This window comes from Xanthobacter flavus, from assembly GCF_017875275.1.
Taxonomy (GTDB): Bacteria; Pseudomonadota; Alphaproteobacteria; order Rhizobiales; family Xanthobacteraceae; genus Xanthobacter; species Xanthobacter flavus_A.
In genome coordinates this window covers 1,298,619-1,411,681 of record NZ_JAGGML010000001.1, presented here as the reverse complement: position 1 = coordinate 1,411,681, position 113,063 = coordinate 1,298,619, and the positions used below count along the sequence as shown (strand labels likewise).

The following is a 113,063-nucleotide window of genomic DNA, read 5'->3' as shown; positions in this document are numbered from 1 at the left end:
GATGTCGCTCTTCATTGGTTCAATCCTTTATCGCCACGCCCGCCCCGCCAGGGAGGGCAGCGTCAATTTCGGTTCCTGACGGAAGTGGCGGGTCTATAGCTGAGTGGATGCCTTGACACAAGCCGACACCTCATCTGCCCCTGTCGACAGCCCCGAAACCCGCGCCGAGGCTGAGAAGCGCAGGCGCGATCTGAAGCCGCTGGCGAGCCTTGCGCCCTACCTGATGCGGTATCGCGGTCGGGTGACCGCTGCGGTCTGCGCTCTGCTCGCCGCCGCGCTGGCCACGCTGGCGCTGCCTGTCGCGGTGCGGCGGATGATCGATTTCGGATTTGCCGAAGACCATGCCGGCCTCGTGGACCAGTATTTCGGGGTGCTGGTGGCGGTGGCCGCCGTCCTCGCCCTCGCCTCGGCCTGCCGCTACTACCTGGTCACCACCCTTGGCGAGCGGGTCGTGTCGGATCTGCGCACGGCGGTGTTCGCCCGCTTGGTCACGCTCGACGGCGCCTTCTACGATTCGGCTCGTTCGGGCGAACTCACCTCTCGGCTGACCGCCGACACTACGCAGCTCAAGTCCGCGGTCGGCGCTTCCGCCTCGACGGCGCTGCGCAATCTCATGATGTGCATCGGCTCCGTGGCGATGATGGTGGTGACCAGCCCGCGGCTCTCTGGTCTGGTGCTGGTGGCGATCCCGATCATCGTGCTGCCGCTCATGGCCTCGGGGCGCAAGGTGCGCCGGCTGACCCGACAGGCGCAGGATACGCTCGCCGATGCCTCCGCCTATGCCGCAGAGGCGCTGAACAGCATGCGCGCGCTGCAGGCGGCGAGCGCCGAGGGCGCGGCGCGGCAGCGGTTCGACGGCGCCGTTGACCATGCCTTCGATGCCGCCCGGCAAGCGACGCAGGCCCGCGGCTGGCTGACCGGCATCGCCATCTTCCTCGTGTTCGGATCGGTCGTGGCGGTGCTGTGGGCCGGTGCGCAGTCCGTGCTGGCCGGGACCATGACGTCCGGCGCGCTGAGCCAGTTCGTGCTTTACGCGGTGCTGGCCGCCGCCTCCCTCGGCAACCTGTCCGAGACGTGGGGCGAGATGTCGGCCGCCGCCGGCGCCGCCGAGCGCATCGGCGAACTGCTCAAGGTGGAGCCGCAGGTGCGCGCCCCTGCGAACCCGGTGACGCTGCCGGCGCGGGTCAGCGGCGCCATTGCCTTCGACGAGGTGTCCTTCTCCTATCCGACGCGGCGGGACCATGCGGCGCTGGCCGCGGTCTCGTTCACCATCAGGCCCGGCGAGCGGGTGGCTCTGGTCGGCCCGTCCGGGGCCGGCAAGAGCACCGTGTTCCAGTTGCTGGAGCGGTTCTATGATCCGCAGGCCGGCCGCATCCTCCTCGACGGCATCGATATCCGTGATGCCGATCCCGTCGCTGTGCGGCGGCAGATGGCGCTGGTGCCGCAGGAGGTGGCGATCTTTGCCGACAGCGTGCGCGCCAACATCCGCCTGGGACGGCCAGACGCCACCGATGCCGAGGTCGAAGCGGCCGGCCGCGCGGCGCTGGTGGACGAATTTGTCGCCGGCATGCCGCACGGGTGGGACACCATGGTGGGCGAACGCGGCGTCACGCTGTCCGGCGGCCAGCGACAGCGCATCGTCATCGCCCGCGCCATCCTGCGCGGCGCGCCCATCCTCCTGCTCGACGAAGCCACGAGCGCGCTCGATGCGGAGAGTGAAACGCTGGTGCAGACGGCCCTCGAGCGGTCCATGGAAGGGCGGACCACCCTGGTCATCGCCCATCGCCTCGCAACGGTGCTGTCGGCGGACCGCATTCTGGTGATGGAAGCCGGGCGGATCGTGGACGAGGGCACCCATGCCGAACTGGTCGCCAAGGGTGGCCTCTACGCCCGCCTGGCCCAGCTCCAGTTCCATGCGGCGGCCTAGCTTTCAGGCGCCGCGCCACTCCATCCGGTAGGTCAGCCGGCCGGACATGGGATTGGCGCCCTCCGAGACGATGGCAAGCCCCATCTTCTCGTAGAAGCGGACCGCGCGTGGATTGTCCTGGTTTACGTCGAGGGCGACGAGGGTTGGGGAGATCCGTCGCGCCTCCGCCATCAGCGCCTCGGCCGCGCCCTTGCCCCACACCCGCGGCGCCACGGCCAGCTGATCGAGATAGCCGGTGCCGGGATGGATGACGACAAATCCGGCGACCTGCCCGTCTTCGCCGCCTTCCCGTGCCACGCGGATCAGCGCGCCGCCGGCTGAAAGGCCATCCAGATGGCTTTCCAGCCAGGGCAGGCGGGCGACGAAGTCGATATCGGGCATGGTCTTCGCCCAGGTCTCCACCCACAGCTGCGCCATCGCCGGACGATCCCTGGGTGTGGCGCCGGAGAGGGCATAGGCGGGGAATGGGGGCGGCGCGGTCTGGTCGGACATGGTGGCTCCGGCGGTTGTCCCACACTGCGCCCCTCCGGTTGCCGCGGCTTTAATGCCGCTCAGGCGTCGAAGGCGAGGCGCAGGACATGAGCGCGTACGTCCGCGGGCCAGCCTGCGGTCGTCCGCACCAGCCCGTCCCGGTCGTCTGCGAACAGGGCGCGGGTGGCTTCCTCATAGCCCGCGAAGTCGCCGGCCAGCGCCTGCATGAAATGATAGGCGGCGGACTGCGCGGTGCGGCGCTGCTGCTGTGGGGCTTCCCGACGTCGGGCCTCGTCCACGAGCCGGCGCAAGGTGGCGGAAGCACCGCTCGGCTGGGCTGCGAGCCAGTCCCAGTGCCGGGGCAGAAGGGTCACCTCGCGGGCGACGACGCCAAGCTTGGGGCGACCACGGCCTTTGGCCGGAGGGCTTGGTTCGGCCATGGCCGGTGTCTTCGGCATATCCAGGCGGGCGATGACTTCGGCGTCGCTGCCACGCAGGTCGAGATCGATCACGCGGCCGGTCGTATCGTCGAAGACGAGAAGCGGGGCGCTGTCCTCTGCCATCGCCGCCTTCACCGCCATCGCCACCTCGACGAGAGGGCCGCTGCGGAGAAGGCGTGTTCCGGCGAAGGCGGTGCAAGGTCTGGCGGGGAAAAAGGACATGGGGCGATTCCTGCAATGTTCATAAAAATACCCGGATAAAATTAAATGTCCAGCCCCGTCGGACGCGCGTCGTGGCCTCCCGCCATCATCCCCGGTGCGGAAGAGGGCCGGGTTGCGAGAGAAATTGCGCCGGCAGGTGGCCTCGTCCGCCGTGGGCACCTTCACCTCCTGCTCGAGCAAGGCGCGGATCACCGCCTCCTCTTGGTCTCGCGGTGGTCCGGAGACGAGGAAGGTCCAGTACATCACCCGCCGCGCGCCGTAGACGTCGGAGAGATGCCCGCCATAGGCGCGGAACAGGCTCGCCGACACGGAGAAGGCGGCGGCGATCATGCCGGCTTGCCGGATACCAGCGCGAGACTTAGGCGACGCCCACCGAGAAGGAGCCGCCGACGATGCCGACGCCGAGTGCTGCCAGCAGGAATTGGGGGTAGGTCGCGGCATAGGTGAGGAGGAAGGTGGCGAGTGCCGCCGCCAGCATGTGAGGGCGAAAACCACGCGCCCGCCATAGACATCCGCCCACACGCCCAGGGCCACGCGGATGAGCGATCCGGTGAGGATGGGCGTACCGATGAGCAGGCCGAACTCGGAGTCCGAGAGCCCGAGATCCTGCCGGATGCGGATGCCGATGATGGAGAAGATCGCCCACACCGCGAAGCACACGGTGAAGGCGAGGGTGCTCATGGAAAGGGCGCGCCCGCGAGGAGACCTTCGCGGAACTGGTGCGCACGGCCTTTCTTCAGCGCTTTCCGCCGGTGGGCACCTTCATTCTCGCCGCGGTGCTCAACGCGCGCATCTATCTCCAGTCCGCCCGCACCCTCAAGAAATCGCAGGTGCTGATGATCCCGGCGGAAAAGGTGCGCGACGCGCTGGGCACCGACCCGGCCTTCACCCGCGCCGTCGTCACCGAGCTGGCCGCGGCTATCGCCGTGCGGTGAAGGAGGTGAAAGGCCAGAAGCTGCGCACGGGGGCCGAGCGGCTCGCCAACTGGCTGCTCCAGCGCGCCGATGGGGAGGGCGCGGACCGCATCCCCCTGCCGTTCGAGAAACGGGTGCTGTCGTCGCTCCCGGGCATGACGCCGGAGCACCTTTCCCGCGCCTTCGCCGTGCTGAAGACCCACGGCGTGACGAGCCGGGGCGCCGTCATCACCCTCGCAGATCGCCCCGCGCTCGCCGCCTTCGCCCGGCCCGATCCGCTCATCGACGCGCCGGAGTGAGGGTTCCGCGCGTCATTCCGGCGGGGAGGAGCCGACCGGCGCGGGCTTGCCGCCGGGGCGGTGGAGGAGGGTCAGCGACAGGAAGGCGCCCACCCAGGAACCCACCGCCGCGAACACCACATAGACCCAGTTCTCCGTGTAACTGATGACGGCGAACGAGGAGAGCATGTACCAGACGCTGGACCAGTTGGCCGTCGACAGGCGCCGGCGCGCCACCACCGCCGAGGTGAAGGCGACGTAGCAGGCATCGGTGGCGGCGGTGGCGATGAACACCCCCAGCGCGATCAGCGGGTCGAGGGCGGCGAAGGCGCCGAGGATGTGCTGCATGGGCGGCCCGTGATCGCAGGGTATCGGGGTCGCCATCATGGCCCAGCTTGAGCGTTGGCGACAGCCGCGCCTGCGTCAGGCGGACCAGATGCCGGCGCTCGAGGCCTGCCGCACGTAATTGACGAGATAGTCGGTGAACACGCGGATCTTGGCCGGCAGGCGCTCGCGGTTCTGGTAGGCGATGTTCATGGTCAGCATGGGCAGCTGCCAGTCCTGCATCACGGCCACGAGCCGCCCGGACGCGAGGTCGTCCTGCACGATGTAGAGCGGCTGGATGAGGATGCCGAGCCCCGAGAGGGCGGCCTGCCGGATCACCTGCCCGTCGTTGCAGTCCAGCGCGCCGGTGATGCGCACGGTACGCTCCGCGTCGCCTTTCGTGAGGCGCAGGGAGAAGGGGTCCTGCGCGAGATTGTAGACCAGCATGTCGTGTCGCGTGAGGTCGGCCGGCTCACGCGGGCGGCCGTGCTCCTCCAGATAGGCCGGCGAGGCGGCCAGCACCCGCCGCATCCGTCCGAGCCGGCGCACGATGATGTTGGTGTCGGGCTCGTGCAGGCGGGTGCGGATGGCGACGTCGATGCCCGCCTCGATGAAGTCGAGATAGCGGTTGGCCACCGCGATATGCACGTTGAGCTTGGGATAGAGCTTGCGGAACTGCGGCAGCATGGGCGCGAGATAGATGGTGGCGAACGAGAGCGAGCTTGTCACCCGCAGCAGGCCCTGCGGGGCGAGGGTATGCTCGTTCACCGCCTCTTCGGCTTCGGCCAGTTCGGTGAGGAGCGTGCCGCTGCGCTGGTAGAATTCCTGCCCCGCCTCGGTCAGCCACAGGCGGCGGGTGTTGCGCTCGATGAGGCGGGCGGAGAGCCGCTCCTCCAGCGCCGCGAGATGCCGGCTCGCCGCCGCGTTGGACATGCCCAGCGCCTCCGCCGCACGCGACAGGCTGCGCAGCTCGGCGGTCTTCACGAACACCTCGATCTGGGTCAGGCGATCCATATTTCCACTTTGCGCAAAAGACAGTTCCGAAAAATCCCGTTTATTTCCGCTGCGCGCAAGTCAAAACTCACATCCAACGAAAGACCAATAGGTCGAGGAAAACGCCAATGATGGGACCCATCCGGCACATCGTGATGTGGCGGGTCAGCGGAGACACGCGCGAGGAGCGCGCCGCCGCCCGCCAGAAGGTCAAGGCCGCGTTCGAGGGCCTGCGCGGCCGCGTCGCCGGCATGACCCGCGTGGAGATCGGTCTCGACATCTCCGATGTGGATTATGCCTGCGACGTGGTGCTGGTGACCGAGTTCGCCACCGCCGCCGATCTCGCCGCCTACGCCTCCCATCCCGAGCATCTGCGTGTCCGGCAGGAGCTGGCGAACCTGCGCATCGCCCGCTTCCAAGTGGATTATGTGGCCGAGGACGCGGCGTTCGGCGCCATCGAGGCCCGTGCGCCCGCCGCCGCTGCGGCGCCGCGTCCGCGCGACGCGCTTCTCGCCGGCGAGTGAGCCCCAAGGCGCGCCCGTGCGCGCCGCAGACGGATCTGAACCATGATCGAGACCTTCACCTACGAGGCCCTGCCCATCCGCGTCCGCTTCGGCCGCGGCACCGTCGCCGAGGTCGGTGCCGAGGTGGCGCGGCTCGGCGCGCGGCGGGCGCTGGTGCTCACCACGCCGCAGCAGGCGGGGGAGGGCGAGCGCATCGGCGGGCTCATCGGTGAAGCCTGCGCGGGGGTCTTTCCCGGCGCCACCATGCACACCCCGGTGGAGGTGACGGACAAGGCGCTCGCCGCGCTGAAGGCTGCCGACGCCGATTGCGTCGTGGCGCTGGGCGGCGGCTCCACCACCGGCCTCGGCAAGGCGCTGGCGCTGCGCACCGGGGTGCCGCAGCTCGTCATTCCCACCACCTATGCGGGTTCGGAGATGACGCCCATCCTCGGTGAGACGCAGGAGGGGCGCAAGACCACCATCCGCTCGCTGGACGTGCTGCCCGAGGTGGTCATCTACGACGTGGATCTGACGCTCACCCTTCCGCCCGGCCTCTCCGCCACCTCCGGCGTCAACGCCATCGCCCATGCGGTGGAGGCGCTCTATGCGCGGGACCGCAATCCTGTGATCTCGCTGATGGCGGAGGACGGCATCCGCACCCTCTCCTCCGCGCTGCCCATCCTCATCCACGAGCCGGCGAATATCGAGGCCCGCACGATGGCGCTCTATGGCGCGTGGCTGTGCGGCTGCTGCCTCGGCGCGGTGGGCATGGCGCTGCACCACAAGCTCTGCCACACGCTCGGCGGCACCTTCAACCTGCCCCACGCGGAGACGCACACCATCGTTCTCCCCCACGCGGTGGCCTACAACGCCCCCGCCGCGCCGGAGGCCATGGCGGCCATCACCCGCGCGCTGGGCGCGCCGGATGCGGCGCAGGGGCTGTTCGATCTGGTGCGGGCGCTCGGCGTGCCGCGCGCGCTCTGCGACATCGGAATGCCGGCGGACGGCATCGAGACGGCTGCCGACCTCGCCGTGGAAAACCCCTACTGGAACCCGCGCCCCGTGACGCGCGACGGCATCCGCGACCTCATCGCCCGCGCCTATTCGGGCGAGCGGCCGGTGGCGGCGGTGCCCGCGGAGGAGGCGGCCTGATGGGCGCGCGCACCCTCATCTGTGGCGCCACCATCCTCTCGATGGAGCCGGCCATCGGCGACCTCAAGACGGGCGACATCCTGATCGCGGATGGCCGCATCGCCGCCATCGCCCCGCGCATCGAGGCGGCGGACGCCGAGCAGGTGGACGCGAAGGGCCGCATCTGCGTGCCCGGCTTCGTGAATGCGCATATGCATACCTGGCAGACGGGGCTAAGGAGCCTCGCCGCCGACTGGACGCTGCTGGAATATTTCCGCTGGGTCCACGCGGGCCTTGCCACCCGCTTCCGCCCCGACGACATCGGTATTGCCACCCTTGTGGGCGCGCTCGGCCAGATCGATGCCGGCACCACCACGCTGGTGGACTGGTGCCACAACAACCCGACGCCCGACCACACCGACGCGGCGGTGGAGGCCCTGGCCGAAAGCGGCATCCGCGCTGCCTTCTTCCACGGCTCGCCGAAGCCCGATGCCAAGCCAGGCGAGCCGCATTTCTCCGAAGTGCCGCATCCGCGCGCCGAGATCGAGCGGCTGCGGCGCGGCCCGTTCGCCAGCGACGACGGGCTGCTGACGCTGGGCCTCGCCATTCTCGGCCCACATTATTCGACCATGGAGGTCGCGCGCGCCGATTTCAGGCTCGCCCGCGAATTCGGCCTCGTCGCCTCCATGCACCAGGGCGGCGGCGCGGCGAAGACGCCGGGCGGCTGGGAGACGCTGATCGCCGAGGGGCTGGTCGGCCCCGGCATCAACGTTGTCCACGGCAACGACCTTTCGGACGAGCTGTTCTCCCGCCTCGTGGACCTCGGCGCCTCCTTCTCGGTGACGCCGGAAAACGAGATGACGCAGGGCCACGGCTTCCCCGTCACCGGCCGCCTGCTGAAGCGCGGCGCGGCGCCGTCCCTCGGGGTCGATCTGGAAAGCGTGCTGGCCGGCGACATGATGGGCGTCGCGCGCATCGCCCTCGGCATGCAGCGGGTGCTCGACAATACGGACAGCCGCCGCGACACCGGCGCCATTCCGCCCACGTCCACGGTGCGGGTTCGGCAGGCGCTGGAATGGATCACCATCGAGGGCGCGCGGATGCTGGGCCTCGACGCCCGCATCGGCTCCCTCGCCCCCGGCAAGCAGGCGGACCTCGTCCTGATCGACGCCCGCGCGCTGCATCTCCAGCCGGTGCATGATCCCGTCGCCACCGTGGTGATGCAGGCGGGGCGCGGCGACGTGGAGGCGGTGATGATCGCCGGTCGTTTCATGAAGAAGAACAGGACGCTGCTCGCCACCGGCCTCGACGAGAAGCTCGCCCGGCTTACCGCCTCGGGCACGCGCATCGTCGATGAGCTCGGCCTCGGCAAAAAGGCGGCGTGAGGAGAGGATGATGGCTGACACTTTGACCCTCGGCTGGATCGGGCTTGGCAAGATGGGCCTGCCCATCTCCACCCGCCTCGCCGGCGCGGGCCGCGACATCGCCGGCTTCGACCGCGATCAGGAGCGCATCGCCGAGGCCGCCGCCGGTGGCGTCACCCCGGCCGCGACGCTGGAAGAGGCGGCCGGCCGCGATATGGTCTTCACCTCGCTGCCGGACGACCGGGCGCTGCGCGCCGTGGCGTTGGACGGGCCGCTGCTCTCCGCCATGCGCAAGGGCGCGATCCTGGTGGAGACCTCCACCGTGAGTCCCGGCATCTCCGCCGAGGTGGCGCAGGTGGCGGAAAGCGCCGGCATCGCCTATCTGCGCGCGCCGGTCTCCGGCAATGCCGCGATTGCCCACACCGGCAACCTCACCTGCTTCGTCTCCGGCCCCCGCGCGGCCTTCGACACCTTCCTGCCCGTGGCGCAGGACTTCACCCGCGCGCAGAAGTATCTCGGCACGCAGGAGGAGGCGCGCTACGCCAAGCTCTCCGTGAACCTGATGATCGCCGTCTCGGCCGCCATGATGGGCGAGAGCATCGTGCTCGCCCGCAAGGGCAACCTCGCCTGGCAGGACATCCTCGACGTGCTCACCAACAGCGCGGTGGGCTCGCCGATGGTCCACTACAAGGCCAAGAGCCTGGAGACGCGCGACTTCAATTCCACTTTCTCCTGCCGGCAGATGGCCAAGGACCTCGACCTCATCGTCGGGGCCGGCCACGCCGCCGAGATGGCCATGCCCCTCGCCACGCTCACGCGGGAGATCTACGGCGCGCTCATCGGGCGCGGCGAGGGGGAGGCGGACTTCATTGCACCGGTCCGCCTTGCCGAATGGCTCGCCGGACTGGGCGAGCCGGATCTCGACAAGAATGACGGGAGGCTCGCATGAGGAATTTCGACCAGTTTTCCATCACCGAGGCGGTGCTGGAGCGCGTCGCCAACGCGCCTGATGCCCGCGTCCGCGAGATCAGCGAGGCGCTCGTGCGCCACCTGCACAATTTCATCCGCGAGGTGCGCCCCACCCAGGCGGAATGGGAGAAGGGCATCGGCTTCCTCACCGATACCGGCCACATGTGCACCGGCACGCGGCAGGAGTTCATCCTGCTGTCGGACACGCTCGGCGTCTCCATGCTGGTGGACGCCATCAACCACGATCACCAGACGGCGGTCACCGAGAGCACCGTGCTCGGTCCCTTCTATGTGGACGGCCCGCCGGAGGTGGCGAACGGCACGGATATTTCCGGGCATCTGGAAGGCGAACCCATGTTCGTCTCCGGCTCGGTCGCGACGTTGGACGGCACGCCGCTCGCGAACGCCATCGTCGATGTCTGGCACTCGGACGTGGACGGCTATTACGACGTGCAGCACGAGGACGACGGCCTCGTCGCCCGCGCCCGCCTGCGCACGGACGATCAGGGCCGGTTCGCCTTCTGGTCCATCAAGCCCGCCGCCTATCCCATTCCGCACGACGGGCCGGTGGGCAAGATGCTGGAGGCGCAGGGGCGTCATCCCTGGCGGCCGGCCCATGTGCATTTCATGATCGAGGCACCCGGCCACGAGAAGCTCGTGACCCATGTGTTCGTCGCCGGCGACACCTATCTCGACAGCGACGCGGTGTTTGGGGTGAAGGATTCGCTCATCCGCGACTTCATCGCCCATGCGCCGGGCACCGCGCCGGACGGCCGGGCGATGGACGCGCCGTGGTGCGCGCTGACCTACGATTTCAAGCTCAACCCCGTATCCGCCGCGGCTTCGCAGGCGGCGTAACGGGACGGACAGACGCGCAGCAAGCCCGGACAACGGGACGCGCGGAGGGAGGAACGCATGTCTGCCCATATGCCCATCGCAGCGCATCCCATGGATGGCGTCCTGGCACGGCTCGCCGAGATCGTCGGGGAACGGGCCACCCGCGCCCCCGGCGTGCTCGCCGACCACGGCCGCAGCGAGGCCTACCATGCGGCGACACCGCCGGACGTGGTGGTGTTTCCCGAAACCACCGCCGAGGTGCAGGCGGTCGTGCGCCTGTGCCGCGAGCTGAGGCTGCCGGTGGTCGCATTCGGCGCGGGCACCTCGCTGGAGGGCAATGCGGCGGCACTCCACGGCGGCGTCTCCCTCGACATGGGGCGGATGAATGGGGTGCTCAGGGTGAATGCGGAGGACATGGACGTCACCGTCCAGCCCGGCATCACCCGCAAGCAGCTCAACGCCCAGCTGCGTGATACGGGCCTCTTCTTCCCCATCGATCCCGGCGCCGACGCCTCCATCGGCGGCATGACCTCCACCCGCGCCTCGGGCACCATGGCGGTGCGCTACGGCACCATGAAGGACAATGTTCTGGCGCTGGAAGTGGTGCTGGCCGACGGCCGCGTCATCCGCACCGCGCAGCGGGCGCGCAAGTCCGCCGCCGGCTACGATCTCACCCGCCTGTTCGTGGGCGCCGAGGGCACGCTCGGCGTCATCACTCAGGTGACGCTGAAGCTGCATCCGCAGCCGGAGGCCATCTCCTCCGCCGTCTGCGCCTTCCCGGATCTGAAAGCCGCGGTGGACACGGCCATCGCCGTCATCCAGTCCGGCGTGCCGGTGGCGCGGGTGGAGCTGCTCGACGCGGTGATGATGCGCGGCATGAATTTGCACGCCAAGCTCGGCCTGCCCGAGGTGCCGCATCTTTTCTTCGAGTTCCACGGCTCCAAGGCCTATGTGGCCGAGCAGGCGGAGACCACGCAGGCGCTGGCGGCCGAGTTCGGCGGCGAGGGCTTCCAGTGGGCGACGACGCCGGAGGAGCGCAGCCGCCTCTGGCATGCCCGCGACAACACGCTTTACGCCGGCCTCGCCCTGCGCCCCGGGGCGAAGGCGATGATCACCGACGTGTGCGTGCCCATCTCCCGCCTCGCCGAATGCCTGGTGGAGACGGCGGCGGATATCGCGGAAAGCGGCCTCACCGCCCCGGTGGTGGGCCATGTGGGCGACGGCAATTTCCACCTTCTGGTGCTGATCGATCCCGCCAGCGCCGAGGAACTCGCCCGCGCCAAGGCCTTCTGCGACCGCCTCGCCCGCCGCGCCATCGCGCTGGAAGGCACCTGCACCGGCGAGCACGGCATCGGCTTCGGCAAGATGGATTTCCTGCCCCTCGAACTGGGCGACGCGGTGGACGTGATGCGCCTCGTGAAGGGCGCCCTCGATCCCGACGGCATTCTCAATCCCGGCAAGATCTTCCGGCCCCGCGACACACAGCAAGGAGACGCACCATGAGGGCGGTCATGGCAACGACGCCTCGCCTCGAACTGGCCGCGCCCCCGGCCGTGCCCGCCACCCCCATCCTGGAGCTGAAGGGCATCTCCAAGACCTTCCCGGGCGTGAAGGCGCTGGACGACGTATCCTTCGCCGTGTGGCCGGGCGAGGTCCACATGCTCCTCGGCGAGAACGGCGCCGGCAAGTCTTCGCTCATGAAGGTGCTCTGCGGCGCCTATCAGGCCGATGCGGGCGAATACTTCCACAACGGCGAGAGGGTGGAGATCCGCTCCCCCGCCGATGCGCGGCGCTTCGGCATCGCGGTGATCTTCCAGGAGTTCTCCCTCGTCCCCTATCTGGACGTGGCGCAGAACATCTTCCTCGGCCGCGAGTTCCCCTCGCGCATTCCAGGCCTGATGGATCGCCGCCGCCTCTATCGCGAGGCACAGAAGGTGCTGGATCTCATCGGCCTCGATGTGGACCCGCGCACCAAGGTGCACCAGCTCGGCGTCGCCCAGCAGCAGATGGTGGAGATCGGCAAGGCACTGTCGCAGGATGCCCGCATCCTCGTCATGGACGAGCCCACCGCCGCGCTGTCCGACCGCGAGACCGAGCGGCTGTTCGAGGTGATGCGCCAGCTGCAGGCGAAGGGCGTCGCCCTCGTCTACATCTCCCACCGCATGGCCGAGGTGTTCGCCCTCGGCGACCGCATCACCGTGCTGCGCGACGGCAAGCTGGTGGGCCGCGCGCTGCCCGGCGAGACCTCGCCGGACGAACTGGTGCGGATGATGGTCGGTCGCAACGTGGACATGTCCTATCCCCGCCGCTTCGCCACTGAGCCTGGCGGGGTGGTGCTGGAGACCAGGGGCCTTTCCTCCACCAACGGCATCCGCGACATCGACCTGAAGGTGCGCGCCGGCGAGATCGTCGGCCTGTGCGGCCTCGTCGGCTCGGGCCGCACGGAGGTGGCGCGCGCGATCTTCGGCGCCGATCCGGTGACGGCGGGCGAGGTGCACATCTTCGGCAGGCCGAGGACCGGCGGGCCGGACGCCACCGCCTTCGCCGGCGTCGGCCTCATCCCGGAGAGCCGGAAGGCGGAAGGCCTCGCGCTCATCCGCACGGTCAGCGACAACCTCGCCGTGGCCGGCCTGCCGAAGCTCTTCCCCAGCAACATGTTCTCCCCCGGCAAGGCGCGGCGTTCGGCGCAGGAGATGATCCAGCGCCTGCGCATCGCCACCCCCTCGCCGAACCAGAGCGTCGCCGTCCTCTCCGGCGGCAACCAGCAGAAGGTGGTGATCGGCAAGTGGCTCGCCGCCGGCACGCGCCTGTTCATCTTCGACGAGCCCACCCGCGGCATCGACGTGGGCGCGAAATCCGAGATCTTCGCCCTGATCGACCAATTGGTCGCCGAAGGGGCGGCGGTGCTCATGATCTCCTCCGAGCAGGCGGAGATCGTCCATGTCTGCGACCGCGCCTACGTCATGCGCGGCAAGCGCATCGTCGGCGAACTCGGCCGCGCCGACCTCTCCGAAGAGAACATCGTCCGAATGGGGATGCACGATGAGTGACCATGCCTTCTCCCCCTCCGCTGCCCTCGGACGGGCGCGCATCCCGTCCGTGCCCGGCGTCGCCGTGGCGCTCGCCGTGCTCGGCGTCCTGTTCGCGGTGGCGAGCCCCGGCTTCCTGACGGCCGGCAACATCTCCAACATCCTGGTGCAGTCGGTGATCCTGCTGCTCCTCGCCTTGCCGATGACGCTCATCATCATGACGGAGGGGCTGGACCTCTCCATGGGCGCGGTGCTCACCCTCGCCTCGCTGGTGCTGGCGCTGATCGTGGTGGCGACCCAATCGCTGCTGCTCGGGCTCGCCGGAGCGCTGGGCGTGGGCCTCGCCTTCGGCCTCGCCAACGGCTGGCTGGTGTCGGTGCTGGGCATTCCGCCCTTCGTCGCCACGCTGGGCACGCTCGGGGCGGCGCAGGGGCTCGCGCTCATCGTCTCGGACGGGCAGAGCGTGGTGGGCATCCCGCGCTTCGTGCGGCAGGTCTATTCCGGCGATGTGGCGGGCATCCCGAACCCCATCCTCATCGGCGCGGGCTTCTACGCCCTGTTCCATGTGCTGCTCTACCACACCCGCTTCGGCACCTACATCTGCGCGCTGGGCGGCAACCGCGAGGCGCTGACGCTGGCGGGTGTGAAGTGGCGGCGGCTGCTGATCTCCGTCTACATGCTCGGCGGCGCCATGGCCGGCGTCGCGGCGCTCCTGATGACGGCGCGCATGAATGCCGGCCATCCCACCGCCGCCATCGGCATGGAGTTCGACGCCATCGCCGCCGTGGCGCTGGGCGGCACCTCCTTCGAGCGCGGCAACGGCTGGATCTTCGGCACCCTCATGGGCGTGCTCACCGTCGGCGTGCTGCGCAACGGGCTGAACCTCATGGCCGTGCCCTCCTCGGTGCAGGTGGCCTGCATCGGCGTCCTCGTCATCTTCGCCCTCTTCCTCGACGGCATGCGGAGCAAGAAGTCATGAGCCTCGCCGGCGACATCTCCGCGGGCACGCCCCGCATCCATCTGTCCAAGGACATGCAGCAGCTGATCTACCGGCTGCTGGCGGCGGGCCTCCTGTGCGTGGCGCTGAGCGTCGCGACGGATGCCTTCTTCACCACCAACAACATCCTCAACGTGCTCAGGCAGGCGAGCCTCCTGTTCTTCCTCGCCTCGGGGCTGACGCTGGTGATCCTCACCGGCGGGCTCGACCTCTCGGTGGGCGCGAACATCGGGCTGTCCGCCTGCCTCGCCGCCACCGTCATCAAGGGCACCGGCTCGCCGGCGCTGGGCACCCTCACCGGGCTCGCCAGCGGCTGCGCCATCGGCATCTGCAACGGGCTGATGGTAGCGAAGCTGCGCATCCCCTCCTTCATCGCCACCTATGGCATGCTGTGGGTGCTGCACGGGCTGACCTATTATTACATGGCCGGCGAGACCATCCACGGCTTCCCGCCCGGCTTCCGGCAGATCGGCTCGGGCTATTTCCTCGGCATCCCGATCCCGGTCTACCTCATGGTCGGCTTCCTCGTGGCCGGTGCCGTCTTCGCCCAGCGCACCGTGTGGGGGCAGCAGATCTATGCCATCGGCGCGAACCCGGTGGCGGCGCGGCTTTCGGGCATCCCGGTCGATCGGCGCCTGATCCTCGTCTACGCCTTCTCCGGCGCCATGGCGGGCGTCGCCTCCATCGTCTTCCTTGCCCGGCTGAACTCGGCCGAGGGCGACATCGGCGAGGCGATGACGCTGCCGGCCATCGCGGCGGTGCTCATCGGAGGCGCTTCGCTGTTCGGCGGGGTGGGCAGCGTGTTCGGCACCTTCGTCGGCGCGCTCATCCTCACGCTGGTGCTGAACGGCATGAACCTGCTCGCGGTCAACGCGAGCTGGCAGCCTCTGGTGACGGGCGTGATCGTCGTCTTCGCCGTGTGGCTCGACATGATCAGCCGCAAGCGGTCCTGAAGCGTCATCGAAGTAACCAGCCAAATATCAAAAATCGGAGGAAGACCCCCATGAAGACGTTGAAGTCGAACCTCAAGCTCATCGCCGCGGCGCTGCCGGTGGCGCTCCTGTCCACCGGCGCACTCGCCGCGGACGAGACCATCGCTGTCTTCACCAAGAACCAGACCAACCCGTATTTCCAGACCGTGCGCGTGGGCGCCGAGGTGGCGGCGAAGTCCATGGGCGCCAAGGTGGTGCACTACATTCCCACCAAGCCGGATTCGATCCCCGAGCAGCTCAGCCAGATCGAGGACGTGATCGTCAAGAAGCCGAGCGCCATCGTCTTCGTGCCGGTGGACTACAAGGCCATGGTGCCCGGGGTGGAGCAGATCAACGACGCCAAGATTCCGGTGGTGAACGTCACCGACCGTTCGGCCGGCGGCAAGTTCCTCGCCTTCGTCGGCGCGGACGACTACAGCCTCGGCCTGGAAACCGGCCGCTACCTGCTCAAGGAGATGGGCGGCAAGGGCAATGTGGTGATCCTTGAGGGCGTGAAGGGCTCGCTCACCAACATCGACCGGGTGCGCGGCTTCAATGACGCCATCAAGGAAAACAAGGACGTGAAGCTGCTCGCCAGCCAGCCGGCGAACTACCAGCGCCTGCAGGGCCTGCAGGTGATGGAGAACCTGATGCAGTCCCATCCGCAGATCGACGGCGTGCTGGCCGCCAACGACGCCATGGCCATCGGCGCCATCGAGGCGCTGGACGGCGCCAACCGCAAGGCCAAGGTCATCGGCATCAACGGCACGAAGGAGGCGGTGGACGCCATCAAGGCCGGCAAGCTGCTGGCCTCGGGCGACTACAACGGCTTCGTGCAGGGCTGCATCGGCACCATGGTGGCCATCCGCGCGCTGCGCAACGAGGCCATCGTGACCGAAGTGGTGCTGAAGCCCACCGTGGTCAACGCCTCCAACTACCAGCCCTACGACGTGCCGCTGGACGCCCGCGCCTGCCCGAGCTGGGCGGACGCTGCCGCCATGGCCACCAAGGCGCCCACCAAGACCAACTGATTTCGACCCCCCGACGCCGGCCAGCAAAGCCGGCGTGCTATCAACCGCGCGGGGCGACACCGGCTTTCAAGCCGCGTGCCGCCCCGATCGTGAAGGAGCCTCTCTGATGCTGTTCGCCATCCACGGTATCGACCGCCCCGGCGCGCTCGACACCCGCCTCGCCCATTACGAGGCGCACAAGGCCTTCCTGTCCGACACCTCCGCGCTCGGGGTCAAGATCGTCATGTCCGGTCCGCTGGTGGCCGACGATGGAACCACGATGATCGGCAGCCTCTTCCTCATCGAGGCGCCGGACCGCGCGGCCGTCGAGGCGTTCAACGCGGCCGACCCCTTCAGGAAGGCGGACATCTGGGAGCGTGTGACCATCACCGGCTTCCTGCGCCGTCAGGGTTGAACGTTCAACGGTTGAAGACCGATCCCGTTTCAAGGAGACGAATTATGGCAAGCGATGCCCGCCCGATCCGGGTGGTGGGAATTTCCGGCAGCCTGCGCAAGGGCTCCTACAACACGATGGCCCTCAAGGCAGCCATGGAGCTTGCCCCCGAGGGCATGACCATCGAGGCGGCCGAAATCGGCGACCTGCCGCACTACAATGACGACGTGCGCCTCGCCGGCTATCCGCCGGAGGTGGAGCGCTTCCGCGCCCAGCTTGCGGCGGCGGATGCCATCCTGTTCGTGACGCCCGAGTACAATTACTCCATCCCCGGCGTGCTGAAGAACGCCATCGACTGGGCCTCGCGCCCGCCGAGCCAGCCGTTCGACAACAAGCCGGTGGCCATCATGGGCGCCAGCATGGGCGTGCTCGGCACCGCGCGGGCGCAGTATCAGTTGCGGCAGATGCTGGTGTTCCTGAATGCCTTCCCGCTCAACAAGCCGGAAGTGATGATCGGCGCCGCGCAGACCAAGTTCGACGCCTCGGGCGCCCTCACCGACGAGGCGACGGCCGACTTCATCCGCCAGCTCCTCACCGCGCTCGCGACCTGGACCGAGCGCCTGCGCTGAGCTGATCCGGAACGACCAACCTGAAACGGCAGCGGCGAGAGGCATGGCCCCTCGCCGCTGCTTTTTTGTGTCTACCTAAAGCGGCTATCACACCCGCTCCAGCGCCACCGCGATGCCCTGGCCGACGCCGATGCACATGGTGCTCAGCGAACGCCGGCCGCCGGTCAGCGACAGTTCCAGCGCCGCCGTGCCGGTGATGCGCGCGCCGGACATGCCGAGGGGATGGCCGAGCGCGATGGCGCCGCCATTGGGGTTTACCCGCGCGTCGTCATCGGCGACGCCGAGGTCGCGCAGGGTGGCGAGGCCTTGGGAGGCGAAGGCCTCGTTCAGCTCGATCACGTCGAAATCGGCCGGTGTGAGGCCGAGGCGCGCCATCAGCTTCTTGGAGGCCGGCGCCGGGCCGATGCCCATGATGCGCGGCGGCACGCCGGCCGCCGCTCCGCCGAGCACGCGGGCGATGGGGGTGAGACCGTATCTCGCGGCCGTCTCCGCATCGGCGAGGATCAGCGCCGCGGCGCCGTCGTTGACGCCCGAGGCGTTGCCCGCCGTCACCGAGCCGCCCTTGCGGAACGGTGTGGGGAGCTTCGCCAGCGCCTCGATGGTGGTGGCGCGCGGATGCTCGTCCCGCTCCACGAGGACGGGGTCGCCCTTGCGCTGGGGGATGGAGACGGGAACGATCTCCCGCGCCAGCCGCCCGTTCGCCTGCGCCGCCGCCGCCTTGGCCTGCGAGCGCAAGGCGAAGGCGTCCTGGTCGGCGCGGTTGACGGCGAAGTCCTCGGCGACGTTCTCGCCGGTCTCCGGCATCGAATCGACGCCATACTGCGCCTTCATCAGCGGGTTCACGAAGCGCCAGCCGATGGTGGTGTCGTGGATCTCCGCATGGCGCGAGAAGGCGGTGTCCGCCTTGGGCATGACGAACGGGGCGCGGGACATGGATTCCACGCCGCCGGCGATCATCAGCGACGCCTCGCCCGCCTTGATGGCGCGGGCGGCGGCGATGATGGCATCCATGCCCGAGCCGCACAGCCGGTTGATGGTGGTGCCCGGCACGCCGACGGGCAGGCCGGCAAGCAGCAGCGACATGCGCGCGACGTTGCGATTGTCCTCGCCCGCCTGGTTGGCGCAGCCGAAGATCACGTCGTCCACCGCCTCGAAATCCACGCCGGTATTGCGCGCCATGAGCGCCTTCAGGGGCACCGCGCCGAGATCGTCCGCCCGCACCGAGGCGAGCGCGCCGCCGAAGCGGCCGATGGGCGTGCGAACGTAATCGCAGATGAAGACATCCTTCATTGCGGGCTCCTAGAGCTGGGGAACGATGAGATCGGCCACGGGGCCGGCGATGACCAGCTCCGCCCCGGTAAGGGACTGGAGCTTCTCCAGCGTGATCGTGGGCAGCTTCTCGCGCAGCACGAAGCGGCCGCCCTCGATGTCCACCACGGCGAGGCTGGTATAGACCCGCGTGACGCAGCCGACCCCGGTGAGGGGCAGGGTGCAGCGGTCCAGCAGCTTCGGCTCGCCCGCCTTGGTGACGTGCTCGGTGATGACCGCGACGCGCTTGGCGCCATGCACGAGGTCCATGGCCCCGCCCACCGCGGGCACGCCCTTCGCGCCGACGCTCCAGTTGGCGAGGTCGCCGTTCTGCGCCACCTGGTAGGCGCCGAGGATGGCGACGTCCAGATGCCCGCCGCGCACCATGGCGAAGCTGTCGGCATGGTGGAAGAAGGCCGAGCCGGGCTTCAGCGTCACCGCCTTCTTGCCGGCGTTGATGAGGTCCCAGTCCTCTTCGCCCTCGGGCGGCTCCTGGCCAAAGTCGAGGATGCCGTTCTCGGTGTGGTAGATCACCTCGCGGCCGGCCGGCTGATAGCGCGCGACCATCTCGGGGAAGCCGATGCCGAGGTTCACATAGGCGCCGTCGGCGATGTCCTGCGCCGCGCGCCAGGCGATCTGGGCGTTGGAGAGCTTGGTATCGTCGCTGGCGGTCATGGATAGGTTGCTCCGGCGCGGTTCAGCAGCTCTTCCTGGGCGGGGCTGGGCACTTCCACCACGCGCGAGACGAAGATGCCGGGGGTGACGACATGCTCGGGATCGATGGTGCCGGGCGGCACCAGCTGCGACACCTGCACGATGGCGTGCCGCGCGGCCGAGCACATGAGCGGGCCGAAATTGCGGGCCGCCTTGTTGTAGGTCAGGTTGCCGAGGCGGTCGCCCAGATGCGCCTTCACCAGCGCGAAATCGGCCTTCAGCCAGCGCTCCTGCACGTAGGAGCGGCCGTCGAACTCTGCCGTGGGCTTCCCGTCGGCGAGGTCCGTGCCGTAGGAGGTCGGCGTGTAGAAGGCCGGGATGCCGGCGCCGCCCGCGCGGATGCGCTCGGCGAGGGTGCCCTGCGGCACCAGCTCCAGCGCGATTTCCCCGGCGAGATACTTCTGCGTGAAGACGCGCGGATCCGCCGAGCGGGGGAAGGAGCAGATGAGCTTGCCCACCATCCCCACCTCGATCATGGCGGCGAGGCCGACATGGCCGTTGCCGGCATTGTTGTTGACCACCGTGAGGTTGCGCGGCGAGCCGGTCTTCACGAAACGGTCGATGAGCGCGTGGATCAGCTCGATGGGCGCGCCGGAGCCGCCGAAGCCTCCGATCATCACCGTGGCGTTGTCGCCGATGTCGGCCACCGCCTCCGCGGGTGTGGCGATCGTCTTGTCCATGTCCGGTCCCTGTTGCGCCCGGGGCGGCGCGCCTTTCCGATACCCGACGCATAAAAAACGACGGGCTCGACTTCAATCCAGTTTGTGCGATATAGGAGATTTGTTGACATATCGCACAAACTGAGGAGCCGCAGGTGACCGGGATTTCCCAGCGCGACACCATGGGCGGGCTCGCCAAGGGGCTCTCGGTGATCGAGACCTTCACCGCCGAGCGGCCGCGCCAGTCCATCGCCGAGGTGTCCGCCGCGAGCGGGCTCGACCGGGCGACGGCGCGGCGCTGCCTGCTCACGCTCGCCCACCTCGGCTATGCGGACTATGACGGGAAGTTCTTCACCCTCACGCCCCGCGTGCTGAGGCTCGGAACCGCCTGCCTCGCGGCCATGCCGTTGCCGCAGATGGTGCAGCCCTGGCTCGACCGGCTCTCGGAGGATCTGGGGGAGAGTTCCTCCGTCTCCATCCTCGACGCGGACGAGATCGTCTATGTGGCGCGCGCGGCGCAGCGCCGGGTGATGTCCATCGCCCTCATGCCCGGCTCGCGCCTGCCGGCCTATTGCACCTCCATGGGCCGCGTGCTCCTCGCCGCCTTGCCGGAGGCGGAGGCGATGCGCCGCCTGCGCCTCAATCCGCTCGCCGCGCGCACGCCGCTGACGCTGACCGATCCGGACGCGGTTATGGGGGCTGTGCGGCGGGCGCGGGAGCGTGGCCATGCGGTGATCGACCAGGAGGTGGAACTCGGCCTGCGCTCCATCGCGGTGCCGCTCCTCAATGCGCGGGGCGTCACCGTCGCGGCGCTCAACCTCGGCCTGCCCACCCATGCCGGCGACGCGGAGGCGCTGGTGGCGCGCTATCTTCCGCCGCTGGAACGGGTGCAGGGGGAAATCCGCAAGATCCTGCGATAGGCGCGTCTTGTGTGATGGATCAAGGCGCAGCGCCGCCGCCCATCCGATGCTAGGATGGTGCGACCACGCGGGATGCCATGAAGAGAGACACCTTTCACGCGCAGGATGGCGCAAGCCTCGCCTTCTCAGACGTCGGCACGGGGCGGCCGCTGCTGGCACTGGCCGGCTTCACCCGCAATTCGCGCGATTTCGACTATCTCGGCCGCCACCTGCACGACGTGCGGCTGATCCGGCTCGACAGCCGGGGCCGGGGCGAGTCCCAGTGGACGGGGGCCGACACATACACCGCGCTTCAGGAGAGCGACGACGCGATCGCGCTGCTGGACCATCTCGCCATCCCGCGCGCCGCCGTCATCGGCTCCTCCCGGGGCGGCATTCTCGCCATGCTGATGGCCATGAAGGCGCCGGCGCGCGTGGCCGGCGTCTGCCTCAACGATGTCGGCCCGGTGATGGAGCGCGCGGGGCTGGAGCGCATCGGCGCCTATATCGGCGTCGAGCCCGCTGTCACCACGCTGGAGGAGATCGCCGACCGCATGCCGCAGGCCATGCCCGGCTTCCACCACGTCCCGGAACTGCGGTGGGAGGAGGAGACCATCCGCCGCTACGTCCAGACGGAGACAGGCATCGCCCTCCCATATGATCCAGACCTGCGCCTGTCGTTCCAGAAGGCTCTCGCCGCGCCGCCGACGGATGCCTGGCCCCTGTTCGACGCCTGCGCAGGCGTGCCGGTGGCTTTGATCCGCGGCGCCAATTCCGATGTGCTGAGCGCCGGCGCCGCCGCGGCGATGGCCGCCCGGCGTCCGGATCTGATCTATGCCGAGGTGCCGGACCGCGGCCACACGCCCTTCCTCGACGAGCCGGAGGCGCTGGCGGCGATCCGTGAATGGCTGGACCGCTGCTCTTTCACCGCGCAGGCAGCGCCCGCGCAGCAGAAGCTGGCGGGCTGAGGCGCCTGGCGATCACCCGATTTCGCGATGCGCGGCCTATCCCAGCGAAGTGCCGCCGATGCCGCATACCCCGGAAATGCGAGCCATTTCATTGTAATCGAGGTTGCCTGGCCAGAAGAGAGCCGGCTTACAGATTTTGATGTGTGACAGACACTGTATTGCAGCATTGCTCAGCTAAGAAGATGTGTGCCGTCTTATTGCGGCGGGCGTGCCATGCGCCCAGAATAGAATGTAGTGCCAGAGGAGAGTGCGGTGAATACTGCGGACAGCAATGCGGGTGATCGCAATCCGTTCTTCGCGGCTGTAACCGACGGAAACGCCTGGACGGCCCGCCAGCGGGCGCTTGCGCTCACCGCCCAGCTCTCCGAGTGGTCGACCGTCGGCGAACTGACCTCCAAGGCCGCCGGCCGTCATTTCAACAGCATCTCGGCCACCCATGGCGAGCGCCTGCGCGCCACCTTCAATGCCCTCACCGGCCTCGTGGCGGAGGTGACGAAGCCGCGCGCCTCGCCCCTGGCGCTGCTGGGCGAGTTCCGCGCCTATGCCACCGACCGCGCCCAGCGCACCATCCTGATGGCGGACTGCCTGCGCGAGCGCGGCGACACCTTCTTCGCCCATGAGGCCGCCGGCTGCCCGCCGGTGCTGATCTATGATTACGAGATCGCCGTGGACGGGCGCCAGCTGTCGCGGCCCTGCAATTACATGCTGCTGAAGATCACCCCGCCCGAGGGCGTCGAGGTATTCGCCTGGAAGCGGCCCTATGTCATCATCGACCCGCGCGCCGGCCACGGCGCCGGCATCGGCGGCTTCAAGGCCGACAGCCAGGTGGGCGTGGCGCTGAAGGCGGGGCATCCGGTCTATTTCGCCGCCTTCTGGCGCAATCCCGAGCCGGGTCAGACCCTCGCCGACGTCGCCCGCGCCGAGGCGTCGTTCGTCCGCTACGTGCAGGAAAAGCACCCCGATGCGCCGAAGCCGGTTGTGATCGGGAACTGCCAGGGCGGCTGGGCGACGCTGGTGCTTGGCGCCTCCAATCCCGATCTCACCGGCCCCCTCGTGCTCAACGGCGCCCCGGTTGAAACCTGGTCCGGCGACGTGGGCTCGAACCCCATGCGCTACAATGCCGGCCTGCTCGGCGGGCAGGTCCAGCCCATGTTCTGGTCCGATTACGGCGACGGCGTCTTCGACGGCGCCTGGCTGGTGCTGAACTTCGAGATGCTGAATCCGGGCCGTACCTGGTTCCGCAAATATTACGACGTGTTCGAGAAGGTGGACACCGAGCGCGGCCGCTTTCTGGAATTCGAGAAGTGGTGGAGCGGCTTCTTCCTGCTCAACGAGCCGGAGATCGTCTGGATCGTGCGCGAGCTGTTCGTCGGCAACAAGCTCGCCCGCAACGAGGCGCGGCTGGAGCACGGGCGCGTGCTCGACGTGAAGCAGATCCGCTCGCCCATCATCGTGTTCGCGAGCCACGGCGACAACATCACCCCGGTGAAGCAGGCCGTGAACTGGATCATGGACGCCTATGCCGACGAGACCGAGATCAAGATCCGCGGCCAGCGCATCGTCTACATGGTCCACGAGTCCATCGGCCATCTCGGCATCTTCGTCTCCTCCTCCATCGCCAAGCGCGAGCATCAGGAGGTGGCTTCGACCCTGAAGACCATCGAGGCGCTGGCGCCCGGCCTCTATGAGATGATCATCGAGGACGAGACGCAGGACGGTGCCGGCAAGCATTTCACCGTGTCCTTCTCCGAACGCCGCCTCTCGGATCTGCCCGGATACGGCGATGGGCGGCAGGACGAGGTGCCCTTCGGCGCGGTGGAGCGCCTGTCCGAGCTGCAGGCCGAGCTCTACGACATCTGCGTGCGGCCCTGGGTGCAGGCCTGCGTGACCAAGGCGAGCGCGGAAATCGGCCGCCAGCTTCACCCGCTGCGGCTGCAACGCGGGCTCATGTCCTCGCGCAATCCCTTCCTCGCCGCGCTCCCCGGCGCGGCCCAGTCGACGGCCCAGAACCGCCAGCCGGTGGCGCCGGACAACCCGTTCGCCATTGCCGAGAAGCTTGTCGCCGATGCTATCGAGCAGAGCTTCGACATCATCCGCGACGTACGCGACGCCTGGTACGAGACGCTGTTCTTCTCCATCTATGCCACGCCGCAGGCGCGGTGGTTCGGCCGCAACTTCAATTTCGAGCGCACCCACAAGTCCAAGGATGAGCTGATCGGCCTGCCCGAGGTGCAGTCGGCGCTGCTGCACGTCTCGTCGGGCGGCTTCGTGGAAGCGGTCATCCGCATGCTGATCCTTTTGGCCGATGCGCGCGGCGCGGTGCGGCGCGACCGGCTGGAGCGGTCCGCCCGCGTGCTCACCAAGGACGAGCCGTTCCGCTCGCTGAAGACGGATCAGCGCGCCCAGATCATCCACGAGCAGAGCCTGATCGTGGAATATGCCGGCCCGGCGGCCATCGGAACCCTGCCGGACCTGCTGCGCACGCCCGAAGAGCGGCGCCGGGCGGTCGAGGTGGTGCAGTTCGTGCCCGGCCTGCTGTCAGACATGGAGCCGCGTACCCTTGCCATGCTCCAGCGCTTCCGCGACGTGCTCGGCTTGCCGCCGGCGACGATGGACGTGCTGACCGATCCCCTCAGCACCCTGACGGAGGCGGCGCAATAGCGCCGCCCGAAGATCAGGCGGCAGGGTCCGGCGATTGCCGGACCGTCATCAGCCGATCCGCATCTCGGGCACGTCATCCTCGACGATGAGGCGTGCCGACGTCTGGGCGAGGATGTCCTCCACGCGCACATCCGGTCCGCGCTCGCGCAGTAAAAGGCCCTCGTGCGTCGGCTCGATCACCGCTAATTCCGTGACGATGAGACTGACGCGGCGCATGGCGGTGAGGGGCAGGGTGCATTCGGGCACGATCTTGGCCTCGCCCTTGGCGGAATGGACCATGGCCACCACCACGCGCTTCGCCCCGGCGACGAGGTCCATCGCGCCGCCCATGCCGGGCACCATCTTGCCGGGCACCATCCAGTTGGCGAGATAGCCGCGCTCGTCCACCTGCAGGCCGCCGAGCACGGTCATGTCCAGATGGCCGCCGCGGATGATGCCGAAGCTCATGGCGCTGTCGATGGAGGCCGCGCCCGGCACAGCGGTCACGAAGCCGCCGCCGGCGTCGGTGAGGTGCGGGTCCTCCATGCCTTCCGGCGGGCGGGCACCGAGGCCGATGACCCCGTTCTCCGCCTGGAAAAAGACGCCGTGGTCATGGGGGATGTAATTGGCCACCATGCTCGGCAGGCCGATGCCGAGATTGACCAGCATGCCGGGTTTGATCTCCTGTGCCACGCGGCGGGCGATCACGTCCTTGGCGCTCATGCCCGCGCGCGGGCGATCCGTTACCTTGGCATCCATCACGCGGCCCTCGCGAGCATGTGGTCCACAAGCACACCCGGCGTCTTCACCGCGTCCGGCGGGATCACGCCGATGGGCACGATCATCTCCGGCTCGACGATGACCATGCGGCCGGCCAGCGCCATGATCGGGTTGAAATTGTGGGCGGTCAGCGAATAGAGCAGGTTGCCGGCATAGTCCGCCTGCTGGGCGGCGATCAGCGCGAAGTCGCCATGGATGGGCTTTTCCACCAGATAGCGCTTGCCGTCGATCTCGATCACCTGCTTGCCCTCTTCCACCGGCGTTCCGATGCCGGTGGCGGTGACGACGGCGCCGAGCCCGACGCCGGCGGCGCGGATGCGCTCCACCAGCGTGCCCTGCGGCACCAGCTCCACGTCCACCTCGCCCGCGATCATCTTCTTCTGGATCTCGGGGTTGAGCCCGATGTGCGACATGATCGCCCGCGAGACGGCGCCGGCGCTGACCAGCTTGCCGATGCCCTTGCCCGGCATGGCGGCATCGTTGGCCACCACGGTGAGGTTCTTCACCCCGCGCGCCACCAGCGCGTCGATCATGCGCTCGGGCGTCCCCACACCCATGAAGCCGCCGATGAGCACCACGGCGCCATCGGGCACGATGTCGGCCGCTTCCTCAGGTCTGATCGCCTTCCTCATGCGTCCCCCTCCTCATTCCGCCGCCGCCGCTTCGGGCATCGCCGACAGTCGTTTGGCGGCCCGTGCGATGACGATTTCCTCGTTGGTCGGAACCACCATGATCCGCGCCCGGCTGAAGTCGGTCGAGATCACCCGCGCGTTTTTGTCGTTGCGGTCGTGATCCAGTTCCAGGCCGATCCAGTCCATCGCGTCGCAGATGCGCCGGCGGATCTTGCGCGAATTCTCGCCGATGCCGCCGCAGAAGACGAGTGCATCGAGCCCGCCGAGGGCCGCCGCGAGGCCGCCCAGTTCGCGGCGGATGCGGAAGACGAAATAGTCGATGGCCTCGTTGGCCTCCGGAACGCCCGCGCTCTCCAGAATGCGCATGTCGTTGGAGATGCCGGAGAGGCCGAGCAGGCCGGACTTGGTGTAGAAGATGTCCCGCACCTCGTCGATGCTGCGGCCTTCCTGCTGCACCATGTAGAAGATGACGCCGGGGTCCACCTGGCCGCAGCGCGTACCCATGGGCAGGCCGTCGAGGGCGGTGAAGCCCATGGTGGACGCCACCGAGCGGCCGCCGAGGATGCCGCACATGGAGGCGCCGTTGCCGAGGTGCGCCACCACCACCCGCCCGGCATGAATCTGCGGCGCGATGCGCTTCAGCTCGCCCGAGACATATTCATAGCTGAGGCCGTGGAAGCCGTAGCGGCGGATGCCCTTGTCGTAATATTCCCGCGGCAAAGCGAAGACGTCGTTCGCCTTGGGATGGTGGCGGTGGAAGGCGGTGTCGAAGCACGCTACCTGCAGCGCCTCCGGAAAGGCCGCCCGCGCCGCCTCGATGCCGGCGATGTTGTGCGGCTGGTGGATCGGCGCGAACGGCGAGAGGCGCTTCAGCTCCGCCATCACCTGGTCCGTCACCACCATCGGCTCGGCGAAATGGGGGCCGCCGTGCACCACGCGGTGCCCCACCACCGACGCCTTGGCACCGGGGAAGCTCCCGCGCAGCAAGGCGAGCACGGTGGCGAGGGCGGCGGTGTGGTCGACGGCGTCCTCCGGCTTCAGTTCGCGCGCGACCGCCGGCAGGGCCTCGCCGAGATCGGCCTTCAGCCGCGGCTGCTTGCCGATGTTCTCCACGAGGCCGATGGCCATCTGCGTCGGCGCGCCGGAGATGTCGAACAGGCTGAACTTCAGCGAAGAAGAGCCCGCGTTCAGGGTGAGGGCAACCGGTAGCGTGGTCATCGGGCACCGTCCCGGGCGGCGGATACGAGGGCGCTCATGCGAGCATGATGGATGGCGGCGACGGCGCAGGACGCGAGGCGCGCCTTGGCGCTGTCGGCGCGCGAGGTGAGGATGATCGGCACCTTCGCGCCCATCACCAGGCCCGCTCCCTCCGCATGGGAAACGTAAGTGAGCTGCTTGGCCACCATGTTGCCCGCGTCGAGGTTCGGCACCACCAGGATGTCCGCATGGCCGGCCACGGGCGAGACGATGCCCTTGGTGCGGGCGGCGGCGACATCGATGGCATTGTCCATGGCGAGCGGCCCGTCCACGAGCCCGCCGCTGATCTGGCCGCGCTCCGCCATCTTGGACAGGAGCGCCGCGTCCACGGAGGAGGGGATCTGCGGGTTCACCGTCTCCACCGCCGACAGGACGCCGACCTTTGGCTGAGCAATCCCCAGCGAGATGGCGAGATCGATGGCGTTCTGCACGATGTCGATCTTGGTGGCGAGGTCGGGCTGGATGTTGATGGCGGCATCCGTCACCAGCAGAGGGTGCGCGAGCCCCGGCACGTCCATGACGAAGATGTGGGTGAAGCGGCGCCCGCTGCGCAGGCCGTTCTCCTTGCGCAGGGCGGCGTGCAGCAGTTCGTCGGTATGCAGGTGGCCCTTCATGACCGCGCCGACCCGGTGCTGGGCCACGAGGTCGACCGCGAGGTTCGATGCGGCGGCGTGGTCGGTCACGTCCAGAATCTCGATGCCGTCGAGGCTCTGGCCGCAGTCCTTCGCGGCGGCCTCGATCTTGACCCGGGCACCGATCAGGATCGGGGTGATGAGATGGTGCCGCGCCGCCAGCAGGGCGCCGCCGAGGGAGTTCGGCTCCTCCGGCGCCACCACCGCCACGGTGAGCGGCTCCAGTGTCTCGGCCCGCGCGACGAGCGCATCGAAGTGGCGATGGCGCTCGACCACGAGGCCGGGGATGTCCTGCGCCTCATACTCGATCTTGGTGCTCGGCGCGGTCACCACCGCCTCGCCCTTGAGCAGCAGCTCTTCCGGCTCCTCGCGATAGACAGTGGTGGCGAGCACAACGTCTCCGTCGTCCCGCTTCTCCGTCAGGCGCACACGCGCCACCAGGTCGTCGCCGGCCTTGGCGCGGCCGAGAAACTCGAATTTCTGCGAACGGTAGCGCGTGCCGGCGCCGGGCAGGATGTTGCCGAGCACGGCGGAGATGAGCGAGCCGACCCACATGGCCGGTGCCGTCACGTCGTCCTGCCGGCCGTCCTGGTCGAGGTCGTAACCGGGCAGGTGCAGCGGATTGTGGTTGCCCGACGCGCTGGCGAACACGAACAGGTCATCCGCCGTGCAGACGCGGCGCAGTTCCGCGCTGTCGCCGACCTGAAGCTCGCTGAAGGTCCTGTTCTCACGTCTCATGCTCGGGGCGCCTTCGGTATGGGCCGCCCCTGGGCGGCGCCGGAAGGGAGTGCGACGACGGGAATGCTTTCAGCCGATGATGCTGTAGCCGCCGTCAATCTGGTGGACGCCGCCGGTGACGTTGGCGGCCTCGCGGCTGGCGAGGAAGGCGGCGAAGGCACCCACATCTTCAATTGAAGCGAGGAGGTGGGTGGGCGCGCGCTCGGCGGCGGCGGCGAGAAGGTCGTCGAAATGGCCGATGCCCGAGGCGGCGCGGGTCTTCAGCGGTCCGGGCGAGAGGGCGTGGACGCGGATGCGCTTTTCCCCCAGCTCCGCGGCGGCGTAGCGCACCACGGATTCCAGCGCCGATTTCACCGGCCCCATGATGTTGTAGTTCTCGACCACCTTCTCCGCGCCGTAGAACGAGACGGTCATGCAGGTGCCGCCCGCGCCCATTAGCGGCTCCGCCCGGCGGATCATGCGCAGGAAGGAGTGGACGGACACGTCCATGGCCGTGGCGAACCCTTCCGCCGAGCAGTCGACGACGCGGCCGTGCAGATCGTCCTTCGGGCAGAAGGCGATGGAGTGGACGAGGGTGTCGAGCCGACCCCAGCGCGCCGTGATCTCGTCGAACACCGCCTCAAGCTGGCCGGGAACGCTCACATCGAGAGGCGCGATGATGTCGGCGCCGAGGCTCTCGGCGAGGGGGCGCACATGCGGCTCGGCCCGTTCGTTGAGATAGGTGATGGCAAGCTTGGCCCCCTGCTCGTGCAGCGCCTTGGCGCATCCCCAGGCGATGGACTGGTCATTGGCGACGCCCACCACGAGGGCCAGCTGATCCTGAAGCTTGAACATGCGCCCACCCCTGACACGCGGCTTCCCGCGCGGCGACCGGAAAGTTCGTCCCGTCGCACTCTAGAGGGGCTATGCATAAATTTCGCGAAATATTCGTGTCTCAATTATAATTGACGTAGATCAATAGCCGTCTGCAGCATTGAATCCGCGAACGAACTTGCTCGCCTGGTTTGGGGCGGAGACGACGACGCGATAGGTGGTAACAAGCGCGCGGCACTCTAAACGGCCTCGGAGAGCCGCTTTGAAAAAGGATACGTCTGGCTAGCGGATATTCTCCGCTCTCGGACGCGCAGCAAGTAATTCGCCACTCGCACGGATCGAGAGGTTATTGGCCCCCGCGACAGCATGAGAGTCGCGTTCAAGCCGATCGCAACCGGCAAAGGCGGCGTGCCCGACCGGCTGGCGAACCGGCTCGCCAACCTTTCACGCGTTGCGCGTAACACAGTGCTTTTGTTGGATAATTTGCGCAAATGGCGCTCCCAAGGGGACTCGAACCCCTGTTTTCGCCGTGAGAGGGCGACGTCCTAGACCGCTAGACGATGGGAGCATCTCGCGAGGAGGAGGGCTCTATAGCGGCGAATGCCGGGGACTTCAAGCCTCCTTCTGGCTGGGGCGATGGCCGAAGATGGCGCTGCCGATCCGCACATGGGTGGCGCCCTGGCGGATGGCGGCGGAAAAGTCGGCGCTCATGCCCATGGAAAGGCCGGAAAGGCCATTGCGGGCCGCGATTTCCGCGAGGAGAGCGAAGTGCGGGTCCGGCACGTCCTCGGCTGGCGGAATGCACATGAGGCCGGCGATCTCCAGCCTGTGGATATCCCGGCACACAGCGATGAAGGCGTCGGCCTCCTCGGGCAGAACGCCGGCCTTCTGCGGCTCGGCGCCGGTATTGATCTGCACGAACAGCCGCGGCCGGCGATCCTGGCGCGCCATTTCCTCGGCAAGGGCAGCCGCGATCTTGGGACGGTCGACGGTGTGGATCACGTCGAACAGGGCCACAGCCTCCCGCGCCTTGTTGGACTGGAGCGGCCCGATGAGGTGGAGCTCCACGTCGGGATACCGCGCCCGCAGGCCGGGCCACTTGTGCCCCGCCTCCTGCACCCGGTTCTCACCGAACACCCGCTGTCCGGCTTCGAGCGTCGGCACGATGTCCTCGGCGGGAAAGGTCTTTGACACCGCCACCAGCGTCACATCCGCAGCGGGGCGGCCGCACTCCGCGCAGCTTTCGGCGATCTCGCGGCGCACCGCGGCGAGTCTCAGTGCGCTTTCCGGCGTTGCCCCGCCCTCAGTCATGCTTTGGCTCCCACCCTCGCGCCGGCCCACGCGCCGCCAACGAGGACATGTACCGATCTCCCTTTCCGATCAAGAAGCGGGTATGAAAAGGCTGCGGTTCGGCTCAAGTATCCGGGCGGCAGGGGGGCGGCCGGGATGGTCGAGGGAAATGGGGGAGGGGTCAAGGCTGCGCGCGGGCGGCGGTCGAGCCTGCGTCTGCGCGTCCTGTTCCTTGTCTGCCTTGTGGCCATCCCTTTGTCGGTGGAGCGGATGCTCGCCCTGATGGCCGAGCGGCAGGTGCAGGTCGCCGCCCTCGAAGAGGACGTGCGGAACTTCGCCCGCAGCGCCAGGCTCGCCCAGCTGGAAGGCATGTCGCGGGCATTGACGAGCCTCGAAGTAGTGTCCCGCATGGCGGATCGTATGCTCGAGGATCCTGCCGTCTGCAACCGGCAGGTGTCCCGCCTCGCCGATGAGGTGGCCGGCATCCAGGGCGCGTTCATCGCGGACGCGACGGGCATCGTCCGCTGCGCCCATGCGCCGCTCGCGCTCGGCGTCAACATCTCCGAGCGGGACTACTTCCACGATGCCGTTGCCGTGGACGGCGTGGTGATGACCGAGATGTTCGTCTCGCGGGTGAGCGGGCGCAACTCGGTGTTCCTGCTGCGGGCGGAGCGTGGTCCGGGAGGGGGCGTGCGCACCGTGACCGGGGTGGTTCTCGACCTTCAATGGCTCTCACGGATCGCGGCCGGAAGCGCCGTGGAACTCGGTGTGGTCGTGGATCTCATCGGCGATAACGGAATGGTGCTGGTGCGCTATCCCACCATGCCCGATATCGTGGAGCACAGCTTTCCCGATCACCCGCTCACGCGCGCGGTGACGGCCGAGCAGAGCGGCATCGTCCGGGTGCCCGGCTATGACGGCAAGGAGCGCATCTTCGCGTTCGAGGGCTTCGGCAATCTGCCCATCCACATTGCCGTGGGTATCGAGACGGCGAAGGCGATGGGCCCCATCGACAGCAAGGTGCGCTCGACGGCGCTGGCCTATTTCATCGCGCTCGCCTGCTTCCTGCTGCTCGCCTGGGTGGCAGAGGAGCGGATCGTCATCGCGCCCATCGCCCGTCTCACGCGGGCGGTGGCGGCGGTGGGGCGCGGCGAAGCGGATCGCGTGACCGACATGGGCGTCGCGGAATTCTCGCCCCTCGTCCAGGCCTTCAACGAGATGGCGCGCCGCCTCTCCCAGCGCAACAACGAGCTCAGGACCATGAACGGGCGCCTCGCCTCGCTGGCGCGGACCGACGGTCTCACCGGCCTCGCCAACCGCCGCACCTTCGACGTGCAGTTCTCACAGGATTGGGTGCGGGCGCGCGGCGAGGGCGTGCCGCTCACGCTGGTGATGCTCGACGTGGACCACTTCAAGGCCTTCAACGACACGCGCGGGCATCTGCAGGGTGACGACGCGCTCAGGGCCGTGTCGCGGATGCTGTCGGCGGCGGCGGCGGGCACGTCCCATCTCGTGGCGCGCTATGGCGGCGAGGAATTCGTCGTGCTGATGTCCGGTGCCGACATGAGCGCCGGCGTCGCCTTCGCGGAGGATGTGCGCCGCCTGCTCGCCGAGCTTGGCATCGAGCATCCGGCCGCCCCGCGCCGCCGGGTGACGGCGAGCTTTGGGGTCGCCTCCGTCGTGCCGACAGCGGAGGGCAGCCCGGACGCCCTTATCGCCGCCGCCGATGCCGCGCTCTACGAGGCGAAGCGCGGCGGCCGCGACCGGGTCATCGCCCACAGCTGAAGAGGCGTCGCGTCAGCCCGGACGGCGGATGGTCCGCAGCGCGAGGCCGGCGGCGCTGATTCGCTCCAGCGCGCCGGCGAGGGGCTCGCGCGCCACGGCCATGTGGAAGGCGTTGGCGTGGAGCAGCGTCTGCTCGTCCTCGGCGATGCCCACGTGTCCCGGCCAGAACAGGAGATCGCCGCGCCGGCGAGGGGCATCGAGCGGAATGGCCGCGCCGATGGCCTTTTCCTGCATGTCGCTGTCGCGCGGCACCCGGACGCCGGTGGCGGCGAGGGCGGTCTGCACCAGTCCCGAACAGTCGATGCCAAGGCTGGAGCGCCCGCCCCACAGATAGGGAACGCCGAGGAAGCGGGCAGCCACGGTGACGAAATCGCCCTCGCGGTCGTCGGCGGGGGCCACATGGACGGCGGGCAGGCAGCCGTCCGTCGTCAAGGCGAACCCGCCCGAGATGGAGCGCACCACCACCCGGCTGCCGAACACGAGCGCGTCGCGGGGCGGCAGCTTGATGTCCGGTCCGGGAAACAGGAAGGTCCGGAGCGCCGTCACCTTGTGCGCGGGCGCGGTGCCTTCGGGGGCGAGGGCCTCGGCGGGCATGTAGCCGACGTAATTGTCTGCCTCCAGCTGCACCCAGGCCCAGCCTTCCGTATCCTCCTCGAACAGGCGCACCCGCTCGCCGAACAGCGCCTCGGTCTCGAGCGGGGCGTCGCCGGCGGGGCGGCGGCGCAGGGGCGCGACGGGCACGGCCACGCGCCGCATTTCGCCGTCCACGAAGCGGGGCACGTGCACCAGCCCCTTGAGGCTGGTCGCAGCAAGATCGGCGCGGGCGGGGGTCAGCCGGGCATCGAGGCCCGGGGGCAAAGCGAAGGTCATGGCTTCCCCCCTGTCCTCAGCCGAACCGCTCGGCGATCAGCGCGTCCAGCGCGCGGATGGTCTGCGCCTCGCCGCCCTCGGGGCGTCCGTGTCGGCTGCCGGGGTTCCAGGCGAACAGGTCCAGGTGGAGATGGGACCGGGCCTTCTCGACGAACTTCGCGAGGAACAGAGCGGCGGTGATGGCGCCGGCGAAGCCGCCGGAGGACACGTTGTTGATGTCGGCCACCTTGGAATCGAGCATGCCCGCGTAGGGCGCCCAGAGCGGCAGCCGCCACAGCGGGTCGGCCTCCACCATGGCGTGGCGGGCGAGGTCGGCGGCGAAGTCCTCGTCGTCGGTGAAGGCGGCGGGGAGCTGCGGGCCGAGGGCGACGCGGGCGGCGCCGGTGAGGGTGGCGAAATCCACCACGAGGTCGGGCGCCTCCTCGTCGGCGAGGGCGAGCGCGTCGGCCAGCACGAGGCGGCCCTCGGCGTCCGTGTTGCCGATCTCCACCGAGATGCCCTTGCGGCTGCGCAGCACGTCGCCGGGACGGAAGGCGACGCCGGAGACGGAATTCTCCACCGCCGGGATGAGCACCCGCAGGTTCACCTTCGCGCCGCGCGACAGGAGCATGTGGGCGAGGCCCAGCGCGTTGGCGGCGCCGCCCATGTCCTTCTTCATCAGCAGCATGGCCGAGGAGGGCTTGAGATCGAGTCCGCCGGTGTCGAAGCACACGCCCTTGCCCACCAGCGTCACCTTGGGGTGGGCGGGATCGCCGGCGCGAATCTCGATGAGGCGCGGCGCGCGGGCGGCGGCAAGGCCCACCGCGTGGATCATGGGAAAGTTCTGCGCCAGCAGCGCATCGCCGACGATGGAGCGGAAACGCGCGCCGTGGCGGGCGGCGAGGCTGCGGGCGGCGTCCTCCAGCTCGGCGGGGCCGAGATCGTTGGCGGGGGTGTTGACGAGATCTCGGGTGAGGGTCACCGCCTCCACCGTGCGGTGGAGCTGGGCGACGTCCACGCCCTCCGGCACCGCCAACTGCACCTTGGGGGCCTTGGCGGTGCGATAGGCGGAGAAGCGGTAGGTGCCCAGCGCGAAGGCGAGGGCGGCGAGGCGGGGGCTCGGCACCTCGCCCTCCAGCCGCCACACGCCCTCCGGCAGCAGTCCGGGCAGGGCACCGGTGGCGAAAGCATCCGACTTCGGAGCGGGGGCGATGCCGAACAGGGCGCCGGCGAGCCCGCCGTCGGCGTTCGGCAGCAGCAGCAGCTTGCCGGCGGCGCCGGAGAAGCCGGCCGCTTCGGCGAAGCGGCGCGCGGCCTCGGGAATGGGTGCGGAAGCGAAGGTGTCCTTGGAGACGCACCAGACGGGCAGGCTGACGGCGGACGACAGGGCAAAGCAATCGATCATCAACGGAACTCCTCGCGCCGCGCCGGGGGGACAGGCAATGGTTCCGCCATCCGGCGCCGCGCAGACGGCGCATGGTGGTCCGCGCCGCGCCCGCCCGCAAGGGAGTGGCGCAGCCGTACCGGATCAGGGATGCAGCAGGCTCGACAGGGGATGGATAATGAGGCCGGCGCCCGCCAGCGCCACCCCATAGGGCAGGCTGGCGCGGCGCCGGTCGGCAAGGGCGGCTTCATCCACCCCTGCGAAGCGATGGCGAGCCGCGGCGGCGATGCCGAGCATGGCGCCGATCGTGCCGGTGGCGAGCACGAACAGGGGCAGGTGCAGCGGGTCCACCCACAGCACGATGGCACCCGCGAGCTTGGCGTCGCCCGCGCCGATGATGTCCTCGGCGAACAAGGAGAAGCCCAGCGCCGTGACGGCGCCGGCGGCGGCGAGCCGGAAGATCAGGTCGGGCACGGGGACAAGAAACGTGACGGCGGCAAAGGCGGCGATGAGGCTGACGACCACGACATTGGGGATGATCCGGCGGGCGACGTCCGCGCCGATCGACGCGCACAACAGCGCCGGATAGAGGCCGAGCAGCAGCAGCTCGGCGATCCTCATGTGGCCCATCCCCATCGCGCGGTCAGTTCCCGGCGGCGGCCGAGGAGGCCTGCAGCCGGGCGAAGGTCGAGGCGATCTGCACCAGCACCGTGACGATGGCGATGGAAAGCCCGGCGGCGATCAAGCCGTATTCGAGGGCGGTGGAGCCGTCCTCTTCCTTGATGAAGCGCGAGAACAGAAGCTTCATGGCTCAAATCCGGTCAGGGCGGCGCATGGCCGCGAAAATGATGCCGCGACGAGGGTGCCGCGGTAGGCCGACGCTAGGGTCGGCCCCTTGCGGGGAAGTAAAAAACGCCCCCCGCCGGTGCCGGAGGAGGGGGTTGCCTGCGTGAAAGGTTAACGGTTCCGCTCGCGCGCCTTTGACGTCGCCGTCCACCACGCCCCTTTGACGGCGGCGCCGGAGGCCGGCAAGCTCCCGCCATGAGCTTCTCCCCGACCCCCGATCCCGTCCCCGGCGATGCCGCCAGCTGCGCGGCCGTCGAGACCGTCATCGTCCCCCGCGCCCACGACATCGGTGGCATGGAGGTGGCCCGCGTGCTGCCCTCCGTGCAGGGCCAGATGATCGGGCCCTTCATCTTCTTCGACCGGATGGGGCCGGTGCGATTCTCGGCGGCGCAGGCACAGGATGTGCGGCCCCATCCGCACATCGGGCTCGCGACTGTCACCTATCTGTTCGAAGGCAGCATGATCCACCGCGACAGCCTCGGCACCGAGCGGGTGATCGAGCCGGGCGCGGTGAACCTGATGACCGCCGGCCGGGGCATCGTCCATTCCGAACGCCACGACGCCACGGTGAAGGCGCGCGGCGGGCCGCTGTTCGGCATCCAGAGCTGGATCGCGTTGCCGAAAGCGCTGGAGGAGACGGCGCCGGACTTCCTCCACGCCGACAGCGAAAAGCTTCCGGTTGTGGCGGATGGTGGGGTACGCGCGCGGGTCATCCTCGGCAGTGCCTTCGGCGCGACCTCGCCCGTCGCGCTCGCGTCTCCCGCGACCTATGTGGAAATCCAGCTGGCCGCCGGCGCTCATGTGCCGGTGGACCCCACCCACGAGGACCGCGCCCTGTTCACGCTGGAGGGCGAGGTGGAGGTGGACGGCACCGCCTTCCCGCCCGGCCAGATGCTGGTGATCCGGCGCGGCGTCGCGACCTCTGTGCGCGCCCGCACGCCCGCACGGCTGATGCTGGTCGGCGGCGAGCCGCTGGAGGGGCCGCGCTATATCTGGTGGAATTTCGTGTCGTCGAGCCTCGATCGGCTCGATGCGGCCAAGGCGGCATGGCGGGAGGGGCGGTTCGACCTCATCCCCATGGACCACGACGAATTCATTCCAGCCCCCGAAGACGGCGCCGGCCGCCCCCGCCCCCAAAGCCCGAGGGGCTGAGGGCGGAGGCGGCCCTTCTTGAGCCGTTCACACTGCGCCGGGCTGGACCAGCGCGGGCGGATCGCTGGCGGGAAAGGTCTCCTTCAGCGCCTCGTCGAGGCGGTCAGAGGTGCGCTTTTTCGCGTCGTCGTCCCGCGCATCCGCCGCCGGATCGCCCTCGGGCTTCGGGGCGCGGGTGATGGAGGGCGGATCGCTGGCGGGGAAGGAATCCTCCAGCGCCTCGTCCAGCTGGTCGGAGACCTCCTCCTTTTCGCGCTGGGCCTCATCTCGCGGCTCGCCCTCCGCCTTCGGGGCGCGGGTGACGGACGGCGGATCGCTGGCAGGAAAGGACTCTTCCAGCGCTTCGTCCAGCCGCTGGTCGAGCGGCGCGGTGCGGGGGGCGGACGTGGTGGCTGTGGGGCTCATAACATCGATCTCCTTTGCGCAGTCAACGAGCGGCCGCGCCACCCGTTCCCCATCGGCATGCCATCAGGCTTCGAGCGGCGCCTCCTGACGCGCCACCCGGGCGGCGACGCGTTCGAGCCCGGCGGTGATCTCCCGCCGCACGCCGGCCCGCATGTCCGGGCCCGACCGGAGCCGCCGCGCGAGCGCCTCCAGAAGGAAGACATCGAGCAATGGCCGGCCCCGGCCGCCGTCCGGTGCGCCTTCCCCGTAGGCGGCCAGCACCGCGCGCTCGGCGCGGGCGCGGAAGGCGGCGAGAAGCTCCGCCCGCAGCTCCGGCGCATCGCGCGCGACACCGGCTTCTCCGGCCCCGATGCGGGCGAGCACATGCTCCGCCGAGGCAAGCAGCTCGGCCACATCCCGCCAGCCGCTCTCCCGCGACCCATCCGCGTCGCGTCCGCCCTGCGCACCCGTGATGACCGCATCGCTGCCCGACACCAGCAGGTGTTCGAGATCGAAGCGGCCGTGGATGCGGATGACCGGCACTTCCGCCCCGGCGAGGGCGCCGGCCACGCGCTCGCGCAACTGCGCGGCGAGCCAGTCGCCATCGACCTCCGCGAGCGCGTCCGGCGCCGCGCGCACGGCCGCCATGGCCTCCTCGATCCAGCCGTCGATCTGGCCGGTGCTCGCGACGCCAGGCGCGAAGGCCGGATCGGGGGAGGGGGCCGACAGGACCGCATGGAGTTCCGCGAGCCGCCGCGCGCTGCCGCGCAGCACGCGGAGCACGCCGGCCACCTCCTCCTCGAAATGCGGGTGGCCGCCATCGGGCCGGGCAGCCGCATCGAGCGCGCGCTGCACCTGCGCCATGGTCCAGCCGGCGGCGTTGCCCTGATTGCGCACGAAGCCGTAGGCGAGCGCGACCTGCGCCGATCCGCCTTCCGGCCGGGTGCGGGTGACGGCGCCGATCAGCGGCGGCACGTGCGGGAAGTCGAGGGCGCTGAGGTGGCGCGCCATCTCCAGCTCGCCGGTGCGGCCGAACTCCATGTGGCGGAACAGCTTCACCGCCACCCTGTCGGTGACGACGAGGCTTGCCGCCGGCTCGTCCGCGTCGACTAGCTCGCAGAGCGCCCCGCGCTCCACGTCGACGCCATCGAGCCGGTCGGTGGGCGAGAACACCAGCGCGCCCCCGTCGGGGAGGGGCACCGGCTCGGCCTGCCGCAGCGCGCGCAGCACGCCGGCGGGCAGCCCGTCCAGCACCATGGCATCGGTGAGGAAGCCGACGCGCCGGCCCTGCCGCACGCGGGTAAGGGCCAGCTGCTCGGCGATGGCGGGGGGATGCTGGTCCTCCCACGCCACGCAGAAGGACATGAGGAAACGCTCGGTGTGCCCGGCGAGATCGGCCTCGATCTCCGCCATGGCGACTTCGCGTTCGGTGCCGGGCAGGCGCATGACCCAGCCGATGCGCACCGCGCCGATGTCCTTGGCCGTGCCGGGAAACCAGCGCCGCCGCGCCAGATATTGCGGCAGCGCCTCGGTCTCGATCACCGCGCGGTGGGTGTCGGAGAGGGCACCCATCAGCCCGTCGCGGACCACGAGGGTGGCGAATTCCGGCAGCATTTCCGGCGCCGGATCGCGCCAGGCGGGTTCCGCCGCCGTGGTGGACAGGCGGAAGGCGTAGAAGCCATAGGGCGGCAGGGTGAGTACGAGGGGTGCGCGGTCGAGCGCCGGCAGGCTGGTGCCGCTCACGAGGTCTACCGGCACCCGCCGCTCGAATTCGGCAAGGTCCAGCTCCACTCCCTGCAGGGTGTGGGCGAGGTTGGCGACGCACAGCACCGCCTCGCCTTCAAATTCGCGCAGATAGGCGAGGATGCGCCGGTTGCGCGGGAACACCAGGCGGAAGGTGCCGCGCCCGAAGGCCAGATGCTCCTTGCGCACGGCGAGGAACCGCCGCGTCCAGTTCAGCATGGAATGGGCATCGCGCGATTGCGCTTCCACATTCACGGCCGGGAAGCCGTAGAGCGGATCCTGGATCACCGGCAGCACCAGCTTTTCCGGATCGGCCTTGGAGAAGCCGCCGTTGCGGTCCGGCGACCATTGCATGGGCGTGCGCACGCCGTCGCGGTCGCCGAGGTGGATGTTGTCGCCCATGGCGATCTCGTCGCCGTAATAGATGACAGGCGTGCCCGGCAGAGTGAGCAGCAGGGAATTCATCAGCTCGATGCGCCGCCGGTCACGCTCCAGCAGCGGCGCGAGGCGGCGGCGGATGCCGAGGTTGATGCGGGCGCGCCGGTCGGAAGCATAGATGCTCCACAGATAGTCTCGCTCGGCGTCGGTCACCGTCTCCAGCGTCAGCTCGTCGTGGTTGCGCAGGAAGATGGCCCACTGGCAGGTGGCCGGGATGGCCGGCGTCTGGCGCAGGATATCGGTGACCGGGAAGCGGTCCTCCCTGGCGATGGCCATGTACATGCGCGGCATCAGCGGGAAGTGGAACGCCATGTGGCATTCGTCGGCATTGGGGCCGAAATATTGCTGGGTGTCCTCCGGCCAGAGGTTGGCCTCGGCCAGCAGCATCCGGCCGGTGTAGTGCGCGTCGAGATGGGCGCGGATCTGCTTCAGGATGGCGTGGGTCTCGGGCAGGTTGGCGCAGTCGGTGCCCTCGCGCTCCACCAGATATGGCACGGCATCGAGCCGCAGCCCGTCCACCCCCATGTCCAGCCAGAAGCGCATGACGGAGAGCACGCGCTCCAGCACCTCGGGATTGTCGAAATTGAGGTCCGGCTGGTGGGCGTAGAAGCGGTGCCAGTAGAACTGGCCGGCCACCTCGTCCCAGCTCCAGTTGGATTTCTCCACGTCGCAGAACACGATGGGCACGCCGGGATAGCCCTTGTCGTCATCCGCCCAGACATAGAGGTTGCGCTCGGGGCTGCCCTTCGGCGCGCGCCGGGCGGCCTGGAACCAGGGGTGCTGGTCGCTGGTGTGGTTGATGACCAGCTCGGTGATGACGCGCAGCCCGCGCGCGTGCGCCTCGGCGATGAAGCGCCGCGCTTCGTCCATGGTGCCGTAGTCCGGTGACACGCCTTCGTAGAGCGCGATGTCGTAGCCGTCGTCGCGGCGCGGAGAGGGGTAGAAGGGCAGGAGCCACACGGCGGTGGCGCCGAGCTCGGCGATATAATCGAGCTTGGAGATCAGCCCGCGGAAGTCGCCGATGCCGTCGTCATCGGCATCGAAGAACGACTTCACATGCAGCTGGTAGATGATGGCGTCCTTGTACCACAGCGGGTTGTCGCCGGCGGTGACGGGCTCAGGCATGGCCGAGGCTCCCGGTTCCGGAGGACTTTGAGCCGCGCGCGGCGGCCGGGGCGGACGAGATGGGGGCGGGGCAGAAAGGCACGGTGCTCCCTTGAACCGTCGTGGAAGGACGAACGGTGGAGCCCGGCCGACACGTCGCCGCTGCGGCGGACGCGCCGGACGAGCGGCCATGCTTGCCCAACGCGGCTGGAGCGTGGCGGTTCCGAATTCCGTCAGGGAGAGTTCAGGGGAGAAATGGGGCAGCCGGACGGCATGCGGGGGAATGCCGTCCGGCCGGCGCGTCAGTTTGCCGTGGCAATATCGGCGCCCGTCCTGTTTCGCGCGGACAGGGCCTTCCCGGCATCCCGAAAATGGAGGATGGCCGACCAGAATTTTTTTTTGATGAGCGATGGGAACCTTGGTGGCTGATCCGCGTTTCAACGGTCGTTCGGGCTCAAAGGAGCCTGCCCCGCCCCGGTCATGTATCGCGCTTTTTGACGGTCTCCCCAAAATGCGGGAGGCGCCAAGCGTCGTTGGCCGGCAGAACCTGACGCGACACCCCAGCTGCCCCACAGCTCACACGGAGGACCGCCTATGGTCGATGCCGCCCACCACCCGCTCAAGATCTGCATCGATGGCTCCTGCATCATCCTGCGCTCTCTGGATGACGCCATCGGCTTCGTCCGCTCCCATCCCGTGGGAGAACATGCCGAGATGCTGGTGGATCAGATGGAGGCCGCCCGCCTGCCCGAGCTTCAGCGCCGGGCCTGGGTGGCGTTCGAGACCTTCGCCGACGCCATGCGTCTTTCCCCCGACGCGCAGCGCCGGATGATGTGATCGGACGGCCGGGCGGCCGCGCAAGCCGGCCGCCTTTTCGCCATGTGGTCGAGCGGTCGCTCAGAACCGTTCGGGCACCCGGTGGCGGGCATAGTCCGCCTCCACATAGTCAGGGTCCTTCTGGCGCTTCGGCAGCTTGATATTCTCCCGCGGCACGTCCTCGTAGGGGATGCGGGAGAGCAGGTGCGAGATGATGTTGAGCCGCGCCCGCTTCTTGTCGTCTGAAAAGGCCACGAACCACGGCGCCCACATGGTGTCTGAGGCCTCGAACATGGCGTCTCGCGCCCGGGAGTAATCATACCAGCGCGCGTAGGATTCCAGGTCCATGGGCGAGAGCTTCCAGATCTTGCGCGGATCGTCGATGCGGCTCTCCATCCGCCGGGTCTGCTCCTCCTCTGACACTTCGAGCCAGTATTTCAGGAGGATCACACCCGATTCGACGATGGACTGCTCCACGTAGGGCACGCTCGCCAGGAATTTCTGGGCTTGCTCCTCGGTGCAGAAGCCCATCACGCGATCGACGCCGGCCCTATTGTACCAGGAGCGGTCGAAGATGATGATCTCGCCGCCGGCCGGCAGGTGGGTCACATAGCGCTGGATGAACATCTGCGTCTTCTCGCGCTCGGTGGGCGGCGGCAGCGCCACCACCCGGAAGATGCGCGGGCTCACCCGCTCCAGGATGGCCTTGATGACGCCGCCCTTGCCGGCCCCATCCCGGCCCTCGAAGACAATGCAGATCTTCGCGCCCGTGTGCTTCACCCACAGCTGAAGCTTCACCAGCTCGGCATGCAGGTGCTTCAGCTCCGCCTCGTATTCCTTGCGGGAGAGCGGGGCGGCGGGGCTGTCGCCGTCCGTGCCGGAAGGGGGCAGGATGGTCTGGGTCGTGTGCTTTTTCTTGTGCTTGTGCGCCATGGCGGCGTCCTCCCTTGAAACCGCGCCGATAGGACGGCGGGTCAGGCCCAGCTCAGGAAGAAGCCCACGTCGCCGGGCATGCCGTTCGGCCAGTCCACGATCATCGCCTTGAGCTTGTAGTGGCCCTGCCGGAGGTGGTCGCGCCACAGCTCGAAGGCCTGGCGCGGGCGGCCGGTGAGCGTGTCGGGCCAGCCCTCTTCCGCATTGTTGATGGCGCGGCCCTTGTCGGTGCAAAGCACGTTGGGAAAGCGCATGACCATGATCTCGGTCTCGCCCCGCTGGGCGGCGAGGCGGATCTTTGTGAGCAGGTTTTGGGCGATCTGGTGCAGGGTCTCGGGCGTCAGGTCCAAGGGCTGGGAGAGCGTCTTGATGAGCTCCTCACGGGCCTTGTCGGCCCGGTCCATGGCGGAGATCTCCTTGGAGAGCTTGGCCGTCTCGACTTCCATCATGTACGCGCGCAGATCATCCGCGCTCATGAAGCTCTCGTCGCCCAGTGTGGTGTGCTGCTGTGCTGCCTCGGACATGGGTCGCCTCCCTTGGGAACTGCCGTCTTTGGGCAGTTTCCCCATCAGTGGGGCGATGTCGTTGTCCGATATCAACTCTTTCCGGCGGCGCTCGCGTTCACATCCGGCGGAGCGCCAACAAAAAGGCCGGCGCCGGAGAGCTGGCGCCGGCCTCCCGTTTCGACCCGGAGGTCGAACCTGGAGAACACGGATTTACAAGCGTTCAGAGCGTCGCGAAGACGGACGCCGGAATGCGGAAGAAGCCGCGGCCGTTGGCAAAGGTCCGGTAATGGGACGCCGCATTGGCGTAGAGGTGATCGAACCACGCCTTGCCGCTCTGGCCCTCGGGCAGCCGGTCGATGGTGAAGATGTCGGCGTTGGGTTCGAAGCGGACGTGGATCAGCACGTCATCGGTGGCGGACGCTTCGGCGGCAAGGATGGGCTGGGAAAGGGCGTTCATCACAAGGTCTCCTCTGGAAAGGATCAAGAAAATCTCTGCGGTCGCCTTCCGGCGGCCGGTCCTGAAACGCCGGACCTGCCCCCGCGCCGCTGCCGACGATCCGCCGGGCAGCCTTTTCGGACCCCCGCCGGACCCGGAAAGCCCCGCAATCCGGAAACGCTAGGCGGGGGTGTTCGCCCATTCCTTGATCGTGATCAAAGAGTGTGCGCCGGTATTGAAAGACCGAATGTCGCAGATGAAGATGCACGCCGCTTGGGGTGTGTTCGCCGACATCATCGGCGCCGGAGATCGATCCGTCGGACGGGCGGCCCCGGTCCCACCTTGCGCCGTTGCCGCGCCTGCGCCACATCTGCGCGCGGAGGCGGGCATGCGTTTCATCCACACGTCTGACTGGCAACTGGGCAAGCCGTTCGGCCGCGTGCCGGAGGAGGCGCGCACCGTTCTGAAGGAGGCGCGGCTCGATGTTATCGACCGCCTCGCCGCCGCCGCGCGTGCCCATGGCGCGCCGCTGGTGCTGGTGGCCGGGGACGTGTTCGACAGCCCCGAGCCGGGGGATCGCGTCTACCGGCAGGCGCTCAACCGCATGAAGGCGCAGGCCGACGTGCGCTTCCTGCTGCTGCCAGGCAACCACGATCCCCTGCGCGCCGACGGATTGTGGAGCCGGCTTGCCGCCGACACGCCGGCCAATGTCGCAGCCCTCACCGAGGCGCGGCCGCTGGAGCTGGGCGCCGGATCGGGCGAGGCGGCCGTGCTGCTGCCGGCGCCGCTCTCCCGCAAGCGCAGCGTCGCCGACCCCACCCAATGGTTCGACGGGGCGGAAACCCCGCCGGGCGCCTTGCGCATCGGCCTCGCCCACGGCTCGGTTCAGACCTTCGGCGGGGATGCCGACCCCAATCTCGTCGCCGTCGACCGCGCCCGCCGCGCCGGCCTTGCCTATCTGGCGCTGGGCGACTGGCATGGCCGCATCCGCATCGATGAGCGCACTTATTACAGCGGCACGCCCGAGCCGGACGATTTCGGCCGTGAGGTCACGGGTGTCGCCCTGCTCGTGGATGTCTCCGGCAGTGCCCCGCCGCAGGTGACGGAACTGCCTATCGGCCGCCACCACTGGCTGGAGGAGGGCTGGACCCTCTCCGGCGCGGACGATCTCGACGCGCGCATCGCCGGCCTCGCGCCGGGCGTGGCGCGGCAGGATCTGGTCTGCCGGCTCCGGCTCTCCGGCCTCGTCACCCTGGCCGAGCGGGTGGCTGTGCGGCGCCGGCTGGAGGATGAACTCGCCCACGAAATGCGCTGGCTGGACCTGATTGCCGACGACCTCGTGACCCGTCCCACTGACACGGATCTCTCCGAGATCGACACGCAAGGCGAACTCCACGCCGCCGCCGTGCGCCTGCGGGCGATGATGGGCGGGGGCGGGGCCGAGGGGCGGCTCGCCGCCCAGGCGCTGGAGCGTCTTTATGTGGAGCAGATGCGCGCCCAAAGGGCGGGGGAAGCGTGATGCGGGTTCGTCGCCTCAGGATCGAGAATTTCCGCAAGTTCCGCGCCCCCGTGGTGGTGGACGGCTTCACCGACGGGCTGAACCTCGTCTGCGAGCCCAATGAGACCGGCAAATCCACCGTGCTGGACGCCCTGCGCGCCGCCCTGTTCGAACGGCACAGCGCCAAGAGCGAGCGTATCCGCTCCTTCCGTCCGCAGGGCGACGAGGTGGCGCCGAGCGTGGAACTGGCCTTCGACGTGAACGGCGAGGAATGGCGCCTCACCAAGCGGTTTCTGCTGTCGCCTTCCGTGATGCTGGAGGGGCCGCAGGGGCGGTTCGCCTCGGATGCCGCCGAGGAAAAATTGCAGGGGCTGCTCGGTTTCGCACCCGCCGGCAATCGCGGCGCCGATGATGACAGCCGTGGCGCTTTGGGGCTGCTGTGGGTGGAGCAGGGCCAGTCCTTCCTCCTCGGCAGCCCGGGCGAAACCGCCCGCCGCACGCTGGAGGAGGCCCTGGCCGGCGAGATCGGCGCGGTCACCGGCGGGCGCCGGGCCAAGGCGGTGGTGGCGCAGGTGGAGAAGGCGCTCGAGGATTTCCTTACTCCCGGTGGCAAGCCTACCAAGCGATTGAAGCTGGCGATGGAGGCGGCCGAGGCCGCGCGTCTTTCCGCCACCGAGCGGGCGCGGGAGCTGGAGCAATTCGAGGGCGTGCTGGAGCAGTTGGAATATAAGCGCAACGAGCGTCGCCGCCTCGTGCGCGACATCGAGGACCCGCAGACCGATGCCGATCTGAAGACGCTCGACGAGGATATCGCCCGCGCCCGCGCCGCCGGCCAGGCGCTGGAGATCGCCACCCTCGCCGTGCGCGAGCAATCCGGCCGCCGCACTGCGCTCGAGGAGCGCAGGGCGGGGCGCGAGAAGCTCGCGGGCCAGCTTCGGGAGGCCGAGGCGAAGGTTGCGCGCGCCGCCGAGGCCGTGAGCGCCCATGCCGAGGTGATCGGCCACGCCCGCTCCGCTGAAAAAGCTGCGGCCGCTGCGCTGGATGCCGCCCGCGCGGGCCTGCGGGAGGCGGAGACGCGGCGGGACCAGTCCGTCGCCGAACGCGCCGCCGCCGAACGCCGCCTCGCCTTCGCCTCCGCCTTCGCCTCCGCCTTCGCCCGGCTCGACCGAGCGGAGGCGCTTGCGGGGGACATTAGGGCGCGGGAGAGCCGCATCGCGGCCTCGCGCATGGACGCCGCCGCCATGGATCGCCTGCGCCAGCTGGAGGATGCGGAAAGCGCCGCGCGCGCCCAGGCGGAAGCCGGCGCCGCCACCCTTACCGTGACTCTTGAACCGGGCGCGCCAGAGATTCTCCTCGACGGCGTGCCGCTCACCGAAGGCGCCATCCGCCTCAGCCGCCCGCGCACCCTCGCCATTCCCGGCGTCGGCACCCTCGCCTTCGCCCCGCCACCCTCGGGCGAGCCGGCGCTGGCGCGGCTTCGGGCGGCCCGGCGCGATCTCGCCGATTTCCTTTCGAGCGTCGGCCAGGATGCTCCGCAGGCCGCCCGTGCGGCGGGCCGGGCGCGGGCCATCGACGAGGCCGAACTGCTCGGCCTCAAGACCCGGCTCAAGGCCGAATGTCCGGCCGATGCCGCCCTCGGCATTCCCGCCGGTCTCGATCCCCTGCGCGGCGCGCTCGCCGGCGTGGAGCGCCCGGCGCCGGAGGCCAAGGATGCGGGGTTCTCCGCCGCTGACGTCGAGACGCCCTATCGCGCCGCCCGCGCCGCCGAGGCCGAGGCCGCCGCGCGCCGCGAGGCAGCTCTGGAGAGCCTGAAGGCGGGCGAGCTGAAGGAGGTCGCCCTCACGGCCGCGCTGGAGCGGGCCGAGGCGGAGCGGGCGCGCCTCGCCGCCGACCTTGCCGCCGACCGCGCGGCCCTCCCGGACGTCGATCTCGCCGCTGCCCTGGAAGAGGCCCGTGCCGCCGAGGCCCGCGCGCTGGTGGATTGCGACACCGCCCGCCGCGCCGCCGAGGGGCTGGACGCGGACGGCTTCATCCGCCGTCGCGACGGTCTCCGAAAGAGGCGCGACACGCTGCAAGCCCAGCTGCCGGAGCTGGCGGGTGCGGTGGCGCGGCTGGAAGAGCAGGCGCGCACCTTGGGCGGGGAAGGCCCCGCGACCCGCAAGGCCGCCGCCGACGAGGAGGCCGAGGCCGCCGCCGCCGCGCTCGCCCGCCTGAAAGGCGAGGCGGACACGCTGGCGCTGCTGCTCAAGGTGCTGAAGGAGGCTCAGCAGGATGCGGCGCGGCGCTATCTCGCCCCCGTCACCCGGCGCATCGAGCCCTATGTGCGGCGCCTGCTGCCCTCGGCCAGCCTGTCCTTTGGCGAGGACCTCAAGCCGCGCCTTCTCACCCGCGCCGGCCGCGAGGAGGCGGCGGAGATACTGAGCAAGGGCACGCAGGAGCAGATCGCCATCCTCACCCGCCTCGCGTTCGCCGACCTCCTCATTGACAAGGGGCAGCCGGCCTCGCTGGTGCTGGACGATGCCCTCGTCTTCGCCGACGACGACCGCTTCGACACCATGATGGACATCCTTTCCGAGGCCTCCGGCCGCATGCAGGTGCTGGTGCTGAGCTGCCGCGCCTCGGCCTACCGGGCCATGGCGGCGACGCGGCTCGCCATCCGTCCCGCCTGATGCTCCCCCGTCCGCCGCACCCGGTGTAGGATGGTGGCGGGAAGGGGCAGAGGGATGGGCGGCAATCTCCGAGCGCGCGGGCGGCGCGGCGTGCCTGGACCGGCGGCACCGGGTGCCGGGCGGGCATGCCCGTGACCGGCGCTGGCGCGGGGCTGCGTCCCCTTCTGGCGCAGGAGCTTCATCTCGGCGCCATCGTCCGTGCACTGGTGGTGACCGGGCCGCTGGTGATCGCCTATCTGTTCACGCGCGAGCCGGCGCTGGTCAATCTGTGCCTCCTCACCGTCTCGCTGCTGATCCCGGCGCTGAAGCTGCGGCTCAGCCCTTCGGCGGTGATCGTGCAGTATCTCGTCATCGTCGCCACCTTCGCGCTGCTGTTCCTGGCGGCGCCCATCCCGCCGCTCTTCGTCGTTCTGGCGGCGGTGACCGGCTTCATGGCCGCGGCGGTCACCCGCTTCGGCACGCTGCTGCGGACGCTGGGCAATTGGGTCTTCATACCCGCCGTCTATCTGGCGCTGGAGATCCGCGAGGGCGCGCTGGGCGAGGCGGCGTTGTGGCAGGCGGGCGTGATGCTGGGCCTCTCGCCCGTCGGGCTCGCCCTCGTCTGCGCGGTGCAGGCGCTGGACGGCCGTCGGCGGACGCTGGACCGCGCCGACATCTTCGGCCCGCGCTCCGGCGACTGGCTGGGGCCGGCGGTGGCGACGGCGGCCGCCGTGTTCGCGGCGGCGGCGCTGGTGGAGGTGTTCGACATCCGCGAGGGCCAGTGGCTGATCTGGTCGGCGGCGAGCGTCGTGGTGGGCGATCTCTCCGCCTCCACCGGCAAGCTGAAGCTCCGGGCCATGGGCGCGCTGGTGGGCGCGCCGCTCGGCCTGCTCATCGGGCTGGCGCTGCCGGTGAGCGAGGTGGGCTATTCCTTCTGCGTGCTCGGGGCCATGCTCACGCTGATCGCGTTTTCGCGCTACGTGATCGGGTTCGGCGCACGCTGCTTCTTCATCGCGCTCGCGGCGGCGTTCGCCGGCACGGGCAGCGGCATCGCCGCCGAGCGGGTGGAGAATGTGCTCATCGGGGGCGCCTTCGGCCTTGTCGCCGTCGCGCTCGCCGAGATCGCCCGCCCGCCCCGCCGTCCCCGTCCGGAGCGGCCGGCGGGGCCGTGATGGCTCAGGCCAGCACGTCGACCGGATCGAGCACGAAGGGGGTGCGCTCGGCGAGGTCGTTGATGTGCGCGAAATAATGCGCGAAGTGCGCCGTCTCGCGGTGGGCGGTGACGGCCGCCGCATTCGCGTAAAGCTCGTCGATGACGAAGCGCGTCGGCTCGGACTGGTCGCGCCAGAAATCCCAGCGCAGGTTGCCCGGCTCGGCGCGGGTGGCGGCGGCCATGCCCGTGAGCAGCGCCTGCAACGCCTCCGCCTTGCCCGGGCGGGCGGAGAGGAGAACCACGATCTTCACCGGCGCGCTCATCTTCGATGGCTCCCTTTGGAAAAGAGGCCGGCAATGGGCCTTCTTCCCGCATGAAGGTCAAGGGCCCTGCGACTGGCCGCCTCGTAGAGGTGAGGCCCGCAGTGGGTCCGCCGGCGTCCTGATCGCGCGTCGCTCCGGCGAAGGCAGGCTACGGGGAAAGCTCCTCCAGCACCCGGCCCTTGGTCTCGATGGCGAAGAACATGGTGACGAGGGCGCCGACCACGAGGATGCCGGCGAAGGCCGCGAACACATACTGGATGCCCGCCGCGCCCATGATGGTGCCGACCAAGATGGGACCGGCCGAGGAGCCGAGGCGCAGCCAGGCGCTGCCGAGCCCGGTGCCGATCGCCCGGAGGCGGGTCGGGTAGAGCTCCGCCGAATAGAGGTAGAGCGAGAAGGTGATGGTCTGCACGATCGCATAGGCGAGGCCGGCGAGCACCAGAACCTCGGTGGGGGAGGTCGCGCCCATCCACACCAGCGCCAGCAGCGGGAGCGGCGCCGTGAGGAAGGCGAAGGTGTACCAGCGCTTGCGGCCGACCTTGTCGATGAGGAGCGCGCAGGCGATGGAGGCCACCACGCCGGCTACCGAGGTGAGCAGGCCGTAGAGCAGCGCGGTTTCCAGCGGCAGGTTGAAGGTCTGCCGGTAGAGGGTGGGCAGCCAGGCGATCATGCCGTTGGCCACGAGGTAGGAGCAGAACCACATGGACCAGATGGTCAGCGTGCGCCGGCGATAGATGCCGCTGAACAGCTCGCGGATGCCGGACTTCTCCACCGCCTTCACGGCCACCGGCTTCGGCTCCGCCAGCACATGGCCCTGGGCGATGGCGCTGCGTTCCAGGTCCGACACGATCCGGTCGGCCTCCGCATAGCGCCCCTTGGACGCGAGCCAGCGGGGCGATTCCTTCATGAAGAAGCGCAGCGGGATGAGGATGGCGGCGGGAACGAGACCCACCAGGAACATGGCCTGCCAGCCATAGACCGGCACCAGCGCCCGGGCGATGAGGCCGGCGCCCACAAGGCCGAACAGGAACATCACCTCGTACAGCAGGAAGAAGCGGCCGCGCCCCTTCGAGCCGATGTATTCGTTGATATAGGCGCTCGCCACCGGCACTTCGCCCCCGGTGCCGATGCCCTGGATGAAGCGGAAGGCCATCATGGAGGCCGCGCCCCAGGCGAACAGGCAGGCGATGTCCATGCTGACGAACAAGAGGATGGTGAAGAGCAGCACGCTGAGGCGGCCGATGCGCTCGGCCAGCCAGCCGAAGAACACCGCCCCGATGAGCTGCCCGAGGTAGCCCATGGAGAGGATCATGCCCGTCTGCTCGGGATTGAGACCCCATTCGCGCACCAGCACCGGCATCGCATAGGCGATGGCGATGACGGTGTAGCCGTCAAAGAAGGTGGCGGCCCCGATGATGTTTCGGGTCCAGAACACCCGGCGCGTCACCGGCAGCCGCTCGATGCGGGCGCTGATGTCCGCCGGGCCGTCGGCCACCATCCGGGGTGGGGTCTGCATGAGCATTTCGGTCCTCCAAGGGGGGCATTTGTTCTTGGTCTTGCTGCGCACAGGCGCGGAGGTTCTGACGGGTGGGCGAGGAAACGGGCGCCGTGCGGCCTTGTCGTCGAGGGGCTTGTTTTCAGAAACGGGGAGCCGGGGCCGCTTGGCGCGCGGCCCGGGCTGCGTCAGCTCGGCTCGAAATTCACCGAGGCGAGCAGTTCGGCGCCCTTCTTGAGGTAGGCGCGCTGGAAGGCGTCGAACTGCTGCGGCGTCTCGGAGATGGGCTCGATGCCGATCTTCGCGAGCTGCCCGCTCTCGGCCAGCGCACGCACGGCCTCGTTCACCGCGGTATTGAGGGTCTTCACGAGGTCCGGCGGCATGTCCTTCGGGCTCCAAACGCCGTACCAGGAGAACTGGTCGAGGCCGGGCAGGCCGCTTTCGGCCGCGGTCGGAACCTGCGGCGCGAGGCTGCTCCGCTTGCTGGAGGTGAGGGCGATGGCCTTCACATTTCCCGCCTGCGCGTAGGGCAGCAGCGCCAGCACCGGGTCGATCATCAGTTGGACGTTGCCGCCCGCCACGTCGTTGAGGCCCGGAGCGGTGCCGCGATAGGGGATGATGTCGAGGTTGAGGCCCGCCAGCTTGTTGAACTCGATGGTCGCGAGGTGGCCGGGCGAACCCATGGCGGCGACGGCGAGGTTCCAGTCCTGCGGGGTCTTGCGGGCGCTGGCGACGATCTCGGCGATGGTGGTCTGCGGCCGCTTCGGCGACATCACCATGATCATGGGCGCTTCGCCGGCCCGCGCGATGGGCGCGAAGTCCGCGACGGCGTCATAGGGCGGCGTCTTCATCACGCTGCCGGCCATCACATGGGTGCCGGCCGAGAAGAGGATGGTGTAGCCGTCCGGATCGGCCTTGCGCACGGCGCTGCCGCCGGTGGTGCCGTTGGCCCCGCTGCGGTTGTCGATGACGACGGTGTAGCCCTTGAGGTCCTTGAGCTTCTGTCCGATCAGGCGGGCGAATACGTCGACGCCGCCGCCGGGGGCGAACGGGACGACGAGCTTGATGGGCCGGCTGGGAAAGTCGCTCGCCGCCCTTAGGACGGTCGGGGCGAGGGCTGCGCCGAAGAGGGCAGCGGACGAGAACAGGAAGTCCCGGCGCTTGAGCATGTTTTCCTCCAGATGCCCCGGGTTGCTCCCGGTTTGCGGCTTGTTTTCAATTATGCACGCCGGATGCGCCGGCGCTCGCCATGGCCCGTCACCGGACCGCCGAAGCGGTCCGGTGCGGTTTGGTGCCCGGTGGCCGATCAGGCGGCGAGGGCGTCGGCGACCACGGTGAGGCCCGAGGCCTTCACGGCGGCGCGGATCTCGGCATCGGCGGCGTCGCCGAGGGGCTTCAGCGGCTCGCGGATGTTCACGTTGTCGATGAGGCCACGGGCGCGCAGCGCATGCTTGAGGGCGACGGTGCCCTCCATGTGCGAGCCGCGGTGATAGACGGCGCGGGTCACGGGCAGCAGCTGCTCGTGGTACTTGCGGGCGAGGGTGTAGTCCTGCGCCTTGCCGGCCTTGAGGAATTCGATGAGCAGCTCGGGCGCCATGTTGCCGTAGCCGACCAGCAGGCCGTCCACGTCGAACATGGTGGGCAGCAGCCACTCGTCGTGGCAGGACATGATGGCGAGGTTCGGGAACGCCTTCTTCAGGGCGGGAATCTCGTTGTACCAGCGCTTCATGTCGCGCACGCCGTTCTTGGTGGCGGTCACGCCCGGAATGGCGGCGATCTCGAGCTGGGTGTCGAGGTCGTAATTGGCCTTCGTCACGGCCGGATACTGGAACAGGATGCACTCGAGGCCGGACTGGGCGATGGCCTTGTAGCGGTCCTGCGGGGCGCCCTTCTGGTAGCCGAAACGCAGCCAGCCGTGGTTCGGATACACGAGCGCGCCGCTCGCGCCGGCGTCGAACTTCTTCTTGGCCTCGATCTCGGCGACCTTGGTGCCTTCACCGGTGATGCCGGCGATGACCGGGAGGGGGGTGGCGTCCTTGTAGACGCGGATGAGCTCGATCTGCTCCTCGAAGGTCAGGAAGGTGCCCTCGCCGGCATGGCCGAGGATGACGAGGCTCTTCACGCCCGGGATGGCGGCCAGCCACTTGGCGAGGCGGGCGTTGCCGTCGAAGTCGACGTCGCCGTTGTCCTTGAAGAGGGTGACGGGGGCGGGGTTCAGGCCCTTCCAGTCGATAGCCATGGTTCCAGTTCCTTCCTTGGGGTCGTTCAGACCGAAAATCCGGTCCCGCTTCCTCCGACCCGCAGCTTTTGTTGGATCGTTAGCGGGAACGTTCCCATAATTGCGGTTGTCGCCTTCTCCTGTCAACCGCTAATCTGTCACCTGGCCCTGGATCGAAGGACACAAGCCGTTGAACGATGACGAACCGCACGAGCGGCAGGGGCGCGTCACCATCCTTGACGTCGCGGCGGCGGCGGGTGTGTCCAAGTCCACCGTCTCGCGCATCCTCGACGAGCGCCTGCCGCGCTCGGAGAATGCGACCGCCCGGCGGGTGCGGCAGGTGGCGGAGAGCCTCGGCTATGTGCGCGACGTCTCCGCAGCAAGCCTGCGCCGCGGCCAGACCGACACCATCGGCGTCATCGTGCCCCGGCTGACCGACACCGTGATGGCCATGCTCTACGAGGCGCTCGCCCGCGCCTGCGCCCGCACCGGACAGTTCGCCATCGTCGCCACCACCGACGACGAGCCGCGCGCCGACCGCAAGGCCGCGCAGACGCTGCTCCAGCGGGGCGTCGACGGACTTGTCCTCTCCACCGCGCGGGAAGGGGACGACTTCGCCCAGGAACTTTCAGATCGCGGCGTGCCCTATGTGCTCGCTTTGCGCAGCGACGGGCGAAGCCTGGCGTCGGTGGGCGACGACCGGCTTGGCGGATACCTCGCCACGCGGCATCTGATCGACCTCGGCCATCGCCGCATCGGCCTCATCGCCGGCCCGTCCTACGCATCCAGCAGCCAGGGGCGCGTGGAAGGCTACCGGCAGGCGCTCGCGGAGGCCGGCATCGCGGATGACCCGGTGCTCGTGGTCGAATCCACCTTTGGCATCGATTCGGGAGCGGACGCGGCCGAGCGGCTCATGAGCACGGCCGAGCCGCCCACGGCGCTCTTCGCGGTGAACGACAACACCGCCATCGGCGCCCTCTCGACGCTCGCCCGGCTCGGCCTGTCCGTGCCCGGCGATGTCTCCATCGTGGGCTATAACGACATCCCGATCGTCAGCCGCCTGCCGACCCCGCTCACCTCCGTGCGCGTGCCGTTCGACCAGATCGCCGCCGACGCGCTGGACCTTTTGACGCGCGGCCCCGCGACCAGCGCCGACCGCCTGCGCATCGCCGCGCCGACCCTCATCCCCCGCCGATCGACGGCCCCACCGGCCGCAACCCGCGCCGGTCGCCCCCGCCGCGTCGGCACGGACATTCGGCCCTCCGCCCGATAGGCGCGAGGTCGGCGGACGGTAAAGGCCGTGGCGGGCCGCCGGCTTTCGAAGTCGTGAGGTGATTCAAACTCGGGGAGACCTGGAACTTATGCTTCCACATCGCTTTCCCTCCAACTGGACCGGCCAGATCCTGATGCCGACCCATGGTCCGCAGACTTGGTTGCGTCCTCGGTCCAGTTCTCGTACTTTTGCCGTTAAGCCTTGCTCACGAGCTCGGAAAATGTGCTCTGGGAAGGAGTCCTGATGAACGACCCGGTGCCTTTTCTGTCCCGGCCCGAAGGGTGGAGCGGTCGGATGAGGGGGGCGCGGTGAACGCGGGCGTGCAAGCCAACATCGATGCATCGAGCGCACATGCGGCGTTGGCGTTTGAGCCACCCTGTCTGGTGACCAAGCACATTCGGAGCGAGTTCCCGTCCCGCTTCGGTGCCTTTTCCATGCTGCACGCAGCGGGACATGCGTGCTGGGTGGAAGTGGGCCGATATTGCTCGATCGCGCCGGGCGTCACGCTGGGCGCCAATGAGCATGATATATCCCGGCTTTCGACCAGTTCGAGTTTTGAAAATCCGACGCTTTATGGTTGGGATCGTTTTGTATCCGGCACAGATGCTCCTGAGCGGCACTGGTTTGCCAGCAGCGTGAAGCCGGTGAAGATCGGCCATGACGTCTGGATCGGGCAGGATGCCTTCGTCCGCTCCGGGGTCACCATCGGGAACGGCGCGGTGATCGGTGCGCTCTCGTGCATCACGCGCGACGTCCCGGCCTATGCCATCGTCGCAGGCAATCCGGCGCAGATCGTGCGCTATCGGTTCGATCCGGAAACGATCGTCCGGCTCGAGCGTCTGCGTTGGTGGCGCTTCTCACTGACGGATCTCGTGCGCTTCGATATCGCCAATTTGCCGGACTGCCTCGATGCCTTGGAGAGGGCCGTGGAACTCGGAACGATCGAGCCCTATGAACCCGAGTGGATTCCGGCCGCCGAGCTGGCCTGAACCGCTCCGGATCTGCCAGCGCCATTCCGCAGCGGCATATATCGCGGTGGCGGTTTACCCGGCATCATCGCGCCATGGTCGAATCCCCGCCGCCCCGTCCCGCCCGCACGCGCAATCCGCTCCTCGGGGTGCTGCGCCTCGCGTTCCGGCTGGTGGTCGGGGTTGTCATCCTGCTCGACGAGCTGGTCCGCCCGCTCTATCGCCCGCTGCTGAATTGGCTCGCTGCGCTCAAGCTGGTGCAGCGGTTCGAGGCGTGGGTCGGCCGCCTGCCGGCCTATGCGGTGCTGGTGCTCATTGTGGTGCCGTACGGCGTGGTGGAGCCGGTGAAGTTCCTCGCGCTCATTCACATCGCCAACGGCCATGTGCGCACCGGCACAGTCCTGTTCCTGCTGGCGCATCTGGTGAGCTTCGTGCTCATCGAGCGCATCTTTTCTGCCGGCAAGGCGCAGCTGATGACGGTGCGCTGGATGGCTTATGTGATCGAGACCGCCGCCTCCGTGCATCGCTCGGTGGTGGAATGGCTGCGGCTCGACGAGCTGAAACGGCGTGCGCGGGCGCTGTGGCGCTGGGCACGGCTGCGCCTGCGCTAGACACGCGCGCACCGACCGGCATGATGGCCGCCTGAAGCCGGACAGGAGCCCCGATGACGCGCGATGCGATTCCCGCCGCCTTGCTGGAGAGGGCCTACGCCGCCATCGATGCCGCCAACGCCGCCGATCCCGTTCGGGTGGATGTGGACGGCCGGAGCGTGCCGGCTGCGGTGCTCTACGGCCAGCGCATGACGCAGGCGCTGGCCCGCTTCCGGCCGGATGCCTCCGACGCGCTGAGGATCGCCGCGCGGGGCCAGCACATCGAGCGCTTCACCATCCCGCGCGAGACCTATCCGGCGGGCAAGGCCGGCTATTTCCGCTGGCGCACGGAGCTGAAGAACGTCCATGAGCGCCGCATCGCCGAGATCCTGCGCGGCCTTGGCTTCGCGCCGGACTTCGCCGAGCGCGTGGGCAAGATCGTCCGCAAGGACCGGCTGAAGCAGGATCCGGACACGCAGGCCCTGGAGGACGTGGCGGTGCTCGTCTTCCTCACCCACGAACTGGATGCCTTCCTGTTGAAGCATCGCCCGGAGCCGGAGAAGGTGGCCGGCATCCTCGCCAAGACCTGGGGGAAGATGTCCGAGGAAGGCCACGCCGCAGCTCTCGCCCTCAATCTGCCGCACGAGGTGGTGGACCTGCTCCATCAAGGCCTCGCCGCGCGGGCGAACGGGGAAGACGCGGAGCAGCCCCCCGCCTAGGCTCTGCGGACTGGCGCTCCGCCTGGGCGCCTTCATCGCAGTGTGGACGGCGGGCGCGTGTGGTATCTCCCGGCTGCCTCCGGGCGATTGCGCCCGGACCATGAACGAGGGAGGGGTCGCTATCGCCACGGATCGCAAGCGCCTCTCCGCCTTCCTGTCGGGCTTTCGCGGCACCGCGCGGGCGGACCTCGGCCGATCCCTCGCGGCATCGGCGGCGACCGGGCTCCTCATCATCGCGCAGGCCTTTCTCGTCGCCCGCATCATCGATGCCGTGCTGTTCCGCCGGGAGGCGCTCTCCGCGCACGTCTTCGAGCTTGCCGCCCTCGTTTGCGCGATCCTGCTGCGCTTCGGCGCGGTCTGGGCGAGCGAGCATTTCGGCTTTGCCGCCGCGGCGAAGGTGATGCGCGCCCTGCGCGCCCGGCTCCTCGATCGCGTGGAGGCCATCGGCCCCGTGGGCCTCGCCGAGGCGCGCACCGGCGAACTGGTGGCGGCGCTGGCGGACGGCGTGCGCGCCGTCGAACCCTATTATTCCCGCTACATCCCGGCCTCGGTGCTGGCGGTGATGCTGCCGGTGGCGGTACTGGTCGCGGTGTTCCCGTTCGACTGGGTGTCCGGCCTCATCCTGCTGGCGACGGCGCCCTTCATCCCGATCTTCATGATCCTCATCGGCAAGGGCACCGAGGCGCTGAACCAGAAGCAGTGGCGCCGGCTGGCCCGCATGTCCGGGCACCTGCTTGATGCGGTGCAGGGGCTTGCGACGCTGAAGGCGTTCAACGCGGCCGACCGCATGGTGGCGGAGGTGGCGGCCGTCGCCGACGACTACCGGCGCGACACGATGGCGGTGCTGCGCGTCGCTTTCCTGTCATCGGCGGTGCTGGAATTCTTCGCCACCGTCTCCATCGCCCTCATCGCCATCTTCATCGGCTTCCGCCTGCTGTGGGGCGAGATGGCCTTCTTTCCCGGCCTGTTCGTGCTGCTGCTGGCGCCGGAATTCTATGCGCCGCTGCGCGCCATGGGCACCGCCTATCACGCCCGCATGGAGGCCATCGGCGCCGCCGAGCGCCTCGTCGCGCTGGAAGAGATGCCCGCCCTCGCCGAGAGCGGTGGCTCGGCGCCAACGCCCGGACCCGAGGCCATCTCCATCCGCTTCGAGAACGTCTCCCTCACCTTCCCGGACGGGCGCGTCGCGCTGGAGGATGTGAGCTTCTCGGTTGACCCGCGCAAGACGGTGGCGCTGGTCGGGCCTTCGGGCGCCGGAAAGTCTTCCATCCTCAACCTCGTGCTCGGCTTCGTGCGCCCCACCGCCGGCCGTGTGCTGGTGAACGGCGTGCCGCTGGCGGAACTGGACATTGCTGCCGTGCGGCGCCGCATGGCCTACGTGCCCCAGCGCCCACGCCTGTTCGCCGGATCGCTCGCCGCCAACATCGCCCCCGGCGAGGCCGCGCCGGATCCCGCGCGGCTGGCCCGGGCGGTGGCCGATGCCGGCCTCGCCGATGTGGTCGCCGACTTGCCCGGTGGCCTCGCGGCATACGTGGGTGAAGGCGGAGCAGGCCTGTCAGGCGGACAGGCCCACCGCCTCGCGGTCGCCCGCGCCTTCTACCGCGCCGCCCCGCTCGTGGTGCTGGATGAGCCCACCGCCCATCTCGACCGGGAGAGCGAGGCCGCCGTGCAGGCTGCCCTGTCGCGTCTCCTCGCCGGTCGCACCGGCCTCGTCGCCGCCCATCGCTTGGCGAGCGTGGCGGATGCCGACCGCATCATAGTGCTTGCGCGCGGGCGGATCGTCGCCGAAGGCACGCCGGCGGACCTCCTGCGCCATGGCGTGCGCGATGGCGATCTCGTGCCGGATTTGGCCTCCACCATCGGCGAAGCGGAGGCGGCTCGATGAAGGACGCACTGCGCCTCCTGCGCCTGATGGCGCCCCATGCCGGCTGGATGGCGCTGGCCATCCTCGTCTCCGCCCTCGCCACCCTCGCCCATATTGCGTTGATGGCCACCTCCGGCTGGTTCATCGCGGCCATGGCGCTGGCCGGCGCGACGGGGGCGAGCGTGAATTATTTCACCCCCTCGGCGGCTATCAGGGCCTATGCCGTGGTGCGCACCGTCGGGCGCTATGGCGAGCGGATCGTCGGTCATGAGGCGACGCTGAAGTTCGTGGCGGCGCTGCGGCCGTGGTTCTTCGCGCGGCTCATTCCGCTCGCCCCGGCGGCGCTGGAGGACCAGAGGTCCGGCGACCTGCTCGCCCGGCTCAAGGGCGATATCGACCGGCTGGAATTCGCCTTCCTGCGCATCCTTTCGCCGGTGATCGCCGGCGTGCTGGTGCTCGGCGCGGGCCTCGCGTTCCTTGCGCTCCATGATGCGGGCATGGCGGTGGGCATCGGCACTGCCGCACTCCTCGCGGGGCTCGGCCTGCCGCTTCTCGTTCACCGGCTCGGGGCGAACGCCGCGCGGGAGGTGACGGCCGGCACGGCGCAGCTCAACGCTCTGCTGGTGGATCATATCGAGGGGCGCGCCGAACTCTCCATCTATGATCCCGACCGCCGCCATCGTACCGCGCTGGATGAGACCAGCGACACGCTCATCGCCCGTGAACACCGGCTCGCCGGCATCCTCGGCTTCGCCGGCGCGGGCGTCGGCCTGTTCGCGCAACTGTCCCTCGTGCTGGTGCTGATGATCGCCGCGCCGCGGGTGCTGGCGGGCACGCTGCCGGCGGCCGACCTGCCCATGCTGGCGCTGCTCGCCCTCTCCCTGTTCGAGGCGGTGGCGCCGCTGCCGCTCGCCTTCCAGACCTTGCCTTCGACGCTTGCCTCTGCCCGCCGCATCTTCGGCCTTATCGACCGTCCGCCGCCGGTGGAGGAGCCAGCCACGCCGCAGCAGGTGCCCGAGGCCGGGGCGCTCGCGTTCGCCCATGCGGGGCTCACCTATCCCGGCGCGACCGCCGCGGCGCTGACGGACATCAATCTGGCGCTGACCCCCGGCCGGCGGATCGGCGTGGTTGGGGCGAGCGGATCGGGCAAATCGAGCCTCGTCGCGCTGGCACTCAGGTTCCGCGCCCCGGGACCGGGCGAGGTGACCTTCGCCGGTTCGAGCCTCGCCGCGTTCAATTCCGATGCCCTGCGCCGCCGCATGGCGGTGCTGGCGCAGCACGATCACCTGTTCACGGCGACCATCCGGGAGAATTTGCTGATCGCCGACCCCGATGCATCCCAAGGCAAGCTGGAGGCGGCGCTGGAGCGGGCGGGCATCCTCGCCTTCGTCGCGGCGCAGCCGGAGGGGCTCGATACCTTCCTCGGCGCCAACGGGGCGAAGGTGTCCGGCGGCGAGGCCCGGCGCCTCGGTCTGGCACGTGCCCTTCTGAAGGACGCGCCGATCCTGATTCTCGACGAACCCACCGAGGGGCTCGACGGCGAAACCGAGCGGCGCGTGCTGGACGGACTTCTCGGCGTGGGGCGCGATCAGTCGCTCCTGTTCATCACCCACCGCCGGGCCGGCCTCGACGCGATGGACGAGATCATCGTGATGGATGGCGGCCGCATCGTCGCGCGTGGGGCGTCGTCCGCGATGGCGGCGCTGCTCGGCTCCGGAACGATTTCGGGCGGCATCCCGGAGGATACCGCCCGATCAGCCGGCTCCGGTCAGGGCTTGGAGCAAGCCCCACCATGATTATTTTAAGTTGCACAACCGCATAGAGCCAGTTCGTATCGACTGCGTTGATCCAGCGTCGTTACGGAAATACCGAGCCTAGATGCCCAGATAGGCCGCGCGCACCTTGGGGTCGTCGAGCAGCGCGGCGCCGGTGCCTTCCATGGCGATGTGGCCGGTCTCCAGAACGTACCCCCGGTCTGCGATGGCGAGGGCGGCCGAGGCGTTCTGCTCCACCAGAAGCGTGGTGATCCCCTCGTCGCGCAGGGACGTGACGGCGGCAAGGATCTGGTCCACCAGGAGCGGCGCGAGGCCGAGGGAGGGCTCATCCAGCAGCAGCAGCTTCGGCCCCGCCATCAGCGCGCGGCCGATGGCGAGCATCTGCTGCTGTCCGCCGGACAGGCTCATGGCCGGCGTCCTGCGCCGCTCGGCGAGCACGGGGAACAGGCCGTAGACGTGATCGAGCCGCGCCTGTCGCCTGGCATCCTGCCGCCGGTAGGCGCCGAGCTTCAGATTGTCCTCGATGCTCAGGGGGCCGAACACCTGCCGGCCCTCGGGCGATTGGGAGATGCCGCGCACCACCCGCAGGTGCGGCTCCATGCGCTCGATGGCCTCGCCCTCGAAGACGATGCGCCCGCCGCGCACCGGCTGGACGCCGGAGATGGCGCGCAGCAGCGTCGTCTTGCCGGCGCCGTTGGAGCCGACGAGGGCGACGATCTCGCCGGCCTTCACCTCCAGCGACACCTCGCGCAGTGCCATGATGCGCCCGTAGGAGGAGGAGAGAGCCTCAACCGTGAGCACGATCCGCCTCCCGCGATCCGATGTCCCCAAGGTAGGCCGCGATGACCTGCGGATTCTCACGCACGGCGCGCGGTGGCCCCTCCGCCAGCGGGCGGCCGTGGGCCAGCACCAGCACCCGGTCGGAGATCTTCATCACCAGCTTCATGTCATGCTCGATCAGCACCACCGCGACGCCGCTTTTCGCGATCTCGGCGATGAGGTGGTCGATGGCTTCCGTCTCCACCGCATTGCAGCCGGCCGCCGGCTCGTCCAGCAGCAGGATCCGGGGATCGGCGGCGAGGGCGCGGGCGATTTCCAGGCGCTTCAGCGCGCCATAGGGGAGGGCGCCGGCGGGGGAATCGGCGAGGTCGGCGAGCCCCACGCGCCCCAGAAGCGCCAGCGCCTTCTCCCGCGTGATCCGGTTCTGTCGGAAGACGGAGGGCAGGCCGAGCATGTCGGCGAGGAAGGAGGTGCGCTCGGAGAGGGCGCAGCCCACCATCACATTCTCCACCGCCGTCATGCGGAAGAAGATCTGCAGGTTCTGGAAGGTCCGCGCCATGCCGCGTACCACCCGCTGGTGGGGCGGCACGGCGGTGATGTCCACGCCGTCGAGCCGCACGCTGCCGCGCGAGGGGCGGTAGATGCCGGTGACGAGGTTGAACAGGGTGGTCTTGCCCGCCCCGTTCGGCCCGATGATGGAGAAGACCTCGCCGGCACCGACCTTGAAGCTCACCTCATCCACCGCCTTGAGGCCGCCGAAGGAGATGCCGATGCCACTCACGTCGAGAAGGGGCGTCTGTGTGCTCACGGCAGGCGCTCCTCGATCAGCGCGCGCAGCGATGGCACGATGCCCTGGGGCAGGAAGATCATGAACACCATGATGAGGAGGCCCAGTACCGCCTGCTCATATTCCTGGAAAGCGGTGAGCGTCTGCGGCAGCACCACCAGGAAGGCGGCGCCGAGCACGGTGCCGAACACCGAGCCGAGCCCGCCGATGATGACCATGGCGACGAACTCCACCGAATGGGAGAAGCTCGCCGCCTCCGGCGTGATGAGGCCGTTCATCGCGGCAAGCAGCCCGCCCGCCACCGCCGCATAGACCGCCGCCACCACGAAGGCAGCGAGCTTCTTGGCGGAAACATCGATGCCCGCGCCGGCCGCCGCCACCTCGCTGTCGTGCAGCGCGCGCAGCGCCCGCCCCGTGGGGCTCGCGGCGATGTTGAGGGCGATGAGCGCGCCGATGAGCAGCGCTCCGGCCGAGACCCAGTACCAGTTTAGCGCCCCAGTCACCCGCCAGCCGAACAGGGTGATGCGCGATACGGACATGCCGTCCGGCCCGCCGGTCAGCTCGGTCTCGCTGTGGAGGATCAGGGCGACGATGACGCCGAAGCCCAGGGTGGCGATGGCGAGGTAATAGCCCTTCAGCTTCAGGATGGGTCGGCCCACCAGCCAGGCGATGACGCCCGAGAGCACCGCGCCGAGCAGAAGGCAGAGCAGCGGATCGAGCCCGAGCCGCGCCGGGCCGATGGCCACCGCATAGGCGCCGATGCCGAGGAAGCCGGCATGGCCGAGGCTCACCTGTCCCGCATAGCCCATTAGGATCGTGAGGCCGAGGGCGGCGAGGGAGAATATCCACACCAGCGCGGCGACGCGCAGGTGAAAGGAGGTGGGGGCGATCATCGGCACCAGCGCCATGATGAGCGCGAGGGCAATGAGCGGGGTGAGGCGCGAGCGCAGGATGGCCTTCATCACACGCGCTCCACGGTGCGGCTGCCGAACAGACCGCGCGGCATGAACAGGAGCACGACGAGGATCATCAGGAACGCCACCGCGTCCTTGTAGGTGGAGGAGAGGTAGCCGGCCGCAAAGGTCTCGATGAGGCCGATGAGGAGGCCACCCACCACCGCGCCCACCGGATTGCCCATGCCGCCCAGCATCGCCGCGGCGAAGCCCTTCAGGGTGAAGAGGGTGCCGATGTCGTAGCGGGTCAAAGTGATGGGCGTCGCCACCACGCCGGCGAGCGCGCCCATGGCCGCCGAGAGGCCGAAGGCAAGGGCGAGCACGAGGGCCACATTGATGCCCACGAGCTTCGCCGCCAGCCGGTTGGCGGCGGTTGCGAGCACCGCCTTGCCCACCAAAGTGTGCTCCAGGAACAGATAGAGCGCGACCACGAGGGTGAGCGCGGTGCCCATGACCCACAGGCTCTGCGGCAGGATGGTGGCGCCGCCGACGGGAATTGGCGTGTCGCCCGAGAAGGCGGGCAGGGAGTGGAACTGCTTGTCGAAGATGATCTGCGACACGCCCTTGATGAAGATGGACGCGCCGATGGTGATCATGATGAGCGTCACCGGCGAGGCGCCGCGCGCGGGCTCGATGGCGAGCCGGTGCAGCAGCAGGCCGACCAGCACGGCGGCGACGACCGCGATCAGCGCCGCCACCGGCAGTGCGAGCCCCGCCGCCATGAGGAAGACGGTGCCCATGCCGCCGATCATGACGAAATCGCCCTGGGCGAAGTTGATCACGTCGGAGGCGTTGTAGATCAGCGTGAAGCCGAGGGCGATGAGCGCATAAATGGCGCCAACCGTCAGGCCCGAGAACGCGAGCTGGAGAAATTCGGACATGTCCTCACGCCGTCTGTGTGGCGGCGCCGGGGTGGCGCCGCCGCGGTGGGGATCGGGTGTGGGAAAAGATCAGCGGGCCGGGGCTTCGATCGCCCAGTCGCCGTTGCGGATCACCAGCATGCGGAACGAATCCGTGCCGAGGCCGAGATGGTCGGCGGGGGCGAAGGTGTAGATGCCGGTGACCCCCACATAGCCCTTGGTGGCCTCCAGCGCGTCGCGGATCTTCTTCGGGTCAGAAGACTTCGCGCTCTCGATGGCGCGGGCGACCAGCTGGATGCCGTCATAGCCGTAGCCGCCGAAGGTGGAGACCGGCTGGCCCGTGGCCTTCTCGTAGGAGGTCTTGTATTCCGAAACCACCGGCTTCTGCGGGTCGTTGGCCGCCAGCTTGTCGCCGATGAGGATGGCCGGGGCGGGCAGGCGCACGCCCTCGGCGGCCGGGCCGGCCAGCTCGATGAAGCTCTTCGAAGCGACGCCGTGGCTCTGGTAGAGCGGCAGCTTGATGCCGAGCTGCGCATAGTTGCGCGTCACAATGGCCGGGCCCTGGCCGAAGCCGGGATTGAGCACGGCCTCGACGCCCGCGGTGTTCTTGATCTTGTTGAGCTGGGGCGTCATGTCGGAATCGGTGGCGCCGTAATTCTCGTCGGCGACGACGGCGATGCCGTACTGGCCGATCACCTTCAGGCACTGGTTGCGCATGGACTTGCCGAAGCCGTCCGTGCCCGAGATCATCCCGATCTTGGTGATGCCGCGCGCCTTCATGTCCTCGAAGATCTTCTGGCAGGCGGTCTTGTCGGTGTGCGGCGTCTTGAAGACGAAGGCGCGCACCGGCTCGATGATCTCGATGCCGCCGGCGAGCGAGACGAAGGGAATGCCGGCTTCCTCGAACACCGGGATCATGGCCATGGTGGCGCCGGTGGAGGTGCCCCCGACCATGGCGACGACCTTGTCGTCCTCCACGAGGCGGGTGGCGAAGGTGCGCGCCTTGTTGGCGTCGCCGCCGTCGTCATAGAGCACCAGCTCGACGGGCCGGCCGAGGAGGCCACCCTTTTTGTTCAGCTCGTCCACATAGAGCTTGAGCGTCTTGGCTTCCGGATCGCCAAGGAAGGCGGCCGGCCCGGTGGCGGAGACCACGGAGCCGATCTTGATGGGATCGGCGGCAAAGGCGGCGCTGGTGAGGGCGGGGCCGGCGACAAAGGTCGCGAGCATGAGGGCAGCCGCGCGCAGCATCGGCCGCAGGCGTGCGGGCGTATCCATGAAGCGTTCCTCCTAAAGGTCCATTTCGGGCCGAGGAGCGGGTTGTCCCGCCTCCGTTCGCCGGCCATTCGACCAGCGAGACCTGAACCATATAATTAACCGGCCGGATGGTCAATTGTTCGCGCGCGGTTTCCTTGCGCTCGGTCCGAGGCCCTTGCCGCCGGCGGTCCTGCGCGGGATGATTGATCGACCGGGCGGACAATATTTGATATCTGAACCCCTTTCCCAGTGATGGCGGACGTTCGCAGCCGGCTTCTTGCGGCGGCGATCGAGATGGACAGGCAAGATGGCTCGCACGCGCGCACAGGATTACGAGGCCAAACGGGAGGCCATCCTCCACAAATCGGCGGAGCTGTTTGCGCAATACGGCTATTCCGGCACCTCGATCACCATGATCGCCGACGCGTGCGGGGCCTCGAAGGCGCTGCTCTACCATTACTATCCAGACAAGGAGGCGGTGCTCTTCGACATCCTCTCCACCCATCTGGAGCAATTGATCGCAGGCGCCGAGAAAGCCATCGCCGAGGCGCCGGAGGGCGGGCGCATCTACGCCATGTCCGCCTCGCTGCTCGATGCCTACAAGGACGCCGACGCCGAGCATCAGGTGCAGATCGCCAATCTCAAGCTGCTCAACGCCGAGCGGCAGGAGGGTCTGCGCGCGCTGGAGCGCCGGCTGGTCACGCTGCTCGCCGACGCCATCGCAGAGGAGGTGCCCTCCGTGGGGCGCGGGCCGATGCTGAAGCCCGTCACCATGTCCGCCTTCGGCATGCTGAACTGGCAGTATCTGTGGTTTCGCGAGGGCAAGGGCCTGACGCGCGCGGACTATGCCCGCCTTGTCACCGGCCTCATCAAGGCGGGGGCGGAAGAGGCGCTGCGCGGCCTTTCCGCGCCGGAGGCGAAGGCGGCGGATATCCGGGTCACGGACGCCAAGCCGGCGCAGCCCCGCGCCCCCGCGCGCCGGCGCGCCGCACCCGCCGCCGCCGAGGCGCCCCGTGCCGCCACGGCGCGGCGACCGGCAGAATAGGATCGCGGCGGAAAACCCTTTAAGGAACGGCCATGTCGCGCCGCGCCCTCGACCTCATCCTCGATCATGTCCGCGCCGAACCCTCGCGCACCTGGTCCATCATCGTCACCATCTATGGCGACGCCATCGTGCCGCGCGGCGGCTCGGTGTGGCTCGGCACGCTGCTCGCCTTCTTCCGCGGGCTCGATGTGGCCGACGGGGTGGTGCGCACCGCCATGTCGCGGCTCGCGGCGGACGGCTGGCTGATGCGCACCCGGGTGGGCCGCAACAGCTTCTACCGCCTCGCCGAAAAGGGCAGCGACACCTTCGCCCGCGCCACCGAGCACATCTACCGCCACCGCCCGCCCGAGTGGCATGGGCATTTCGACATGCTGCTCATCGAGACCGGCGCCCGCGAGGGGGCGCGCGCGGCGCTGGAGGCGGCCGGCTTCGGCATGCCGCTGCCCGGCGTCTTCGTGGCGCCGGCCGGCACCGGTGTTCCGGAGGAGGCGGCCTCCGCATTGCGGCTCGATGTCTCCGGCAGCGCGGAGGAACAGCGCGCGCTCGCCGCCCGCGCGTGGCCGCTTGAGCAGACAGCCGAGGCCTATCGCCATTTCATCGCGACCTTCGAGCCGCTGGCGGCGGAACTTCAGGCCGGCGCCGGGTTGACCGACCTGGAGGCGATGGTCGCGCGCGTGCTGCTCATCCACGATTACCGGCGCATTGTGCTGCGCGATCCCATCCTGCCGCCCGCCATCCTGCCGCAGGACTGGCCCGGTCTTGCCGCCCGTGCGGTATGCGCCGACATCTATGGCCGGCTGGTGGATGGCTCCGAGCGCTGGCTCAATGAGAACGCCGTGGGCGAGGACGGCGCGCCGCTGCCTGCGGATCCAAAAATCTCCAACCGTTTCAAGGCATAAGGCCCATACTCTGCCGCGCGGCGATCTCGCCTGTTCGGAAATGTTACGAGAATAACTTGCAATACGATTTTTTGTAATATATAAACCCTCGCAAGGTGCCGGACAGTGGGCAGAATGCTGCCTGCCAGGACCGGCGGCAGCGGCCGGAGCGCCTACTTCACCGCCGCCCGAAGCCGCGCATGAGACGGCCGATCCAACAGGTCTTACGGGGAGGACACAGCATGTACGCACAGCTCGTGAAGTCCGAGGGCATGAAGTCCGCCGCCGAGCTTTCGCCGCAGGAGCGCGCCTTCCAGGAGCGCATCGACCGGGGCGAGAAGATCGAGCCGAAGGAGTGGATGCCGGAGGGCTACCGCAAGACGCTGATCCGCCAGGTCGGCCAGCACGCCCATTCCGAGATCGTCGGCCAATTGCCCGAGGGCAACTGGATCACCCGCGCCCCCACGCTGGAGCGCAAGGCCATCCTGCTCGCCAAGGTGCAGGACGAGGCCGGCCACGGTCTCTACCTCTATTGCGCCGCCGAGACCTTGGGCGTCAGCCGCGACCAGCTGCTTGCCAAGCTGCACGACGGCAGCATGAAGTATTCGTCCATCTTCAACTATCCCACCCTCAACTGGGCCGACATCGGCGCGGTGGGCTGGCTGGTGGATGGCGCGGCCATCATGAACCAGGTGCAGCTGCAGAAGACCTCCTACGGCCCCTACGCCCGCGCGATGATCCGCATCTGCAAGGAGGAGAGCTTCCACCAGCGGCAGGGCTACGACATCATGATGAAGATGGCGCAGGGCACCGCCGAGCAGAAGGCCATGGCGCAAGATGCGCTCGACCGCTTCTGGTATCCCGCCCTCATGATGTTCGGTCCCTCCGACAAGGATTCGGTGCATTCCGCCCAGTCCATGGCATGGAAGATCAAGATCAACACCAATGACGAGCTTCGTCAGAAGTTCGTGGACCAGACCGTGCCGCAGGCGGAATATCTCGGCCTCAAGATCCCAGATCCGAACCTGAAGTGGAACGAGGAGAAGAAGGGCTACGACTTCTCCGAGCCGGACTGGTCCGAATTCTTCGAGGTGATCGCCGGCAACGGCCCCTGCAACAAGGAGCGGCTGGGCGCCCGCGTGAAGGCCTGGGAAGACGGCGCATGGTTCCGCGACGGCCTCCTCGCCCACGCCGAAAAGACCGAGTCACGCCGCGCCGCCGCCCGGGTGGCCGCGGAATAGCAGCGCTAAAGTAATCGCCGGTCAGGGCGAACCATAACAACAGCACATCTTCCGGACGGCGCTGCCGTCCGGCCCGGAACGGGAGGAATAACCATGTCCAGCGAATGGCCCTTGTGGGAAGTGTTCATCCGTGGCCAGCACGGCCTCAACCATCGCCATGTGGGCAGCCTGCACGCGCCCGACGCGGAGCTGGCCATCAAGAATGCGCGGGACGTCTATACCCGCCGCAACGAGGGCGTCTCCATCTGGGTGGTGAAATCGGTAGACATCACCGCCTCCAGCCCCTCGGACAAGGGGCCGCTGTTCGAGCCGTCCAACTCCAAGGTCTACCGCCACCCGACCTTCTTTGAGATTCCCGAAGAAGTGGGGCACATGTGATGGCCAGCGCCGAGATCGCGGTCGATCGCGCCGCCCTCTTCGAGTTTCTCACCCGGATGGGGGACAATACTCTCATCCTCGGCCATCGCGTATCCGAATGGTGCGGCCACGCGCCGGTGCTGGAAGAGGACATCGCCCTCGCCAACACCGCGCTGGACCTCATCGGCCAGACCCAGCTCTGGCTCGGCCTCGCCGGCGAGGTGGAGGGCAAGGGCCGCAATGCCGATGCGCTCGCCTTCCTGCGCGACGCCGCGGCCTTCCGCAATTGCCTGCTGGTGGAGCGCCCCAACGGCGACTTCGGCCAGACGCTGATGCGCCAGTTCCTGTTTGATGCGTGGCACCACGTGATGCTGACGGCGCTGACCAAATCGGCGGACCCGCGCGTCGCGGAGATCGCCGCCAAGGCGGTGAAGGAGGCGGCCTATCACCTGGAGCGCTCCAGCGACCTCGTGATCCGCCTCGGCGACGGCACGGACGAGAGCCACAAGCGGATGCAGCGCGCCCTCGACGATCTCTGGTCCTATGCTGGCGAGCTGTTCGTCTCGGACGACACCGACCGGCTCGTCGCGGAAGCCGGCATCGCGCCCGATCCGGCAAGCCTCAAGCCGGAGTGGGAGGCCATCGTCTCCGAGGTGCTGCGCGAGGCGACGCTGAAGGCGCCGACCTCATCTTACGTCCACAAAGGCGGCCGGCGCGGCGTGCACACCGAGCATCTCGGTTTCATCCTCGCCGACATGCAGTTCCTGCAGCGCGCCTATCCCGGCGCGACCTGGTAGGGGGCGATCATGGCGACCGCCACCTTGCCGTCCCTTGACGAGGTCTGGCACTGGCTGTCGCAGGTGCCGGACCCGGAAATCCCGGTGCTCTCGCTGGTCGATCTCGGCATCGTCCGCGAAGTGGCGTGGGACGACGACACCCTCATCGTCACCGTCACGCCCACTTATTCCGGTTGCCCTGCGACGGGCATCATCAATCTCGACATCGCGCGCGAGCTGAACGCGCGCGGCGTCGCCAAGGTGCGGCTGGAGCGTCGGCTCTCGCCGCCCTGGACCACCGATTGGATGAGCGCCGAGGGCCGCGAGAAGCTCCGCGCCTACGGCATTGCGCCGCCGGTGGACGACACAGCCGCGGATGGCCGCTCGCTGGCGCTCGCGCGCCGGCTCACCTCCGGCTCCAACCTCACGGTCGCCTGTCCGCGCTGTGGCTCGACGCAGACGGAGAAGGTGAGCCAGTTCGGCTCCACCGCCTGCAAGGCCAGCTACCGCTGCCGCGCGTGCCTGGAGCCGTTCGACTACTTCAAGTGCATCTGAAAATTAAAGAAATCCCGAGGAGCGCCGCATGGCACGGTTTCATTCCCTGGAGGTCGTCGACGTGCGGCGCGAGACGCGCGATGCCGTCGTCGTCACCCTCAAGCCTCGCCCCGAGGACGCCGAGGCGTTCGACTTCACGCAGGGCCAGTATCTCACCTTCCGCCGCGACTTCGACGGAGAGGAGCTGCGCCGAAGCTATTCCATCTGCGCCGGCAAGGATGAGGGCTGCCTGAAGGTTGGCATCAAGAGGGTGGAGGGTGGCGCCTTCTCCACCTGGGCCAACGAGAACCTGGCCCCCGGCGACATGCTCGAAGCCATGCCGCCCATGGGCAAATTCTTCGTGCCGCTCGCTCCGGAGCTGGACCGCCACTATCTCGGCTTCGCCGGTGGCTCGGGCATCACGCCGCTTCTGTCCATCATCAAGACGGTGCTGGCGCGCGAGCCCAGGTCCCGTTTCACCCTCGTCTATGCCAACCGGCAGATCAGCTCCATCATGTTCCGCGAGGAGCTGGAGGACCTGAAGAACCTCTATCTCGGCCGCCTCTCGGTGCTGCACGTGCTGGAGAGCGAGGCGCAGGAGATCGACCTGTTCACCGGCCGCGTCGACGCCGAGAAGATGGAAGGTCTTTTCAGGCACTGGATCGACGCGAAGTCGGTGGACACCGCCTTCATCTGCGGCCCCGAGCCCATGATGCTGGCCATCGCCGCCGCGTTGCGCGAACACGGGCTGAGTGACGCGCAGATCAAGTTCGAGCTGTTCGCCTCCGGCCAGCCGGGCCGGGCGAAGGCCAAGGCGGTGTCCGCGAACGTCGCCGCCAACGGCGCCGGCACCACCGCGACCGTAACGCTGGACGGCGCAACCCGCACCTTCCACATGCCGCGTGAGGGCCAGAGCCTGCTCGACGCCGCGCTCGCCGCCAGTCTCGATGCGCCCTACGCCTGCAAGGCGGGCGTGTGCTCCACCTGCCGCGCCAAGGTGGTGGAGGGCGAGGTGGAAATGGCGGTCAACCATGCGCTGGAGGATTACGAGGTGCGCGCCGGCTACGTGCTCACCTGCCAGTGCTTCCCGCTCACCGAAAAACTCGTCGTCACCTACGACGAGTGAGGGGGAAAGACATGTCCGACGTGATCGCCATCGACGATTATCTGGCCCAGGGCGGCGTTCTCTCCTCGCCCGACAACGTGCCGCCGCGCTATCGCGGCGAGCTGTTGCGGCTGATGTCCTCCTTCGTGGACAGCCAGCTCGCGGGCTCGGCGGGCTTCGCCGCCTCCATCAATTTCGCGCCCGGCATCAAGGCGCGCATCGCGGCGAGCCGCATCACGCTGGAGAAGGCGGACCATGCCGAGCGCGTCCTGGGCCTGATGGCCGCCTTCGGCACCGATACCGGCCGCTATGAGGCGCAGCACGATTGGGCGGCGCGGATCGACCGCGATGCCGATCTCGGCACCGCGCGGCATGGCGCCGACATGCGCCTCTCCGTCTTTCACTATCCCATCACGGGATGGACGGATGCCGTGGCCATGAACGTGCTCATGGGCCTGGCCTCCGGCGTGCAGCTTTCCGAATTGTCGCGGGTGTCCTACGCGCCACTGGCCGAGGTGTTCCGCGAGATCGCCCCGCGCGAGGCCCGCCATGCGGAGCTGGGGCTCGAAGGGCTGGAGCACATCGCCGCGACCGAGGTCGGGCGGGTGGGGGCGCGGGCGAGCCTTGCCTACTGGCGGCCGCGCGTCGCCGCCACGTTCGGCGTGGCCGGCTCCGCCCGCTACGACACGCTCCGCCGCCTCGGCCTGCGCCACACGCCCAACGAGGTGCTGCTGGCGGAGTGGGAGCGCATCGTCTCCGACCGCCTCGCGCCCCTCGGCCTCGACTGAGATCGGTCGCAGACAAGAAAAAGGCCCGGCATCGCGCCGGGCCTTTTTGTTGGGGCAGGGGAGGGCGGAACGCCCTCCCCGTCACTCCTTGGGGCGGCGGTCCACGATGCGCTTGGCCTTGCCGGTGGCGGTACGCTCGATGCCGCCCGGCTCGTGCATTGAGATGCGCGTGGTGATACCGATGGTGTCCTTGATGCGCTTGAGGATGCGCTTGCCGGTGGCGTCCACGTCCACCTCGCCATAGACCTCCTCGCGGATCTCGGCGTGGACGGTCATCTCGTCCATGCGTCCGTCGCGGGTCAGCTCGATCTGGTAGTGGCCGGAGCAGGCCTCCACCGCCAGCAGGATCTCCTCGATCTGCGTCGGGAAGACGTTGACGCCGCGCAGGATGATCATGTCGTCCGAGCGGCCCGTCACCTTCTCCATGCGCCGCATGCCCGGCCGCGCCGTGCCCGGAAGCAGGCGGGTGAGGTCGCGGGTGCGGTAGCGGATGATGGGGAAGGCTTCCTTGGTCAGCGAGGTGAAAACGAGTTCACCCTTCGAGCCATCGGGCAGCACTTCTCCGGTGAGGGGATCGATCACCTCCGGGTAGAAATGATCTTCCCAGATGTGCAGGCCGTCCTTGGTCTCCACGCACTCCTGCGCGACGCCGGGGCCGATGACTTCCGAGAGGCCGTAGATGTCGGTGGCGTCGAGGTTGAAGTCGCGCTCGATCTCCTGCCGCATGGCATTGGTCCACGGCTCGGCCCCGAAGATGCCAAACTTGAGCGAGGTCTCGCGCGGGTCGAGCCCGGCCTTGGCGAAGCCGTCCATGAGGGCGAGCATGTAGCTCGGCGTCACCATGATGGCGTCGGGCTTGAAGTCGTGGATGAGCTGGACCTGGCGCTCGGTCATGCCGCCGGACATGGGGACCACCGTGCAGCCCAGCCGCTCCACGCCGTAATGGGCGCCGAGACCCCCGGTGAACAGGCCGTAGCCATAGGCCACATGCACCATCATGCCCGGCCGCACGCCGGCCGCGCGGATGGAGCGGGCCATCACGTCGGCCCACATGTCGATGTCGGCCTTGGTGTAGCCCACCACGATGGGCTTGCCGGTGGTGCCGGAGGAGCCGTGCACGCGCACCAGCTTCTCCTTCGGCACGGCGAACAGGCCGAAGGGATAGTGGTCGCGCAGGTCCGTCTTCACCGTGAAGGGGAATTTGGCGAGGTCCGAGAGGTCGCGCAGGTCGGACGGGTGGACGCCGGCCTTGTCGAAGGCCTGCCGGTAGAACGGCACGTTCTCGTAGGCGTGGCGCAGCGACCAGGCGAGGCGCTCGCGCTGCAGGGACATGATCTCGTCGCGCGAGGCGCGCTCGGCGGCATCGAGGCCGCCCTCGATGGAACGGCCCGGGGACAGTGCCGGCAGAGCCATGGTGGTCGTCTCCTCCAGATGGATCTTCTGCGAGATCAGGATTTATTGCTTGCGGGAGCGTCCGTGCCCCCCGATTCCGTCTGCGTGATGCGCCCGCCGATGGTGCGGGAATGGCCGCGGAACTGGGCGATCACCACATCGTCCTGCGAAACCTCGACATCGTAAATGCCCGAGCGTCCGCCGCGGCTCACCTCGCGTGCCCGCGCCACGAGGCGCTTGCCGAGGGTACCGGGGCGCAGATACGTCACCGAGCAGTGCTGGGCGACGGTGCGCTCGTCATAGGTGTTGCAGGCGAAGGCGAAGGCGCTGTCGGCCAAAGCGAAGATGAAGCCGCCATGGCCCATGCCGAAGCCGTTGCACATGCGCTCGGTCAGCGTCATGGCGAGGGTGGCGGTGCCGGGACCGACGCTAACGATCTCCATGCCGAGCCCCTGGCTCGCATGGTCGGTCGCCCACATGGCGTCGGCGGAGCGGCGGGCGATCTCCTCGGGGGAGGGCGCGGCAAGGATTTCGGCCGGCGCGCTCACGAGCGGCGCCCCGTGAAGTTCGGCGCGCGCTTTTCCATGAAGGCCTTCACGCCCTCGCGATAGTCCGGCGTGCGGCCGGCCTCGCGCTGCAGGTCGCGCTCGAGGTCGAGCTGGTCGTTGAGGCTGTTACCGCCGGAAGCGTTGAGCGCGGCCTTGGTGAGGGCGAGGCCCTGCGTCGGCTGGGTGGCGAGGCGGGCGGTGAGCGCGCGGGCCTCGTCCATGAGCGCGGCGTCGTCGATCACCTTCCAGATGAGGCCCCATTCGGCCGCCGTCTCTGCGGAGAGCGGCTCGGCCAGCAGCATCAGCGCCCGCGCCCGCGCATCGCCGATGAGGCGGGGCAGGAAATAGGTGCCGCCGGAATCGGGCACGAGGCCGATCTTCGAGAAGGCCTGGATGAATTTGGCGGAACGCGCCGCCAGCACGATATCGCAGGCGAAGGCGATATTGGCGCCGGCCCCGGCGGCGACGCCGTTCACCGCGCAGACCACCGGCTTGTGGAGGCCCCGGATGCGGCGGATGAGCGGGTTGTAGAAGGCCTCGATGGTGGCGCCGAGGTCCAGCGGGCCTTCGGCATTGGCGCGGTCGGAGAGATCCTGCCCCGCGCAGAAGCCGCGGCCGGCGCCGGTGAGCAGCACCGCGCGGCAGCTCTCGTCCTCGGCGGCATCGAGCGCGGCGGCAAGCGCGCCATGCAGCGCTTCGTTGAAGGAATTGAGGCGGTCGGGACGGTTGAGCGTCAGCTCCGTCCAACCGCCATGGTCCGTGACGGTCAGCACGGCTTCGTTCAGGTGCACCTCCACTTAAGTCCTCCCACTTGCGGGCTCTTTCGGAGCCTCTTGAATTAACCGGACGATCGGTTAATCATTAGCGCAAGGGATGGGCTTGTCAACATCATCGCACAGCGTCCCGGCATAGGGAGAGGACCATGGCTGACCTGTTCGCGGCCCACGCCGCGCTGCTCGAATCCGCCGTTGCCGCAGCGCGCGGGCGGGGCTTCTGGGCGGCCTTCCCTGAAAATCCCAAGGCCTATCCCGAAGGCGGCGCGGCCGAGGGCAAGGTGGCGTTTGCGGCGCTGAAGGGGCAGCCCTTCGAGCTTGCCGGCGACGACGCGCCCCTGATCGGCGCCGAGGTCTCGCCCTTCGGTCCCGCCCTCGGCATCACCTATCGCGCCCGCACCGTGGATGATCTGATTGGCCGCGCGGAGAAAGCCGGCGCCGCATGGGCGGCTGCCTCCATCGCGCAGCGCACGGGCATCGCGCTGGAAATCCTCGTGCGCCTCAACAAGGCGAGCTTCCTCATCGCGGAAACGGTGGAGCACACCACCGGGCAGGCCGGCCCCATGGCCTTCCAGGCCGGCGGCCCCCACGCGCAGGATCGCGGGCTGGAGGCCGTCGCCTACGCCTATGAGGAGATGTCCCGCGTGCCCGGCGCGGTGGTGTGGGAAAAGCCCATGGGCCGTTCCGCCATTCGCCTCGACAAGGACTTTCATGTGGTGCCGCGCGGCATCGGCCTCGTCATCGGCTGCGCCACCTTCCCCACCTGGAACAGCTATCCGGCGCTGTTCGCCGATCTCGTCACCGGAAATGCGGTGATCGTGAAGCCGCACCCCGCCGCCATCCTGCCGCTCGCCCTCACCGTGCGTATCGCCCGCGAGGTGCTCAGCGAAGAAGGCTTCGATCCGGACGTGATCCAGCTCGCCCCCGACACCGCCGAGGCGCCCATCGCCAAGGAGCTGGCGACCCATCCGGCCGTGGGCATCGTGGACTTCACCGGCTCGTCGCAGTTCGGCGGCTGGCTGCGGGAGAACGTGAAGGACAAGCTGGTGTTCACCGAGGAGGCGGGCGTCAACACCATCGTCATCGCCTCCACCCCCGCCTTCGGCCCCATGTGCCAGAATATCGCCTTCTCGCTCGCGCTCTACAGCGGGCAGATGTGCACCGCGCCGCAGGTCATCTTCGTGCCGGCGGGCGGCATCGAGACCGAGGCGGGGCACAAGAGCTTCGATGAGGTGGCGGGCGGCATCGCCGCAGCCATTGATGCGCTCCTGTCCGAACCCGCCCGTGCGGCGGCGGTGCTGGGCGCCATCCAGAATCCGGCGACCCTCGCCCGCATCGAGGCGGCCCGCGCCCTTGGCCGCATCGTGCGCGACAGCGCGGCCTTGCAGGTGGAGGGCGCGCGTACGGCGACGCCCCTGCTGCTGGCGGTGGAGGCCGCCGCCGAGGCGGCCTACCTCGAAGAGCGCTTCGGCCCCATCGCCTTCGTCGTCGCGGTGGCCGATGCGGCGGATGGGGTGGCCCGCGCCGCCCGCGCCGCGCGCGAAAAGGGCGCCATCACGGCCGCCCTCTATTCCACCGATGACGCAGAGATTGCGCGCGCTGTGCCGGCCTATGCCCGCGCTGGCGTGCCGCTCTCCGTGAACCTCACGGGCGGCATCTATGTGAACCAGAGCGCCGCCTTCAGCGACTACCACGTCTCCGGCGCCAATCCCGCCGGCAATGCCTGCCTCACCGATGCGGCCTTCGTCGCCGGCCGCTTCCGCGTCGTGTGCGTGCGCCGTCCGGCCGCCGCCTGAGCCCTTTTTCGGAGATCATCATGGCTGACGCCTTCATCTGCGATTTCGCGCGCACCCCCATCGGCCGCTATGCCGGCGCTCTCAAGGACGTGCGGGCGGACGACCTCGCCGCCCACCCCATCCGCGTGCTCAAGGCGCGCAATCCCGGCGTGGACTGGGAGGCGGTGGACGACGTGATCCTCGGCTGCGCCAATCAGGCGGGCGAGGACAATCGCGACGTCGCGCGCATGGCCGCGCTCCTCGCCGGCCTGCCGGTGAGCGCGCCGGGCACCACCGTGAACCGGCTGTGCGGCTCCGGCCTCGATGCCGTGGGCATCGGTGCCCGCGCCATCATGACCGGCGACGCCGACCTCATCATCGCCGGCGGCGTGGAGAGCATGACCCGCGCGCCCTTCGTGCAGGGCAAGGCCACGGAGGCCTTCTCGCGGCAGGCGGAAATCTACGACACCACCATCGGCTGGCGCTTCATCAACCCGCTGATGAAGGCGCAGTACGGCGTCGATTCCATGCCGGAGACCGGCGAGAACGTCGCCGCCGACTTCGCCATTTCCCGCGCCGATCAGGATCTGTTCGCGTACCGCTCCCAGCAGCGGGCGAAGGCGGCGCAGGAGGCGGGTTTCTTCGCCCGCGAGATCGCGCCCATCGAGGTGAAGGGCAAGAAGTCCTCGGTGCTGGTGGAGCGCGACGAGCATCCGCGCGGCGACACGACCTTGGAGCAACTGGCCGCGCTGAAGACCCCCTTCCGCAAGGAGGGCGGCTCGGTGACGGCGGGCAATGCCTCTGGCGTCAATGACGGCGCGGGCGCCCTCATCCTCGCCTCGGAGGCGGCGGCGAAGAAATACGGCCTCACGCCGCGCGCCCGCGTTATTTCCGTGGTGCAGGCGGGCGTACCGCCGCGCATCATGGGCATCGGCCCGGCGCCGGCGACGCAGAAGCTGCTGGCGAAGAACGGGCTCTCGCTCTCCGACATCGACCTCATCGAGCTCAATGAAGCCTTCGCCTCCCAGGCGCTGGCGGTGCTGCGCCAGCTCGGCCTCAAGGACGATGCGGAACACGTGAACCCCCATGGCGGCGCCATTGCGCTGGGCCATCCCCTCGGCATGTCCGGCGCGCGGCTCGCCATGACGGCGGTGAGCGCGCTGGAAGTGCGTGGCGGCAAGCGCGCGGTTGCCACCATGTGCATCGGCGTCGGCCAGGGCATCGCCGCCCTCATCGAGCGAGTCTGAGCGGTGGTCGCGCAGGCTTCTCCCATCAGCATCACCCGTCACGGCCCTGTGGCTGTCGTGACGATCGACCATGCTCCGGTGAACGCGCTGTCTCGCGGCGTGCGTCAAGGTCTGCTGGATGCGGTGCGCGCGCTGGATGCCGACCCCGCCGTCTCCGCCATCGTCCTGAGCGGCGGTCCGGGACGCTTCATCGCCGGGGCGGACCTGCGTGAGATGGCGCTGCCGCCGGATGAGCCGTTTTTGCCCGAGGTGGTGGGCGCGATCGATGCCTCAACCAAGCCCGTGGTCGCGGCGCTGGATGGCGCGGCGCTGGGCGGCGGCTGCGAGATCGCACTGGCCTGCGATCTCAGGCTCGGTTCGACGAAGGCGCTGGTCGGGCTCACCGAGACAAGGCTCGGCATCATCCCCGGTGCCGGCGGGACCCAGCGGCTGGTGCGGCTGGTGGGGGTCGCGCAGGCCATCGCGCTGGTGTGCGAGGGGCGGGTGCTGAAGGCCGGCGAGGCGCTGGCGCTGGGCCTCATGGATGCGGTGGTGGAGGGCGATCTCCTCGCCGAAGCCATCGCCCGCGCGCCGACGGTCGCGAAGCGCCGGCTCTCGGCGATGCCGGTGCCGGCGGGCGATATTGGCGAGGAGGAGGCCGCGACCGCCAAGGCGCTGAAGGGGGCCAAGGGCGTGCCCGCCATCGCCGAGGCGATCCGCGTCATCAAGGCCGCGCGGGCGGGCGACTTCGCCGCCGGCCTCGCTGCCGAGCGCGCGGCGTTCCTCGCCTTGCGCGAGAGCCCGGAAGCGAAAGCCCTGCGCCATCTCTTCCTCGCCGAGCGGGAGGCGGTGAAGGTGCCGGGGCTGGAGGGGGCGAAGGCACGCCCGGTCTCCTCGACCGCCGTCATCGGCGCCGGCACCATGGGCGCGGGCATTGCCGTGGCGCTGCTGGATGCAGGTTACCCGGTGATCCTCGTGGAGCGGGATGACGAGGCCGCCCAGGCCGGCGTCGCGCGCATCGACGGGCTTTACGCCCGGCAGGTGAAGAGCAGCCGCATCACCGAGGCGCAGAAGGCCGAGCGCCTCGCCCGCCTCGCGCCCGCATCCGACTATGCGGCGCTGTCCGAAGCCGACCTCATCGTCGAGGCCGCGTTCGAGGACATGGCCGTCAAGACCGACATCTTCCTCCGCCTCGATGCGGTGGCAAAGCCGGGCGCGGTGCTCGCCACCAACACCTCCTATCTCGACCTCGATGCCATCGCCGCCGCCACCGCCCGGCCGCAGGATGTGGTGGGCCTGCACTTCTTCGCCCCGGCCAACATCATGAAGCTGCTGGAGGTGGTGAAAGCCACCCATACCGCGCCGGATGTGCTGGCGACCGCCCTCGCGCTGGCAAAGAAGATGGGCAAGCAGCCGGTGGTGGCGGGCAATTGCGACGGCTTCATCGGCAACCGCATCTATGCGGTCTACCGGCGCCACGCGGAATATCTGGTGGAGGACGGGGCCAGCCCCGAACAGGTGGATGCGGCGCTGGAGGCCTTCGGCTTCGCCATGGGCATCTTCGCGGTGTCGGACATGTCCGGCCTCGACATCGCCTACGCCATGAGGAAGCGCCGGGCGGCGACGCGCGACCCCGCCGAGCGCTACGTGGATATCGCCGATCAATTGGTGGAAGCGGGGCGTCTCGGCCGAAAGACCCAGGCCGGTTGGTACGCCTACGACGCAAACGGCAACCGCACGCCCGACCCAGCCGTCACGCAGATCATCGCGCAAGCCCGCGCCGCCAAAGGCATTCAGCCGCGATCCTTCACCCCCGAAGAGATCCAGCTCCGGCTTCTGGCGGTGATGGCGAACGAAGGCGCCAAGGCCCTCGCAGAGGGCATCGCGCTGCGGCCGTCCGACATCGACCTCGCCTTCGTCAACGGCTACGGCTTCCCCCGCCTGAAGGGCGGCCCCATGCATGCCGCCGACGCCCTCGGCCTCGCCGCCATCCTCGCCGAAGTCGAAGCCGCCCACGCCACCGGCGGCACCGGCTCCGACCCCGCACCGCTCCTCGCCCAGCTCGCCGCCGAGGGGACGACATTCGCAGACTGGCAGAAGGCCGGCGCTCCCAAGGGAGGGACCCAATGACCAAGATCCTCGACAGCTACGCCCTCGACCGCTGGTTCACGCCCGAGGCGGGACTGGTGGATATCCCGAGCGCCATCGACGGGCGGGTGGTGGCGCGGGCCTCCACCCGCGGGCTCGATTTCGCGGGCATTGTGCGCCATGCGCGCGAGGTGGGCGGGCCGGCGCTGCGGCGCCTCACCTTCCATCAGCGCGCCGACATGCTGAAGGCCCTCGGCGCCCATCTCACCGCCCACAAGGAGGCGCTCTATGCGCTGGCCGCCGACACCGGCGCCACCAAGAGGGACAATTTCTTCGACATCGACGGCGGCATCGGCACCCTCTACGCCTACGCCTCCCGCGGGAGGCGCGAACTGCCGGGCGAGCGGTTCGTGGTGGAAGGCGCGCCGGAGGCCCTGTCGAAGAACGGCACCTTCATCGGCCTCCATGTGCTCACCCCGCTCCAGGGCGTCGCGGTGCACGTGAATGCCTTCAACTTTCCCTGCTGGGGCATGCTGGAAAAGCTGGCCCCGGCCATCCTCGCGGGCATGCCCGTCATCACCAAGCCGGCCACCGCCACGGCCTACGTGGCCGAGGCCGTGGTGAAGCTCATCATCGAGGCGAACATCCTGCCGGCGGGCGCGCTGCAGTTCGTCGCCGGGTCGACGGGCGATCTGCTGGATCATCTCACCGGGCAGGACGTGCTCTCCTTCACCGGCTCTGCCGCGACCTCGCAGGCGTTGCGTGACCATCCGGCCGTCTCGCGCAAAGCGGTGCGCTTCATCGCCGAGCGGGATTCGCTGAACGCCGCCGTGCTCGGCCCGGATGCGGTGGAGGGCACGCCCGAGTTCGACCTCTTCATCGCGGAGGTGGTGCGCGAGATGACGGTGAAGGCGGGCCAGAAGTGCACCGCCATCCGCCGCATCATCGTGCCGAAGGCGCAGGAGAGCGCCGTGATCTCGGCGCTGTCCGCCCGCCTTTCCACCATCGCGGTGGGCGATCCGCGCCGCGACGACGTGCGCATGGGGCCGCTCGCCAGCCGCGCCCAGCGTACCGCCACGCAGCAGGCGGTGAAGGAGATCGCGGCTGAGGCGGAGATCGTGTTCGGCGATCCCGAAAAGGTCGAGCCCGTGGGCGGGGATGTCGACACCGGCGCCTTCATGGCCCCGGTGCTGCTCCGCTGCCCCGAGCCGCTCACGGCCACGGCGCCGCACGCGGTGGAGGCGTTTGGTCCCGTCGCGACGGTGATGGGCTATGACACGCTCGCCGACGCGCTCGCGCTGGTGGCGAAGGGCGAGGGCAGCCTGGTCGCCTCGGTCTATACCTACGATCCGGCAGTGGCGGAGGAACTGGTGTTCGGCATCGCCGCCCACCATGGACGCCTCGTGCTGATCGACCGCGACTGCGCCAAGGAATCCACCGGCCACGGCTCTCCGCTGCCCGGCCTCGTCCATGGCGGCCCCGGCCGGGCCGGCGGCGGAGAGGAGATGGGCGGCCTGCGCGGCGTGTTCCATTACATGCAGCGCACCGCCATCGAGGGCTCGCCCGCCCGCCTCTCGGCCCTCACACGCACCTGGCTTTCCGGCGCGCCGGCGCCGCTGAGCGCGGAGCATCCCTTCAAGCACAAGTTCGATGCCCTCAGCGTGGGCGATACGGTGGAGACGGCATCGCGCACCATCACGCTTGAGGACATCGAGCATTTCGCCCATTTCACCGGCGACACCTTCTATGCCCACATGGACGAGGACGCGGCGAAGGCGAACCCCTTCTTCCCCGGCCGGGTGGCCCACGGATACCTGATCCTGTCGTTCGCGGCCGGCCTGTTCGTCGATCCGGCGCCGGGGCCGCTGCTCGCCAATTACGGGCTCGATTCGCTCCGCTTCCTGAAGCCCGTTTCGCCGGGCGATGCCATCCGCGTGCGGCTGACGGTCAAGAACAAGCAGCCCGCCCGCAAGCCCGAATACGGCGAGGTGCGCTGGGATGCGGAGGTGTTCAACCAGGATGGCGACACCGTTGCGCGTTATGAATTGCTGACCATGAGCAGCCGCGTCTGAGCAGATTCACCCGCCGCCCCTGCCGCGGGTGAATCTGCGACAAGTCTGCAACACTCCTGGCAGACCATGCGTCAGGGCTGCCGTCCGCCGGGTCGGCGGCCCATTCCGCCGTTACACACTCCCGTGATGAGTGGTACTCCTGTGGCAGGAGCGGCACATGGCTGGGCGCAGGGGCATCAACGCATTCGCGCGACGCGCGGTCGAACGGGCCGCGGGGCGGATTGCGTTGCGCGCGGCCGGCTGGGCCGTCGCCTATGTCCTCGTTCTCCAGGTCGTCCTCGCGGGCTTCGCGCTCGGCTCCATGCCCATCGGGATGGACCCAGCGCTGTGCCTCGGCGCGGCCGCCTCCGACAGGACGACGCCCGACGGCGGGCACGACGGCGATCCGGCCGCGCACAGCCATTGCCAGGCCTGCCTCGCGCGGGCCGATCTTCCCGCTCTGCCGCCACCGCCTCCGGTGCCGGCCGCAGCACCGCTCACCGGCGCGCTGCGGCTTGATTTCAGCGCGCCGTCCGTCGCGCATCACGCTTATGTCCTGAGCGCCTTCCGGGCGCGCGCGCCGCCTGCCTCGGCCTGAAGCCGCCAGACCTCGCCGCCCACGCTGCGCGGACCTGGCGCCCTGTCCCGTGGCCCGTCCGTTTCCCTTGCGTTAGGGAATACGTCATCCGTCCAGCCTTATCGGCGGGCCGGACTGACGCACAGTGGCGCGGCCAATGCCTGCCGAACCAAGAACAGTCCGCTCGGCCGCGCCCTCTGATGCCGGCCGCGAGCGCGAGGACACGCATATGTCATCCCCATTCGATCCCGCCAGCAGCCTTTCCCGGCTGCGCGGCACCTTTGCGCGCAGCACCGCCCTTTTCGCTCCGTCCGCGCTGGCGCTGGTCCTGATGCCGGCGCTCGTCGCGCCCGCCGTGGCGCAGACCAGCCCGCCGCCGGCCATGGATCTGCCGCCCGTGACCGTGCGCGCCGCGACGCCGACGGCAGCGGCCGCCGGTCCCGGTGCCGATACGGGCAATTTCTCGCCCGCAGACATCGCCCTCATCTCCGGCAGCGAGGCGCAGGCCGCGACCTTGTGGACCAGCGATTCGGGCTCCCTCCTCAACCGCATCCCCGGTGGCGCGGCGTGGGGCGCGGGTGGGGTCTCCAGCCTGCCGGCGGTGAACGGCATGGCGGCGGACCGGGTTCAGGTCGCGGTCAACGGCATGCTGTTCGGCATCGCCTGCCCCAACCAGATGAATCCGCCGTTCTCCTTCGTCAATCCGGCGATGATCGCCAATGTGAAGGTCTACACCGCCACCGCCCCGGTGAGCGTCGGCGGCGACTATACGGGCGCGCGGGTGAACGTGACGGTGGCGCCGCCGAAGTTCACCGAGGGCGAGCAGCTCACCGTCTCGGGCAGCGTCTCGGGCTTCTACCGCAGCAACAACAACAGCTACGGGGTGGATGCCACGGTGACCGTGGCCAATGCCGACACCAGCGTGACCTATACCGGCGGCTGGGCTACCGCCAGCGACTACGTGGCGGGCGACGGCACCACCATCAAGTCCACGATGTACGAGACCCAGAACCACGCGCTGACCATCTCCAAGAAGGTCGGCGAGCAATTGTTCACCGTGGGCATCGGCGGCCAGTTCATCCCCTACGAGGGCTATCCCAACCAATATATGGACCTTGTCGAGAACAAGAGCCTGAACGCCTTCGGGCGCTATCTCGGCGAGTTCGACTGGGGTCAGCTGGAAGGCAACGTCTTCGCGAACCAGATTCGCCACACCATGGGCTTCATCGCGCCCGACAAGATCGGCGACATGCCCATGGACACGCGGGCGACCGATGCCGGCTATGCGCTGAAGGGCACGATGGCGATGTCGTCCCGCGACATCCTGCGCATCGGCAACGAGCTGTACTACAACAACCTCGACGACTGGTGGCCGCCCGTGGCCGGCTCGATGATGATGGGTCCGGACACCTTCCAGAGCATCAACAACGGCCAGAAGCTGCGCGTCGGCATCTATGGCGAGTGGGAGCGGCGCATCGACGACCGCTGGACCGCCGTCATCGGCGTGCGCAACGACGTGGTGTGGATGAACACCGGCGACGTCGAGGGCTACAACGCCATGATGTACGGCGCCGACGCCGCGCTCTTCAACGCCCAGAGCCACGCCCGCACCGACTTCAATGTCGATGCCTCGGCCATCCTGCGCTACGAGGCGAACGCCGCCAGCACCTACGAGTTCGGCCTCGCCCGGAAGACCCGCTCGCCGAATTTCTACGAGCGCTATGCCTGGTCCACCAACGCCATGGCCATGGACATGATCGGCTGGTTCGGCGACGGCAACGGCTATGTGGGCAACCTGAACCTCGAGCCCGAAGCCGCCCATACTGCGAGCTTCACCGCCACCTGGCGCGACCCGGTGCGCAACGCCTGGGAGCTGCGCGTCTCACCCTATTACAGCTACGTGGTGAACTACATCGACGCCGACCGCTGCCTGCTGGCCGGCTGCCTCGCGTCGAAGCCCAACAACCCTTACGTCACCAACGATTTCGTCTTCCTGCAGTTCGCCAACCACGATGCGTGGCTCTATGGCGTGAACATCGACGGCAAGATGGAATTGTGGAACGACCTCGCATGGGGGCAGGGCGTGTTCCGCGGCAACCTCAACTTCGTGCAGGGCCAGCGCACCGACGGCGTGAACCTCTACCACATGATGCCGCTGAACGGCGTCATCGCGGTGGACCACAAGCTCGGAAACTGGACCAACAGCCTCGAATTGCAGATGGTGGCGGCCAAAGTGCTGGTGAGCCAGGTGCGCAACGAGCTGGAAACCTCGGCCTACGCGCTGCTTAACTTCCGCACCAGCTACGAATGGCAGCAGTTCCGCTTCGACTTCGGTGTCGAGAATATCCTGGACACCAATTACAACCTGCCTCTGGGCGGAGCGAATCTGGTGAACTATCAGGTGGCGTCGATGATGGGCACCTCTGCCGCCTGGGGCTTCCCGGTGGCAGGCATGGGCCGCTCGTTCAACACGCGCGTGACCTACACGTTCTGAGAAAACGGGGGCGCCGCGCGGCGGCGTCCCCACCGCGCCCTTGGCCGGACCTTGCTTCCGTCGGCTGGTTCGGTTAAGAGCGGCTTCCCGTACTCGTGAGCGAAGAGCAGAGCGCCCCCGTGTCGTCCCGCACGACCAAGACCGCCGCCTCTCAGCCCCGGACCATCAAGGTTCCTGGCAACGCTCTGATTCTGCGCGCGCTTCTTCTCCTTAGCCGCCCCTGAGGGCCGGCCGGGCTTGCGCCTGGGCACTCAGGGGATCAGCCGCCGCCGGGGTTGAAGACCCGGCGCCCGTTTCGGCTTATGATCCGGACAACATCCCCGCCAGACGGGCCGCGCCGGACGCGAGAAGGACACCGCTTATGACTGCCAATGCCAAGCCCGCCGGCGCCAACGACCGCGTCGTCATCTTCGACACCACCCTGCGCGACGGCGAGCAGTGCCCCGGCGCCTCCATGACCTTCGAGGAGAAGCTGGAGGTCGCGGCGCTGCTCGACGAAATGGGCGTGGACGTGATCGAGGCCGGCTTCCCCATCGCCTCCATCGGCGATTTCGAGAGCGTCGCGGAGATCGCCCGCCGGGCCAAGAATGCCACCATCGCCGGCCTCGCCCGCGCCATCCCCGGCGACATCGCCCGGTGTGGCGAGGCGGTGCGCCACGCCCGTCGCGGCCGCATCCACACCTTCGTCTCCACCTCGCCGATCCATCTGGAGCACCAGATGCGCAAGTCGCAGGAGGAGGTGCTGGAGATCATCGCCGCCACCGTCACCCAGGCCCGCAACCTCGTCGAGGACGTGGAGTGGTCGGCCATGGACGCCACCCGCACCCCGCTGGACTATCTCGCCCGCTGCGTGGAGATGGCCATCAAGTGCGGCGCCACCACCATCAACCTGCCGGACACGGTGGGCTACGCCACGCCGGACGAATACCGCACCATGTTCCGCACCATGCGGGAGAAGGTGCCGAACGCCGACAAGGCGATCTTCTCCGTCCATTGCCACAACGACCTCGGCCTCGCCGTTGCCAATTCGCTGGCGGGCCTCGAAGGCGGCGCGCGCCAGATCGAGTGCACCATCAACGGCATCGGCGAGCGCGCGGGCAATGCGGCGCTTGAAGAGGTGGTGATGGCGCTCTCGGTTCGCCGTGACGTGCTGCCCTACCAGTCGAGCGTCAACACCCGCGCGCTCACCCGCGCGTCCAAGCTGGTCTCGGCGGTCACCTCGTTCCCGGTGCAGTACAACAAGGCCATCGTCGGCCGGAACGCCTTCGCCCACGAGAGCGGCATCCACCAGGACGGGATGCTGAAGCACAACGAAACCTACGAGATCATGACCCCCGAGAGCGTGGGCGTCACCAAGACCTCGCTGGTGATGGGCAAGCACTCCGGCCGCGCCGCCTTCCGCGACAAGCTGAAGACGCTGGGCTACGAGCTGGGCGAGAACGCCCTCAACGACGCCTTCTCCCGCTTCAAGGACCTCGCCGACCGCAAGAAGGTGGTCTACGACGAGGACATCGAGGCGCTGGTGGATCAGGAGATCGCGGTCTCCCACGACCGAATCAAGCTCCTGTCCCTGTCGGTCATCGCCGGCACCCATGGCCCGCAGCGCGCCACCATGCGCCTCAGCGTGGACGGCGAGGTGAAGACCGAGGAGGCCGAGGGCAACGGCCCGGTGGACGCGACCTTCAACGCCATCAAGGCGCTCGTGCCGCATCAGGCGAAGCTCGATCTCTATCAGGTCCACGCCGTCACCGAGGGCACGGACGCGCAGGCCGAGGTGTCGGTGCGGCTGGAGGAGAACGGCAAGGTCGTCACCGCCCGCGCCGCCAATCCGGATACGCTGGTCGCGTCCGCGCAGGCTTACATCACGGCCCTCAACAAGCTGCAGATGAAGCGCCAGAGCGTGAACGCCCAGAGCGCCGTGGGCTGAGCGCGGTGGGCTGAGGCCCGCGCCGATTGCACCAAAAGCAAGGCCGCCCGAAGGGGCGGCCTTTTTTCGTTTCGGATGAGACCCGCGATCAATTGCGGTCCGGAGCCCCTCCGGGAGCACCGGCTGCCCCGCCTGCGCCACCCGGGCGGGCCGGAGCGGCGGGGGCGGGACGGGCGGCGCCAGCCGCTCCCGCGCCCGGCGCGGGCGAAGGCTGAGCGCGCTCCCGGGCGGGCGGCGTGGTCGGCTCGCTCCGCGGCTGGGCCGGCGTCGGATCCTGCGAGCGCTGCAAGCGGTCGCGCACCGAGGGGTCGGTCTGCGCCCGCTCGCCCCCCGGCCGCTGGGGACGCTCCGGCGCGGCCCGCTGCTCCGGGGTGGGACGCCTCCGCTCCGCGCGCGGGGAGGGCGCGTTCTTGGGCTGGTCCATCTGCCCGGGGGAGGGACGGTCCTCGCGGCCCCGATCGGGATTGGTGGGCACAGAGGGACGGTTCGGCGCGCCGCCCTGCTCCTGCCGTGCGTTCCCGTCCGGCTTTGCCTGCGAGGGGTTCGCCGGCCGGTTGGGCGGCGTCTCCGGCTGGCGGCCCTGATCGGGCTGGGCCTGCCGGTCGCGGCGCTCGGCAGGCGACGCCGCCGGGGGCGTGTCGGGCTGGCGGGCGCGGTCGGGCTCGGCCTGCCGCTCGCTCCGCTCGGGCTGGCCGCTGCGTGGCGCATCGGGACGCGCCGCATTGGGCGGCGTGCGGTCGGGCGGCGTGGTCGGCGCATCCGGGTTGCGCTGCGGCGTACCAGGCGCACCAGGACGGGCGTTGGGGCCGCCGGGACGGTTGTCGTCGCTCGCCCGGGCCGGCATGGCGTTGGGCCGCTCCTGCCGGATCTTGTCGATCACCTGCTGAGCCCGCTCCTGGCGCTGCTCCACACGCTGCTGCAGCTTCTCATTGCGGGCCTTGATGGCCTCCAGACGCTTCTCCTGCATAGCGCCCGCATTGCGGTTCGCCTCCTCCACGGTCTTCTGGATGCGATCGCGCTGGTGCTCGCCCAACTGGTCGATCTCCCGCTCATAGGCGCGGTTGTTGCCCGACCAGCGCTGCTCGCGCAGCTGGCGCCGCTGGCTTTCGTCTATGACCGAGAGCAGCGCGGCCGAAGGCGCGGCCAGCCCCGGCACCCGGTCACCCACATAGCTCCGCACCAGGATGCGCCGGTCCTGCGGCAGCTCGCGCTCGAAACGCGGCGGCGGGGGAACGCGGTTCGCGCGGGCGACACGCGGGCCGTAGATGCCCACATAGCCGCCGCGATCGACGAACTCGTCCCGGTAGTTGTCCACGAAGACAACCCGGCGGGAGGGGATGCCGCCTTCGATCACGCTGGCATAGTCATTACGGTCGACGAAGCGGGTGGTCACCACCCCGTCGCGATAGCGCGGCTGGTAGACGCGCGGATTGTCGCGAGACAGCCACACGGCGATCTGCGCAATGGGCGCCACATGCAGTGCCAGCTCCGGCGCGGCGAGGTAGCGGTTTTCGACGAAGACCCAGCTTTCTGCCACCGGCGGGTCCATCACCCGCGGCGCGCCATAGGCATAGCCCCGGGAATCGGGGGCGATCGGTGCCCACCCCGTCTTGCCGCCACCGCTGCGCCACGTCACCCAGGCCGGCGCCCAGGTGTCGCCGGGCACCCAGAACCAGCCATAGGCCTGCTCGTAGCCCCAGCGCCCGTAATGGTAGGTGGCCCAGGCAAAGGGCTCTGCCGAATCCCAGTACCAGCCGTAATCGTCGGTCCAGAGCCAGCGTCCCTCCTGATAGGGCCGCCAGGAGGCGTCGAGGCCCGACGGGACGAACACGTAATCGTAATCGGGATGGCGCACCCAGCTGCCATGCTCGGCCAGCGGCTCGTAGAAGATGTTGATGTCCACCCGCTCCCGGCCGGTCTGCTCGGGCTGGGCCGGGGCTTGCTTCTGCGCCTGCTGCGCGGCTGCCGGCGTCGCAACGGCGAGCGAAGCGACGGCGGGAACCGCGAGCGCGAGCGCCACGGTGGAGAGCAAGGTCCGGGTGAGGGGCGCGCGCGAGATTCTCATGGCGTCTCCTTTTCAAGGTCACTCATGAGAACCGGTCCGGGCCGCGCTGGTTCCTCATCGCAGCCGATCAAAAAACGCCTTAAGTCCTAGGTCTTTAGTTCGGATAACGTGGCTGTGGTGCGGCCGGAAGGTGGCGGATGGACTGCGATTGCGGTGTCCCGTTGCCGTCGCCTGCCGGAAGTTCGGACTTGACGTAGCGGTCGGGTCGATTTTCTAAAGAACCTACAAGGGGACACAGAACGACCCCCGGAGGAGGACATGCCCATGCGAATGCTTTCGGCCGCCCTTGCGCTTGCCGCTGCGATTTCCGTATCGGCTCCGGCGAAGGCCCAGGATTATCCCACGCGGCCGATCACCATGGTGGTTCCGTTCGCGGCCGGCGGGCCGACGGACACGGTGGCGCGGCTCGTCGCTGAATCCATGTCGAAGACGCTGGGCCAGCAGGTCATCGTGGAAAACGTGGGCGGCGCCGGTGGCACTCGTGGCGCGGGCCAGGTCGCGAAGGCCGCGCCCGACGGCTACACGGTCCTGCTCCACCACATCGGCCAGGCCACTGCGGCGACGCTCTATCGCAAGCTCCCGTACAATCCGGCCACCGATTTCGAGGCCGTGGGTCTCGTGACCGCCGTGCCCATGACCATGATCGCCAAGCCCGGCTTCGAGCCCAAGACCATGGCCGACGCCGTGAGCTATGTGAAGGCGAACAAGGACAAGGTGACCTACGGCAATGCCGGCGTCGGCTCGGCCTCGCACCTGTGCGGCATGCTCTTCATGTCGAGCATCGGCACGCAGATGACCACCGTCCCCTATCAAGGCACGGGCCCGGCGATGAACGATATCGTCGGCGGCCAGATCGACCTCATGTGTGACCAGACCACCAACACCACGGGCCAGATCAAGGGCGGCAAGGTGAAGGCCTATGCCGTCACGACCAAGGATCGGGTGAAGTCCCTGCCGGACCTGCCCACCATGCAGGAAAGCGGCATCAAGGACTTCGAAGTTGCGGTGTGGCATGGCATCTACGCGCCCAAGGGCACGCCCAAGGCCATCGTCGATAAGCTGAACGCCGCTCTCGACGTCGCCCTGAACGATCCCAAGGTGGTCGCCCGCTTTGCCGACCTCGGCACCGAGCCGGAGCCGAAGGACCGTCGCAGCCCCGCCTTCCACAAGGATTTCGTCGTCGCCGAGATCGCCAAGTGGAAGCCGGTGATCCAGAGCGCCGGCGTCTACGCGGACTGACCGCCGCCCCGCGTCGCATCCAGCATCACGGCCGCCCCGAACGGCCGTGATGCCTTTCCACCAGTGCGCGCGACAGCCGGGGCAACCAAGAGCCTGCCCGCGCTCCGGCAACATTGCCTGCCAGAAGGCGACCGCATGCCAGCACCAACGGATTCCGCCGACCAAGGGAAATCCGGAACAGAAGTAGATGACCGACGGGGCCGACTGTCGGCCGCTCGGGATCGCACACAGGCCATCGGTCAGAGCGCACCCAAAGGCGCCGGCATGAGGGGGACATGAACATCATCCGCAATCCGAAGGACGTCCTGTCGGGACTCCTCTTCATCGCGCTAGGGCTCCTGTTCGCCTGGCAGACGCAGGAACTGCCCATGGGCACCGCGGTGCGCATGGGGCCGGGCTATTTCCCGCTCCTGCTCTCAGGCCTCCTTGGCCTCCTCGGGCTCATCATCCTCATCAACGGCCTGCGCTTTCCCGGCGAGATGCCGAGCGGCATCGCCTGGCGCGCGGTCATCATCATCACCGGCGCGGTGGTGTTCTTCGGGTTCGCGGTACGCCCCCTCGGCTTCCTGCCCGCCCTCGGCATCACCGTGTTCGTCGCGGCGACGGCCTCGCGCCTGTTCACTTTCAAGACGGCGATCGCCAACACGGTGGTCATGGTGATCTTCGCCTGGGCGGTCTTCATCAAGGGGCTCGGCTTGCCAATACCGATCCTCGGCCCCTGGCTCGGCGGATATTGAGGAGCGACCATGGACCTTCTCGACAATCTCGCCCTCGGCTTCTCGGTCGCTCTATCGTTTCAGAACATCCTCTACTGCTTCGTCGGCGCGCTCCTCGGCACGCTGATCGGCGTGCTGCCCGGCCTCGGCCCGGTGGCGACCATCGCCATGCTGCTGCCGCTCACCTTCGGCCTGCCGCCGGTGTCCGCCCTCATCATGCTCGCCGGCATTTATTACGGCGCGCAATACGGCGGCTCCACCACCGCCATCCTCATCAATCTGCCGGGGGAATCCTCGTCGGTGGTCACCGCCATCGATGGTCACCAGATGGCCCGCAAGGGCCGCGCTGGCGCGGCGCTCGCCACGGCGGCGCTGGGTTCCTTCTTCGCCGGCTCGGTGGCCACCTTCCTGCTCGCGGTGTTCGCGCCGCCGCTCGCCAATCTCGCGCTGCAGTTCGGGCCGCCGGAATACTTCTCGCTGATGGTGCTCGGCCTCATCGCCTCGGTCACGCTGGCTTCGGGCTCGGTGGTCAAGGCCATCGCCATGATCGTGCTGGGGCTGATCCTCGGCCTCTCGGGCCAGGACATCTACACCGGCACGCCGCGCTTCACCTTTGAGCTCCAGGAGCTCTCCGACGGCTTCGACTTCGTGGCGCTGGCCATGGGCATGTTCGGCATCAGCGAGATCATCCGCAACCTCGAGGACGAGCACCAGCGCTCACTGGTGGCGGCCAAGGTGAAGAGCCTGCTGCTGACCAAGGAAGAGTTCAAGCGCATCATCGCGCCCGTGCTGCGCGGCACGGCGCTGGGCTCCTTCCTCGGCATCCTGCCGGGCGGCGGCGCCATGCTCTCCTCCTTCGCCTCCTATTCCATCGAGAAGAAGCTCTCGAAGCACCCGCACGAGTTCGGGCGGGGCGCCATCGAGGGTGTGGCGGGGCCGGAGAGCGCCAACAATGCCGGCGCGCAGACCTCCTTCATCCCCATGCTCACGCTGGGCATCCCCTCCAACCCGGTGATGGCGCTGATGATCGGCGCCCTCATCATCCAGGGCATCACGCCCGGCCCGAACGTGGTGACGGAGAAGCCCGACCTCTTCTGGGGCGTCATCGCCTCCATGTGGGTTGGCAACTTCATGCTGGTGCTGCTCAACCTGCCGCTCATCGGCATGTGGGTGCGCCTGCTGACCGTGCCGTACCACGTGATGTTCCCGGCCATCATCGCGTTCTGCTGCATCGGCGTGTACAGCGTGAACAACAACGTGTTCGACGTGTACACCATGGCGCTGTTCGGCGTGCTCGGCTACGCGCTGGTGAAACTCGATTGCGAGCCCGCGCCGCTGCTGCTCGGCTTCGTCATCGGGCCCATGCTGGAGGAATACCTGCGCCGGGCCATGCTGATCTCGCGCGGCGATCCCACCGTGTTCGTCACCCGCCCCATCTCCGCCGTGCTGCTGCTGCTTGCGGTCGCCGCTCTGGTGGTGGTGCTGCTGCCCTCGGTGCAGAAGGGCCGCGAGGAAGCGTTCAAGGAGTAGAACCTCAAGCGACGACGCGACGGCGGGAAGACCTGTGGAAATCTTCGCCGCCGCGCCGTCCGAGGCCCTTGCCAGCCCGAAACGCATTTGCTACACGAACGCCTCCTCTGGGGGCCACCCCGGACGGGCGCATAGCTCAGTTGGTAGAGCAGCTGACTCTTAATCAGCGGGTCCTAGGTTCGAGCCCTAGTGCGCCCACCACTCTTTTCCAAAGAGAACGTATATAACGGATTGCAGTCCGCGTTTCCGTTCCGAACGAGCAACCGGATCAGACCGTATTCGCGACAGTTCCCGCTCTCTTAGCTTGCGCGGCACTCCCATCTTTCACGGTTTCCGCGTCCGTCACGCGGGTCAATCGCGAATTCCACTTGAGCAAGAGGCGGTCGCCGCGCCGCGCCGCCTATCCTGACGTGGGAATGATCGTCCTGACGCGGCATTGTCGTCACGCGATGATCGAAACACATCCCGATCGGCCAGAGAGCGCCGGGTCGATCAGCTGCCAACTCGGATGGATGCGGAGGTTCGCCGAAGCGCCCCAGGTAGGCGGGTGCGACAACCGCCGCCTTGTGCTGCTCGCCCGACACCACGATGGCGATCATGTCTTGATTGATCACCTCGCCAAGCCGCACCCTTGCATCCTATCCCTCCGCGAGGATGGCGAAATCTCTCCTCCGAGACGACGTCGATCTGAACGGCAAGATAGGTGTCCGCGATGCGGGCCAGCAACGGCCCTGAGATCAACTGTTCCGTGATCAAGAACACCGCCAGTCACACAAGGCCGCTTTGGTGCGGGCGGGCTTCCCGGATGGGAATTCCTTTTATGTTCAAGAAATAACGCCAAAATACCGCCACGAAAAATCTAAGCCGTGACAGTTATGCAATTGCCGATGTACAACGAGGCGATATGCCGTCAGGTATATCGTAATTCTCAATGATCTACTCTCGATAGCGCTCAAAAATCGGCATCGCTCGGCGGCGCCAAAATCACTCCCACTCGATGATCAATGGGTTTGAGTTCGCGTGGTAAATATTGATCTTTCCGCCCGCGTTTCAAGTCAATACAAAGTCCGATACCATCAGTTGACGAGCGGTGTATTCGCAAATTCGATATGGTCCTTCGGCCATAAACGCGACCGCACCACCCCATGGGGGCAGCTCAACACCTGATCGCTGCTGACGCAGATCTCCGCATCTCGATTGTGCGGATCCGCATCTAGCTTGATCGATTCGGCCTCGGCCCCCGGTGGCGCCGCTGGTCACGGCCATTTGAGGCCGGAGCGCCGAGAGGCGACAGGGCGCATCACCAGTTCTGTCGATGCGCCGTGAGCGCGCGGGAGATAATTCCCTGGCACCGGGTCCGCAAGGGGGCCCTTTGGTGCGGGCTGCGATCTTCGAGGCCCGGGACGTCTCACTGCGAGTGATCCCATGCGAAACACCTTCGGACTGATTTCCGGCCTGTGGCTCGGTATGCTGGCGGTGCTGCCGGCTTCGGCGATGCCCCTGGCGCGCCCTCCCGTGCCAGAGTCCGCCGTCTTAACCCCCGTCGCCCAGGGCTGCGGTCCGGGCTGGTGGCGTGGGCCGTGGGGGCATTGCCGCCACACCCCCTATACCGGCCGCGTGCCGGGCGGCGGGTGGGTCTACGACCTGCCCCCCGCCTACGGCTACTTCGGCAATGGCTGCCCACCCGGCTACTGGCACGGGCCGTGGGGCCACTGCCGCGACACCCCTTATCACGGACGGCTGCCCGGCGGCGGATGGCAGTGACGGTGACGGCCGTCTCCTCTCAAATCCAATGGTAAGAAGGCTCTTCGCCATGAACCGCACGACCATGAACCGCACCTTTGCGGCCGCCCTGATGGGCGCGCTTCTGATCGCCGCGCCGGCAGCGCAGGCCCAGACGGCACCGCCGGCTGGCGCGCCACCGGAGCCGCCCGCCGTGGAACTCTACAGCGCGGCGGATGCCCAGGCCGTGCTCGAGGCGCGCCTTCTCGCGCTGAAGACGGTGATGACCCTCAGTCCCGAACAGCAGAAGCTCTGGCCGCCGGTGGAGGCCGCCATCCGCGCGGTGGCGAAGCTGTCCGCAGAGCGCCGGGCCGAGCGGGCCAAGGCACCGCCGCCGGCCGATTTCGTGGACATCCTGGACCGGATCGCCGATGCCGAGGCGCTGCGGGCGCGTGACCTCAAGACCGTGACGGCCGCGCTGAAGCCACTTGTCGCCACCCTCACGCCCGAGCAGCAGCGGCGTATCCCCGCCTTCCTTGGATTGCGCGAGGGCGCTGACGGCCTGCCTCAGCCCACCGCCGAGATCTGGCTGTTCGAGGAAGAAAACTAGAATCAGATCAATATCACCCTATCACCTGCGGTCCCAAGGAGGCTCCCATGCCCATCTCGTTCCTGCATTCGAAAGGAACCGAAGCGCCCATCAAGATCCCCGCCATCGGGCTCGACCTGTTCGTGCGCATGCCACCGGCGGCGAGTTCGGGCGAGTTCTGCTTCATCGAGACCATCAATGCCCCCGGCGCGGGTCCCCCCCGGCATCGCCACCGCGAAGCGGAGATCTTCCGCGTCATCGAGGGCCGGTATCTCTATGAGGCGGACGGCCAGCGCTTCTATGCCGAGGCTGGTGACGTGGTGAGCATTCCAGGCGGGGTCGAGCACGGCTTCTGCAATGTCACCGACAAGCCCGCGCGCCAGTACATCCTCATGGCCCCGGCCCTTGATGCGGCTGCCTTCTTCACCGAGCTGGCCGGGGTGATGCATGACGGCATCCCCGACCAGGCAGCGCTCAACGCCTTCGGCCTGAAGTGGCACGTGGAGTTCCTCGGTCCGCCCGTCAACAGGAACGACCAGCCCACGGATTGAACCGGCCGCACCTGCGCCGCCACCATCGACGCAAGATCAAGAGGCCCGCGCGCGGCGCGCGCCAGGCACGCCATCAGGGGGAGAGCATGAAGGATCAGGTGCTTATCGCCGGCGCGGGACCGGTCGGACTGACGATGGCGCTTGAGCTGGCCCGCTATGGCGTGCCGGTCCGCGTCATCGACAAAACTCCGGAAGCGACGCACACCTCGCGGGCGGTCGCGGTGTGGCCGCGCACGCTGGAGCTTCTGGATCGCTCCGGGGCAGCGGCGGACATCATCGCGGTGGGCAACAAGGTCACCGTTGCCAACATCCTGTCGGGGGGCCGGTCCGTGGCCTCGCTGTCGCTCGACCAGATTCCCTCACCCTATCCGTTCGCGCTGATGGTGCCGCAATACGAGACCGAAGCCGTGCTGCGGCGCCACCTCGCCGCCCGCGGCGTCACGCCCGACCTCGGCATCGAGCTTCTCGGGTTCGAGCAGGACGACGATGGCCTTTCCGCCCACCTGCGGGAGACCGACGGCACAGAGCGCGTCGAGCCATATACATTCCTGGTCGCCTGCGACGGCGCGCACAGCGTGGTGCGCCATCACCTCGGCCTCGACTTCAAGGGCGACACCCTCGGCCTCGACTGGACCCAGGGCGATTTTCACCTGAGCGGATATCCCTTTCCCGCCTCGCAATTGGCCATCTTCTGGCATGAGGACGGGCCGCTGCTGTTCTTCCCCATGGCGCCCGACCGCGCGCGCATCATCACCAGCCTCGGCCCCTCGACCGCAACGCCGCCCGTCGCGCTGGACCAGGAGGCCTTCCAGAAGATGATTGACGCCCGCGGCCCCGGGGGCATCACCCTCACCGGGACGGAGTGGGTCAGTGCCTTCCGCATCAACGAGCGGCAGGTGGAGAACTATCGGTCCGGGCGGGTCTTCCTCGCCGGCGATGCGGCTCACATCCACAGCCCAGCTGGCGGGCAGGGCATGAACACGGGCATGCAGGACGCCATCAATCTGGCGTGGAAGCTGGCCCTCGTGATCCGCGGCCTCGCCAGCGCGCCGGCGCTGCTGGAGAGCTATGATCTGGAACGCCGCCCGGTCGGTGCGATGGTGATCGCGGCCTCCGGGCGCATGACCCGGATCGGCACGCTGGCGGACCACACGCTGCAGCATGTGCGCGATTTCGTCGCCCATGTCCTGATGGGCCTGTCGCCGGTGCAGCGGGCCATCACGGGGCTGATGGCGGAAGTCTCCATCGGCTATCCGGACAGCCCGCTCAACGGCCCCTTCCGGGGCGAAGCGAAGGCCGGCGCGCGGGCGCGGCCGGTGGCGGGGGAGGTGCCGTTCGGGGCAGGCGAGACGCCGCTGTTCACCGCGTGCGGCGGTGCCGGCGCGGCCGAACTCGCCGCGCGCTTTCCCCGGCTTGTGGCCGCGGCGTCGCCTCGATCAGACGGCGGAGCTTTCATTTCGCTGGTCCGGCCGGACGGCTACCTTGCAGCCCAGGTGGAGGATGCGGACTGGCAGGCGCTCGTGCCCTATCTCCAGCAGATCGGGGCGGAGCGGTGCCCGCCCGACGCGTGAAACCAGCCCCAAATGGCCGCGGCGGGCGAACCCACCGCCCGCTTCACAGCTGAAAGACCTGCGATGCCTCGATTCCTGGATTCGGAAGAACTCGATCTGCTGGCGATCGGCGCCTGGATTCTCGGGACCGGAGGCGGCGGATCGCCCTATGCCTCCCACCTCGTCGCCCGGCAATTCTATGAAGACGGCGGCCGGATCGCCCTTCTCGATCCCGACGAACTCGCTGACGACGACGTTGTCGCCGTGGTCTCGACCATGGGCGCGCCGCTGGTGTTCCAGGAACGAATGACCGATGCCGCCTTCGCCTTGAAACCGGTGCGGATCATGGAGGCTTTCCTTGGCCGGCCGTTCCGGGCCGTGATGACGGTGGAGATCGGCGGCTGCAACGCCTTCCAGCCGCTTCTCGTCGCCGCGGCATCGGGCCTGCCGGTGGTGGATGCGGACGCAATGGGGCGGGCTTACCCCGAGGCCCAGATGCAGACCTTCTCGATTGCCGGGCTGCAGATGGCCCCGCATGTGGTCTCCGACATCCGCGACAACGACGTCATTATCCCCACCGCCTCAGGCTGGCAGGAGATGGAGCGCGTGCGGCGCAAGGTCTGCACGGAGTATGGATCGGTCGCCACCACCTGTCAGGCGCCGCGGACCGGGGCGGAGGTGAAGCGTCACGCGGTCCTGCGCAGCCTGTCGCAAGCCATCGCGCTGGGGCGCGAGGTGCGCCGCGCGAAGACGGCCCATGAAGATCCGGTCGAGGCGACGGTGGCCGCCGGCGGCGGCAAGCGGCTGTTTACGGGCAAGGTGATGGATGTGCAGCGGCGCACGACCGAGGGCTTCCTGCGCGGCTCCCTCAGCCTGGCCGGCCTTGGTGACGATACTGGTGCATCCTTCGACATCGCGTTCCAGAACGAGTTCACCATAGGCCGGCGCGATGGCGCGGTGATCGTCACCACGCCCGACCTGATCTGCGTGCTCGACAGCATCTCGGGCGAGGCCATCGGCACGGAGAGCCTGCGTTACGGCCAAAGGGTCACGGTCATCGCCCTGCCGTCGCAGCCGATCCATCGCAGCGCGGAGGGGCTACGGCATGTCGGCCCGCGCGCCTTCGGCCATGACGTGGACTTCCACAGCGTCTTCGGGGAGGAGCCGGCATGAGCCGCATCGGGATCGACGTCGGCGGCACCAATACAGATGCCGTTCTGCTGGAGGGCGGCAAGGTGCTCGCGGCGCTGAAGCGGCCGACCACCGTCGATGTCGCGGACGGCGTGCGCCGGGCGCTGGTGGATCTGGTCGCCACCGCCGCCGGCCATCCGGCCCTCGGGCGGATCGAAGCGGTGATGATCGGCACCACGCATTTCACCAATGCCGTCGTGGAGCGCCGCCATCTCGACCGCGTCGCGGCGCTGCGCATCGGCCTGCCCGCCAATGCCGGCCTGCCGCCCTTCATCGGCTGGCCGAAGGATCTCGCGGCAGCCATGCGGGGAAGCGTCCACATGGTGGGCGGCGGGCACGAATATGACGGGCGGGTTCTCGTGCCGCTTGGTCGCGGGGCCGTGCGGCGCGAGGCGGAGCGCATCGCGGAGAGCGGCATCCGTTCGGTCGCCATCACCAGCGTCTTCTCCCCCCTCACCGACGCATGCGAGCGCGAGGCCGCGGACATCGTGCGGGAAGTGATGCCCACGGCGCGCATCACGCTTTCCCATGAAATCGGCCGCATCGGCCTGCTCGAACGGGAGAATGCGGCGCTGCTGAATGCCGGCCTTCAGGGCCTCGCGCAGCGCACCGCGGCCGCCTTCGTGCGGGCGCTGCGAGACAGCGGCATCGCGGCGCCGCTGTACCTGACGCAGAATGACGGCACCATCGTGCAGGCGGCGGTGGCGGAGCGCCATCCCGTCTATTGCTTCGCCTCCGGTCCCACCAACAGCATGCGCGGCGCGGCCTTCCTTTCCGGCCTCGCCGACGCGCTGGTGGTGGATGTGGGCGGCACGACCACCGACGTGGGCAGTCTCAAGGGCGGGTTTCCGCGCCAGGCCAATGCGATGGTCGAGATCGGCGGGGTGCGCACGCTGTTTCGCATGCCGGACCTCATATCCATCGGCCTCGGCGGCGGCACCGAGATTGCCGATGACGGGCGCCGCATCGGTCCGGGCAGCGTCGGCTTCCGGCTGCCGGAGAAGGCGCTGTGCTTCGGCGGCGACACGCTGACCGCCACGGACATCGCGGTCGCGGCCGGACGGATCGCGCTGGGGGAGCCGGGCCTCGTGGGCAGGCTCCCCGGCCCTCTGGTGGCCGACAGCCTCCTGCACATGGAACGCATGGTTGCCGAGGTGGTGGACCGCATGAAGACGGATGCGGCGCCGGTTCCCCTCATCGCGGTGGGCGGCGGGAGCTTTCTGGTGCCCGATCGCATGGAGGGCGTCTCGCAGGTGGTGCGCATCGAGCACCATGCGGTGGCCAATGCCGTGGGCGCCGCCATCGCCCAGGTGAGCGGCGAGGTGGACCGCATTTTCTCCGGTGTCGAGCGCGACGCGGCGCTCGAGGACGCGCGCCGGGAGGCGACGCGACGGGCCATCGAGGCCGGTGCCGACGCGAATAGCGTGCAGACGCTCGACATGGAAGACATCCCGATCGCCTATCTACCCGGCAATGCGCGCCGCGTGCGCGTGCGCGTCATCGGGGAGATCGCGCGGCTCGCCGGGTAGCGCAGGACGACGGATGGCCGGCGAGCGCCGATCGCCCGAGCGGCCCCCCTTCTTCGTCCAGCATGTTCCAATCTGATCTGCGTACAGGACCGCACATGCACAATGATCTCAGTGAAGCGACGCCGGCCGGACAGGGCACGGCGGGTCGGAGCGTCTATCGCGCAGCCTCGCCCACGGAATTGATCTACATCGCCACGCGCATGATCGTCGTGAGCCGCAGCAGCATCTCCGGGACGATCGGCAGGGCGCAGTTCGAGGCGGCCGTCGCGCATCTCGAAGCGCGATATGGCATCTTGCGCGCGGTGGTCGAGGATGGGTATTTCGTCGAACGGACGGACGACCGATCCGCTGTCGAGAGCTGGTTGCCCGCCGATAGCTGCTCCGCCGAGGCATTGTACGCGCAGTTGCTGAATGCCGACCTCGACACGTCGAAGACGCTCTATGCCGTCCACGTCATCGCTGCCGATGACGCAATCGATGTCTTCATGCTCACGTCCCACGCCATCACTGACGCGACATCGCTGATCGAACTGCATTCCTGTCTCGCTCACATGTGCGATTGCGCCGTGCGCGGCGAGGCCCCGGCCCTCGGCGTGCAGCCGTTCCCGACCCCGGTCGATGAAGCCGTGAGCCGCAGCCTGGCGGCGCTCGGCACCGATGCGCCGTCGCCTTCCTATTCCGGAGTGTTCGCCGAAATTCCCCTGCCCGCGCCCCATGATGGCGGCCCCGTGACCCACCGGCTCGAGCGGATCGTGATCGGTGTCGATGCTGTACATAGGATGAAGGAGGCGAGCCACGCCACCGGCTCTTCCGTGCACGCGCTCCTGCTGGCGGCATTCGCGCTCGCCATACGTGACGTAGCCGACGGCCATCCGCGCCAGATCCTCATGCGATCATCGGTGGACATGCGCCGGCGGCTCGAGCCCCATGTTTCCCCCGAACTGGTGTTCACGGCCATCACCGGGCACATCACGCCCGTCCCCGACCTCGACCGGCCCATGGTGGAGATCGCCCGATTCATCTTTGACGATGTCCATCAGGGACTGGCCAACGGCAGCATCTTTCACGACTACATCAATTATCCCAGGGCGTTCGGCAGCCCACAGCAGGCGCCGGTCGCCATCAACATCTCCGACATCCAGACGGTGCAGTTTCACTGGCCGTTCGAGCGGCTGGCCGTGACCGGATTTGAGTATGCATTGGGCTGGATGAAGAGATTTCCCAATGTCTCGGTGTCGGTCTACGACGGCACGCTGATCGCCAACATCGTCTATGTGGAAGAGTTCGCCGCTCCTGCAACGATCCGCGCCATTTCGGACGGCTTCGTCAGGAGGCTCGATTCAGTCTGCGCACAATAGAGGCTCTGCGCCGACGCGCGCGGCGGGGGTGCCGGGGTCACGTCCCCCGTGCAGTGAGCGGGACGTAACGTGGCGTCCAGACCTTGGCGCGGATGAGCTGCTGGATCTGATCGACCGGGACGTCGGGTGCGGCGCCTTCCCGGTGCGCCTGCATCGCAACCGCGAGGGCGACCTTGGCCGCGACCTCGCGCAAGGCGCTTACCGGGGGCAGGAGATTGTGCTTCGGGTTGAGCCGCGCCGGGGAGGCCTCCGCCAGCGCCTTCGCCGCCGCCATGAACATGCCGTCCGTCACGCGGCGCGCGCCGACCGCCAGAACACCGAGGCCGACGCCCGGAAAGATGTAGGAATTGTTGGTCTGGTCAACCTTGACGCGGGTGCCGTCGCGCAGGAGCGGGGGGAAGGGGCTGCCGACGCCCACCAGAGCCCGCCCGTCGGTCCAGGCCTCGATATCCGCTGGCGTTGCTTCCGCGCGCGAGGTCGGATTCGACAGCGGAAAGATCACCGGCCGCTGGTTGCACTCGGCCATGGCGCGGACCACCGGCTCGCCGAAGGCGCCCGCCTGGCCTGAGACGCCGATCAGCACGGTCGGTCGTGCATTGCGCACCACATCGAGGAGCGCAATCTTGTCGGGATGGTCGAGCGTCCAGCCTTCGATGGCCCGACTGCTCTGCACGAAGGGGGCCTGGAAGGGCGCAAGACCGGGCATGCCGTCCACCAGCAATCCGTCGCGATCGACCATAAAGAAGCGTTGTGCTGCCTCTCTTTCCGACAGGCCGGTATCGCACATGGCGGAGCGGATCAGGCCAGCGATGCCGCAGCCGGCCGAGCCGGCGCCGAACACCGCCACCCGCTGCTCGGTCAGTGGCACGCCGGTGACATTGACGGCCGCCAGCAAGGTGCCGGTCGCCACCGCCGCCGTGCCCTGGACATCATCGTTGAAGGTGCTGAGCCGGTCGCGATAGCGCTCCAGCATGCGCGTCGCATTGCTCTTGGCGAAATCCTCCCATTGCAGGAGAACCTTGGGCCAGCGCCGGATCACGGCGGAGACAAAGGCCTCAATGAAGTCGTCATACTCCTGCCCCCGCACGCGCTCGTGGCGCCAGCCCACATAGAGTGGATCGGCGAGGCAGTCGGCATTGTCGGTCCCGACATCGAGCAGGATGGGCAGAGTGGTGGCCGGATGCAGGCCGCCGCAGCCTGAATAGAGCGCGAGCTTGCCGATGGGGATGCCCATGCCGCCCGCCCCCTGGTCTCCTAGCCCCAGGATGCGCTCGCCATCGGTCACCACGATCGCCTCCACCGCGTCGAAGCGCGGCTGCGCGAAGATCTGATCGAGGCGCTCCGCGTGGGGAATGCTCAGGAAGAGGCCCCGCGGCTTGTGGTAGAGGCGGCTGAACTGCTGGCAACCGGCACCGACCGTGGGCGTGTAGACGATGGGCAGCAGCTCTTCGAGGTTTCCGACCAGCGTCGCGTAGAACAGGGTTTCGTTGATGTCCTGCAGCTCGCGCAGGAAGGCATAGCGCTCCAGATCGGTCTCGAACTGGCGCAGCGACTGGAGGGCGCGGGAGATCTGCTCGTCCAGGGTCGAGACATGGGGCGGCAGCAATCCGTGCAGATGGAAGGCGTCGCGCTCGTCCTCGGAGAAGGCCGTGCCCTTGTTGAGCTGGGGGTCGGCCAGCAGTTCGTACCCGCTCAGCGCGGTGGCCATCGATGCCGTCGCCTCAGACATGAAAATCTCTCCTACCGCTGGCTGGCGCGCTTGAGCTCGATGAAGGTGTCAGGTCCGTAATGAAGGGTATTGCGTGCGTAATAGGGCGGCACCTGCATGTCGAACTGGGCGTGGCCGTGGCTGACGTCGCTGCGCAGGAGATCGGTGCGGCTGGCGATGTCGAGGCGCAGCCGCTCGCCCGGCTTCAGCACCACGGGCTGGGGCGTGAGGCTGAAGCGCAGCGTAACCGGCACGCCGGGTGTCAGGGGCTCGGGCGTGTCGATGTCGATGGCGATTTCGGTCATGGTGGAGCGCGCGGCGTCGATCCTGCGGCAGGCGGGGCGGATCGCGCCCATGGAAAGGATCTGGTAGCCGCCATCCGCCGCGACGATGCCGGTGCGGGCCACCACGTAGGAATCGATCTCGTTGGAGCTGAAGGAGAGGCTCATCGTCACCGGCCCGGTCAACTCCATCGTTTCGTCCACCGGGAAGTCGAAAGTGAGCCGCTGGTTCTCCACCTCGTCGAAGCCCGCCGTCACGATGGCACCGAGCGGAACCGCCGCCCATCGGCTGGTCCCGCCTTCGCCCGGCGCGGGGTCGAGGCGATGGGTTGCGGCGTCGGCGCCATTGGAGGCGAGGTAGAGGCGCAGCGCCGTGCTGCCGGGAAGGGGCCAGTCCGGCGCGCTGCGATAATCCTTGGCCCCTTCTGTCCAGTATCGCACCCGCGGCTGCGCGGCATAGCCGTTGTCCGCGCCGTAGACGAGATGGTCGAAGAAGGCGAGCGCCTCCAACTGCCAAGCATAGACCGGCAGGTCATAGGTCGCAGGGCCGACGATCAGCCAGCGGTGATCCTTCGGCGTGCCGGCATTCTCGAACAGATCGTAGGCGCCGAACTGATGCAGGTTGAGATAGCCGGCATTCTGCACCACCACGAACGGCACCTCGATGTCCCCCAGCGCGCCGGACGGGCCAGCCGGCAGCACGCTCGTCCCCCGGGTCTTGCCGTCGAGCACGAGGCCGGCGAACAGCTGCCGCGTCTGCGCCGTCGGCACCTGCCGCTGGAAGGCTCTCATGATCCGCGTCATGCGCTTCTTCAGCTGCGGCCACCACACGTGCTTCAGGGGCGAGTTGGTGATGTGGCTCACCAGCGCGCGCAGCAGCGGCGGTAGATGCAGCCTGAACTGCAGGGGCGTGAAGTTCGCCCCCATCCAGAGGGCGAAGAAATCGGGCTGCGGCGCGCCGCCGAACATGGCGATGTGGCGAAAGAAGTCAGTGCACATCTCGTTGGTGAAGAAGCCTTTCAGGGCGGGCGGGCGCAGCCGCGCCACCTGCGGCTGGGTCAGCCCGTAATAGGAGGTGCCGAACAGCACCACCTGGCCGTCGCACCAGGCCTGGGCCGCGGCCCATGCGATGACCTTTGCGTGGTCCTCCACGTCGGTGTCGTTCAGGTAGACGGCATCCTCCCCGCCCGAGCGGCCCATGCCACGGCGGGTGACGATCACATGGGCATAGCCGCGATCGGTGAAGACCGGCGGGCTGCCGGTCTCGTTGTTGCCGGCCGGGACGCCGGCGGCCTGCAATTCCTTGGAATAGGCGGCAAAGCAGACGACCGCCGGATAGCGGCCGGGTGCCTTGGGCACATAGACATCGGCGGCGAGCGCGATGGATGGCGCCACCTCGACCATCTGGTCCGTGAGGACGCGGCAACCGAGCCCCGACTTCGCGGCGGGCCCCGGCGTCCAGCCCGCGAGCTGCGCGCCGAACAGGCCGCCCTTTGGCGCGATGAGATTGTCCCAGAAGCCCGGCTTCCCGTTCTTGGCCGTCATGTGCATTGCCTCCCGGTCTCAGGCTCGCCTCGCCAGATCTTGGCGCGAGGGCGCCCTACAATTGTGAGATATCGAGGCCGGTCTTCTTCTGCGCGGCCAGGCGCATCTCGCGCACCACCCATTTCTGCTTGTCATCCGGAATGAAAAAGCCGCCGATGCCGGACGAAAATAGCAGGTCGAAGACCCGCTCGGTCACCTGGGTGAGCGCCTGCTCCAGGTCCGCTCCGGCCTCGGGCTTCGGGGGCACCATGATGACGATGGTGTCTTCCACCTGCTCGACGATCTCGATGCTGAAATCCGGGCCCGGCGTGTAGCCGAACTCCGCGCAGACCACCCCGACCGGATCGGCGAGGAGCTTTGCGCGGTAATCGGGATCGGTGGCGATGCGCTCGTAATTCTTCTCGACGAAATCGTCGTTGCTCATGGCTGATCTCCCTCGGTGCGGGCCGCGTTGCGGAGGGCCAGCAGCTTGAATTTGGCGGCCACGGGCACGAGCCAGATGAACAGGCCCTGGCTGGACCACAGGTCCATCTGGTTGAGCGGCGTCGCGGCGGGCGGCGCATGGGGCGCGCGGGCGGGCGGAATGGTGAAGTAGACCCGGTCGCGCCGCTGCACCACCACCTTCACCTTGACGCCGGCCGGCACCTCCACACCCATGGTCTTCAGCGCCTCGGCGGGATCGCTTTCCACCTTCGCGGCGAACGCGTCGTCGGTCCACACGCGCCGCGTCAGTTCCTTCTCGAAATCCCCGGACACGGATGTCTCCCTTATTCTGCATTGATGGAGATGCGGCGGGGCAGTGCCGCCGCCGGTTCACGGCTCGCGATTGATGATCAGGAAGCTCGGACCTTGATGCGCGAGCGCGCGGGCGAGCACGTCCCCGACGTCCCCGACGGCGTCGATCGTCTCGACGCGGGCACCAAAGCCTTCGGCGACCTTCTGCATGTCCACATCGGGATCGCTGAAGTCCAGACCGACGAAGTGCGTGCTCGCGATGGTCGTGCCCATCACATTGCACCACAGGTCCTTCAGCAGCCGATATTCGTTGTTCACGAAGCAGATGAAGATGGACGGGATGGAATATTTCGCGGCCGTCCAGAGTGCGTGGATGGAGAACAGGCTGCCTCCGTCGCCGACGAAGCAGGCGGCGTGCTTGCCGCTTGCCAGGCCGATGCCCACGCCCAGCGGCAGGGCCCAGCCCAGCCCGCCGCCGCGAGGCGAGAAATGCACGTTTCGGAAGCCGAGGCTCACAGCCATGTCCTGCACGATGGCGTCCTCGGACGAACCTTCCGTAACGACATGCGTCGATCGGTCGAGATGGCGCAGGACCGCCAGGATCAGCGCATCGCTCGCGTGCGGTCCCGAGGCGGGATATTTCGCATCCAGAGCGCCGTCGCTGATCGCCCGCCCGTCGGCTGCCGCGGTCGGGGCACCCAGCACGGACGCGAGCGCGTCCAGGGTCGCATGGACGTCGCCGAGCACGGCCATGTCGCAGGGAAAATCGAAGCCGAGCTGGCTGGCCGCCGGCGCGATCTGGACGACCTGCAATTCCGCCGGCAGCGCCTGGAGGCCATCATAGGTGAAAGTGTCGACCTTTTCGCCGATCAGCAGCATGGTGTGGTAGTTGCCCAGCGTCTCATTGATCTTCTTCGTGGTGGGAGGAAGCTGGCCACGGAAGTTCGGATGCAGCGGATCGACCGTCCCCTGCACGTGGAAGGGGGCGGCATAGATGTCGGCTCCGAGCGCACTGGCGATGCGGCTGACGACGTCGATGCCGTGCGCCGCGCCCACCGCATAGTCGGCGACGATGGCGAGCTTGCCCCGGGGCACCGCCGCAAGGGCGGCGGCCACCTCGCCGATGGAATGCGGCACCACGTCCTCGATGATGCGCGTCTTCTTGAAGGTGGCGTGCTCCGTCTCTTCCAGCATGAAGTTCATGGGGATGGAGAGGAAAACGGGACCCGTCGGCTGGAGCCGCGCGTGCAAGTAGCAGCGCTGCAGGGCGACGGCGAGATCGTCCGTGCGGGTCACCTCATAGGCGTATTTGGTGGCGGTCTGGGCCAGCTGGACATTGGGCGCGCCCAGCACAGGATTGTGGATGAGGAAGCGGGAATCCTGCTGCCCGTTGATGACCAGCAGGGGCACCCCGGACATCAGCGCGTTCCGCATATTGAACATGCCGTTGGCGAGGCCCGGATAGGTATGGAGGCTGACGATGGACGGCTTTCCGGTGATCAGGGCATAGCCCGCGGCGATGCCGACCGCGCTCGATTCATGCAGCGACAGGACATAGGTGGCCTTCGAGGCCGCCACCGCCGCGAGGAAGGTGGTCTCCGTGGTCCCGGGATTGCCGAAAACAAACGGAATTTCATAAGTCTCAAGGAAATCCTGGATGAGCTCGCCACCGGTCCGGGTCGTCATGTTCGCTCCAATGATCTTGCCGGAGCCAGCCGAGTGGCGTGCGCCGTACTTGGCATTTCACATGGTCAGCCGTCGCACCGGAAGGCGCCTCGTGCAACGTTCTGTCCGCGCGGCATCCAGTGCGCGCATTTGGTGGTGCGGCCGATCCCGGGATTGAAGGTGTTGCAAGGATCGAGCGCCTTGAAATGGTCGACCATTGCGGGCTTCGCGAAATAGAGGTGCCCCACATTGTGCTCGGCGGGATATTCCGCGCAACGGCCGTCGAGAACCGCCGGCGTTTGCTTTTGAGACGTCAGCCTATCGATACGGCATTGGGACGCACATCAACAGAACTGGTGAGGTTCCCAAGCTTTTGTTGGGACTGAATGAAGAGCGACGGACCCTGGGTAAAGCTTCCTTCGCTGCATCCCGGCAGGTCAGGATGCGTTGAACGGGCTGAGATTTTCTGCCATCTTCCGGCTACTTTCGGGGCTGCCCCAGCGTGAAAGACACGGAACGCGAACTGGCCGATTGCGTCGGCGCCATCTACCAGGCCGGCGCCGGGGACGGCAGTTGGCTGGACGTCGGCGACCGTATCTGCCGCATCATGGATGCGCGGCGCGCTGTGCTGGTCCTTGGAGGTCCCGGGGGGCCGCGCAACTTGCTAATGCCTCCCGATGGCAGCGAGAGCGCCTATTCGGCCTATTTCCACGCCAGAGACCCCTACGCTGCCAAGGCCCGCTACGACTTTGCGACAGCGCGGGCCCACCACCTCGGCAACGCAAAGCTCGGCGCCGAGCTGGTCGCTGAAACCGAACTCCTCCGCAGCGAATATTACTTCGACTTCGCGCGACACCACGAGCGTCGTCGGCGGCATGGCCGGCCTCACGGAGGCAACTCCGATATTGGTGTCCCGCGGCGACGACACGGGGGCATTCGACGAAACCCATGTCCGCCTGCTCAAAACCCTGATGCCGCACGTCCAGCGCGCCATCGAGTTGCGCGCACGGCTCGGGCGCGAGGACGAGGCCGCCGCCCTGACGCGCGCTGCCCTGGACGCGCTTCCCGTAGGCGTGGGGGTGGTCGATGCGGGCCTGAAGATACGCTTCGTCAACGATCTCGCTCGCAGGTATCTGGCCGGTCCCGATTCCGCCCTGTTCTCCATGCGCTCCGGCCCTTTTGCCGGCAGTGGCGTGTACCTCTCCGCGATGTCCCGCGAAGAGGCCGGGTTGCTGCGCAAACTCGTTACCTCCGCTACGTCAGGGGGGCCAGGGGGGGCTATGCGTGTCACCTCGCGCAACGGCGCCATCGCCGCGCTGACGGTTGCGCCGGCGCCGCTGGGCCTTGCAAATGACGTGAGAGGGCGGGACGAAGGCGATGGCAGGGAGCCCTTGGCTCTCATCCTCCTGCGGTCGCTCAATCGCAAGGTAGTGCCGCAGGCGGACATGCTGTGCGAGATGTTTGGTTTTAGCCGGGCCGAAGCTGAGGTCGCTCTCGCACTCACCGGCGGTGCCAGTGCCGAGGATGTGGCGCGCGGACGCGGTGTCTCGCTCATGACCGTCCGCAGCCAGATCCGCTCGATCCTGGGCAAGTCGGAGGCAGAGAATTTGCGCGACTTCGAGCGCACCATGGCGACCCTCGGCGCACTCGTGCCGCAGCAGCGCTGAAGGTGGTTCGGCCGACCCGTTGGTCGGTTCGCGTCCCGCATAGACAGTTCTGACGATGAGGCCTCTGGCCCGGCTAGCTAGGTTCCGTTCAATCGAACCGGGACCGGACGCACGCCATGCAACAGCACGTCATTCCTGCGCGACGCCGGCGCATGACCGTCGGGATCAGCGGCGCCACCGGGATCATCTACGGGCTGCGCATCCTGCAGGTGCTGCGGAGTCTCGACATCGAGACCCATCTCGTCATGTCGAAGCCGGGCGAACGCACCCTCGCTCACGAAACCATGCTGAAGGTGCGCGACGTCCGCGCCATGGCTGATTTCAGCTATGGAGACGCCGACATCGGCGCCGCGATCGCCTCCGGCTCGTTTCGCACCATGGGCATGATCGTCGCCCCCTGTTCGGTGAGGAGTCTGTCCGCGATCGCCACCGGTAACACCGACGGTCTGCTCACCCGCGCGGCCGACGTCTGCCTGAAGGAGCGCCGCCAGGTGGTCCTCATGTTCCGGGAGACGCCCCTGCATGCGGGCCACATCCGGTCCATGGCGCAGGCCACAGAAAACGGCGCGATCGTGTTTCCGCCTGTCCCCGCCTTCTACGACCGACCGACCTCGCTCGACGAGATCGTGAACCATACGGTCGGCCGTGTGCTCGACCTCTACGACCTCGACGCCGGCTTGTTCGACCGATGGAACGGCGGGTCGAAGGCCGCCGCGGCCCGCCCCGGGGGAGATGCATGATGCCGCTCACCGACCTGCGCCTTTTCATCGAGGCCCTGCGCGGCCTTGGAGAAATCCAGGAGATCGGCGCGCCGGTCTCGCTGGATTTGGAGCTTGGCGCCATCATCCGGCGCTGCATCGAGACCGGTGCGCCGGCGCCCCTGTTCAACACCTTCTCCGACCATCCCGGTCGCTTCCGCATCCTTGGTGCTCCGGGCGGCACCAGCGCGCAGCCCGGCATGGAGCTCGTTCGCGTTGCCGTCGCGCTGGAGCTGCCGCCGACAACGGGCGGCCTCGCCATAGTGGAGGCCATCACCGCGAGCCTCGACAAGCCGGCCATCGACCCGGTGGTCGTGGACGATGCGCCGGTCTTCGAAAACACCGTCACCGGCGCCGCGGTGGACCTCACCGCGCTTCCCGTGCCACTCCTGCACTATGGGGACGGCGGACGATACCTAAACACCTTCGGATGCATCGTCGCGCGCATGCCGGACGAAACCTGGACCAACTGGTCCATCGCTCGGATGATGGTGATCGACGGCCAACGCCTCTCCGGTATCGTGGCGCCGGAGCAGCACCTCGGGATGGTGGCGAAGGCTTGGGCAGATTTAGGCAAGCCGATGCCGTTCGCCTTGGCGCTCGGGGTGGAGCCTGCGATTCCCTTCATCTGCGGCATGCCTCTGCCGGCCCACGTCGACGAGGGCGGGCGCCTCGGCGCGTTGCTGGGACGCGCCATCAGGACTGTGCCGTGCCGGACCGTCGATCTTGAAGCTCCCGCCAGCGCAGAGGTCCTGATCGAAGGGCACCTTCATCTCGACGAGTTGGTCGTGGAAGGCCCCATGGGCGAGTTCGCCGGCTACATCCCTCTCGATACGCCGGCGCGCCGGCCCACCTACCGGGTTTCCGCCATCAGCCATCGTGACAACGCCATTCTGCCGGTTGTCGTTGCCGGCGAACCGGCGGAGGAGAACCATACCGCCTGGGGCCTGCCGAGCTCGGCGCAACTCCTGCATGAGCTGCGCCAGTCCGGCATCCCGGCCACTACGGCCTGGATTCCGCTGCAGTCGGCTCTGCACTGGCTGGTGGTCACCGTTCCGCGCGACTGGCGCCGCCGGAGCGGCGTCGGCGAGAGCGAGGCACTCTGCCGACGCATCGGGCAGATAGTCTTCGCGAGCAAGGCGGGGGCGGTGATCCCCAAGGTGATCGTGCTCAATGACGACGTCGATCCGACCGACCTGAAGGAACTGGTCTGGGCCTTCGCGACCCGTTGCCACCCGTTGCTGGGCCATGCCGTGTTCGACGACATCGAGGCCGCGCCGCTTCTCGCCTACCTGCGCAAGAGCGAGAAGGTTTCCGGCCATACCGGCAAGATCGTTTACAACTGCCTTGCCCCGGACGAATGGGGCGAAGCCCTGCCGATGCGGGCATCGTTCCGCCACGGCTATCCGGCGGAAATCGTCGACCGCGTGCGTCGGCGCTGGAGCGAATACGGCTTCAGCTGAGCGTCGCCAACCACCCCGCCCACGGACCCGGACAGGGGAACATCCCTTGGCCGCCGGGAGAGAGGAAATCATGACCGACCCATTTGAATCCACCCGTCCGGCCGAGATCGCCCCCTTCGTCGGAAAGCACATCATCTACACCTATGCCAATGGCTGGCAGTACGAGATGTACTTCAAGAACGAGCGCACCATCGACTACCGCGTCCATGGCGGCATGGTGGGCGGGCGCTGGGTCAAGGGCCAGGAGGTCCACATCGTCCGCCTCGCCGACGGCGTGTACAAGGTCTCCTGGCACGAGCCGACCGGCACCTGCGTGAGCGTCGCTTACAATCTCAATGAGAACCGTGCCCACGGCGCCACCTTCTTCCCGCGCTGGATCGAGGAGGAACCGAAGAAGATCATCGGCTTCCAGAACGAAAAGATCGACCTGATGCGCCAGTATCGCGACGCGGGGCCGACCTATCCGACCATGCTCGTCGACGAGTTCGCCGACATCACCTTCGTGGAGGAGTGCGGCCGCGACGACGAAAGCGTCATCGCCTGCGCCCCCGAGGACCTGCCCACGGGCTATGCGACGCGCCGCAACGTAGGCTGATGGCCTCCGGCGATTGGCGGGACATGGAGCGTTCGACCATGGCGGTATTGGACCTCAATCGTCGTCAAGTCGCGATGCTCGGTATAGCCTTGGGCGCGGCATGGCGCACTCAGGCGGAAGCACAGACGAGATCCCCAATGCTCTATCCGGGCGAGGAGTTGACCGAGGCGGCCGGCTATCCGGCTCTGGTGCGGTTCGAACCGGGGCGCGAGGGCCTTCCCCTCGTAGTGTTTGTCACAGGAGGCGGGGTGCTCGGTCGCGTCGCCTATGGACCGCCCCGAGGAAGGGCCGCCGATTTCCTGTGCCACTGGCTGCACGAGGACGGATTTCCCTCGCTTGTCCTGTCCTATCCGATGGACAACAGGGGCGTGTTCAACGGCGCATTCCCGCAATTTTCGATCACCGATTGGGCGGAACAGAGCGCGGAGATCATCACGCGCTACATGGATCGCGATGACCTGCCGGCGAACGCCATCGTGCTCGGCTGGAGCATGGCGGGGCGCATTGCTGAGCCTCTTCATGCCGCGCTGCGCCGAAAGGGAAAGGGCATCGAACTCTTCGTCGCGATGGCGGCTGCATCGGCACTTCCCAATACCCTGCCTGGCCTCAACCACCTGAAGCCGGCCGCAAGCGGCCTCGCCGGCGTCAAGGGGGCCTATCTTGACTGGCTGCTCCATTGCCTTGCGGATCAGAACGCGGCTGCCGGCCACGTGGTGCTTGATACCGACGAATTCACACGCGAGATGACCGGCGATTTTCCGGTTGGGCTGGCAGCATCGGCCATGCGCTACAGAGACGGATCTTTCGTTCCCGACCCGGCCGGAGACGCGCTCGAGGTTGGCACCGCGAACTATCGCGCCTTTCCGCCGCTCGCTTTGATGACGCACGCCTCTGCGATCGATGCCCGACACGCTCTCACGGACCGCTCCACATGGGGCGTCTACATCACCCAGCAGCTTTGCGAAGGTCTCGTTTTCTCGCAAACGGACAAGCTCGCTGCGCTGCCCCCTGAAAAATGGGCGTCGTTGGTCGAGTATGTCGGGCACGCCGCCCAGCGACTGAGCGCGACGCTGCCGGGCAACCACATGTTCTTCCTTGGAGAGAGTGGTGCGAGGAGAACCGTGCAGACGTTGAAGCTTCTCAGGCAGACCGCCTCAGATATCGCGGGTGAGATTTCACATCTTATGGGCTAAAAAACGCTCACCAGTCTCCTCCAATTGCGTGGACTGTGACGTTGCCCCCAACTTCTATCCAGCTGTGAGTTCGTTCTGGCGGTTGGATTTGCCCTGTCGGGCGTGTGGAGCGGCGGGAGCAGACGCGGAGCCGTTCATGTTGCGGAGCGTCTGATCCCGCCGCGGGTGGAACGTTGAGGCGAAGGCGCTTGGCGTCTGCCATCCGAGCTTCGAGTGCGGCCGGGCGGTGTTGTAGTCGAGCTGCCACCGGCCGAGAGCGGCTCTGGCCTGAGACAGGCTGGAGAACAGCGTCTCGTTCAACAGCTCGTCCCGCAGGCGGCCGTTGAAGCTCTCGATGAAGCCATTCTGCATCGGCTTGCCGGGCGCGATGTAGTGCCATTCGACCCGGGCCGCGTCGGTCCAGGCCAGAATGGCATTGGAGGTGAACTCGCTGCCATTATCGCTGACGATCATCTTGGGCCGGCCGCGCTCTGCCAGAAGCCTGTCGAGTTCGCGAGCGACCCTGACCCCGGACAGCGACGTGTCCGCCACGAGCGCCAGGCACTCGCGAGTGCAGTCGTCCACGATGGCCAGCATCCGGAAGCGCCGGCCATCGGTCATCTGGTCGGCGACGAAGTCGAGTGACCAGCGCTCGTTCGGTCGCAGCGGGATCATCATCGGCGCCCGCGTTCCGATGGCCCGCTTGCGACCGCCGCGCTGGCGGACCATCAGCCGTTCCTCACGATAGAGCCGGAACAGCCGCTTGTGGTTGACCCGGAAGCCCTCCCGCCTGAGCAGGACGTGGAGACGGCGGTAGCCAAACCGCCGTCGCTCCCGGGCGATGGCCTTCATGCGCTCACGCGAGGCGTCATTCCCGCGCGTGGCTCTGTATCTCATGGTCATGCGGCAGAAGCCGGTGGCTTTACACGCCCGCCGTTCGCTCATCCCATGGGCTTCCATGAGGTGGGCGACAGCCCTGCGCTCGGCAGCGGACGTCACCACTTCTTTCCCAGGAGATCCTTCAGCGCGACGTTGTCCAGCATGGCGTCGGCGAGCATGCGCTTGAGCTTGGCGCTCTCATCCTCGAGCGCCCGCAGCCGCTTGGCCTCCGATACGTCCATCCCGCCGAAACGCGCCTTCCGCTTGTAGATGCTGGCGTCGCTGACCCCGTGCTTGCGACACAGGTCCGAGACCGGCACCCCGGCCTCGTGCTCCTTCAGGATCCCGATGATCTGCTTCTGTATTCGGTCCGGTGTCGTCAACCCCGATGATGGCACGTCGCGGGTTCTTTGCTTCTGTCCGTGGTCGAGGATCGCCACATGATGGTGTTCGATGGAATGACCGGTTCAAGCTCTTCGGCGTGCTCGGCCGCGTCAGCGGCTGCGACGACAGATCATGCGAACTCAATCATCCCGCGCCCCGCGACGGGCGTTCAGGGAACCACAGCCGGGTCGATCACGCCGCGGCCGCAGTCCATCGGAATTCCGTGCCGTTCCGCCACATGCTGTGAAGAACGACCGCCATCTTGCGAGCCAGAGCGACCTTCGCCCGCTTACTTCCCTGACGCTGAGCAATGCGCACCGCCCAGGCCT

104 protein-coding genes, 2 tRNA genes and 2 pseudogenes (2 of these 108 cut by a window edge) are annotated in these 113,063 nt (G+C 68.4%); 61 read left to right on the top strand and 47 right to left on the bottom strand.

The window, feature by feature from the left end; genetic code table 11:
* On the bottom strand, positions 1-15 hold the beginning of the coding sequence (gene rpmE / locus J2126_RS06910; RefSeq protein ID WP_024277552.1) for a 50S ribosomal protein L31. It extends 210 nt beyond the left edge of the window; the window shows 15 of its 225 coding nt (coding positions 1-15); the start codon lies at positions 13-15; its stop codon lies beyond the left edge, outside the window.
* Positions 16-103: 88 nt separating this feature from the next.
* On the opposite strand from rpmE, the gene J2126_RS06905 reads away from it, so the two are divergent.
* A complete protein-coding gene (locus J2126_RS06905) occupies positions 104-1,927 on the top strand; it encodes an ABC transporter transmembrane domain-containing protein (protein ID WP_209485132.1) in 1,824 nt (607 codons plus the stop codon).
* Between the two features lie 3 nt (positions 1,928-1,930).
* Here the strand turns inward: J2126_RS06905 and J2126_RS06900 are convergent, their stop codons facing one another.
* The 3 genes and pseudogenes from J2126_RS06900 to J2126_RS06890 form a co-directional block, all read right to left on the bottom strand.
* Entirely contained in the window at positions 1,931-2,419 is a 489-nt protein-coding gene (locus J2126_RS06900) for a GNAT family N-acetyltransferase (protein ID WP_209485131.1), read from the bottom strand.
* Positions 2,420-2,478: 59 nt separating this feature from the next.
* Complete coding sequence (locus J2126_RS06895) at positions 2,479-3,060, bottom strand: DUF2239 family protein (RefSeq protein WP_209489940.1); 582 nt, start codon at positions 3,058-3,060, stop codon at positions 2,479-2,481.
* Positions 3,061-3,279: 219 nt separating this feature from the next.
* Positions 3,280-3,741 (bottom strand): annotated as a pseudogene (locus J2126_RS06890) (MFS transporter); the annotation flags it as partial.
* A 38-nt stretch (positions 3,742-3,779) separates the two neighbouring features.
* Between J2126_RS06890 and J2126_RS25745 the strand changes: the two are divergent.
* Together J2126_RS25745 and J2126_RS25740 are read left to right on the top strand one after the other, a co-directional pair.
* Positions 3,780-3,995: a hypothetical protein gene (locus tag J2126_RS25745; RefSeq protein WP_348634252.1), complete on the top strand. Its 216-nt coding sequence runs from the start codon at positions 3,780-3,782 to the stop codon at positions 3,993-3,995.
* Positions 3,996-4,000: 5 nt separating this feature from the next.
* A complete protein-coding gene (locus J2126_RS25740) occupies positions 4,001-4,273 on the top strand; it encodes a helix-turn-helix domain-containing protein (RefSeq protein WP_348634251.1) in 273 nt (90 codons plus the stop codon).
* A gap of 12 nt (positions 4,274-4,285) precedes the next feature.
* Here J2126_RS25740 and J2126_RS06880 read toward each other — a convergent pair whose 3' ends face one another.
* Complete coding sequence (locus tag J2126_RS06880; RefSeq protein ID WP_209485129.1) at positions 4,286-4,600, bottom strand: hypothetical protein; 315 nt, start codon at positions 4,598-4,600, stop codon at positions 4,286-4,288.
* Positions 4,601-4,675: 75 nt separating this feature from the next.
* Positions 4,676-5,590 (bottom strand): LysR family transcriptional regulator, encoded by a 915-nt coding sequence (locus J2126_RS06875; RefSeq protein WP_209485127.1) that lies wholly within the window; start codon positions 5,588-5,590, stop codon positions 4,676-4,678.
* Between the two features lie 107 nt (positions 5,591-5,697).
* Here J2126_RS06875 and J2126_RS06870 point away from each other — a divergent pair.
* From J2126_RS06870 to J2126_RS06815, 12 genes and pseudogenes are all read left to right on the top strand, one after another.
* Positions 5,698-5,997: pseudogene (locus J2126_RS06870) on the top strand (Dabb family protein); the annotation flags it as partial.
* A 138-nt stretch (positions 5,998-6,135) separates the two neighbouring features.
* The gene (locus tag J2126_RS06865; protein WP_209485123.1) at positions 6,136-7,224 is read left to right on the top strand and encodes a maleylacetate reductase; all 1,089 of its coding nucleotides are present in this window, start codon (positions 6,136-6,138) and stop codon (positions 7,222-7,224) included.
* Positions 7,224-8,588, top strand: a complete 1,365-nt coding sequence (locus J2126_RS06860) for an amidohydrolase family protein (RefSeq protein ID WP_209485121.1) — start codon at positions 7,224-7,226, stop codon at positions 8,586-8,588. Before J2126_RS06865 ends, J2126_RS06860 begins: the two co-directional genes overlap by 1 nt.
* 10 nt (positions 8,589-8,598) lie before the next feature.
* Positions 8,599-9,516: an NAD(P)-dependent oxidoreductase gene (locus tag J2126_RS06855; protein WP_209485119.1), complete on the top strand. Its 918-nt coding sequence runs from the start codon at positions 8,599-8,601 to the stop codon at positions 9,514-9,516.
* The gene (locus tag J2126_RS06850) at positions 9,513-10,394 is read left to right on the top strand and encodes an intradiol ring-cleavage dioxygenase (RefSeq protein ID WP_209485117.1); all 882 of its coding nucleotides are present in this window, start codon (positions 9,513-9,515) and stop codon (positions 10,392-10,394) included. Before J2126_RS06855 ends, J2126_RS06850 begins: the two co-directional genes overlap by 4 nt.
* A 90-nt stretch (positions 10,395-10,484) precedes the next feature.
* Positions 10,485-11,876 carry an FAD-linked oxidase C-terminal domain-containing protein gene (locus J2126_RS06845; RefSeq protein WP_209489939.1) on the top strand — a complete coding sequence of 464 codons (1,392 nt, stop codon included), beginning with the start codon at positions 10,485-10,487 and terminating at the stop codon, positions 11,874-11,876.
* Between the two features lie 8 nt (positions 11,877-11,884).
* Complete coding sequence (locus J2126_RS06840) at positions 11,885-13,423, top strand: sugar ABC transporter ATP-binding protein (RefSeq protein WP_209485115.1); 1,539 nt, start codon at positions 11,885-11,887, stop codon at positions 13,421-13,423.
* Positions 13,416-14,381: an ABC transporter permease gene (locus J2126_RS06835; RefSeq protein WP_209485113.1), complete on the top strand. Its 966-nt coding sequence runs from the start codon at positions 13,416-13,418 to the stop codon at positions 14,379-14,381. Before J2126_RS06840 ends, J2126_RS06835 begins: the two co-directional genes overlap by 8 nt.
* Positions 14,378-15,352 (top strand): ABC transporter permease, encoded by a 975-nt coding sequence (locus J2126_RS06830; protein ID WP_209485111.1) that lies wholly within the window; start codon positions 14,378-14,380, stop codon positions 15,350-15,352. The genes J2126_RS06835 and J2126_RS06830 overlap by 4 nt, the downstream gene beginning before the upstream one ends.
* Before the next feature lie 50 nt (positions 15,353-15,402).
* On the top strand, positions 15,403-16,401 hold the full coding sequence (locus J2126_RS06825) for a sugar ABC transporter substrate-binding protein (protein ID WP_209485109.1): 999 nt from the start codon (positions 15,403-15,405) through the stop codon (positions 16,399-16,401).
* Between the two features lie 106 nt (positions 16,402-16,507).
* The gene (locus J2126_RS06820) at positions 16,508-16,795 is read left to right on the top strand and encodes a YciI family protein (protein WP_209485107.1); all 288 of its coding nucleotides are present in this window, start codon (positions 16,508-16,510) and stop codon (positions 16,793-16,795) included.
* A gap of 44 nt (positions 16,796-16,839) precedes the next feature.
* Positions 16,840-17,403, top strand: a complete 564-nt coding sequence (locus tag J2126_RS06815) for an NADPH-dependent FMN reductase (RefSeq protein ID WP_209485105.1) — start codon at positions 16,840-16,842, stop codon at positions 17,401-17,403.
* An 87-nt stretch (positions 17,404-17,490) separates the two neighbouring features.
* Here J2126_RS06815 and pcaF (J2126_RS06810) read toward each other — a convergent pair whose 3' ends face one another.
* The 3 genes from pcaF (J2126_RS06810) to J2126_RS06800 are packed head-to-tail and all read right to left on the bottom strand — an operon-like array spanning position 17,491 to position 20,105.
* Positions 17,491-18,693, bottom strand: a complete 1,203-nt coding sequence (gene pcaF / locus J2126_RS06810) for a 3-oxoadipyl-CoA thiolase (protein ID WP_209485103.1) — start codon at positions 18,691-18,693, stop codon at positions 17,491-17,493.
* A 9-nt stretch (positions 18,694-18,702) separates the two neighbouring features.
* Complete coding sequence (locus J2126_RS06805) at positions 18,703-19,386, bottom strand: 3-oxoacid CoA-transferase subunit B (protein WP_209485101.1); 684 nt, start codon at positions 19,384-19,386, stop codon at positions 18,703-18,705.
* Positions 19,383-20,105 carry a 3-oxoacid CoA-transferase subunit A gene (locus J2126_RS06800; RefSeq protein ID WP_209485099.1) on the bottom strand — a complete coding sequence of 241 codons (723 nt, stop codon included), beginning with the start codon at positions 20,103-20,105 and terminating at the stop codon, positions 19,383-19,385. The genes J2126_RS06805 and J2126_RS06800 overlap by 4 nt, the downstream gene beginning before the upstream one ends.
* Before the next feature lie 161 nt (positions 20,106-20,266).
* Between J2126_RS06800 and J2126_RS06795 the strand changes: the two genes are divergently transcribed.
* The 3 genes from J2126_RS06795 (at position 20,267) to J2126_RS06785 (ending at position 24,612) form a co-directional block, all read left to right on the top strand.
* Positions 20,267-21,004, top strand: coding sequence for an IclR family transcriptional regulator domain-containing protein (locus J2126_RS06795; RefSeq protein ID WP_209489938.1), 738 nt, complete (start codon positions 20,267-20,269; stop codon positions 21,002-21,004).
* A gap of 77 nt (positions 21,005-21,081) precedes the next feature.
* Entirely contained in the window at positions 21,082-21,951 is an 870-nt protein-coding gene (locus J2126_RS06790) for an alpha/beta fold hydrolase (RefSeq protein WP_209485097.1), read from the top strand.
* A 252-nt stretch (positions 21,952-22,203) separates the two neighbouring features.
* The gene (locus J2126_RS06785) at positions 22,204-24,612 is read left to right on the top strand and encodes a DUF3141 domain-containing protein (RefSeq protein ID WP_209485095.1); all 2,409 of its coding nucleotides are present in this window, start codon (positions 22,204-22,206) and stop codon (positions 24,610-24,612) included.
* A 48-nt stretch (positions 24,613-24,660) separates the two neighbouring features.
* Here J2126_RS06785 and J2126_RS06780 read toward each other — a convergent pair whose 3' ends face one another.
* From J2126_RS06780 to J2126_RS06750, 7 genes are all read right to left on the bottom strand, one after another.
* A complete protein-coding gene (locus J2126_RS06780; RefSeq protein WP_209489936.1) occupies positions 24,661-25,314 on the bottom strand; it encodes a 3-oxoacid CoA-transferase subunit B in 654 nt (217 codons plus the stop codon).
* A gap of 35 nt (positions 25,315-25,349) precedes the next feature.
* Positions 25,350-26,003 (bottom strand): CoA transferase subunit A, encoded by a 654-nt coding sequence (locus J2126_RS06775; RefSeq protein ID WP_209485093.1) that lies wholly within the window; start codon positions 26,001-26,003, stop codon positions 25,350-25,352.
* 12 nt (positions 26,004-26,015) lie between these two features.
* Positions 26,016-27,221 (bottom strand): acetate/propionate family kinase, encoded by a 1,206-nt coding sequence (locus J2126_RS06770; protein WP_209485090.1) that lies wholly within the window; start codon positions 27,219-27,221, stop codon positions 26,016-26,018.
* Positions 27,218-28,630: a bifunctional enoyl-CoA hydratase/phosphate acetyltransferase gene (locus J2126_RS06765; RefSeq protein ID WP_209485088.1), complete on the bottom strand. Its 1,413-nt coding sequence runs from the start codon at positions 28,628-28,630 to the stop codon at positions 27,218-27,220. The genes J2126_RS06770 and J2126_RS06765 overlap by 4 nt, the downstream gene beginning before the upstream one ends.
* A 69-nt stretch (positions 28,631-28,699) precedes the next feature.
* Positions 28,700-29,464: an enoyl-ACP reductase FabI gene (gene fabI / locus J2126_RS06760; protein WP_209485086.1), complete on the bottom strand. Its 765-nt coding sequence runs from the start codon at positions 29,462-29,464 to the stop codon at positions 28,700-28,702.
* Positions 29,465-29,935: 471 nt separating this feature from the next.
* Positions 29,936-30,011 (bottom strand) — tRNA-Glu (locus J2126_RS06755).
* A 44-nt stretch (positions 30,012-30,055) separates the two neighbouring features.
* The gene (locus tag J2126_RS06750) at positions 30,056-30,754 is read right to left on the bottom strand and encodes a YggS family pyridoxal phosphate-dependent enzyme (protein ID WP_209485084.1); all 699 of its coding nucleotides are present in this window, start codon (positions 30,752-30,754) and stop codon (positions 30,056-30,058) included.
* A gap of 135 nt (positions 30,755-30,889) precedes the next feature.
* On the opposite strand from J2126_RS06750, the gene J2126_RS06745 reads away from it, so the two are divergent.
* Complete coding sequence (locus tag J2126_RS06745) at positions 30,890-32,518, top strand: sensor domain-containing diguanylate cyclase (protein ID WP_209485081.1); 1,629 nt, start codon at positions 30,890-30,892, stop codon at positions 32,516-32,518.
* 12 nt (positions 32,519-32,530) lie between these two features.
* Here the strand turns inward: J2126_RS06745 and J2126_RS06740 are convergent, their stop codons facing one another.
* From J2126_RS06740 to J2126_RS06725, 4 genes are all read right to left on the bottom strand, one after another.
* On the bottom strand, positions 32,531-33,388 hold the full coding sequence (locus J2126_RS06740; protein WP_209485079.1) for a C40 family peptidase: 858 nt from the start codon (positions 33,386-33,388) through the stop codon (positions 32,531-32,533).
* A gap of 16 nt (positions 33,389-33,404) precedes the next feature.
* Entirely contained in the window at positions 33,405-34,772 is a 1,368-nt protein-coding gene (locus J2126_RS06735; RefSeq protein ID WP_209485076.1) for a leucyl aminopeptidase family protein, read from the bottom strand.
* A gap of 123 nt (positions 34,773-34,895) precedes the next feature.
* Complete coding sequence (locus J2126_RS06730) at positions 34,896-35,372, bottom strand: A24 family peptidase (RefSeq protein WP_209485074.1); 477 nt, start codon at positions 35,370-35,372, stop codon at positions 34,896-34,898.
* 22 nt (positions 35,373-35,394) lie between these two features.
* Positions 35,395-35,559: a Flp family type IVb pilin gene (locus J2126_RS06725; RefSeq protein ID WP_081762738.1), complete on the bottom strand. Its 165-nt coding sequence runs from the start codon at positions 35,557-35,559 to the stop codon at positions 35,395-35,397.
* Positions 35,560-35,792: 233 nt separating this feature from the next.
* Here J2126_RS06725 and J2126_RS06720 point away from each other — a divergent pair, with 233 nt between their 5' ends.
* Positions 35,793-36,749 (top strand): pirin family protein, encoded by a 957-nt coding sequence (locus J2126_RS06720; protein WP_209485072.1) that lies wholly within the window; start codon positions 35,793-35,795, stop codon positions 36,747-36,749.
* Between the two features lie 27 nt (positions 36,750-36,776).
* On the opposite strand, the gene J2126_RS25280 is transcribed toward J2126_RS06720, so the two are convergent.
* Entirely contained in the window at positions 36,777-37,154 is a 378-nt protein-coding gene (locus J2126_RS25280; protein ID WP_245327230.1) for a hypothetical protein, read from the bottom strand.
* A gap of 63 nt (positions 37,155-37,217) precedes the next feature.
* Positions 37,218-40,439, bottom strand: a complete 3,222-nt coding sequence (gene treS / locus J2126_RS06710) for a maltose alpha-D-glucosyltransferase (RefSeq protein WP_209485070.1) — start codon at positions 40,437-40,439, stop codon at positions 37,218-37,220.
* Positions 40,440-41,012: 573 nt separating this feature from the next.
* Here treS and J2126_RS06705 point away from each other — a divergent pair.
* On the top strand, positions 41,013-41,255 hold the full coding sequence (locus tag J2126_RS06705; RefSeq protein WP_209485068.1) for a hypothetical protein: 243 nt from the start codon (positions 41,013-41,015) through the stop codon (positions 41,253-41,255).
* A gap of 60 nt (positions 41,256-41,315) precedes the next feature.
* Here the strand turns inward: J2126_RS06705 and ppk2 are convergent, their stop codons facing one another.
* From ppk2 to J2126_RS06690, 3 genes are all read right to left on the bottom strand, one after another.
* A complete protein-coding gene (ppk2, locus tag J2126_RS06700) occupies positions 41,316-42,167 on the bottom strand; it encodes a polyphosphate kinase 2 (RefSeq protein ID WP_209485066.1) in 852 nt (283 codons plus the stop codon).
* Positions 42,168-42,208: 41 nt separating this feature from the next.
* Entirely contained in the window at positions 42,209-42,691 is a 483-nt protein-coding gene (locus J2126_RS06695) for a hypothetical protein (protein WP_209485064.1), read from the bottom strand.
* A 202-nt stretch (positions 42,692-42,893) separates the two neighbouring features.
* Positions 42,894-43,130, bottom strand: a complete 237-nt coding sequence (locus J2126_RS06690; protein ID WP_209485062.1) for a hypothetical protein — start codon at positions 43,128-43,130, stop codon at positions 42,894-42,896.
* Between the two features lie 367 nt (positions 43,131-43,497).
* Here J2126_RS06690 and J2126_RS06685 point away from each other — a divergent pair, with 367 nt between their 5' ends.
* The 3 genes from J2126_RS06685 (at position 43,498) to J2126_RS06675 (ending at position 48,427) form a co-directional block, all read left to right on the top strand.
* Positions 43,498-44,628, top strand: a complete 1,131-nt coding sequence (locus tag J2126_RS06685; RefSeq protein ID WP_209485060.1) for a metallophosphoesterase family protein — start codon at positions 43,498-43,500, stop codon at positions 44,626-44,628.
* Positions 44,628-47,276, top strand: coding sequence for an AAA family ATPase (locus J2126_RS06680; RefSeq protein ID WP_209485058.1), 2,649 nt, complete (start codon positions 44,628-44,630; stop codon positions 47,274-47,276). Before J2126_RS06685 ends, J2126_RS06680 begins: the two co-directional genes overlap by 1 nt.
* A 125-nt stretch (positions 47,277-47,401) precedes the next feature.
* Entirely contained in the window at positions 47,402-48,427 is a 1,026-nt protein-coding gene (locus J2126_RS06675; RefSeq protein ID WP_209485056.1) for an FUSC family protein, read from the top strand.
* Between the two features lie 4 nt (positions 48,428-48,431).
* Here the strand turns inward: J2126_RS06675 and J2126_RS06670 are convergent, their stop codons facing one another.
* From J2126_RS06670 to J2126_RS06655, 4 genes are all read right to left on the bottom strand, one after another.
* Entirely contained in the window at positions 48,432-48,731 is a 300-nt protein-coding gene (locus J2126_RS06670) for a putative quinol monooxygenase (RefSeq protein ID WP_209485054.1), read from the bottom strand.
* Positions 48,732-48,879: 148 nt separating this feature from the next.
* Complete coding sequence (locus J2126_RS06665) at positions 48,880-50,253, bottom strand: MFS transporter (RefSeq protein ID WP_209485052.1); 1,374 nt, start codon at positions 50,251-50,253, stop codon at positions 48,880-48,882.
* Between the two features lie 161 nt (positions 50,254-50,414).
* Positions 50,415-51,395, bottom strand: a complete 981-nt coding sequence (locus J2126_RS06660) for a Bug family tripartite tricarboxylate transporter substrate binding protein (RefSeq protein WP_209485050.1) — start codon at positions 51,393-51,395, stop codon at positions 50,415-50,417.
* A 137-nt stretch (positions 51,396-51,532) separates the two neighbouring features.
* Complete coding sequence (locus J2126_RS06655; protein ID WP_209485048.1) at positions 51,533-52,465, bottom strand: dihydrodipicolinate synthase family protein; 933 nt, start codon at positions 52,463-52,465, stop codon at positions 51,533-51,535.
* A gap of 169 nt (positions 52,466-52,634) precedes the next feature.
* On the opposite strand from J2126_RS06655, the gene J2126_RS06650 reads away from it, so the two are divergent.
* From J2126_RS06650 to cydC, 6 genes are all read left to right on the top strand, one after another.
* Entirely contained in the window at positions 52,635-53,717 is a 1,083-nt protein-coding gene (locus J2126_RS06650; RefSeq protein ID WP_209485046.1) for a LacI family DNA-binding transcriptional regulator, read from the top strand.
* Between the two features lie 308 nt (positions 53,718-54,025).
* On the top strand, positions 54,026-54,706 hold the full coding sequence (locus J2126_RS06645; RefSeq protein WP_348634250.1) for a CatB-related O-acetyltransferase: 681 nt from the start codon (positions 54,026-54,028) through the stop codon (positions 54,704-54,706).
* Positions 54,707-54,780: 74 nt separating this feature from the next.
* Positions 54,781-55,296: a hypothetical protein gene (locus J2126_RS06640; protein WP_209485044.1), complete on the top strand. Its 516-nt coding sequence runs from the start codon at positions 54,781-54,783 to the stop codon at positions 55,294-55,296.
* 53 nt (positions 55,297-55,349) lie between these two features.
* Positions 55,350-55,994 carry a DUF4202 domain-containing protein gene (locus J2126_RS06635; RefSeq protein ID WP_245327229.1) on the top strand — a complete coding sequence of 215 codons (645 nt, stop codon included), beginning with the start codon at positions 55,350-55,352 and terminating at the stop codon, positions 55,992-55,994.
* 100 nt (positions 55,995-56,094) lie between these two features.
* Positions 56,095-57,879, top strand: coding sequence for a thiol reductant ABC exporter subunit CydD (cydD, locus tag J2126_RS06630; RefSeq protein ID WP_209485042.1), 1,785 nt, complete (start codon positions 56,095-56,097; stop codon positions 57,877-57,879).
* Positions 57,876-59,654, top strand: a complete 1,779-nt coding sequence (cydC, locus tag J2126_RS06625; protein WP_209485040.1) for a thiol reductant ABC exporter subunit CydC — start codon at positions 57,876-57,878, stop codon at positions 59,652-59,654. Before cydD ends, cydC begins: the two co-directional genes overlap by 4 nt.
* Positions 59,655-59,732: 78 nt before the next feature.
* On the opposite strand, the gene J2126_RS06620 is transcribed toward cydC, so the two are convergent.
* The 5 genes from J2126_RS06620 to J2126_RS06600 form a co-directional block, all read right to left on the bottom strand.
* A complete protein-coding gene (locus J2126_RS06620; RefSeq protein ID WP_209485038.1) occupies positions 59,733-60,434 on the bottom strand; it encodes an ABC transporter ATP-binding protein in 702 nt (233 codons plus the stop codon).
* The gene (locus tag J2126_RS06615; RefSeq protein WP_209485036.1) at positions 60,421-61,221 is read right to left on the bottom strand and encodes an ABC transporter ATP-binding protein; all 801 of its coding nucleotides are present in this window, start codon (positions 61,219-61,221) and stop codon (positions 60,421-60,423) included. The genes J2126_RS06620 and J2126_RS06615 overlap by 14 nt, the downstream gene beginning before the upstream one ends.
* Positions 61,218-62,162, bottom strand: coding sequence for a branched-chain amino acid ABC transporter permease (locus J2126_RS06610; RefSeq protein ID WP_209485034.1), 945 nt, complete (start codon positions 62,160-62,162; stop codon positions 61,218-61,220). Before J2126_RS06610 ends, J2126_RS06615 begins: the two co-directional genes overlap by 4 nt.
* Positions 62,162-63,034, bottom strand: coding sequence for a branched-chain amino acid ABC transporter permease (locus tag J2126_RS06605; protein ID WP_209485032.1), 873 nt, complete (start codon positions 63,032-63,034; stop codon positions 62,162-62,164). Before J2126_RS06605 ends, J2126_RS06610 begins: the two co-directional genes overlap by 1 nt.
* A 69-nt stretch (positions 63,035-63,103) precedes the next feature.
* Entirely contained in the window at positions 63,104-64,288 is a 1,185-nt protein-coding gene (locus J2126_RS06600; protein WP_432445305.1) for an ABC transporter substrate-binding protein, read from the bottom strand.
* 286 nt (positions 64,289-64,574) lie between these two features.
* Here J2126_RS06600 and J2126_RS06595 point away from each other — a divergent pair, with 286 nt between their 5' ends.
* The 8 genes from J2126_RS06595 (at position 64,575) to J2126_RS06560 (ending at position 70,991) form a co-directional block, all read left to right on the top strand.
* The gene (locus tag J2126_RS06595; protein ID WP_209485031.1) at positions 64,575-65,312 is read left to right on the top strand and encodes a TetR/AcrR family transcriptional regulator; all 738 of its coding nucleotides are present in this window, start codon (positions 64,575-64,577) and stop codon (positions 65,310-65,312) included.
* A gap of 32 nt (positions 65,313-65,344) precedes the next feature.
* Positions 65,345-66,211: a phenylacetic acid degradation operon negative regulatory protein PaaX gene (paaX, locus tag J2126_RS06590; RefSeq protein WP_209485029.1), complete on the top strand. Its 867-nt coding sequence runs from the start codon at positions 65,345-65,347 to the stop codon at positions 66,209-66,211.
* Positions 66,212-66,432: 221 nt separating this feature from the next.
* The gene (gene paaA / locus J2126_RS06585; protein ID WP_209485027.1) at positions 66,433-67,431 is read left to right on the top strand and encodes a 1,2-phenylacetyl-CoA epoxidase subunit PaaA; all 999 of its coding nucleotides are present in this window, start codon (positions 66,433-66,435) and stop codon (positions 67,429-67,431) included.
* A 93-nt stretch (positions 67,432-67,524) separates the two neighbouring features.
* Positions 67,525-67,809: a 1,2-phenylacetyl-CoA epoxidase subunit PaaB gene (gene paaB / locus J2126_RS06580; protein WP_209485025.1), complete on the top strand. Its 285-nt coding sequence runs from the start codon at positions 67,525-67,527 to the stop codon at positions 67,807-67,809.
* Positions 67,809-68,585, top strand: coding sequence for a 1,2-phenylacetyl-CoA epoxidase subunit PaaC (paaC, locus tag J2126_RS06575; protein ID WP_209485023.1), 777 nt, complete (start codon positions 67,809-67,811; stop codon positions 68,583-68,585). Before paaB ends, paaC begins: the two co-directional genes overlap by 1 nt.
* Positions 68,586-68,594: 9 nt before the next feature.
* Complete coding sequence (gene paaD / locus J2126_RS06570; RefSeq protein ID WP_209485021.1) at positions 68,595-69,119, top strand: 1,2-phenylacetyl-CoA epoxidase subunit PaaD; 525 nt, start codon at positions 68,595-68,597, stop codon at positions 69,117-69,119.
* Between the two features lie 28 nt (positions 69,120-69,147).
* Positions 69,148-70,224, top strand: coding sequence for a 1,2-phenylacetyl-CoA epoxidase subunit PaaE (paaE, locus tag J2126_RS06565; RefSeq protein ID WP_209485019.1), 1,077 nt, complete (start codon positions 69,148-69,150; stop codon positions 70,222-70,224).
* An 11-nt stretch (positions 70,225-70,235) separates the two neighbouring features.
* A complete protein-coding gene (locus J2126_RS06560; RefSeq protein WP_209485017.1) occupies positions 70,236-70,991 on the top strand; it encodes a Phenylacetic acid catabolic protein in 756 nt (251 codons plus the stop codon).
* Positions 70,992-71,072: 81 nt separating this feature from the next.
* Here the strand turns inward: J2126_RS06560 and paaK are convergent, their stop codons facing one another.
* The 3 genes from paaK to paaG all read right to left on the bottom strand — a co-directional run bounded on the left by paaK (position 71,073) and on the right by paaG (position 73,722).
* Positions 71,073-72,404 (bottom strand): phenylacetate--CoA ligase PaaK, encoded by a 1,332-nt coding sequence (gene paaK / locus J2126_RS06555; RefSeq protein ID WP_209485015.1) that lies wholly within the window; start codon positions 72,402-72,404, stop codon positions 71,073-71,075.
* Between the two features lie 35 nt (positions 72,405-72,439).
* Complete coding sequence (gene paaI, locus J2126_RS06550) at positions 72,440-72,862, bottom strand: hydroxyphenylacetyl-CoA thioesterase PaaI (RefSeq protein WP_209489925.1); 423 nt, start codon at positions 72,860-72,862, stop codon at positions 72,440-72,442.
* A 65-nt stretch (positions 72,863-72,927) separates the two neighbouring features.
* Positions 72,928-73,722 (bottom strand): 2-(1,2-epoxy-1,2-dihydrophenyl)acetyl-CoA isomerase PaaG, encoded by a 795-nt coding sequence (gene paaG, locus J2126_RS06545; RefSeq protein ID WP_348634393.1) that lies wholly within the window; start codon positions 73,720-73,722, stop codon positions 72,928-72,930.
* Between the two features lie 131 nt (positions 73,723-73,853).
* Here paaG and paaN point away from each other — a divergent pair, with 131 nt between their 5' ends.
* From paaN to J2126_RS06510, 7 genes are all read left to right on the top strand, one after another.
* Positions 73,854-75,500, top strand: a complete 1,647-nt coding sequence (gene paaN / locus J2126_RS06540; RefSeq protein WP_209485013.1) for a phenylacetic acid degradation protein PaaN — start codon at positions 73,854-73,856, stop codon at positions 75,498-75,500.
* Positions 75,501-75,520: 20 nt separating this feature from the next.
* Positions 75,521-76,726, top strand: a complete 1,206-nt coding sequence (gene pcaF, locus J2126_RS06535) for a 3-oxoadipyl-CoA thiolase (RefSeq protein WP_209485011.1) — start codon at positions 75,521-75,523, stop codon at positions 76,724-76,726.
* 3 nt (positions 76,727-76,729) lie between these two features.
* Positions 76,730-78,835 (top strand): 3-hydroxyacyl-CoA dehydrogenase NAD-binding domain-containing protein, encoded by a 2,106-nt coding sequence (locus J2126_RS06530; protein WP_348634249.1) that lies wholly within the window; start codon positions 76,730-76,732, stop codon positions 78,833-78,835.
* Positions 78,832-80,865, top strand: coding sequence for a phenylacetic acid degradation bifunctional protein PaaZ (paaZ, locus tag J2126_RS06525; protein WP_209485009.1), 2,034 nt, complete (start codon positions 78,832-78,834; stop codon positions 80,863-80,865). The genes J2126_RS06530 and paaZ overlap by 4 nt, the downstream gene beginning before the upstream one ends.
* A gap of 157 nt (positions 80,866-81,022) precedes the next feature.
* Positions 81,023-81,442, top strand: coding sequence for a DUF2946 family protein (locus J2126_RS06520; protein WP_209485007.1), 420 nt, complete (start codon positions 81,023-81,025; stop codon positions 81,440-81,442).
* A 208-nt stretch (positions 81,443-81,650) separates the two neighbouring features.
* Positions 81,651-83,915 carry a TonB-dependent receptor gene (locus J2126_RS06515; RefSeq protein WP_209485005.1) on the top strand — a complete coding sequence of 755 codons (2,265 nt, stop codon included), beginning with the start codon at positions 81,651-81,653 and terminating at the stop codon, positions 83,913-83,915.
* Between the two features lie 361 nt (positions 83,916-84,276).
* The gene (locus J2126_RS06510; protein ID WP_209485003.1) at positions 84,277-85,842 is read left to right on the top strand and encodes a 2-isopropylmalate synthase; all 1,566 of its coding nucleotides are present in this window, start codon (positions 84,277-84,279) and stop codon (positions 85,840-85,842) included.
* Between the two features lie 88 nt (positions 85,843-85,930).
* Here the strand turns inward: J2126_RS06510 and J2126_RS06505 are convergent, their stop codons facing one another.
* A complete protein-coding gene (locus J2126_RS06505; protein ID WP_209485001.1) occupies positions 85,931-87,907 on the bottom strand; it encodes a DUF6600 domain-containing protein in 1,977 nt (658 codons plus the stop codon).
* A 264-nt stretch (positions 87,908-88,171) separates the two neighbouring features.
* Here J2126_RS06505 and J2126_RS06500 point away from each other — a divergent pair, with 264 nt between their 5' ends.
* From J2126_RS06500 to J2126_RS06485, 4 genes are all read left to right on the top strand, one after another.
* A complete protein-coding gene (locus J2126_RS06500) occupies positions 88,172-89,146 on the top strand; it encodes a tripartite tricarboxylate transporter substrate binding protein BugD (RefSeq protein ID WP_209489920.1) in 975 nt (324 codons plus the stop codon).
* A 275-nt stretch (positions 89,147-89,421) separates the two neighbouring features.
* Entirely contained in the window at positions 89,422-89,883 is a 462-nt protein-coding gene (locus J2126_RS06495) for a tripartite tricarboxylate transporter TctB family protein (RefSeq protein WP_209485000.1), read from the top strand.
* Between the two features lie 9 nt (positions 89,884-89,892).
* Positions 89,893-91,392: a tripartite tricarboxylate transporter permease gene (locus J2126_RS06490; RefSeq protein ID WP_209484998.1), complete on the top strand. Its 1,500-nt coding sequence runs from the start codon at positions 89,893-89,895 to the stop codon at positions 91,390-91,392.
* A 125-nt stretch (positions 91,393-91,517) separates the two neighbouring features.
* Positions 91,518-91,593, top strand: a tRNA-Lys gene (locus J2126_RS06485).
* Positions 91,594-91,691: 98 nt separating this feature from the next.
* On the opposite strand, the gene J2126_RS06480 is transcribed toward J2126_RS06485, so the two are convergent.
* A complete protein-coding gene (locus J2126_RS06480) occupies positions 91,692-91,991 on the bottom strand; it encodes a hypothetical protein (protein WP_209484996.1) in 300 nt (99 codons plus the stop codon).
* A gap of 826 nt (positions 91,992-92,817) precedes the next feature.
* Between J2126_RS06480 and J2126_RS06475 the strand changes: the two genes are divergently transcribed.
* The 7 genes from J2126_RS06475 (at position 92,818) to J2126_RS06445 (ending at position 99,882) form a co-directional block, all read left to right on the top strand.
* Positions 92,818-93,156 (top strand): GCG_CRPN prefix-to-repeats domain-containing protein, encoded by a 339-nt coding sequence (locus J2126_RS06475; protein WP_432445304.1) that lies wholly within the window; start codon positions 92,818-92,820, stop codon positions 93,154-93,156.
* Positions 93,157-93,205: 49 nt separating this feature from the next.
* Entirely contained in the window at positions 93,206-93,724 is a 519-nt protein-coding gene (locus J2126_RS06470; RefSeq protein ID WP_245327228.1) for a Spy/CpxP family protein refolding chaperone, read from the top strand.
* 47 nt (positions 93,725-93,771) lie between these two features.
* Positions 93,772-94,254, top strand: coding sequence for a cupin domain-containing protein (locus J2126_RS06465; protein ID WP_209484994.1), 483 nt, complete (start codon positions 93,772-93,774; stop codon positions 94,252-94,254).
* A gap of 86 nt (positions 94,255-94,340) precedes the next feature.
* Positions 94,341-95,825, top strand: coding sequence for an FAD-dependent monooxygenase (locus J2126_RS06460; RefSeq protein WP_209484992.1), 1,485 nt, complete (start codon positions 94,341-94,343; stop codon positions 95,823-95,825).
* 63 nt (positions 95,826-95,888) lie between these two features.
* Positions 95,889-96,977 (top strand): DUF917 domain-containing protein, encoded by a 1,089-nt coding sequence (locus J2126_RS06455; RefSeq protein ID WP_209489914.1) that lies wholly within the window; start codon positions 95,889-95,891, stop codon positions 96,975-96,977.
* Positions 96,974-98,524, top strand: coding sequence for a hydantoinase/oxoprolinase N-terminal domain-containing protein (locus J2126_RS06450; protein ID WP_209484990.1), 1,551 nt, complete (start codon positions 96,974-96,976; stop codon positions 98,522-98,524). The genes J2126_RS06455 and J2126_RS06450 overlap by 4 nt, the downstream gene beginning before the upstream one ends.
* A gap of 95 nt (positions 98,525-98,619) precedes the next feature.
* Positions 98,620-99,882, top strand: a complete 1,263-nt coding sequence (locus J2126_RS06445; RefSeq protein ID WP_209484989.1) for a phthiocerol/phthiodiolone dimycocerosyl transferase family protein — start codon at positions 98,620-98,622, stop codon at positions 99,880-99,882.
* 37 nt (positions 99,883-99,919) lie between these two features.
* Here J2126_RS06445 and J2126_RS06440 read toward each other — a convergent pair whose 3' ends face one another.
* The 6 genes from J2126_RS06440 to J2126_RS06415 all read right to left on the bottom strand — a co-directional run bounded on the left by J2126_RS06440 (position 99,920) and on the right by J2126_RS06415 (position 106,133).
* On the bottom strand, positions 99,920-101,611 hold the full coding sequence (locus tag J2126_RS06440; RefSeq protein WP_209484987.1) for an NAD-dependent malic enzyme: 1,692 nt from the start codon (positions 101,609-101,611) through the stop codon (positions 99,920-99,922).
* Positions 101,612-101,622: 11 nt separating this feature from the next.
* Entirely contained in the window at positions 101,623-103,416 is a 1,794-nt protein-coding gene (locus J2126_RS06435; RefSeq protein ID WP_209484985.1) for a CocE/NonD family hydrolase, read from the bottom strand.
* A 55-nt stretch (positions 103,417-103,471) separates the two neighbouring features.
* Positions 103,472-103,840 carry a hypothetical protein gene (locus J2126_RS06430; protein ID WP_209484983.1) on the bottom strand — a complete coding sequence of 123 codons (369 nt, stop codon included), beginning with the start codon at positions 103,838-103,840 and terminating at the stop codon, positions 103,472-103,474.
* The gene (locus tag J2126_RS06425) at positions 103,837-104,172 is read right to left on the bottom strand and encodes a hypothetical protein (RefSeq protein WP_348634247.1); all 336 of its coding nucleotides are present in this window, start codon (positions 104,170-104,172) and stop codon (positions 103,837-103,839) included. The genes J2126_RS06430 and J2126_RS06425 overlap by 4 nt, the downstream gene beginning before the upstream one ends.
* Positions 104,173-104,229: 57 nt before the next feature.
* Positions 104,230-105,837 carry a thiamine pyrophosphate-binding protein gene (locus J2126_RS06420; protein ID WP_209484981.1) on the bottom strand — a complete coding sequence of 536 codons (1,608 nt, stop codon included), beginning with the start codon at positions 105,835-105,837 and terminating at the stop codon, positions 104,230-104,232.
* A gap of 65 nt (positions 105,838-105,902) precedes the next feature.
* The gene (locus tag J2126_RS06415) at positions 105,903-106,133 is read right to left on the bottom strand and encodes a hypothetical protein (RefSeq protein WP_245327736.1); all 231 of its coding nucleotides are present in this window, start codon (positions 106,131-106,133) and stop codon (positions 105,903-105,905) included.
* 558 nt (positions 106,134-106,691) lie between these two features.
* Between J2126_RS06415 and J2126_RS06410 the strand changes: the two genes are divergently transcribed.
* From J2126_RS06410 to J2126_RS06390, 5 genes are all read left to right on the top strand, one after another.
* The gene (locus J2126_RS06410; RefSeq protein ID WP_209484979.1) at positions 106,692-107,483 is read left to right on the top strand and encodes a PAS domain-containing protein; all 792 of its coding nucleotides are present in this window, start codon (positions 106,692-106,694) and stop codon (positions 107,481-107,483) included.
* 116 nt (positions 107,484-107,599) lie between these two features.
* Entirely contained in the window at positions 107,600-108,223 is a 624-nt protein-coding gene (locus J2126_RS06405) for a UbiX family flavin prenyltransferase (protein WP_209484977.1), read from the top strand.
* Positions 108,223-109,704 carry a UbiD family decarboxylase gene (locus tag J2126_RS06400; RefSeq protein WP_209484975.1) on the top strand — a complete coding sequence of 494 codons (1,482 nt, stop codon included), beginning with the start codon at positions 108,223-108,225 and terminating at the stop codon, positions 109,702-109,704. Before J2126_RS06405 ends, J2126_RS06400 begins: the two co-directional genes overlap by 1 nt.
* A gap of 70 nt (positions 109,705-109,774) precedes the next feature.
* Complete coding sequence (locus tag J2126_RS06395; protein ID WP_245327227.1) at positions 109,775-110,299, top strand: phenolic acid decarboxylase; 525 nt, start codon at positions 109,775-109,777, stop codon at positions 110,297-110,299.
* A gap of 38 nt (positions 110,300-110,337) precedes the next feature.
* Positions 110,338-111,492 carry a hypothetical protein gene (locus J2126_RS06390; protein WP_209484973.1) on the top strand — a complete coding sequence of 385 codons (1,155 nt, stop codon included), beginning with the start codon at positions 110,338-110,340 and terminating at the stop codon, positions 111,490-111,492.
* Between the two features lie 54 nt (positions 111,493-111,546).
* Here the strand turns inward: J2126_RS06390 and J2126_RS06385 are convergent.
* Both J2126_RS06385 and J2126_RS06380 read right to left on the bottom strand, forming a co-directional pair.
* Positions 111,547-112,733 (bottom strand): IS3 family transposase gene (locus tag J2126_RS06385; RefSeq protein WP_209489906.1). Its coding sequence is split into 2 segments (ribosomal slippage): positions 111,547-112,484 and positions 112,484-112,733, totalling 1,188 coding nucleotides; the frame shifts between segments, so codons are not numbered across the junction.
* A 193-nt stretch (positions 112,734-112,926) separates the two neighbouring features.
* A protein-coding gene (locus J2126_RS06380; RefSeq protein WP_209483277.1) for an IS110 family transposase crosses the window boundary here: on the bottom strand, positions 112,927-113,063 show its end. It continues 886 nt past the right edge of the window; only the last 137 of its 1,023 coding nucleotides appear in the window; its start codon lies off the right edge, out of view; the stop codon is at positions 112,927-112,929.

Coding starts and splice junctions, on each gene's coding strand:
- paaI (WP_209489925.1), bottom strand. CDS start 72,862: ATGTGGGCGACCGACCATGCGAGCCAGGGGCTCGGCATGGAGATCGTT.
- J2126_RS06745 (WP_209485081.1), top strand. CDS start 30,890: ATGGTCGAGGGAAATGGGGGAGGGGTCAAGGCTGCGCGCGGGCGGCGG.
- J2126_RS06875 (WP_209485127.1), bottom strand. CDS start 5,590: ATGGATCGCCTGACCCAGATCGAGGTGTTCGTGAAGACCGCCGAGCTG.
- J2126_RS06855 (WP_209485119.1), top strand. CDS start 8,599: ATGGCTGACACTTTGACCCTCGGCTGGATCGGGCTTGGCAAGATGGGC.
- J2126_RS06600 (WP_432445305.1), bottom strand. CDS start 64,288: ATGGATACGCCCGCACGCCTGCGGCCGATGCTGCGCGCGGCTGCCCTC.
- J2126_RS06490 (WP_209484998.1), top strand. CDS start 89,893: ATGGACCTTCTCGACAATCTCGCCCTCGGCTTCTCGGTCGCTCTATCG.
- J2126_RS06865 (WP_209485123.1), top strand. CDS start 6,136: ATGATCGAGACCTTCACCTACGAGGCCCTGCCCATCCGCGTCCGCTTC.
- J2126_RS06435 (WP_209484985.1), bottom strand. CDS start 103,416: ATGACGGCCAAGAACGGGAAGCCGGGCTTCTGGGACAATCTCATCGCG.
- J2126_RS06740 (WP_209485079.1), bottom strand. CDS start 33,388: ATGACCTTCGCTTTGCCCCCGGGCCTCGATGCCCGGCTGACCCCCGCC.
- J2126_RS06595 (WP_209485031.1), top strand. CDS start 64,575: ATGGCTCGCACGCGCGCACAGGATTACGAGGCCAAACGGGAGGCCATC.
- J2126_RS06730 (WP_209485074.1), bottom strand. CDS start 35,372: ATGAGGATCGCCGAGCTGCTGCTGCTCGGCCTCTATCCGGCGCTGTTG.
- J2126_RS06515 (WP_209485005.1), top strand. CDS start 81,651: ATGTCATCCCCATTCGATCCCGCCAGCAGCCTTTCCCGGCTGCGCGGC.
- J2126_RS06400 (WP_209484975.1), top strand. CDS start 108,223: ATGCCGCTCACCGACCTGCGCCTTTTCATCGAGGCCCTGCGCGGCCTT.
- J2126_RS06405 (WP_209484977.1), top strand. CDS start 107,600: ATGCAACAGCACGTCATTCCTGCGCGACGCCGGCGCATGACCGTCGGG.
- J2126_RS06655 (WP_209485048.1), bottom strand. CDS start 52,465: ATGGCTATCGACTGGAAGGGCCTGAACCCCGCCCCCGTCACCCTCTTC.
- J2126_RS06770 (WP_209485090.1), bottom strand. CDS start 27,221: ATGACCACGCTACCGGTTGCCCTCACCCTGAACGCGGGCTCTTCTTCG.
- J2126_RS06445 (WP_209484989.1), top strand. CDS start 98,620: ATGCACAATGATCTCAGTGAAGCGACGCCGGCCGGACAGGGCACGGCG.
- J2126_RS06805 (WP_209485101.1), bottom strand. CDS start 19,386: ATGACCGCCAGCGACGATACCAAGCTCTCCAACGCCCAGATCGCCTGG.
- J2126_RS06470 (WP_245327228.1), top strand. CDS start 93,206: ATGAACCGCACGACCATGAACCGCACCTTTGCGGCCGCCCTGATGGGC.
- J2126_RS06795 (WP_209489938.1), top strand. CDS start 20,267: ATGGGCGGGCTCGCCAAGGGGCTCTCGGTGATCGAGACCTTCACCGCC.
- J2126_RS06440 (WP_209484987.1), bottom strand. CDS start 101,611: ATGTCTGAGGCGACGGCATCGATGGCCACCGCGCTGAGCGGGTACGAA.
- J2126_RS06860 (WP_209485121.1), top strand. CDS start 7,224: ATGGGCGCGCGCACCCTCATCTGTGGCGCCACCATCCTCTCGATGGAG.
- J2126_RS06510 (WP_209485003.1), top strand. CDS start 84,277: ATGACTGCCAATGCCAAGCCCGCCGGCGCCAACGACCGCGTCGTCATC.
- J2126_RS06455 (WP_209489914.1), top strand. CDS start 95,889: ATGCCTCGATTCCTGGATTCGGAAGAACTCGATCTGCTGGCGATCGGC.
- paaN (WP_209485013.1), top strand. CDS start 73,854: ATGGCTGACCTGTTCGCGGCCCACGCCGCGCTGCTCGAATCCGCCGTT.
- J2126_RS06815 (WP_209485105.1), top strand. CDS start 16,840: ATGGCAAGCGATGCCCGCCCGATCCGGGTGGTGGGAATTTCCGGCAGC.
- J2126_RS06560 (WP_209485017.1), top strand. CDS start 70,236: ATGTCCGACGTGATCGCCATCGACGATTATCTGGCCCAGGGCGGCGTT.
- J2126_RS06480 (WP_209484996.1), bottom strand. CDS start 91,991: ATGATCGCCATCGTGGTGTCGGGCGAGCAGCACAAGGCGGCGGTTGTC.
- J2126_RS06895 (WP_209489940.1), bottom strand. CDS start 3,060: ATGTCCTTTTTCCCCGCCAGACCTTGCACCGCCTTCGCCGGAACACGC.
- J2126_RS06475 (WP_432445304.1), top strand. CDS start 92,818: ATGCGAAACACCTTCGGACTGATTTCCGGCCTGTGGCTCGGTATGCTG.
- J2126_RS06395 (WP_245327227.1), top strand. CDS start 109,775: ATGACCGACCCATTTGAATCCACCCGTCCGGCCGAGATCGCCCCCTTC.
- J2126_RS06495 (WP_209485000.1), top strand. CDS start 89,422: ATGAACATCATCCGCAATCCGAAGGACGTCCTGTCGGGACTCCTCTTC.
- J2126_RS06750 (WP_209485084.1), bottom strand. CDS start 30,754: ATGACTGAGGGCGGGGCAACGCCGGAAAGCGCACTGAGACTCGCCGCG.
- J2126_RS06460 (WP_209484992.1), top strand. CDS start 94,341: ATGAAGGATCAGGTGCTTATCGCCGGCGCGGGACCGGTCGGACTGACG.
- J2126_RS06605 (WP_209485032.1), bottom strand. CDS start 63,034: ATGTCCGAATTTCTCCAGCTCGCGTTCTCGGGCCTGACGGTTGGCGCC.
- J2126_RS06845 (WP_209489939.1), top strand. CDS start 10,485: ATGGATGGCGTCCTGGCACGGCTCGCCGAGATCGTCGGGGAACGGGCC.
- J2126_RS06780 (WP_209489936.1), bottom strand. CDS start 25,314: ATGAGCGCCAAGGACGTGATCGCCCGCCGCGTGGCACAGGAGATCAAA.
- paaA (WP_209485027.1), top strand. CDS start 66,433: ATGTACGCACAGCTCGTGAAGTCCGAGGGCATGAAGTCCGCCGCCGAG.
- J2126_RS06880 (WP_209485129.1), bottom strand. CDS start 4,600: ATGCAGCACATCCTCGGCGCCTTCGCCGCCCTCGACCCGCTGATCGCG.
- J2126_RS06670 (WP_209485054.1), bottom strand. CDS start 48,731: ATGAGCGCGCCGGTGAAGATCGTGGTTCTCCTCTCCGCCCGCCCGGGC.
- J2126_RS06830 (WP_209485111.1), top strand. CDS start 14,378: ATGAGCCTCGCCGGCGACATCTCCGCGGGCACGCCCCGCATCCATCTG.
- J2126_RS06735 (WP_209485076.1), bottom strand. CDS start 34,772: ATGATCGATTGCTTTGCCCTGTCGTCCGCCGTCAGCCTGCCCGTCTGG.
- J2126_RS06610 (WP_209485034.1), bottom strand. CDS start 62,162: ATGAAGGCCATCCTGCGCTCGCGCCTCACCCCGCTCATTGCCCTCGCG.
- J2126_RS06695 (WP_209485064.1), bottom strand. CDS start 42,691: ATGTCCGAGGCAGCACAGCAGCACACCACACTGGGCGACGAGAGCTTC.
- J2126_RS25280 (WP_245327230.1), bottom strand. CDS start 37,154: ATGAGCCCCACAGCCACCACGTCCGCCCCCCGCACCGCGCCGCTCGAC.
- pcaF (WP_209485011.1), top strand. CDS start 75,521: ATGGCTGACGCCTTCATCTGCGATTTCGCGCGCACCCCCATCGGCCGC.
- ppk2 (WP_209485066.1), bottom strand. CDS start 42,167: ATGGCGCACAAGCACAAGAAAAAGCACACGACCCAGACCATCCTGCCC.
- J2126_RS06725 (WP_081762738.1), bottom strand. CDS start 35,559: ATGAAGCTTCTGTTCTCGCGCTTCATCAAGGAAGAGGACGGCTCCACC.
- pcaF (WP_209485103.1), bottom strand. CDS start 18,693: ATGAAGGATGTCTTCATCTGCGATTACGTTCGCACGCCCATCGGCCGC.
- J2126_RS06430 (WP_209484983.1), bottom strand. CDS start 103,840: ATGAGCAACGACGATTTCGTCGAGAAGAATTACGAGCGCATCGCCACC.
- J2126_RS06410 (WP_209484979.1), top strand. CDS start 106,692: ATGGCCGGCCTCACGGAGGCAACTCCGATATTGGTGTCCCGCGGCGAC.
- J2126_RS06505 (WP_209485001.1), bottom strand. CDS start 87,907: ATGAGAATCTCGCGCGCGCCCCTCACCCGGACCTTGCTCTCCACCGTG.
- fabI (WP_209485086.1), bottom strand. CDS start 29,464: ATGTTCAAGCTTCAGGATCAGCTGGCCCTCGTGGTGGGCGTCGCCAAT.
- J2126_RS06675 (WP_209485056.1), top strand. CDS start 47,402: ATGCCCGTGACCGGCGCTGGCGCGGGGCTGCGTCCCCTTCTGGCGCAG.
- treS (WP_209485070.1), bottom strand. CDS start 40,439: ATGCCTGAGCCCGTCACCGCCGGCGACAACCCGCTGTGGTACAAGGAC.
- J2126_RS06635 (WP_245327229.1), top strand. CDS start 55,350: ATGACGCGCGATGCGATTCCCGCCGCCTTGCTGGAGAGGGCCTACGCC.
- J2126_RS06820 (WP_209485107.1), top strand. CDS start 16,508: ATGCTGTTCGCCATCCACGGTATCGACCGCCCCGGCGCGCTCGACACC.
- paaK (WP_209485015.1), bottom strand. CDS start 72,404: ATGGCTCTGCCGGCACTGTCCCCGGGCCGTTCCATCGAGGGCGGCCTC.
- J2126_RS06825 (WP_209485109.1), top strand. CDS start 15,403: ATGAAGACGTTGAAGTCGAACCTCAAGCTCATCGCCGCGGCGCTGCCG.
- J2126_RS06520 (WP_209485007.1), top strand. CDS start 81,023: ATGGCTGGGCGCAGGGGCATCAACGCATTCGCGCGACGCGCGGTCGAA.
- J2126_RS06680 (WP_209485058.1), top strand. CDS start 44,628: ATGCGGGTTCGTCGCCTCAGGATCGAGAATTTCCGCAAGTTCCGCGCC.
- J2126_RS06800 (WP_209485099.1), bottom strand. CDS start 20,105: ATGGACAAGACGATCGCCACACCCGCGGAGGCGGTGGCCGACATCGGC.
- J2126_RS06450 (WP_209484990.1), top strand. CDS start 96,974: ATGAGCCGCATCGGGATCGACGTCGGCGGCACCAATACAGATGCCGTT.
- paaC (WP_209485023.1), top strand. CDS start 67,809: ATGGCCAGCGCCGAGATCGCGGTCGATCGCGCCGCCCTCTTCGAGTTT.
- paaX (WP_209485029.1), top strand. CDS start 65,345: ATGTCGCGCCGCGCCCTCGACCTCATCCTCGATCATGTCCGCGCCGAA.
- paaB (WP_209485025.1), top strand. CDS start 67,525: ATGTCCAGCGAATGGCCCTTGTGGGAAGTGTTCATCCGTGGCCAGCAC.
- J2126_RS06420 (WP_209484981.1), bottom strand. CDS start 105,837: ATGACGACCCGGACCGGTGGCGAGCTCATCCAGGATTTCCTTGAGACT.
- J2126_RS06840 (WP_209485115.1), top strand. CDS start 11,885: ATGGCAACGACGCCTCGCCTCGAACTGGCCGCGCCCCCGGCCGTGCCC.
- J2126_RS06705 (WP_209485068.1), top strand. CDS start 41,013: ATGGTCGATGCCGCCCACCACCCGCTCAAGATCTGCATCGATGGCTCC.
- J2126_RS06720 (WP_209485072.1), top strand. CDS start 35,793: ATGAGCTTCTCCCCGACCCCCGATCCCGTCCCCGGCGATGCCGCCAGC.
- paaZ (WP_209485009.1), top strand. CDS start 78,832: ATGACCAAGATCCTCGACAGCTACGCCCTCGACCGCTGGTTCACGCCC.
- J2126_RS06390 (WP_209484973.1), top strand. CDS start 110,338: ATGGCGGTATTGGACCTCAATCGTCGTCAAGTCGCGATGCTCGGTATA.
- cydC (WP_209485040.1), top strand. CDS start 57,876: ATGAAGGACGCACTGCGCCTCCTGCGCCTGATGGCGCCCCATGCCGGC.
- J2126_RS06835 (WP_209485113.1), top strand. CDS start 13,416: ATGAGTGACCATGCCTTCTCCCCCTCCGCTGCCCTCGGACGGGCGCGC.
- paaE (WP_209485019.1), top strand. CDS start 69,148: ATGGCACGGTTTCATTCCCTGGAGGTCGTCGACGTGCGGCGCGAGACG.
- J2126_RS06685 (WP_209485060.1), top strand. CDS start 43,498: ATGCGTTTCATCCACACGTCTGACTGGCAACTGGGCAAGCCGTTCGGC.
- J2126_RS06665 (WP_209485052.1), bottom strand. CDS start 50,253: ATGCTCATGCAGACCCCACCCCGGATGGTGGCCGACGGCCCGGCGGAC.
- J2126_RS06465 (WP_209484994.1), top strand. CDS start 93,772: ATGCCCATCTCGTTCCTGCATTCGAAAGGAACCGAAGCGCCCATCAAG.
- J2126_RS06500 (WP_209489920.1), top strand. CDS start 88,172: ATGCGAATGCTTTCGGCCGCCCTTGCGCTTGCCGCTGCGATTTCCGTA.
- J2126_RS06775 (WP_209485093.1), bottom strand. CDS start 26,003: ATGAGGAAGGCGATCAGACCTGAGGAAGCGGCCGACATCGTGCCCGAT.
- cydD (WP_209485042.1), top strand. CDS start 56,095: ATGAACGAGGGAGGGGTCGCTATCGCCACGGATCGCAAGCGCCTCTCC.
- J2126_RS06765 (WP_209485088.1), bottom strand. CDS start 28,630: ATGAGACGTGAGAACAGGACCTTCAGCGAGCTTCAGGTCGGCGACAGC.
- J2126_RS06900 (WP_209485131.1), bottom strand. CDS start 2,419: ATGTCCGACCAGACCGCGCCGCCCCCATTCCCCGCCTATGCCCTCTCC.
- J2126_RS06690 (WP_209485062.1), bottom strand. CDS start 43,130: ATGAACGCCCTTTCCCAGCCCATCCTTGCCGCCGAAGCGTCCGCCACC.
- J2126_RS06640 (WP_209485044.1), top strand. CDS start 54,781: ATGGTCGAATCCCCGCCGCCCCGTCCCGCCCGCACGCGCAATCCGCTC.
- paaD (WP_209485021.1), top strand. CDS start 68,595: ATGGCGACCGCCACCTTGCCGTCCCTTGACGAGGTCTGGCACTGGCTG.
- J2126_RS06660 (WP_209485050.1), bottom strand. CDS start 51,395: ATGCTCAAGCGCCGGGACTTCCTGTTCTCGTCCGCTGCCCTCTTCGGC.
- J2126_RS06790 (WP_209485097.1), top strand. CDS start 21,082: ATGAAGAGAGACACCTTTCACGCGCAGGATGGCGCAAGCCTCGCCTTC.
- J2126_RS06850 (WP_209485117.1), top strand. CDS start 9,513: ATGAGGAATTTCGACCAGTTTTCCATCACCGAGGCGGTGCTGGAGCGC.